Genomic DNA, 115,343 nt, shown 5'->3' on the forward strand with positions numbered 1-115,343 from the left:
CCATAGCGCGCACGCACGCTTTGCAGATAGGTTTTGCCCATGCGCCGGTCGCGCAGCAGAGCGTCGACAATTTCGAAGCGGCCCGTGACGAGTGCGTTGGTGCCGACGGGCAGCAACGGACCGGCTTCTCGCAGCTTTTTATACATCGGATAGGGATCAGTAAAGAAAGCGGGAGACGAGAAGGTCGCGAAATTCATTGTGCGAGTTGTTCCAGTAAGTCGATGGGCGAGCGGCTACGCGGTTGCCACCGGATAACAGGCGGTACGCCCGTTTTATTCCACTCGTGGCCGCCTATTTTGCCCACCGAGATTCCTGAATTGCGCGCTAGCGCTTTGTATCTCAATGTATCTACACGGCACAGCGTTACATAACATTGCACTGGCACAAAACGCGGACACACACCGGATACTTCCAGAGCGTCTAATACCCACATGCAGGCCAAGCGTGGCCCATGCTGAACCAGCGACGCAAGCGGGCGTTTGCGTCGAAAGACATTCTCTTGAGGTGGATATCATGCAAGTCATTAAGTCGCTCATCATTGCCGCTTCGGTCGCCGCGGCCGCTGTATTGCCCGCGGTCTCGTTCGCGCAATCCAACCAGCCACTGACCCGCGCGGACGTTCGCGCGCAATTGGTCGAATTGCAGAAAGTCGGCTACAACCCCGCTAGCGACCAGACTCAGTATCCGAGAAACATCGAAGCCGCCGAGGCGCGCCTCAACGCGCAGAAGGGAGCGCTGGCATCGTCGTATGGATCGCCGAGTGCCGGAAGTTCGGCTTCCGGTTCGCCGCGTTCGTCGGAATCGGACATTGTCGGCCTCGGTCCGATCTACGCCAAGCCGTAACGTAGCGCACCGCTCACGCAATCTGACCGCCTGTACTCATTCGACCATTGTCCCGCCCGCACGCTATCGATGGCATGTGGCCTCGCCAACGGTCTTTAAGCGAGTGCAAGCCAGTGCTATCAAGCTCTCGTACATTGAAGGAAATAGCCATGTCTGAACAGATCAATACCCGGCGGCGTCGCCTACTCGGCACGACGATTGCGGGCATCAGCCTGATGGAACTGGGCTTGGGCGGCCTCGCGCATGCACAGTCCAACGGCGCGAAGGCGGGAACGGGCGCGACGTCGTTCGAGAATCTGCGGCAGATCGACGCCGGCACGCTGAATATCGGGTACGCGGAAGCAGGGCCGAAGAACGGGCCACCTGTAATCCTGCTGCACGGCTGGCCGTACGACATCTATAGCTATGTCGAAGTAGCGCCCTTGCTGGCCGCCGCCGGCTACCGCGTCATCGTGCCGTACCTGAGAGGCTACGGTTCCACACGGATTATTTCGGCGGATACGCCGCGCAACGGCCAGCAGGCAGTCATCGCGGTGGACATCATCAATCTGATGGACGCGCTGAAAATCGAGAAGGCCATCTTTGGCGGCTTCGATTGGGGCGCACGCACCGTGAACATCATCGCCGCCTTGTGGCCGGAACGTTGCAAGGCGATGGTATCGGTGAGTGGCTATCTGATCGGCAGCCAGGCGGCCAACAAGGCGCCATTGCCGCCGAAGGCGGAACTGGCTTGGTGGTATCAGTTCTACTTCGCGACCGAGCGCGGATACGCCGGCTACGACGCGAACCGCCATGACTTCAATAAGCTGATCTGGCACACAGCGTCGCCGAAATGGAATTTCGACGATGCGACCTACGAGCGCTCGGCCGCCTCGTTCAACAACCCGGACCATGTCGCGATAGTGATTCACAACTACCGCTGGCGTCTCGGCATCGTGTCGGGCGAAGCGAAATATGACGATCTGGAGAAGCGTCTGGCGTTGGGGCCGACCATCTCCGTACCGACCATTACGATGGAAGGCGACGCCAACGGCGCGCCGCATCCGGAGCCTGCGGCCTACGCGAAGAAATTCACAGGCAAGTATCAGCACAGGAACATCGATGGCGGCATCGGGCACAACCTGCCGCAGGAAGCGCCGAAAGCCTTCGCCGATGCCGTCGTCGACGTCGCACGCTTCTGATTGGTCAACTGGAGACAGGCACATGCAAAGAATGCGCATTACACATTTAGCGCTAAATGCGGCGCTTCTGCTCGGCGCGGTGGCGGATCACGCGCTGGCGGAGCCCGCGAAGTCGGCGCCGTCACCGATTTACGGCGTCACGATTCCCGAGGGCTACCGCAAATGGCAGATGATCGCCCCGGCCGAAGAAGCCGCGCCGCTCGACGAATTGCGTGTCGTGCTCGGTAATCCTGCTGCGATCAAGGCAATCGAAAAGTCGACGCTGCCGTACCCTGATGGGACCATCCTGGTGAAGCTCGCGTACAAGCGCACGCAGTCGCCCGAGTTCGCCACGGCGACGATTCCCGGGGCACCCACTACCGTACAGGTGATGGTCAAGGACTCGCGCCGCTATGCGTCGACGGGTGGCTGGGGCTTCGGGCGTTTCGTGAACGGCCAGCCGGTCGACGCGGTGCAGCATCAGACCTGTTTCGCCTGTCACGCAGCCAAGGTGAAGGATCGTGATTACGTATTCACGCGGTTTGCGCCGTAACTGACGCAAACCATTGGTTCACAGGAGCGGGCTGCAGCGATATACAAGAAATCGCAGTGGCCCGTTCGAACGTTACGGTATCGGTCTAGCACGATGGATTCCCGGTATCTGGCTTATGTCGGCCGAACGGCGTTGATGCAACTTTTTGTGTCTGACAGCGGCGCGGATACATTGCGACACATATGCTCGTTCAGCTCGTGCTATAAAGCAGCCATCACCTCTTCAACGAGACTTTCATGACTGACGACGTTCTTCACGGCTCCTGCCACTGCGGGGCCGTCAAATTCGAAGTACGCGCGCCCGTCACACCCGCGACGCGCTGCAATTGCAGCTTGTGCCGCCGCAAGGGCGCATTGATGACGCCACCGTTTGCAGCGAATCAATTGACGATCGTACAGGGCGAGGATGCACTTGCGCTTTATCATTTCAACACGCGCGTGGCGAAGCACTTCTTCTGCAAGCACTGCGGCATTTACCCGTTTCATCAAACGCGCAAAGACGCGCAGTTGTGGCGCGTCAATATCGGCTGCATCGAGGGCATCGATCCGTATGCTCTCGATGCGGGTCTGTCCGACGGCGCAAGCCTTTCGGTCGTGGAGGACGCATGAAACGCCTTTTCGCGATCCTTGCCTTCATGGCGGGAGGTCTGACTGCGGAGTTGGCGCATCCGGTGCAGTGTTCGTTGATTACCGCGAACCTTGTGCAGGTCAAACGTCAAAAGAGATGATGCAGCGATGGATACGATCGACCACGTTCTGATCGTCGACGATGACCGCGGCATTCGCGAACTGATCGGCGGCTATCTGGAAAAGAGCGGTATGCGTGTTTCGCTTGCTGCCAACGGCCGCCAGATGCACGCTGTGCTGGAACACGGCGTGCCGGACCTCATCGTGCTTGATCTGATGATGCCCGGCGAAGACGGCCTCGTGCTGTGCCGCGAATTGCGTGCCAGCCGGTTTCGCTCGGTGCCGGTGCTGATGCTGACCGCGAAAAACGAGGAAGCCGACCGCATTCTCGGCCTGGAAATGGGTGCCGACGATTACCTGCCCAAGCCCTTCGCGGTGCGCGAGTTGCTCGCACGGATCCGCGCGGTGCTGCGCCGTGCGCGCATGCTGCCGCCCGGCATGCAGGTAAGCGAGGCGGCGCAGATGCTCGAATTTGGCGACTGGCGGCTCGACACCACCGCGCGACATCTGCTCGATCTGGAAGGCACGATGGTCGCGCTCAGCGGGGCGGAATATCGCCTGCTGCGCGTGTTTCTGGATCACCCGCAACGCGTGCTCACACGCGACCAGTTGCTTAACCTGACGCAAGGCCGTCAGGCCGACCAGTTCGACCGCTCGATCGATCTGATGGTCAGCCGTCTGCGTCAGCGGCTGCGCGATGTGGCGCGTGAACCGCGCTACATCAAGACACTGCGCAGCGAAGGCTATGTGTTTTCGTCGGCGGTGAATGTGATCGGGGAATCGCAATGAATGCGCGCGCATGGCTGCACTGGCCGCGCACGTTGTTCGCGCGGCTGACGGTCATCCTGTTCATCGGTCTGGCTTCGGCGCAGGCGCTCTCGTTCTGGCTCACCATGACGGAACGCGACCAGACTATGACTAATGTGATGACGGGTTATATCGAGCGTGAAGTGGTCAGTTCGGTGGCGCTCCTCAATCATCTTCCGGCCAGCGAGCGTGCGCAATGGCTGCCACGTCTCGCGCGGCGCAGTTACAATTTCATCCTCGGGCCGGGCATTGCCGGCGGACCGCTCGACGCACAACTGTCGGCGCGGGTGGCTCATTCCATCTCCGAAGGCATAGGCACGAGTTATCCACTCACAGTGAACGCCGTGCCGGGCGATCGCGAGCGTTTCCAGGTACATCTCAAGCTCTCCGACGGCAGCCCGCTGACGATCGATCTGCAACCCATGTCGAGTGCGCCGTTGTCGCGCTGGCTGCCGCTTGGATTGGTGCTGCAATTGGTCGCGCTGCTCGCGTGTTGTTGGCTCGCGGTGCGGCTCGCCACGCGTCCGCTACACGAACTGGCCGCTGCCGCCGACGGGCTCGGCCCCGACCTGAAAGCAGCTCGTCTGCCGGAAGACGGCCCGTCGGAAGTGGCGCGCGCGGCGCGTGCATTCAACTCGATGCAGGACCGGATTTCAATGTACATGACTGAGCGCATGCAGATTCTCGCGGCGATATCGCATGATCTGCAAACGCCGATAACCCGCATGCGTTTGCGAGTGGACGTGATGGACGACGAAGCGGAAGGCGTCAAGCTGCGCCAGGATCTTCAGGAAATGGAAGCACTCGTGAAAGAAGGGGTGACCTACGCGCGCACGCTACACGGCACGACCGAGGTACCTTGCCGCATCGATCCTGACGCGCTGTTCGATAGCCTGGTTTGCGATTACGTCGACGCAGGTCAGGACGTGTCCCTGCAAGGGCGCTTCGACACGCCGCTGACCACCCGTCCGCAAGCGTTGCGCCGGATCGTCGGTAATCTCGTCGACAACGCGCTGAAGTTCAGCGGTATCGCGGAGATCAATGTGACGGCGCAGTCCGATGGGCAGGCGACCATCACGGTGCGGGATCGTGGACCGGGTATTCCAGAGGAGTCACTGGAGGCCGTATTCCAACCGTTCTTCCGACTCGAAGCGTCGCGTAACCGCAATACCGGCGGTACGGGTCTCGGTCTCGCCATCGCGCGCCAACTCGCCCTCGCGATGGACGCGACGCTCTCGCTTCACAACCGCATTGGCGGCGGACTGGAAGCGAGGTTGATCCTGAAAACGCCGCGTTAGCGATTTACCGGCCGCAGCCTAGAGCGACAAGCCACCGTCGATAGTCACGCTCGCGCCGGTCATGTACGCTGCTTCACCGTTGGCGAGGAACGACACGAGCGCGGCGATCTCATCCACGTCGCCGGCACGGTGGAGGGGAATGAGCGGCACGATCTGTTCGAGATGAGCGGAAGTCATGTCCGTGACGATCGGACCTGGTTGCACGTTGTTGATGGTGATCTTGCGCGGCGCGAGATCGACCGCGACTCCTTTAACCATGGTCGCCACTGCGGCTTTGGTCAGCGAGTAGACGCTCGAACCCGGAAAGCCGCTGCGAACCGCTACATTGCTGCCGATCGTGACAATGCGGCCGCCTTCGCGCATGCGCCGTGCCGCAGCCTGAATCGCGAAGAACACGCCGCGTACGTTCACCGCGATCATGCGGTCGAAGTCGGCCGGCGAGACTTCCGAAACATCGCCCAACATAAGAATCCCGGCGTTGATGACGGCGATATCCAGATGGCCGAACTGCTCCGAGGTTTGCTCGACAGCCGCTTCGATTTCGTCGATATTCGCGCTGTCGGCTTTGATGGCGATTGCCGTTCCGCCGGCAGCTTCGATCGCGGCAGCGCCCTCGGCGGCCTGGCTCGCCGACGATGCATAAGTGAACGCGATCGCCGCGCCGTCTTTCGCGAGGCGCCGTACGATGGCGCTGCCGATACCCCGGGAGCCGCCAAACACGATCGCGGATTTCTTCGAGCCTGCGTCAGTCTGATTCATTCCAATACCTTCAAAAAAACGGTTGATCAGAACGAAGGCCGCAGCGCACCATGCTCTTTGAGAGAGCCGGAAGACCGCGCTACAAACGCATGACCAGCCGCTCCACCGTGAATTTCGCGAGGCGTCGCAGCGCGGCCGGCGTCATGCCTCCACGTGCATTCAACTGAATGCTTTGCATGGTGCTGCCGATGAACAGGGCCACGTCTTCCGCATTCATCTGCGGATCGATCTCGCCGTTGCGTTGCGCCTCCTCGATACGAGCCAGCAGGTGCTGCTTCAGCCGCTTCGCACCCACGGCCCGAATTGCGACCACGTCGGCGTCATCCGCGCCGAACTCGGCGGCGCTGTTGACACCCATGCAGCCGTTTCCGCGATCGACGACGTCGGCCGGTATCACGCCTAACAGCAGCGCCTTGATGCCGGCCAGCGCGGACGCGCCGCGCGTGAGCCGTTCGATGTGGGCGGTGATGCTGTGCTGCTGATAACGGTCCAACGCTTCGAGGTAGAGCTTGCGCTTGTCGCCGAACGCGTTGTAAAGGCTCTGCCGGCCGATTTCCATCGCCGCGAGCAGCTCTTCGGTGGACGTTGCCGAGTAACCCTTGGACCAGAACACGCGCATGGCGCGATCCAGAGCTTCGTCCCGATCGAATTCACGTGGTCTCACCATATATCCAGCCTACTAGTTGTGGACAGATCAGTCAATAAAATAAAGTTAAGCACGTCTCATAGCTAACCGTTGCCAGCTTGGCCGCCCTTGCGTCTTCGCGCCGCGGCCGTTTGCGTCTGCGCTTTCGCGCGGGCAAACATTGGCATGCGCTCCTCGATCCACTTCAGCAGTTCGAGCGGTCCGGCGGCAAGCGGTCGGTCTGCTTTGACCAGCACTCTGGCCTGGGCGCTTTCGAACAGCGGATGCGCGACCGGAACCGTGGTCAATTCGTCGGTGACGAGTTCACGGTACGCGGCGAATTCTCCGATCAGCGTCATGAAATGCTCCGCTGTTACGAAGCGCTTGAGAGCGCTCAACGAGTTCGTGGTCAGGGTGGGGTGGATCGTCACGTTTTCGGCCAGTTGCGCCATCGACACCACATGACCGATGCCGAACGTGGACGGCATGAGCGCGAGGGGATATGCCCGCAGATCGTCGAGACTCGCCGGACCGCCCCGTTTGACCAAAGGATGGTCCTTTCTCAGCAACAACACAACGGGTTGTGCGGAACTGGCCCGATACGCAATGCGCGCGTGAGGCGGCGGATTATAAGCGAGGCCGATATGAGCGCGATTTTCGGCGATTTCGTCGAGCAACGCATCCACGGCCAGCATAGTCATGCTGATTTCCAGGCCGGGATACCGGCTGCAGAATGGCGCCAGCACATCGTCGACGAAGGTATCGACAAAACCTTCGCTGACGGCCAGCTGGATCTGCCCTGTCTGAAGACCTTTCAGCGCATGCAACTGGTCTTCGAGCTTCTCCTGCTGCGACCGGTAGCCTCGCCAGAATTCGAGCAGATGCATGGCGGCTTCGGTTGGTCTGACGCCGCGCGCCTGACGCTCGAACAACACCGCGCCGAGTTCGTCTTCGAGCAATTTGATCTGCCGCGTGATGACCGATGGCGACGTGTTGATATTTTCCGCAGCGCCGCGGATGGTGCCGTGACTGAGCACTTCGTGGAAATACCGCAGGCGTTGCTGATTGATCTCTCGCATTTCATCGCTCCGACCGCCGGAATTCGCGCCGTATCTGGGTTGTCCGAGTGTTGCTCATGAGACAACGATACGTGAACTTAGTTGCTCTTGCTAGACGGATTTTGCCCTGCCACCATCGATTCAACCCTGCGACGGGTCCAGTGAGGCAACCGGAGAGAATCATGTCAGCAATCCTTCCATCGACCGCCGGCGATTCCGCCGCAGCACTCTACAGCAAGCTGAACTGGCGGCTCCTGCCGTTTCTGGTGGCCTGCTACATGTTCGCGTACCTGGACCGCGTCAACGTCGGCTTCGCCAAATTACAGATGCAGACGGACCTGGGTTTCTCCGATGCCGCATACGGCGTGGGCGCGGGCATCTTCTTCATCGGCTACGTGTTGTTCGAGTTGCCGAGCAATCTGATGTTGCCGAAGATCGGCGCACGCAAGACGTTCAGCCGCATCCTCGTGCTGTGGGGCGTTACTTCGGCGTGCATGCTGTTCGTTCACAGCGTGCCGGCGTTCTATGCGATGCGCTTCCTGCTCGGCGTATTCGAGGCAGGTTTTGCTCCGGGCATGATCTATTACCTGTCGTGCTGGTACGGACCGGCGCGCATGGCGCGCGCCATTGCGCTGGTATTCGTGGCGGGACCGCTCGGCGGAATCGTCGGCGGTCCGGTTTCGGCGTGGCTGATGACGAGCCTTGCGGGCGTCGGCGGCCTCGCGGGCTGGCAATGGATGTTTCTCGTCGAAGGCCTGCCGTGCATCGTGCTCGGCCTGCTGACCTTGCGCGTGCTGTCCGATCGGCCCGCCGACGCGAGTTGGCTCAACGGCCACGAAAAAGCCTTGCTCGATAACGAGACCGCGCCGACCCAGCATCGCGCGGATTCGTTCAAGGCGGTGCTGAAGAGCCCACGAGTGTATGTGCTCGCGCTTGCTTACTTCAGCGTGATTTTCCCGATCTACGCGATCAGCTTCTGGCTGCCCACCCTGCTCAGGGAGCAGGGCGTGCAAGACACGATTCGCCTCGGCTGGTACACGGCGATTCCCTATGTGGCGGCGGCTGTCTGCATGTATCTCGCGGGCCGCAGCTCCGACCGGCTCGGCGAGCGCCGGTATCACTGCGCGATTCCCGCGCTGGGTGCGGCGGCGTGCCTGGTCGCCACGATTTTCGCGGATGGCAGTCTGCCGCTCACGCTTCTCGCGTTGACCTTGGGAACCGCGTGCCTGTGGATGACCTACACGGTTTTCTGGGCCATTCCGTCGCAGCTTGTGGAGGGAACCGCGGCGGCTGGTGGTATTGCGCTCATCAATACCGTCGGTTTGTCCGGCGGATTCTGGGGCCCGGCGGTAGTCGGCTGGACCCGGGCGGGCACCGGCAGCATGCATGCGGGGCTTTTCATCATGGCTTGCGCCGCTACGCTGGCCGCCATTCTGATCCTGAAAGGCAAGTTGACATTGAAGCAGGCATAGCGGGCTTCAGGCGGCTATCCGAAATATTTTTATCGATGCACCCCCGTGCATCCGGGCAATAGGTGAAACACATGAAAATCCTGATCGCCGGTTTCCAGCATGAAACCAATACCTTCGCGCCGACCAAGGCGTCTTACGAGAGTTTCGTTCAGGGCGAGGGCTTTCCGCCGATGGTCCGCGGCGCCGACGTGCTCGCGCTGCGCGATGTCAACGTGCCGATCGGCGGCTTCATCAAGGTCATGGAAGCGAGTGGCCGTGAACTGGAACCGGTGATCTGGGCGGGCGCGAGCGCGTCGGCGCACGTCACGACCGATGCGTTCGAGCGGATTGGCGGTGAGATCATCGCCGCGGTGCAGAAAGGCGGCTTCGACGCGATCTATCTCGACCTGCATGGCGCGATGGTGACCGAGCAACACGACGACGGCGAAGGCGAGTTACTGGAGCGCGTGCGGCACATCGTGGGCGATCGCATGCCGTTGGTCGTGTCGCTGGATTTGCATGCGAACGTGACGGCGCGCATGTTCGAGCATGCCAGCGCGCTTGTGGCGTACCGAACTTATCCGCACGTCGATATGGCGGAAACGGGCGAACGCGCCGCACGGATTCTGGAGGATCTGATGTGGGAGCAGCGGCCGTTGCATCGCGCGGTGCGTCGCGTTCCTTTCCTCATTCCGGTGAACGGCATGTGTACGCTGGTCGAACCCGCAAACGACATGTACCGCATGCTGGCCGATCTGGAGGCGCGGCCAGTCGTGTCGGTGTCGTTCGCGCCAGGCTTTCCTGCCGCCGACTTCCCCGAATGCGGGCCAACCCTCTGGGCCTATTCGTTCGACGAAGCGGCCGCCGAGCAAGCGGCCGACGCGTTGTTCGCGAAGATCGTCGGCGAGGAAGCGCGCTGGGACGTGCCGTTCCTCTCGCCCGACGAAGCCGCGCGCGAGGCGATCCGCCTGAGTGCGCCCGCATCTCGGCCCGTCATCATTGCCGACACGCAGGACAACCCGGGCGTGGGCGGCGATTCGAACACCATGGGCATGGTGCGGGCGCTACTGCGCAACGGCGCGACCGATGCGGCCGTCGGCGTGATCTGGGACGCTCAGGCCGCGGCCGCCGCGCATCGTGCGGGCGTCGGTGCGCGCATTGCGCTGCGCCTTGGCGGAGGCTCCGGTGTGGAAGGCGATTCGCCGCTGGAGGCCGAGTTCGAGGTCGAGCACTTGTCCGACGGACGTTTCCGTTTCGACGGACCGATGCTGAATGGTATGGAAGGCGAGTTGGGACCAGTCGCCTGTTTGCGGATAGAGGGTGTGCGAATCGCAGTGAGCTCTGTGAAGATGCAGATTTTCGACCGGAATCTGTTCCGCGTGGCAGGGATCGAACCCGAGCGAATGAAAATTCTCGTGAACAAGAGTTCGGTACATTTTCGCGCGGATTTCGAGGCTATAGCAGAGGCGATTCTGGTGGCGAAAGCGCCGGGGCCGATGGCTGCTGATCCGGCTGACCTTCCGTGGGAACATCTCGATCCGCAGATGCGCGTACGGCCGTTAGGGCCGTCGTTCAGCGAGTTTAACGTGGTGCCGGGCTGATTCCTTCCAACGGCGGTTTTTGTATCGCAATGTATCCAGACCGTACCGGGATAAACGCGCTTGCATTACCCGGGATTCGCGAAACATTCCAGATACGTTGGCAGGTTCAAATGTCTAAATGGAAGGCTGATTCGCGACATTGCATGTGATGTTCGCTGAGCACGTCGTCGAAATAGTTCATTTGACGCCCATTCACTTCTGTTGGAACGATATCAATGACCACGCTTCTCAAGAAATTCGCCGGCTCCGCGTTGTTGCTTGGTGGACTGTTCGCCTTGCAGGCGTCGCACGCAGCGACACCTCAGGATCTGAAGGGCAAGAACGTCGTACTGGTACACGGAGCATTCGCTGACGGTTCAAGTTGGGAAAATGTGATCCCGTTGCTCGAAGCGCGTGGAGCACATGTGGTCGCGGTGCAGAATCCGCTGAGTTCGCTGGCTGACGACGTTGCCGCGACGAAACGCGTGATCGATCAGCAGACTGGGCCGGTCATTCTGGTCGGCCATTCCTGGGCAGGCGTGGTAATTAGCGAAGCGGGCAACGACGAGAAGGTGAAGACTCTCGTCTACGTAGCGGCATTCGCGCCGGACAGTGGTCAATCGATCGAAGACATTACGAAAGGCAAGCCGGCGCCGGTATGGGCTGGCGAACTGCAGAAAGACTCGGCGGGCAATCTGACGCTCTCGACGAAAGCAGTGCTCGAAGACTTCGCCCAGGACGTGCCTTTGCAGCAACGCCGTGTGATCGCGGCAACGCAAGGTCCGTGGGCCTCGGCATGTATCGGCCAGAAGGTCACGAAAGCGGCGTGGCACGACAAGCCGTCATACTTCGTGGTCACCGAACAGGACCGCATGATCGATCCGGGCTTGCAACAGGCGATGGCGAAGAATATTGGCGCGCGCGTCACGGTGACTAGTGCTAGCCACGTCGCGATGGTCAGCCAGCCGAAGCTGGTCGCCGACACGATCATCGCCGCCGCAAGGGCGGCACAATAAGCAGCAGAAAGGCCGACGAAATGAAAATGCACGGATGTCCCCCGCGCGGCGAGGCCCGCTATTTTCGAAACAGGATTGCTGTATGAACGTTGCAACCCGGCGGCATACCGTCGCGACTTCGCACGGCTCGCTTGCGGTAGAGGAAAGCGGCGCGGCCGGAACGGCTGTGCTTTTCATTCACGGAAATTCGTCTTGTCGCGCTGTTTTTCGCCATCAGTTGGAAGGACGGCTCGCGGAGAAATATCGGCTGATCGCTTTCGATTTGCCTGGGCATGGCGAGTCGAGCAATGCGCCGGACCCGCTTCTAAGCTACACGCGCGGCAGTTTCGCGGATGTTGCCGTCGAGTTGCTGGGTAAGCTCGACGTCAGCAAGGCCGTGGTATTAGGCTGGTCGTTGGGCGGCCACATCGCCATCGATATGATTTCACGTTTTCCGGGCATGCGTGGCCTGATGATTGTCGGCGCGCCGCCAGTCGGTCACGACAACATGGCGAGAGGCTTCGCCGGTTTGCCGCAGGCAAGCGCCGCGGGTCGAGAGCATCTGTCAGGGGCCGAGATCGACGGGTTCGTCGAGGCGATTTTCGGTGTTTCGGCAGAACCGTTTCTGCGCGATGCCGTTGCCCGCGCGGACGGTCGCTTCCGCAAGCGCCTCTTCGAAGCTGCACGCGCCGGTGGGCAAGCCGACCAGCGCGTCACCGTGAAGGAGAGCGTCATTCCGATCGCGGTGGTGAACGGGGCCGCCGACCGGTTGATCAATCTCGACTATATCGACACGGTTGCCTACGGCAATCTGTGGGAAGGTCACTGTCACCGGCTGATCGGCTTGGGTCACGCGCCATTCTTTGAGGCGCCGGATCTATTCAATCCCCTACTTGAACGTTTTCTGCATGATGTTGAAGCTGCACACACGGGAGAGGCACACCCCGTAAATTGAATCGCCTGCCTGCATCTGTGACTAGGCGATCAACTCATACATCAAACCGACACACTGATTTGCAACCCTGACGCCTTCTGTTTCTGCGCGTCCAGCTGTGCATCCATTTCTTTCTTCAGCATATCCCGGACTTTCGCCATAATTTTTTCGCGTTCTTCCGGCGACATTTTCTTCAGTTCCTCTTCGGTTACTCCCAACTTCGCGAGAATCATTTTTTCAATGCGCTCGCCAGGCGTGCCGTTCACGTAATCGGTGAGTTCGGCCAATAGCGACTGGAACGAGGGCTTATTGCTGCTGCTCGCTCCAATCGACGTCGAACCCGACGTAGCAGAGGTGCCGGCGAAGCTGTTCACTTTTGAAAAATCGATGGTCATTGTCATTCCCTAAGTTGGCTGCTGCTTACGATTGTTAATTATGGATCAGCTGGTCCATAATAGTGCGTGCTTTTTCTGAGGGCAATGTCTGGGACGCTCCATTTGAGGTGCGTGCGAGGCAGACAGCATGGTTTGAAAAACAGGACAGTGCGAACAGTTATAGGGGTACAGTTGATGTTCAATTATCCGAACGATCGTGCAGGTTCTGCGATTTCCATTCCGCATTGACTGGCTAATCCAAATGAACTATGAGTGGATATTATTTTTAGCGCCTGCCTTCGGTGGGAGACCATCGGAGTTCCCGGGCAAAGGACGCGAAAGGCGTATGCAATTTCGTCTCATGGGTGCTGTGCGCACCTTCCCTGATCGCCTTGCGCGTCGCTGCGTCCATACCGACTTCGCATGACCGATCTGTCGACCCGAAGCTTTATCGAACTGAGCAACGGCTCGCCGCGTCTGCAACGCGCCGTTGCCGACGACGCGTCGTCGGTACTTGTCGTTGGCCACGGCAACGGCGCACCGGCGTCGCTGGCGGCGTTGCAGCGTGAATACGCGTTGCGCGCCACCCTGCACGAAGCCTGGTCGGCGGTTCCGCAAGCGCTTGTTCCGCACGGTGACGGGGCGTTGCTCGTGCTCGCCGATCCTGGCGGAGAACCGTTGCGCTGTTGCGACGGCCCGTGCCAGGACGGATCCGCGGCTTTTCTCAAAACGGCCATCGGACTTGCGACGGCGGTTGGCGCAATGCACGCCGCGGGCGTGGTGCACCGCGCGCTGTCGCCTGCGCGCTTCCTGGTGAACGGCGAAGGCCAGGCGTTTCTCACTGGTTTTGGTTTCGCCACCCGTCCTGGCGACGAAGTCGATTCGGCCGATGCAGAGCTCGAATGGAACGACAGCAGCTTCATCTACATGGCGCCGGAACTCGGCGCGCGCATGAACGTTCGGGCCGACGAACGCGCGGATCTCTATTCGCTCGGCTGCATCCTCTATCAATTGCTGACGGGCGTGCCGCCTTTCGAAGCAGCTGACACCGCGGCGCGCGTGCACGCACACGCCACGCACCGGCCGCGTCCGCCCCACGAACTCGCAGCAGACGTACCGCCGCAGATTTCGCGGATCGTGATGAAATTGCTGGAAAAAGCGCCCGAACAACGTTACGCCGACGCCGCCGGGCTGCTCGCGGACCTGCGCAGATGCGAGGACTCGCAGCGGCGTCACGGTGAGATCGTGCTTTTCACCCTGGATACGCATGCGGCGCTGCAACGCCTGCAGCACGCAGACTGCGTGCTCGGCCGCGAGGATGAAATCGAAGCGCTGCTCGCGCAGTACCACGCGGTGATGAATGACCGGCAGGCGCGCGTCGCTTGGGTATCGGGAGGTTCCGGGATCGGCAAGTCGACGCTGCTGGAGGAGGCTGTCGCGCGGATGCAGCGGCTCGACGCTCCGCTGCTCGCTGTCAGCAAGAGCGAGGAAGGGCATCGCGGCAAACCGTACGCGATTCTCGGTCAGGCGCTCGACCAGTTGCTGCGCTTCGTGCTCGGCTGCTCCGACGGCGAGTTCGCGATCTGGCGCGAGCGGATCGCCACGGCTACGGCACCGGTCGGTCGCACTTTGAGCGCATTTTTGCCCGCACTCGGTTCCGTGCTCGGCCCGCAACCCGAAGCGCCCGACTCGCCGGATGCCGCGCCCGCACTCGAGCGGGAGCGCGTGCTTCACGGGATTGCGCGGTTGATTGCGTGCTTCGGCACCAGCGCGCGTCCGCTCGTGCTCGTGCTCGACGATCTGCAATGGGCGGACGCCGGCACTTTACAGGTGCTCGAACGGCTGCTGCATCAACACAAGGATGCAGCGCTGCTGCTGATCGGTGCGTTCCGCGCCAACGAAGTGGCTGCGGACCACCCGTTGCGGGTCGGCAAACTGGCTCAGGTGCCCGGCACGCTGCGTGTGGAATTGGGTCCGCTGAACGAGAGCGCGCTGCGCGAGTTGATTGCGCGCGCGTTGCATCAGGACGCGGAATCACTGCGGCCGCTGGCCGAGATGATCGGCCGCAAGACCGGGCGCAATCCGTTTTTCGCGCATCATCTGCTGCGCCTGCTTGCCGACGACGGTCTGCTCGAATACGACATGGAGTCGTCCGCATGGCGGTGGAGTCTCGAACGGATGGCGGCACAGCGCGGCGTGGAAAACGTGCTCGAGTTGCTGGCGCGCAAGCTCGGGCAATTGCCGGCTACGGCGCAGTTTATGCTTCGGCTGCTTGCCTGCATCGGACAGCGCGCGTCCACGCTAACGCTGGCTGTGGCCGCAGGGCTGTCCGAAGTCGACGCGGCGCAGCATCTGCAACCCGCGCTTGAAGCCGGCACGGTGTATCGCGAGAATGGCGATTGGGTTTTCTGGCACGACCGGATTCGCGAAGCGACTTACGCATCGATGTCTTTGACGGAGCGCGCCGCGCTGCACTTGCAGATTGCCCGTCGCCAGTTGGCGAATCGTGGCGCGCCAGCCGATGCGTTCGCGCTCGCCGCACAGGTCAACCTCGCGCGGCCAGTGGTTGACGATCCCGCCGAACGGCGCGTTTTCGCGAGGCTCAATCTGGACGCCGGTCGCGAGGCAAAAGCCGCGACGGCGCACGATTCCGCACTGGGCTTCTTCCGTGCGGCGCTAGCGTTTCTTGGCGAACAGAGCGCGAGCGAAGACGGCCTGCTCGCCCGCAAGCTGTGCGGCGAAGCCGAGTTCATGACGGGCGCACTGGAAGCGGCTGAGGCGCGCCTGTCGGCGCTGGAGGTCGAGGCGGGCGACGGGATCTTCGGCGCCGATCTCGCGCGGTTGCGCGCCGCGCTCTACACGACGCTCGGTCGCTACGATCTTGCGCTCGGCGTCGGTCTCGCGTTTCTGCATCGCGCGGGGATCGACGTACCCATGCATCCCGTCAACGCCGACGTGGATAGCGAATATGCGCGTCTGCGCAACTGGCTGGACCGGCACGGTATCGCCGGGCTGCGCGAGTTGCCGATCATTGCGGACCCGCTGCGCCGCGCCATCACCGATATCTTCGCGGACCTCATCCCGCCGGCGCTGTACACGGACCAGAATCTGGTCGATTTCATGTTACTGCGTTCGGTCAACCTCGCGATCGAACATGGTCATTCGGACGCGTCCGCGAACGTCTACACGTGCATGAACCAGATTTTCGGCGTCCGTTACGGCGACTACAGTTACTCGCTGGCATTCGGCCAACTCGCGCTGCATCTGGTCGAAGAACGCGGGTTGGTGCGGCATCGAGCGCGTGTCTACATGGTGTTCGGCACCTTCGTCGTTCCGTGGACCTTGCCGGCGCGAAGCGCGCGCGACTATGTGCGCCGCGCCTACAACGTCGCGCTCGAAAGCGGCGACCATACCTTCGCGCTGTATTGCGGGCGCAACGAAGCCACCGGCATGCTGTTTGCCGGCGAGTTGCTGGCTGACGTGCGCGAGACGGTCGCGCGCGGACTGGCAAGCGCGCGCGATGCCAACTTCCAGTTGGTGATCGACGCGCTGTTGTCACAGTGGGCGCTGTTGATGCGCTTGCAGGAAGGCGAGCCCGACGGGCGCGTCGAGATGCCGCCGGTCCCGGTGGAGGGCAGGCCGCCCACGCTGGTGGACTTTTCCTATTGGGTGTACCGCTTGCAGCGCGCGCTGCTATTCGGTGACCTCGCGGATGCGCTCGAATCGCGGCAACGCGCCGAAGCGTGCGCGAACGCGTCGCGCTCTTTCGCGGAGAGCGGCGAATTGCCTTTTTATGGCGCGCTTGCGCTGCTCGCGTTGCCGCAGCGCGATCCGGCGCAAGAGGCGGCCTTGCAGCGCCACGCCGGGCAACTCACGATCTGGGCGCGAGCTTGCCCGGAGAATTTTGTCGGACGATGCGAGTTGGTGCGCGCCGAAGTCGCGCGCGTCGAAGGCCGCGCGCTTGACGCCTTCGAAGCCTACGCGAAGGCCGTCGCGCACGCGCGTCGCCATGGTTTCACGCAGATCGAAGCGCTTGCGGCTGAGCTAGCCGCGGGATTCCACGCGGCGCGCGACGAAGAAGTGGTCGCGCAGGCGTATTTGCGCCACGCGTGCGGGGCGTGGCAACGCTGGGGCGCGATGGCGAAGGCGCGGCAGTTGCAGAGCGACTACCCCGGACTTTTCGATGCCGACAACGGTAAGCCCGCCGCGAGTCGTCTTCAGGAACTCGATGTGCAGGCCGTGCTGCGCATTTCGAACGCGCTCGCGAGCGATATCGTGCCTGCGCGACTCGTCGAAACGCTGTTGCGCACGGCGCTCGAAAGCGCGGGCGCCGGGCAGGGCGCACTTGTTTTGCTGCGCCGCGGCGTCTGGCAGGTGCCGGCGCGCGCGCAAGTGGTCAATGGTGCGATCGCCGTCACGCAGGAGGCGGTACCGTTTACCTCTGATGTGCTGCCGGTTTCGCTGGTGCAGGCGGTCGCGCGCACGCAGGAAGGCGTGCTGGCCGACGATCCGCACGACTCGCCGGTTTATGCGCAAGACGTCTACATCCGGCGCAAGCGGCCGCGCTCGGTGCTGTGCGTGCCGCTGATGCGATATTCGACGCTCGTGGGCGTGCTTTATCTGGAGAATAATCTGGCAGCGAAGGTATTCACCGCAGCCAAGTCGGCGGTGCTCGAAGTGATCGCGTCGCAGGCGGCCTTCGCCCTGGAAAATGCACGGCTCTACGAAGATCTCGTCGAGCAGAACCAGCAGCGCGCACGAGCCGAAGAGCAATTGCGTTCCGCGCTCACCGATCTCGAGCGCGCGACGCGACTGAAGGCAATGGGCGAACTGGTTGCTTCGATCGTGCATGAAGTCGGGCAGCCGCTCGCGGCCGTCGATACGTCGGCGAGCGCGGCGTTGCGCTGGTTGAGTCGCAGCCCGCCCGAGATCGGCGAGGCGCAAGAGATGCTCGCGCACATCAGCCGTAGCGCGACACGCGCAAAGAGTATCATTCAGGCGTTGCGCGCGAAGGCGCGCAAGGCCGAGCCGCAGTTCACCAGGTTCGATCTCGGCGAAGCGCTGCGCGAAGCGGCGGCTCTCGTGGCTGCGCAACTCGACGCACAGAACGTCGTGCTGGAGTTGCGCGGCCTGAACGAACCCGTGTACGTGAATGGCGACCGCGTCCAGTTGCAACAGGTGGCGATCAATCTGCTGACGAACGGCGCCGAATCGATGGCGGCGCCCGGCACTGAGCGTCTGCTCTCGCTTGCCTGCATGGAGAGTGCGGACGGTATGGTGAAGGTGACGGTCGACGATCTGGGCAGCGGCATCGCGCCCGACATTGCCGAACGGCTGCTCGAACCGCTTTTCACGACCAAAGATAACGGTATGGGCATGGGCCTCGCAATTTCCCATTCGATTGTCGACGCGCATGGTGGCACGCTGACTGTCGCGCCGCGCGAAAAAGTCGGCACACGCGCTGAGTTCGTACTGCCGCGATTCGACCCGGAGGGCACATGAGCGTTCCGCTGGCGTCGTGCTGTTCGCGCGAAGCTTGCGTAGGGCAGCGCCAACGCTTCCAATACGTTTAACAACCGGGCCGCCCCGTGCGGCCCTTTATCGAGAGCCTTGCGAACAACGCGATGTCCGATTCCCGAACCTCCCGTACGACCGCGTCATCCTCGGGCCGCGATTGTCGCGTCGTCTATATCGTCGACGACGACGACCTGGTGCGTGGCGCGTTGACGGGGCTCTTGCGCTCGATCGATCTCGAAGTCCACGCGTTCGCCTCAACCGAGGAATTTCTCGCCGCGCCCAAGAGCGCGAATCCGTCGTGCCTTGTGCTTGACGTGCGGTTGCGTGGACAAAGCGGCATCGCGTTCCAGAAATCGCTGACGGAGACCGGCCAGCCGCACATGCCCATCATTTTCATGACGGGCCATGGTGATATCGCCATGACCGTGAAGGCGATGAAGGCCGGTGCGATGGATTTTCTCTCCAAACCCTTCCGCGATCAGGACATGATCGACGCGGTGGTCGCTGCGCTCGACTGCGACGCGAAACGGCTTGAAACCGACCGCTCGCTGCACGATTTGCGCGCCTGCTGGGAATCGCTGACGCCGCGTGAACGTGAAGTGCTACAGCATGTGGCCGCGGGGCTAATGAACAAGCAGATTGCGGGCAGCATGGGGATCGCCGAGATCACGGCCAAGATTCATCGCGGGCAGGCGATGCGCAAGATGAATACACGTTCGGTGGCGGACCTGGTGCGCAAGATGGAAGCGCTCGGTATAGGTAAGGTGGGCGGCGCGCGGTGAAAATACCGCCGATGCGCACAAAGCTGTACCTATGCTGGGCGGCCGACGGCACAGTTGTACCCATACCTATATATGATGGCGGTACGTATCCGCGGCGTTATGCTGGACTATCGGGTAACGATGGGATGGGCCCATCCGTTCGCCTGGCCTTAGGCAGGTATCGCTTTGTCGCTTTCATCCACCGAACTCGTCGCCATTGTCGACGATGATCCTTTCGTGCGCGCTGCCGCGAGTAGCCTGGTGCGTTCGTTCGGCTGGGAAGCGCGCGAATTCGCGAGCGCGTCGGCGTTTCTGGCGTCGGACACGCTTTCGCGAACCCGTTGTCTGATCTGCGATATACAGATGGCCGGTATGGACGGCATCGAGTTGCTCGACAAGCTCGATGCCGACGGCATGCACATTCCCACGCTGTTTATTACCGCAATGGCTTCCGCGCGCACGCGCGAACGAGTGCGAGCCAGTTCCGCGCTGTGCCTGATCGAAAAGCCCATCGACGCGCTGGAATTCGAGCTGTTGATACGCCGCGCGCTGGAGCACGACTAAACGAAAAGCGACACCGTTGCATGGCGAGGGCAAACCTTCGTAGGGGGTAGACGACCGCATGTTTGATGGTGCGCCCCCTGTGTAGCATGATCTCATGTCTCCTATGCCGTCCGAGGTGACGGCGCCAGGAGAACGAAGATGACCTTCACCCATCAGATACTGTCGCGTGAATTCTTGCTGAAATCGGTACTGCGAAACTGCACTCGCACAGCAATCCGTTCCTTTTTTCGGTCCGCCGCTGCATCGCGTGCCGACGTGCAGTCGCAACATTGCATGAGCGCGACTGCGCTCTTTGGGCTGTTCGTTGCGATGATCGTGCCGAATGCGCACGCGGCGATGCTCTTCATGCGGCCGTGTCACGCCGACGACACCCTGCTGCTGATCGCGTGCCTGCTAGCGACCGGATTCGCGTTGCTAGCGGCGGCACTATGGGTGCATGGGTATGAGCAACGTTCGAGCATCGCGCGATTGGCCGCCGCGATCGAACAGCGCAGCGATACGGACACGCTGCAGCAAACCTTCGCGGAGTTCGGACCCCCTACGGTCGTGCGCCTCGTGCGCGCGATGAACGGCGCGCAGCGTCGCGATGCCGAGCGCGTCGCCGAATTGCTCGATGTGCTCGCAGCCTACGCACACGACTTGCGGACACCGCTGACGCGCATGGGTCTGCGCTGCGAGCGGCTCGGTGACGGCGAACTGCGCGACGCGATGGAGCGCGATCTCGCCGAGATGGGCGAACTGGTCGAGGCGAGTCTCGCCTGCGCGCGAATGCAATGCTGCGCCGGTGAACCGCTAAGGCGATTCGATGCGGACGGCCTGCTCGGCACACTCATTGATAACTACAAGGATGCGGGCCGCTCGGTCGAGCTTGAGGGCCAGGTGGGTTGCCCGGTTGTGACGTGCCCGCATGCACTGCGCCGTGTGCTCGTCAATCTGATCGACAATGCCTTGCGCTACGGTAGCGACGTACGCCTGTGCGTTCGCGTCGACGCGGGGCGCGTGGTGCTCGCGGTGGTCGACTCGGGGCCAGGTATTGTGCCGGCCGAAATGGAAGCGGTGTTCGCGCCTTGGTATCGTGCACCGCAGACGGCGGCGCGCGCGCCGGGTTCTGGCTTGGGACTCGCGATCGCGCGGCGGCTGACGCTCGCGATGCGCGGCGAACTGCAACTCGAAAATCGCCGCAGCGGTGGGCTCGAAGCGAGAGTGACGCTGCCTCTGGCGGTGGCGTGATTTGCCGGCACCTGCAATCCAACACCATTCTCACTAAACCGCGGAATAGACGGTCTGTTTCAAGTGTTTTGAATACAGCCGCATGCGCCGGACAAACGACGTTCATCCGGGGCGTTGAGAGATCGGTATTGGAGGATGTGAATGAAAGTTGCAGTGATGGGCGCGGGCGCCGTGGGTTGTTTCTATGGCGGAATGCTGGCGCGAGCCGGGCACGAGGTGGTGCTGGTGGGGCGGCCGAATCATGTTCGCGCTATCGAGCGAGGCGGCCTGCGCCTACAGACGCAGTTCTTCGATGAAGCGATTGCCGTATCGGCGAGCACCGAGGCGAGTGGTGCCGCGGGCGCGGAACTGGTGCTTTTTTGCGTGAAGTCGTCCGACACAGAGACCGCCGCGGCCGCGATGAAACCGTATCTTTCCCACGACGCGTTGATCGTCACGTTGCAAAACGGTGTCGACAATGCGGAACGCGTGCGCAGCGTCGTCACGCAGGAAGTTTGCGCGGCGGTGGTCTACGTCGCATGTGAAATGGCCGGGCCGGGACACGTGCGGCATCATGGCCGCGGCGAACTGATCGTCGAACCGGGCGATGCCGCTGAGCGCATGGCACGCGTCGCGAATGCCGCGGGCATCCAGACCGATCTGTCCGCTAACGTGCGCAGTGCGTTGTGGGAGAAGCTCGTTTTGAACTGCGCTTACAACGCCATTTCCGCGCTGGTGCAATTGCCGCTGGGCGAGTTGCGCCGGCTGGGCGGTACGGGCGTGGAGACGGCGATGCACGATATCGTCGCCGAATGCATTGCTGTTGCGCGTGCGGACGGCGTCGACATGCCGGACGATGTGGACGCGACCGTGCAAAGTATCTTGAGCACCATTCCGGCAGGACAGTATTCGTCGACGGCGCAAGACCTTGCGCGCAACCGCCGCAGCGAAATCGGGCATCTGAACGGCCATATCGTACGTCGCGGAGACGCGCTGGGCATTCCGACGCCGGTAAATCACCTGCTGCTGATGTTGATTCAGGTTCTGGACAATCGTCAGATCGTGGGCACGTAATTCGCCGGACGGCGCTCGCATGCGTTTCCGCGAGTGCGTTACGAGCTTAGCTTCAACGCGGCCTGGATTGCTTCCTTTGAGTTCTTCGCCGCATCGGCTGACCAGGGTTGGGGCAGCCAGACAAAGGACCAACCCTTCCTTAACTGACCTATCTTGCCCGACATGACTTCGACAAACGTGCCCGTGCCTGTCATTGAACTTTCTCCGCCCGCCTATACGTTTCTGGGAGTACGTATGCGCGTGCTGCTCTCGTCGGTGCAAACCGGCGGCCAATTCTCCATGATCGAAGGCATCATGCCGCCCAATGGCGACGGCGGCCTGCATGTTCATCACCGCGAAGACGAATCCATGTTCATCGTCGAAGGTGAGCTGGAAGTCACGATCGGCGATACGGTAAGGACATTGCGGGCAGGTTCGTCATATTTTGCCCCGCGCGGCGTGCCGCAACGATTGCGCAATCGCGGCACCGTGCCAATGCGTGGCATCGTGGTCACGACGCCAGGTGGATTCGACGAGTTCATCACAACAGCAGGAATGCCGCTCGACAAAGCCGCGGCGGCGCTCGAAACACAGCCGAGCGCGCCGCCTCCTTCGGCGGAACAGATGGCCAACCTGTTGCGACTCGCTGAAACGTACGGCATCACGATTCTGATTCCGCCTGGCGCGTGACGGCAATCGCGACGCAGTCCAGTCTCGCTGCGGGAGGGGATGGAATAAAAATCGCGTCTAGATGTTGTATTCGATACCTGCATGCGCCTTGGTGCACCGCTTGACGCATCGTCGATCAATTCCGTCTACGGGCCGGGTGAACATGCAGTCCGATCAATTTCATCAACCGGTCGTGTGCATGATTCTGGAAAAACTGCGCGCCGTTCGCGGCAAAGCCTCGTCTCCCGCCCAGGAAGGTATTTCGCGCCATGTCGCATTGGTGAGCAAAAGCGGTGAGACATGGACCCTCGAACGGCTGCTCGATGGCGCGGCACGTGTTGCGGCCGGCCTCGCCAACGCGGGTGTGGTGCCCGGCGATCGCGTCGCGCTTCACCTTGGCAACAGTCCGGAGTTTGCCATCGCGTATATCGCGTGCTTCCAGCTCGGGGCCATCGCAGCGCCTTTGAACCTGCGCTTCAAGCAGCCGGAACTCGAAGACATCATGGCGCGCCTCGCGCCGCGCGCATATATCGGCGATGCGGGCAGAGTGGGGCCAATGGCCACCGCGCTGAACAATAGCGTCGACGCGCAACGCCGTTTTGTGCTCGGCGAGCAATCCGCCGTGTGTGCGATGACGTGGGAATCGCTCATCGAAACGGTGCCGTACGCCGCATCGGAGGCTGCATCCACAGCGCTGTCGTTCGCCGTTGATCCAGTCGCGCCGGCCGTGTTGCTGTCCAGTTCCGGAACGACCGGTATGCCCAAGCTGATCGCGCACAGCCAGGCGAGTTTGGTAGAAATCGCGGCCCGGCTTGCGTCGAACGTCATCGCGGACGCGCGCACCTTCGCGTTTTTCGCACCGATGGTCCATGCTTCGGGACTGTTTTATTTCCTCGCCGCGTGTCTGTCAGGCGCGCGCATCGTCATGCTTGACGCGGCCGATCCCGACGGCATTCTGGACGGCATCGAAGCGCACCGCTGCGACAGCTTCACGGCATCTCGCACCGTCGTCACGCAATTGCTCGCCCGGCAGGCAGAGCGGCCGCGTGACGTGCGTTCGCTGAGCCGTTGCGTCACCTCCGGCGACCTTTGTCCCGCTAGTACGCGCGAAGCTTTTCAGGCGGCAATGGGAGCGCCGCTGCACACCATGTGGGGCTCGACCGAAGGTGCGGGATCGCTCGGCTGCTCGGACTCCATGAGGTCGGAGTACTGTCCAACCGCGGGCATCGAAACCAGACTGCTCGACGCGCACGGCGCTGACGTGGCGGCCGGCGGAACAGGCGAACTGACGCTCCGCGGCCCCAATATCGCGCTGGGCTACTGGACGCGCGAAACGGGTGTCGCTTCTTTCCCGGATGGCTGGTACATGACGGGCGATTCGATGTGTGACGTCGGCAACGGGCACTACACGTTCGTGTCGCGTATCAAGGATTTGATCGTGCGGGCGAGCTCGAACATCTCACCGCTGGAAGTGGAGCAGGTGCTTCTGCGGCATCCGGATGTGAAAGACGCGGGCGTGGTCGGCGTGCCGGATCATGAACTGGGTCAGCGCGTGGTGGCGTTCGTGCATCTGGCTGCGGGCGCTAGCGCCGACCGGCTTACGCACGTGATGCAATTCGCGTCCTCGCAGTTGGCTGACTACAAGGTGCCTGAGAAGCTAATCCCGCTTGCCGAATTGCCGCGCAGTCCAATGGGCAAGATGGACCGGGCGGCGCTGCTGAGAATGGTTTGAACGGTAAATCGCGCTGCGGATTCGTCCTTAGATAAAACTCAACCCGCCGTTGACCGCGATGGTTTGCCCGGTCACGAAGCCGTTGTTCACGAGCATCACGACGACGTCCGCGACTTCGCATGGGTCGCCGAGGCGGCCCATCGGCAAGCGCGCCACGCCGTTGCCTGCCTTGAGAGGAGCGGTCATATCGGTGTCGATCGCGGCCGGCGAGACTGCGTTGACGGTGACGCCTTCACCGGCCACCCGGCTCGCATAAGCGCGCGTCAAGCCTTCGAGTCCGGCCTTCGACGCGCTGTAGTGAACACCGACCATGCCCGGACCCCGTGCAGCCGCGGACGACACACTGATCACGCGTCCCCAGCCGCGCGCCCGCATGCCCGGCAGCACGGCCTGAGTGCAGAGAAACGCCGATTTCAGGTTGACCGCGAGCGATTCATCGAATTGCGCCTCGGTGAGATTGCCCACATCGATCACCGGACCGATGCCCGCGTTATTGACAAGAATGTCGATCTCGCCAAGCTTCGCGCGCGTATGCGCGACGATAGCCGCGACGTTTTCGCCGCGCGACACGTCGCCCTTTACCGAAATGGCTTTGCCACCGAGTTTTTCTATTTCGGCCACGGCGGCTTCGGCATCCTGGACGCGCTCACGATAATTGATCGAGACGGCGATGCCGGCCGTCGCCAATGCGCTCGAAATCGCGCGCCCGATGCCGCGCGAGCCGCCGGTGACCAGCGCGACTTTTCCGTTCAGTGATCCGACGTTCAGTGTAACCATCAAAACTCCATTCGATAAAATGCGGTTCCGTGAATCGGCCGCGCATCCAGATGGTATTGAGCGAGCCGAGTTAAACGCGTTAGACATCAGCGCATGGCAAGCATAGTGGGCCGCGTTCGGCGCGAGGGTGCGGAAGTTCTAAAAGAACAGGGACCGACTTGATCGAGTGGCATGCGATGGGAAAACCTTCGGATAACGAAAGTCCGCTTCGCGTATGCAAGGCATCGCGCGGGGACTTTAACGATACTAAGGACTTTCCATTCACCGACAAGGGTCACCATCATGCTGCGCACCAGTGTCTGTGGTCTGGCTACGTGAGCGGATGCTGCGCGCAGCGATGAGTCTACGCTCGTTGCAGGATCCTGCGCATCGATACCATTGTGACTTCGGAGACGATAGAAAGCCGCGGTTCATGCCAATCGGCAATCGCGGCAAGGTATTGTCGCGTTGCCGACATGTTGCCAGAAATGCAGTGACATTTGCAGGAATGAAGCGAACCGACTGCAAATCGGACTTCGTGATTCGCTGGACAGTTCACTCATTTGTATCCCCATGTATCTGCATAACCGGTACGTACAGAAATACACAAATCGGTAGGCAATCGACAAATCCCGGATACACAAGCTGGGCACAGTACTCCCAAGCGAGCACAAGAGGCGAGGTGGTTCGCGACTGTCACCCGTACATCGAATTCATAGGAGAGCATCCATGTTTGCAGCAGCCCGCCCGACCGCGCCTTTCCGTACCAACGCCAGCAAGGGATTAACGACGGCGATCGGATTGGTCCTGCTCGTCTCCGCAAGCTATCTGCGCCCCGCATACTCCGCCGACAGTACGTCGATTGCTCCGGCGGCGAATACGATTGGCGATGACAGCATTCGGCCGTTTCGCGTTCAGATTCCGCAAGTACAACTCGACGACCTGCGCAGGCGCATCGCGGAGACGCGGTGGCCGGACAAGGAAACCGTTAAGGACGATTCGCAGGGCATCCAGTTGGCGAAAGTTCAGGATCTCGTACGCTACTGGGGAACCGATTACGATTGGCGCAAAGCTGAGGCTCAACTCAATGCGCTGCCGGAGTTCGTGACCAACATCGACGGGGTCGACATCCAGTTCATCCATGTCCGTTCGCGCTACCCCAATGCATTGCCTATCATCCTGACTCATGGCTGGCCGGGTTCGACGTTCGAGTTCATCAAGGCGATCGGCCCGTTGACCGATCCCGTGGCTTATGGAGGACGCCCGGAGGACGCCTTTGATGTCGTGATTCCGTCGATTCCAGGCTATGGCTTTTCCGGCAAACCCAAGGATTTGGGCTGGGGTCCCGACCGCACCGCACGGGCATGGGACGTGTTGATGAAACGCCTCGGATACACGCAGTACGTCTCGCAAGGAGGCGACCATGGCTCCGTCATTTCCGACGCGCTCGCTCGTCAGGCGCCCCCTGGTCTGCTTGCGATTCACCTCAATATGCCGGCTACCGTTCCGGGCAATCTCGTGACGGCTATCAATAGCGGCGCCCCTGCTCCTGCTGGATTGGCAGGGTCCGAGCGGGCAGCATTCGATTCGCTGAGCACGTTCTTTGGCAGAAACGCGGCATACGGTGCACTTATGGTCACGCGCCCGGAGACGATCGGATACTCCCTCGCGGATTCGCCTTCGGGTCTTGCGGCCTGGATGTATGAGAAGTTTGCGCAATGGAGCGATAGCGGTGGTGTGCCCGAGCGTGTCCTAAGCAAGGATGAGATGCTAAACGACATCACCCTGTATTGGTTGACCAACACAGGCGCATCGTCGTCAAGGTTCTACTGGGAAAATAACAACAACAACTTCAGCTCTGTCGCGCAGAAAACCCGGGACATCAAGGTACCGGTGGCGATCAGCGTGTTTCCGCATGAGATCTATCGTGCACCGAAGACCTGGAGTGAGCAGGCGTATCCCTCACTGTATTACTACCACGAGGCTTCCAAAGGCGGTCACTTTGCGGCCTGGGAGCAGCCACAAATCTTTGCGGAGGAATTGCGCGTGGCATTCAAGCCGGTGCGTCAATCGGCTGCGAAAGCCGAGTAGCAAGGACAGGTTGCGCGCACGTTCCCGGCGCCGCATCATGCCGCCTGCGACCGGCGCGGGTGTTGGCAGATCACGTATCTATCTTTCAGAACATGGCCAATCAAAACCGCGTTCTGATGCCGGCCCCCGCGTTGTAACCGGACGAGAGTCGCGTTGCCGAATCGTTCAAATAGGCAACGTACATATCGGTCCGTTTGGACAATGGGTAGTCGTACCCGACTGCCCAGGTTTTCCGGAACGGATCGCCTCTACCTTTGCTTTTCGTGTACATATAGGATGCAAGTACTGCGCCCACTCCGACCGGAATCTGAACGCCCAGTTCGCCACTATTCGAGTTCTGGTCGCCACTGCTGATCGAATCTTCGATCCTCTGTACCAGGGCCGACAGTTTGAATAGACCGAAGTTGTAGCTTGCGGCCGCAAGATAAGCTGTTTGCTGGCTGAATCCAGCGATGCTGGCAGCGAGATCGCCGGGCGCGATGGAATACCTGGCGCGTTGAAATGAAAAGGCGGCGGAAAATGAGCCGTTCGTATATTTTAGATCGCCGGCGATCTGATTCGTGCCGACCTGACCCGGCTGGTTGCCCGAGGCGTAGACGCCTGTGAGCGTCACGCCCGCCAAAGCGGGAGATACGTACATGATCGAGTTGTTCCAGTTGGTGTCGCCGATCAGCCCTTGTCCCGTAAGGCCCTTGTACATCTGCACCAGTACCGGCGAAAAGCCGAAGCTATTGCCAAAGGGATTCATGCTCAACGCCGTGACGTAGTACGGCAGCGTGTTGCGACCGAGGAGCAGGGAGCCGACGGGACCTTTGATGCCGACATAGGCATTTCTGCCAAAAAAAGTATCGCTTGCCGTGCGTCCCGCTGCACCGTTGACGGTACGAAAGAACGCCTCCAGAGCGAAAACCGCCGAATATCCGTGGCCCACATCTTCCTGGCCGCCAATGCCCCAGAAACTCGTGGACATTCCGCCGGAATTCTCCGCCCATGCGGTCTTTGCGCCGAGGTTTCGCTGTGCGCCCGCATAAACATCGACAAGACCGTAAAGTTGTACCGAGTTCTGCGCGTGTGCCAACGAACCGCAGAAGCCGATTCCCGCAAGCAGGAGGGACTTTCCCATTGCATTTTTCATTGCCAAGACTCTCCAATACGGGATGAAGTCCGGATAGATCGCGATGTTTATGATTCGTTATGCCGAGTTTTAACCGGTCGCATACGGATTGCCGTGATCAGGCTTCTGCGATCTGCCGCGAAAACGAGGCTAGAGGCACATCGAAAACATCGTAGGCAAACACCCATGCCGGATCTTCATTGGAACGAAGCCAGGTGTTGTTATGGGAAACGAGCTGAACTTTTGACGCCCGCTCGGCGCGGTTAGCCTCGTATAGTGCGAACGCACCCGTATAGTCGGCACTGCCCATTTCAATCAGGCAGCGCGTTAGCATCGCGGCGTCTTCGATCGCCATCGCGGCACCTTGCGCCATATGCGGCTTCATCGGGTGGCAAGCGTCTCCGAGCAGGACTATCCGGCCGCGGCCCCAAAGCGGCAACGGATCGCGTTCGAATAGCGGCCATTTGGTCACGGAGGGCGTCACGTCGATCAGGCTCTGCACATCGGGATGGAAATCCGTGAACGCTTCGCGCATCTCGTCGCGACTGCTCTCCATCATGGAAACGCCCTCCGGCCACTCCGCCTGTGGGACGCCAGTCACGTAGTAGTATTCGTCGCGCTCCTTCGTGACGTAATAGGCCATCATGTGACGATCTTCCGACCACCATTTCGCGCACATGTCGTACGGATTGTCGCCCAGTAACGAGGCCGGAAATACGGCGCGATGTGCGACGTAGCCCGTATAGCGCGGTGGCTCCGCGCCAAGCAGATGCTCCCGCACTTTCGAATTGACACCGTCCGCGCCCACGACGATATCCGCGGTTTCGATGGTTCCATCAGTGAAGATGAGCCGCACTTCGCTGCCGTTGTTCTCCAATCTCTTCAAACATTTGCCGAAATCGATCGTGCCCGGCTGGACGGCGCTCGCCATCAACGCGTGAAAGTCGCCGCGGTGCACGGTTACATAGCGGGCGCCGTACGTTTTCAACGCGTAGTCACCAAGTGGAATCTGCGCGATGGTGTCGGCGGTTTTGCCGTCGCGGCTGAACCAGAAGTCAGGGTGCGAGCCCATGGCGTCGACCGTTTCTTCGCAACCGAGTCGGCGCATGACCTTCATGACGTTCGGGCCGAGATGAATGCCGGCGCCAAGACGCGAGAACACTTTGGCCTGTTCGTAAAGTCTGACGTCGAAGCCATTGCGTTGCAGTAGCGCGGCAGCTACGGTGCCGCCCAGACCCGCGCCGATCACGGCAATGCGCGCTTTACCCATGAAAGTTCTCCTGTCAATACCTCTCGCCGGACAAGTGCGGAAGGTAACTGGTTGAAATTCATTTTTATATAGCGTACACACTAGAAAATTGAGAATCAAGAAAAACTTTTTGGCAGACGTTGATCGGAAGAATCATGTGAATACAGGAGATTTCGTCTAATTATCAGAGGTTTGTTCTGAGGGTGGGTTTTTGTCACGTTGCATTTTTATAGTGTACACACTAGACATTTGTGTAATGTCATCACCCATTTCGCTAACGGCGAGTCGAGCGTCCAATTACTGGAGAGCATCGCAATGAGCAAGACATATCGCATCGGCCTGATCGTGCCGAGTTCAAACACCACGATGGAAACAGAAATCCCCGCCATGTTGAGGCTGCGTGAAGCTATCCGGCCGGAACGCTTTACGTTTCACTCCAGCCGGATGCGAATGAAGAAAGTCGTCAAGGAAGAACTGGCTGCAATGGATGCTGAGTCCGATCGCTGCGCGCACGAGTTGTCCGACGCGCGCGTGGATGTGCTCGGCTACGCGTGCCTTGTCGCGATCATGGCGATAGGGCGCGGTTACCACCGGGTGTCGCAGGCGCGATTGACCCGCCACACCGGGCGGAACGGTGCACAGGCTCCCGTGCTGACCAGCGCGGGAGCGTTAATCGACGCATTACGTGTCATCGGCGCAAAGCGGATCGTGGTAGTTGCGCCCTATATGAAGCCGTTGACAGAACTGGTAGTGGACTACATCCGCAACGAAGGTTTCGATGTGATCGATTACCGCGCCCTCGACATTCCCGACAACCTCGACGTAGGGCGCCACGATTCGGCGCGTTTGCCCGGCATCGTCAACACGATGCCGTATCAGGACGCGGATGCGATCGTGCTGTCCGCATGCGTGCAGATGCCGTCACTGCCGGCGGTCGCGAAAGTCGAGGCGATGACGGGCAAGCCGGTCATCACCGCGGCGATCGCAACGACGTACGCAATGCTGCGCGAACTGGACCTCGAACCGGTTGTGCCGGGCGCCGGCGCTCTTCTGTCGGGTGCGTACTGATCGACCCATCGAATCGACTGTCACCATGACCACTTTTCTTTACGGCGCTAACGTGGCCGCTAACGGAATCCGTCAGCACTATTTGCGCTACGGCGGGGCCGACGGTGTGCACGCAAAGCGTCCCGCCATCATGCTGATACCAGGCATTACGAGCCCCGCCGCGACATGGGGCTTCGTCGGCGACGTGTTGGGACGCACGCACGATACCTATGTGATCGACGTGCGTGGCCGCGGCCTCTCGTCGGCGTCGGATACGCTCGACTATAGTCTCGACGCGCAAGCCGCCGATGTCGTCGCTTTAGTCGCAGCACTCGGGCTGCGCGCATTCAGTCTGATCGGCCATTCGATGGGCGCGCGGATCGCGGCGCGGGCCGCCGGACATACGCCCCACGGCCTCGAATCCGTCGTGCTGATCGATCCGCCGGTTTCCGGTCCGGGTCGCCGGCCTTATCCGGGCAAGCTGCCCTGGTATGTCGATTCGATGGCGCTCGCTCGCGCCGGCACCGACGCCGAAGGCATGCGCGCCTTCTGTCCAACCTGGATGGAGAGCCAACGGCAGCTCCGCGCCGAATGGCTGCACACGTGCGACGAGCGCGCGATTCTGACGTCATATGAAGGTTTTCATACCGACGACTTTCACGCCGACGCGGCACGCATCGCTGTTCCCTCGCTGCTCATCACAGCACAGAACGGCGACGTGGTGCGTGACGAAGACGTTGCCGAGTTGCAACGCATGATTCCGGCCATGCTGCATACACGCGTGCCCGGTGCCGGTCACATGATTCCGTGGGACAACGCCACCGGTTTCTATGCCGCGTTCGGCGATTTCCTCGGCGTATCGCTTCAGCCCTGAGCACGAGGAGAAACCAACGATGTCAGTTAGCGACTATCAATTGATCGAGGCGTGGAAAGAGGTCCTCACGCTGTCGCGCCTCGAGGCCGGCCAGACCGTCACGATCCTGACGGGGCCGACCACGCATCCGCAGACCTTGGCATGCGCGCTGATCGCCACTCAGGCGATGGGTGCGGTTGTCAACCGGCTCGACCTGCCGCCAGTCAACGGCGAGAAAGCATTCAGCCGCGATCCGCTCGCCTATCTGGGCACGACGCCACTCACCGGCAACTTGCCCGCCATCGCCGCCTTGAAGGCCAGTCACCTCGTGCTCGACCTGATGACATTGCTGTTCTCACCCGAACAGCACGAAATACTGAAGGGCGGTACGAAGATCCTGCTCGCAGTCGAACCGCCCGAAGTACTGATGCGCATGGTGCCGAGCCTCGCCGACCGCGCGCGCGTGCTGGCCGCTGCGCAACAGATCTCCGTTGCGCGCGAGATGCGCGTGACCTCGAGCGCCGGCACGTCTCTGGCTTGTCCGCTCGGTGAATTCGGCCCGACCGCCGAATACGGATTCGTCGACGAACCCGGCCGCTGGGATCACTGGCCAAGCGGCTTCGCACTAACCTATCCGAATGATTGCGCGGCGCACGGCACGATCGTGATCGACCGCGGCGATATCCTGCTGCCACAGAAGCACTACGTGAGCGAGCCCATCGTGCTGACCATCGAGGATGGCTATGCGACCAGAATTGAAGGCGGCGTGGACGCGTCTTTGCTAGGCGATTACATGCAGACGTTCATGGACCGCGAAGGGTATGCGGTCTCGCATATCGGCTGGGGACTTCAGCCACGCGCGCGCTGGTCGACGCTGGGTCTCTACGACCGCGAAGCAACCATCGGCATGGACGCGCGCGCCTTCGAGGGCAATTTTCTGTTTTCGCTCGGGCCGAACAACGAAGGCGGGGGGCGACGCACGACCGCCTGCCATATCGATGTTCCGCTACGCCACTGCACCGTCATGCTCGACGACGAAATAGTCGTGCGCAATGGACGTGTGACCGATACCGCTGTAACGACCTCTTGAGCGTCCTGGCCATGAATGCTCCCGAACACCACGCCGATGTCCAGGTCTACCGACAGCAAGGCTTCGGCACGCCGCTTCCGCCGCACGGCAATATTGGCCTGTTGATCATCGACTTCGTGGTGGGCTTTGCCGACCCCGATACGTTCGGTGGAGGCAACATAGCCGCTGCGATCGAGCGCACAGTGGCAGCGCTCGAGCATGCGCGAGCCGCCGGGTGGCCGGTTGCTCACAGCCGCATCGTCTACGCGGAGGACGGCAGCGACGACAATGTCTTTTCGCTCAAGGTGCCCGGCATGGCGAGCCTGACGGAAAATCATCCGAACAGCGCCATCGTTCAGGAACTTTCGCCGGTGAAAGGCGAACTCGTCGTCAAAAAAACCGTGCCGTCGGCCTTTTTTTGCACGCAGCTTGCGCCGTGGCTCACGCAGCGCGACGTGCAAACGCTGCTGGTAGCCGGCGCGGTGACGAGCGGCTGCGTACGCGCGAGCGTCGTCGATGCGATGTCATACGGCTTTCGTCCGCTTGTGCTTTCCGACTGCGTCGGCGATCGCGCGTTAGGTCCGCATGAGGCCAATCTTTTCGACATGCAGCAGAAATACGCTGCCGTGATGCCGCTGGCGGACGCGCTCGTCGCTATCCAGCAGCGGGATCGCTGACGGCGGAAAGCCGCACACGGAAGTGGAATTTAAGAGTGTACACTTGTTTTATTTTAGCGGCGCGCCGATCCGGCCATTTACGTTCATGACATCTCCCAATGAAAACTATGACTTTCACGATCAAATCGGTCATTTGCTGCGGCGCGCTTATCAGCGCCACGTCGCGATTTTTCAGGAGGCGATCCCTGACTCCGATCTCACCGCTGCGCAGTTCGTCGCGCTGTGCGCTGTCAAGGATCAGCAGCCCTGCTCGCTAAACGACATCGTCAAGGCGACCGCGATCGACCAGGCCACAATACGCGGCGTGATCGAGCGGCTCAAGGCGCGCGCGTTGATCGAGGTTGGCCCGGATGCCGACGACAGGCGCAAGGTAATCGTGCGGCCGACAGCGGCCGGCGTCGCGCTGATCGAACACACCGTGCCGTTCGCCAGGGAGGTCACGGAGCGGACCTACGGCGCGTTGAATGCAGGCGAGCGGGTGGCGCTGCAGTTTCTGCTGCGTAAGATGATCCAGGTGGACGGGGAGTAGGTTGCCGGGCAGCTATGGAGCGTGGTGTACCCCCACCGCGACCGCTGACAAAAATTCCGCTAGGGTTGTCCGTATTGCAATCGGGGTGCCTTGCTCGCGAAAAGCCATGGCTGGCGGTTACGAATCGTCATACGTGAACGGGAAGAGAACGATCTTTACGCAAAGCGCGGTTGCCGCGAATCTGGAGCACCCAACTGTTCAAGCCGCTTGCAATAAATATTTTGGCATTCGACATTTAAGCGTGTACGCTTAATGTGTCGCCGAAGAGGGTGATTGATGAAGCCGATCTATCTACTGGGTTTTGTGCCCCCGGTGCTCAATGTGATTGGAGCGCTGTGTTCGCGCAGTGACCAGCCGTTCGTGTTTGGCATGCCGCCCATGCTCGCCTGGGTGATCGGCGGCGTATTGGCCACTTCGCTGGTGATGCAGATTATTTATCTGTCGGACAAGCGCGATGCACGCAGACGCAGCGGTTCATGCGGTTGCACGGAGGCGAAATGAACGCACCTCTGCTCATTCTGGCTCTGGCACTGCTTGGCGCGTTCTGCCTCGCGATACGCGCGCGACGCGGTGTCGTCATGAACCTTGAACAGTGGAGCGTCGGTGGCCGCGGATTTTCGGCGCTGCTGGTGTTCGTGCTGATGGCCGGCGAACTATACACGACCTTCACCTTCCTCGGCGCCAGCGGGTTTGCTTACGGCTTCGGCGGCGCAGCGTTCTATATCATCGTCTACACCACTCAGGCTTTCGTGCTGTCCTACTGGCTGCTGCCCGCCATCTGGCGCTATGCGAGCGCACACAGGCTGCTGACCCAGCCCGACTTCTTCGCAGCGAAGTACGACAGCCCGGTCATCGGTTTGCTGGTGGCGCTCGTCTCGCTGGCTGCGCTACTGCCTTATCTCGTGCTGCAACTCAAGGGGCTCGGAATTCTGGTCGAGGTGTCCTCGTATGGCCGCGTCAGCAATTTCTGGGCGGTCGTGACTGGCGCGCTGGCCATGAGCGCTTATGTCGCCGTCTCGGGCGTACACGGCTCGGCTTCGACAGCGGTGGTCAAGGATGTCCTTGTGCTAGCAATGTGCGTATTTCTCGGCCTCTATCTGCCGTATCACTACTATGGCGGACTGAGCCCCATGTTTCATGCGATTGCCACCAGCCACCCCGGTTTCCTCGCGCTCTCCGCGTCGGGTAAAAGCACTACGTGGTACCTTTCCACGATCGCCGTGTGCGGGCTGGGGATGTTCATGTGGCCACATACCTTCAGTTCGATCTTCACGGCGAAAGTCGACGATCATTTCCGGCGTAATGCCGCGACCATGCCGCTTTATGCGCTCGTGATGCTGTTTTCGATGTTCGTCGGGCTGGCCGCTGTCGCTCAGGTGCCGGGACTGAAGGGCGGACAGATTGACCTCGCGCTGCTGAAGCTGTCGATCCAGACATTTTCGCCATGGTTCGTGGGGATCATCGGCGCGGCGGGGCTGCTCACCGCGCTCGTGCCCAGCTCGATCATGCTGGTGTCCGCAGCCACGCTGTTCAGCCGCAACATCTACGGGCTCGCGCATCCGGCGGCAAGCCAGGCGCATTCGGCACGCGTCGCCAAACTCGCGTCGGTCGCGCTCACACTCATCGCGGTGGGCCTCGCATTCAAAGGTGCGCAGAGCATTGTGGCGCTGCTGATCATGGGCTACAGCCTGGTGAGCCAGCTGTTGCCGTCGTTGCTGATGAGCCTGCTGCGGCGTAATCCTGTGAACAGGCTCGGCGCCGGCGCGGGCATGATGGCCGGTATTGCAACGGTCGCATGGATGGTGCTCTCGGGTCATTCGCTTACGGTCTTCTTTCCCGCTCACCTCTGGCTCGCCGATCTCAACGCCGGGCTGATCGCGCTGCTGCTGAATGTGACGACCATGTTCGTAGTGAGTTTCGTCACGACGGGGCAAATGAAAGCGGCGCCTGTTTCACAGCTCAAGCAGAACGGTTGACGGATTCCGCAATGACATACGTGAGAGCGTTGGATAAGGATCAGGCGCTAGCAATGCTGGCCGAAGCGCGCACCCGGGTCGTATGCGGGGGCACCGACTGGATGCCGACCTCGGTCCAGTGCAATCGCGACGCCATACTGATCGATATCAGTCAGATAAAGTCGTTGCGGAATATCGTTCAGACGGATGACGCGGTTCACGTCGGCGCGGCGACGACGTGGGCCGCAATCGAAGCGGCGTCATTGCCGCGCGCGCTCGCCGGCCTTCAGGACGCTGCCCGCGAGATCGGCTCGTGGCAGATCCGGAACTGCGCCACGGTTGGCGGGAACATCTGCAATGGCTCGCCCGCCGCGGACGGTGTCACGATGCTTCTGGCGCTCGACGCGAGCGTCGTCGTGGAATCCCTGCGGGGTACGAGGCGCATGCCGCTGGAAAGCTTTCTGTTGGACAAAGGCAGAGTCGATTTGCGAGAAAGCGAGATGCTGACCGAGATTGTGATTCCGTGCACGGCGTTGGGTCATGAAACGGCGTCGTCCGCGTTCTGCAAGTTCGGAATCCGTCGACAACTCAATATCGCGGTGGCGTCCGCGGCGGTGTGGATTGGTCGGGAATCCGACCATGCGCCCAGAACGCTCAGAGTTGCTGCGGGAAGTGTCGCGCAAACGCCGGTGCGCCTGAGGCGTCTGGAAAGACTGCTATCTGTCGACGACGACCTCGCCGCGTTATTGTCGATCGAGGCGCAGCGGTCAGCAGAGATCAGTCCGATCGCCGACGTGCGCGCCAGCGCGGAATATCGTCGCACGATTCTCGGGCAGATGTTGGCGCGTGCCTACGGCGTGGCCAGCACGAGGTTCGAAAATGCTTAAGCCCCTGGATACGGATTGCGTTTATATCAACGACGCCGAAGTACCGCTTCCTCAGGATCTATCGCAAGGGCTTGCGGTTTTTTTGCGCGACGAACTTCATCTTCGCGGCACCAAGCTCGGCTGCAACGCGGGCGACTGTGGTTCATGCTCGGTCATTGTCGACGGCGTGCCGGTGTACTCCTGTATTGTGCCCGTCGGGCAAGTGGCCGGTCGTCACGTTGTGACGACGGAGGGACTCGCCGACTGCACGCGTAGCGGCCGGGCATTGCAGGAGGCGTTTCTCGCTCACCAGGCGGTCCAGTGCGGCTTCTGCATTCCCGGCATGCTTTGCACGGCCGCTGCGGCGATCGACGCTGGACTGATTTCCGATGAGAGCGACGCGCGCTCAGCCATTTCAGGCGTGCTGTGTCGTTGCACGGGCTATCAGAAGCCTGTGCAGGCCATCTGCGCTGTCGCGCGTGGCGGGCATGAGGCGAGCGATTGCAAGGTGCGCAAAGTTGCAGACATCCCGCGTGGCGAGGCTGTAGGTGCGGCGGTCGTGCGGCTCGACGGACGCGAAAAGGTCACGGGTGAGGAAGCGTTCGGCGCGGACGGCATACCGGCCGATGCACTGATGCTCAAGGCGATTCGCTCGCCGCATCACCATGCGCAGTTCGAGATAGACGATCTGGCTGAATTCCTCGGCCGCTATCCCGGCATTCGCCATGTTTTCGTCGCGCGCGATGTGCCGGGACTGAACCTCCATGGCGTGGCGGGCCCGTATGCGGATCAACCTGTGCTCGCTGAGCGGGAAACCCGTTTTCTCGGCGAAGCGGTCGCGCTGGTCATGGGCGACGCGCACACCATCCGTACCAACACCTTTGACGATTTTCCGGTGACGTGGCGTCCACTTGCCAGCGTGCTCGATATCGAGGAGGCATTGCGAGCGGATGCGCCACAACTGCACGAGTCGCGTTCGGACAATACGCTTATTCGGGGTCACGTCTCCTGTGGCGACGTCGCGCAAGGGTTTGCGCAGTCCGATGTGATCGTTGAGGGCGCGTTCACGACGAGCTTTGTCGAACACGCGTATCTGGAACCCGAGGCGGGTTGGGCAAGGCGAACCGGGAACATACTCGAAGTCTGGTCACCGACCCAGGCGCCGCACGCGCATCGCCTCGACCTGGAAAAGATCATCGGCGACGAGGCGGATGAGATTCGCGTCATCCCAACCGCGGTTGGCGGCGGGTTCGGCGGCAAGCTCGACATGACGGTGCAACCCTTCGTCGCACTCGCGGCGTGGCTCACCCACTCGACAGTCGGCATGGTCTACAGTCGCGAAGAGTCGATTGCGACCTCGACGAAACGTCACCCCGCACACATTCATAGCCGCATCGGCGCGACTGCCGACGGCCGGCTTCAGGTTGTCGAGTTCCGGGGTGAATTCAATACGGGATCCTATGCATCATGGGGAACTGCGGTCGCTAACCGGGTGCCGGTACATGCGAGCGGACCGTACAAGATCGATCACTATACTGCCAGCACGCGTGCCGTCCATACGCATGTCACAGCGGCCGGCGCGTTCCGCGGATTCGGCGTGCCGCAAACGGCGCTCGCGCAGGAGCAATTGATCGATGCGCTCGCCCGTCGGCTCGACATGGACCGGCTGGAGTTTCGAATTCGCAACGCGATCCGTCCGGGAGAGTCGCTGGTCACGGGGCAGGTTTTGCCCGATAGCGTCGGCATCGGCGAGTGCCTCGAGGCTGTCAAGCCGCGTTGGCAGGAAGCGCTCGCCGAGGCCGCGGCGTTCAACGCCAGTCAGAATGGTTGGCGGCGTGGCGTCGGTCTTGCGGCGATGATGTACGGCTGCGGCAATACGGCCATGAGCAATCCGTCGACGATCCGCATGGGTGTCGACGCGAAGGGCCGGGTGTTTCTGCATCAAGGCGCGGTCGACGCGGGGCAGGGGGCCAACACCGTCATCCCGCAAATTGCGGCCGACGCTTTGGGCATTCGGCTCCATGCGCTCCGACGCGTAGGCGCGGCGACCCATATCACGCCTGACTGTGGACGCACATCTGCGTCCCGGCAAACTTTCGTGACTGGCAAAGCGGCGCAGCTGGCAGGCTCGAAACTCAAGTCTGTCATTCTTGACGCGATGAATATCCTCTATGATGCACAACTCGAGTTCAATGAAGGTTCAGTTTGTTGCGGCGAACAGTCGCTCGAGTTAGACGGTTTGCCGGTGAATAGCTACGGCTATGTCTTCATGGCGGAAGAAAAGTTTGACCCGCCAAGCACAGGTCTGGACCAAAAGGGCCAAGGCTCGCCCTACGCCGTGTACGCGTTCGGCGTGCATCTGGCCGAAGTCGAAGTTGATATGAGCACGGGCGTCACGCGCGTGCTGCGGGTCACCGCGGCGCACGATGTCGGTCGTGCGGTGAATCCGGCTCTGCTGGAGGGACAGGTGGAAGGCGCTGTCGCGCAAGGTGTCGGAATGGCCTTGATGGAAAAATTTGTTCCGGGCGTCAACAATAATCTCCACGATTATCTGATTCCGACTTGCCTCGACATGCCCGTGGTCGAGACCATTCTGGTCGAAGAGCCGACCGCGGTCGGACCGTATGGCGCGAAAGGAATCGGCGAGCCGTCGCTGGTGCCTGGACCCGCGGCCATTCTCAATGCAATCGGCGACGCGATCGGCCAGATGGTGCCGATCGTGCCGGCGACGCCGGAGGTCGTCCTCGGATTGCTGAATCAGAACCGTTGTTCGTGGAACAGCCCAAGCTTCTCCTGCGCGACGCGGTCCGAGTAAGAGAAGAGAACCGTGTCCTTGCTTGCGTGCAACGTGTATTTCATCCAGCCGGGAATCACCACGACGTCATGCGGGGCGAAGTCGAACTGCTGGCCTTCGACAACCGCGTGACCGGCGCCCTCGACGCAAACGAACACGGCGCTGTCGGTCGAGCGGTAAGGCGAGGTAAAAAAGCCCGCCGGTAGCATGCGGATCATCGTCGCGAGCGTCGGCATTGCCCAGCCGCCATCCACGGGGTTCGTATAGCGCATCAGGTGGCCGGCGTGCGGGTCCGGCGCACCTGCGCGAGAGAGCGCATACAGCGCCTCGCGAGTGCGGGCATACGGATAGTTGAACACGGGCGAATTCAGCGTCGAGGAACGGTAGCCGACCGGCATCAGTCCGGTGCCGTAGCGCGCAAGCGCATCGCCGGCCGGACGCGTGATCGGCGCTTCGTCGACCTCGTGTTCCTCGCGGAAGACGCTGTTGAAGAACGCGACGATAGGAATGTCGAGTCCGTCCAGCCACACCATCGGCGCGTTGCCATCGTGCCCGTGGTGATGCCATGTCCACGCGGGTGTAATGACGAAATCGCCCGGCTCCATGTACGTTTTCTCGCCATCCACTGCGGTAAAGGCGGCACTCCCTTCGATAATGAAACGCAACGCGGACTGCGTGTGCCGATGTGCGGGCGCAACTTCCCCAGGCATGATCAACTGCAAGCCGGCATAAATCGTATTGGTAATGCGGGACGTGCCCGGCAGCCCCGGATTCTCGAGTAACAATACGCGGCGCTCGGCCTCGGCGGCCGAAATCAATTCAGCGGATTCGAGCAGATGCGGTCGCGCGAGTTCATAACTCCAGCGATGCGCGACGCCGACGGGCGTCGGCTCCGACGGGATCAGCGTGCGCAGACGCGTCCACAATGCCGCCATCGAATGCGGCTCCAGTGCGCGGTAGAACGATTCGCGCTTCGCCTGAACGTCGGGGGTAGGGGAAACTGACATGACGGAAATCTCCAGGATCAATGGCCAATGAAATCCGGCTGTGCACCGGGCGCAGCCGCTTGAAACGCGGGATGCCGCTGGCAAAAATCGAACAGGCGTTGGATACGGGGGAACGGCAAGAGGTCATACGTTGCGCGCAGCGCGTTGGCGACCTGAGGCACGATGCAGCAATCGGCAAGCGTCGGCGTGTCGCCGACACTCCAGCCCTCGCGCTCGGGAAGCCATTCTTCCAGCGCACTGAAGCCGGCCGTGAACCAGTGATTGATCCACTTGGCTTTCTGCGTATCCGTCAGTTCGAGGATGTTGCTCAGATACTTCTGGACCCGCATGTTGTTCAGCGGATGCATATCGCAGGCAATGGTCAGCGCAATTTCAAGTACCCGGGTGCGCAGCGGTCCATCGCGAGGCACAAGCAACGGCTCGGGCTGAAGCCGGTCGAGATGATCGATGATGGCAAGTGACTGCGTGATACTGTGCGAGCCGTCCTCCAGCACCGGCACGAGCCGGTTCGGATTCAAGCCGGCGTATACGGCGGTGTGTTGCTCTCCCGCCCGTAGGTTCACGCCGATATGCCGCCATTGCAGTTTCTTCAGTGCGAGTGCGATGCGAACCCGGTAGGCAGCCGAGCTGTTGAAGAAGTTATAAAGCGAGAGGTCGGGAGTGCTCATGTCATACCACCCGCACTTCGATGTCCGTCAGTCCCGCGATGCCGCCATGCATGGTCTCGCCGCGCTCGACCGGGCCGACACCTTCCGGCGTGCCCGTGAAGATCAGGTCGCCAGGTTGCAATTCAACATACGTGGACAGGTTGGAAACGATTTCCGGGACCGACCAGATCAAGCTGTCGAGATCGCTGCGTTGACGGTCAAGGCCGTCAACCTTGAGCCAGATTTCGCCGCTCGCGGGATGACCGGCCGATGACGCTGGATGCAGAAGCGAAATCGGCGCTGACTGGTCGAAGCTTTTGCCCGGCTCCCACGGCCGCCCCTTGTTTCTTGCCGTGATCTGCAAGTCGCGGCGGGTCATGTCGAGGCCGACGGCATAGCCCCAGATATGGTCGTTCGCCTGCTCGACGGGAATGTTGCGCCCGGCCGTTCCGATTGCCGCGACCAGTTCGATTTCGAAGTGGTATTCACGGGTGGCCTGTGGGTAAGCAATCGTGGCCGGCGTGCCGCCCGGCGAGACGACGATCGCATCGGTGGGCTTGGCGAAAAAGAAGGGCGGTTCGCGGTCCGGGTCCATGCCCATCTCGCGCACGTGCGCTGCGTAGTTCCGGCCGACGCAATAGATACGTCGCACCGGGAAATGACCGTCTCCGCCCGCTACAGGGATGGACACGACTGGCGTGGGTTGCACAACGAATTTCATGAGTGACTCCGTAGTTCAAGTGGCTATGTTCGTAATCAGGCAGCGAGACAGTTGTCAGATTTCCATCCATAGAGCCATTCGAGCGAATCGTAGAAACGCTCGGGCGTTCTGTCTTTCCAGAGCGAATTACGCACCAGCCGTTCGACTCCCGACGCGTGGCAAAGCCTGCCGAACTCGCGCGTTGACAGGACGACGCGCGCGGTACGGGCAACGCGCGCTCGTTCATAAACGGAAAATGCAGAGAGCAGATCACCGTGTTTCGCGCGCACCGCGGCGCCGAGTGTCACGGCATCTTCCAACGCCATGCAGGCGCCTTGTGCGAGGTATTGCAACAGCGGGTGCGCCGCGTCGCCGAGCAATGTGGTGCGACCCGTCGTCCAGCAACCGATCGGCTCGCGGTCCGCGGTGGCCCAGCGTTTCCAGCTCTTGGGCAGAGAGAGGAGTCGGTGGGGACGCTCATCGAACTGAGTGAAATAGGACAGGACTTCTTCCTGACTGCCATCGGTCACGCCCCACGTTTCCTGCTGCCGGCTATGGAATACGACGACAAGGTTGTATTGCTCGCCGGCGCGCACGGGGTAGTGAACGATGTGGCATTTCGGACCCACCCACAATACCGATGCATTCCAGCGCAAGTCCGCGGGAAAATCTTTCGCGTCGATCACGGCGCGATAGACGACATGACCGGACACCCGCGGAGCGTCGCCGACGAGTTGCTCACGGATCGCCGATTTCACGCCGTCGGCGCCGATCAGTGCACAGCCGCTGTAGGTGTTGCCACGTTCGTCAATAGCCGTCACGCTATTGGTGGATTGTTCGACGCCCGTAACGCGAGCGGACGTGACGAGTTCAATCCGGTCTGTTTCCATGACGCTTTCCAGCAGCGAGGTGTGCACGTCGGCACGATGAGTGACCGCGTAGGGATTGCCGAAGCGCTTGCGAAACGCGTCGCCCACGGAAATGTCCGCAACCGGCTTGCCATCGACGGCATCGATCATCGTCATATAGTCGGTGTAGACCGCGCGGCTGCGGGTTCGCTCGCCCACACCTAGCGCGTCGAAAGCGGCGAATGCGTTGGGACCGAACTGCACGCCAGCGCCGATTTCGGCGATCACAGTCGCCTGCTCAAGTACTTTCACGTGGCAGCCTTCTCGCGCCAGTGAGAGTGCCGCGGCGAGTCCGCCGATGCCTCCTCCGACGACGAGAACAGGCTGGTTTCGGCTAACGATATGCATAACATTCCTCTAGAGTGGTTCGATGACGGCTGGTCCGGCTTTCTGCGGCCCTGCTCGATTGAGTGACCCGCGACTCCGCTTCAGAGATTCGAAACGCTGCGTGCCCTTGGCGTTTGCGCTTTCACGCGGGCGACTCGGCGATCCGTGTCGCTCTGCTTGAGCAGCACGATGGCGGCAGCCGCGCACAGCGCCGGCACCGCGCTGAACAGGAAAATCCGGTTGATACTGAAGCCGTCGGCCAGCACGGCACCGACCACCAACGGGCCCGCGACCTGACCCAGGCGGCCCAAGGCCATGGCCCAGCCCACGCCGGTCGCGCGCATCGCGCCCGGATACGTCGATACAGCGAGACTCAACAAACCTGAACTGCCGCCCCCAATGAAGAATCCGGATAACGTCGCGCAGAGCGCGAGCAGGATCGGCGAACCAGTCACGTAGCCGAGGGGCGAAACGCTAAGTGCACCGCAGATGAACAGCACCGGCAATACTCGCACCGGAACGAAGCGATCCATGAGACGACCACCAAGACCGGTTCCCACCACGCTGCCAAGATTGATGAGCCCGACAATCAGCGCGGCGGCATGCTCGCCGACGCCCGCGCCGCGCAGTAATGCGGGTGTCCACAGGACCAGTACGATCAACAGTACGAAGCACATGAAAAAGCTGATCCATAGCAGTAGCGTGGCCGTCGTGCGGCCGTGGGAAAACAGGTGTCGGATCGGCAAACCCGGAATGCGCTCCTCGACATCGACGTACGTAGCGTCGCGCGCCACGGAATCCCCCGAGATTCGTTCGATGATGGTGCGAACCATCCGCTGGCCGGCCTCGTGTTGCAACAGGAAAGGCAATGATTCGGGCAGCGCGATGACCAGTGCCGCGAGAAGGAGCGGCACCGTGCCGCCCACATAGAACAGCAGCGGCCATCCGTAGAGCGGGATGAGATGAGCGCTGGTCGCGGCACCCACCGCGCCACCGAGAGGGAAAGCCGCGTAAAGTACACCGGTCAGCAGTCCCCGCATCCGGCGCGGCGCGTATTCGGATGAGAGCGCGAGAAGATTGGGGATTGCGCCACCCAGACCGAGTCCGGCCAGGAAGCGGAAAAGCAGCAGGCCGTTCAGATGAGTGGCCTGCGGCGTAAGAAGAGAGAACACGGCGAAGGTGAGAATCGAGCCTATCAACGTCCAGCGGCGCCCATAGCGATCCGCGAGTGGCCCGAGAACAAACGCGCCGACCATCGCACCGAGCAGTCCTGCGGAAAAGACTTGCCCGAACGATGCGATCGGGATGTTCAGAGACGCGGACATAGCTTTGGCCGCGAAGCCAATGGCCTGAGTATCGAAACCATCCATCAGCACGATCAGGAAGCTGATTGCAAATAGGCGAATTCGAAATAGACCGATCGGAACGCGATCGATTACCGATTCAATGCTGATTTTGTTTGTCTTCATTGCAGGGTGGGACGGACCAAAGTTCTTTAACGTTTGGCAAGTGTCGTGACTTACGCATCATTCGACAAGGCAATGGCGTGAATGACCATCATGAATGAAATGGATAACTTCGATCTGAACCTGCTGAAGGTGTTCGACGCACTGTGGCGTCACGGACATCTCGGTCGCGCGGCTGAAGAGCTGGATCTGAGTCAACCCGCGATTTCGCATTCGCTCAAGCGAATGCGCAAGCAGATGAACGATGAACTGTTTCTGAAAATGCGTACCGGTATGCAACCATCGCCCCGGGCCGTGCAACTCGCGCCGGTCGTTCAGGCCTTGCTTGCGAATGTGCGCGAACACGTGCTGACAGCACCGATTTTCGATCCCTCGCAAGCGCGCCGCACGTTCACAATCGTGATGTCGGACGTTGGGGAAATGGCCTTTCTGCCGCGATTGCTGGCGAGAACCATGAGAGAGGCACCACTAGTCGACATTCAGACCATTTCACCTTCGCACCGTGACCTAATGGGTCTGCTCGAACGCGGCAAGGTGGATCTTTTGATGGGCTACTTTCCAGATCTGCGTGGATCCGACGTATTCCAGCAGCGACTCTTCAATCATGGATTCGTGTGTCTTGCCCGCAAAGGGCACCCGGTAGTGAACGGGGAAATCACGCAAACGCAGTTCAGGGAGTTGTCGCACGTCGTGGTGCAGACGGAGGGGCGAAGCTGGGAACTTGTCGAACAATACTTGCGGAGCAATGGCGTCGAGCGGCGAGAACTTTTGAAGTCACCACATTTTCTGAGCATTCCGATGGTGATCGCGATGACCGATCTGATCGTGACCGTACCACTCCCCGTTGGGGAGGTGTTTGCGCGTATCGCCGGGGTGCAGGTACTAACCCCGCCCTTTCCAATTCCGTCGTTTGATCTGAAACTGCATTGGCATCGCTGTCAACACAGCGATCCCGGAAATCGCTGGTTGAGGTCGGTCGCACTCGAACTTTTTGGCGCGACGTAAACGCCGACTTATCCAATTTTCTGCGAGGCTGGCTTAAACCGCGAGTCGGCTAATATTCCGGTGTCGCATTCAACTACGCGACTAGTGCCTCTTCGAGAATTGCTTTTAACTCGCCGAGCAGTCCAGATATCGCGCCATAGCTCGTGTGCGTGACGCGCAGGATGCCCGCGACCGTGCAGACGCCGATCATCTGGTCGTCGGCGAAACCGGAGGTCACACAAGGACCCCATAGTGCTTGGAGCGACACGCTTTTGTAGACAGAAGGAATGGGTTGATTGCCCAGATTCGACAGCAGAACGTCGAAGGCCAATACCGCTGATAGAAATCCCGCCGCGTGTTGCACGCTCGGCCTGGCCGACATCGCGGCGTCGAGCGCTTTCAGTTCTGCCACCGCGCTACTATGCGTCTGCGCCGGCGCAAGATCCTGTTTGACCTTGCGGGCGGCAGTCCATAAAGACGTGCCGCGAGGATGATGGTCGACGGTGATGGTTTGCGTGATATATACGCCGTCCGAAATGCCGATTTCGTCGGCAAGATAACGTACGTCGATTGGCGAAACGGTTCGCAAAGCACGCGTAGACCATTCCGGCGACAGACGTCGGCAGGCTTCGTTAACCGCCGCAGCGATAGCGCCGTGCACGGTGGTTCGCTCCGTATGAGCCCTCTCGATGAGTCGACGCGTGAGTTCCGCCGGAAGCTCGATGGCATCGACGTGTGGCAACTCCGCCGCGCCGGGCCGAAACGACCTGGGTGTCGGCGCCAGCGGCGCCTCGGGTAAAACGGCGGCCGCCTTGATATCGCGTTCCAGAACAGCTTCCAGTGACTCGACCAGCGGCAAAGGCGGTAGCGACTCTCCCGAAAGCGCATGCAGCAGGTCTTCGATGAGATACGCGCCGCCTTTGCCGTCGACCACGGAATGATGCGCGACCAGGATCAACGCCGAATCGTGCTCGCCTTGCAACAGCGTCGCACGCAGTAAAGGTGCGGCCGACCAGTCGAAGCGCGTGGCGATTTCCCGCGCCACTTCGGCATGCCAGGAGGTTGCGATCTGGTCGACGACGCGCAATGGTATTGCCGCGTCGGGCTTGCTATAGAAACTGGAATTCGACTGTGTGTCGACGCCGATGTAAGTCGAAAGCAGCGGATGCCGTCGCTGGAGCACGCGAAAAGCCGCATGCCACGCATCGAGCGAGAAGCGCCGATCGATTTCGGCGACCATGGCGAAATGCGTCGGCCGGTTCTGATCGAGTAACCAGAAAAGGTGCTCCGTGCTGCCGAGCGAGCGAACGCGTGCTGGGTTGGTCATCTGATCGCTCAACTGATCGTCTTCGATTTGCGGTTGCGGGTTCTGCACTGTCTGGCTCCCAAATGGATTGTCTGCCTAAGACAAAACAGTTGGGAGCGGCTTCTATTCCCTATTTTCGATCGCCTCCGTCACATCTGCCGGGCAGTTTATGTCATTGAGCGGGACGGCTTCTAAAAAGTGGAGTCTGGGGCTGCGGGGCGAGGTCATTCGTCTACTTCGTTACGTGAAGTTCGAACGGCGCGGACCAGCTATCCGACTGCAAGATCACCCGAAGACGTGGGAGAACGCGTACTCATGGGAGTGTTTCCCATGTTTTTTGTTAACAGTAATCGGTAGCTTTATCTAACCCCTCCGTACTGGTTGATGGCCGCCGCCACCTTTGGCGGCCGATGAGTCGAGCACGCTCTCTAATTAACTTTCCGACGATACGAGCGAGTATCCGTTTCGACTGCTCCGTCGAATTCTCCTCGACTGCGAACAAAAATAGATAACGGTTATCAGAAATATTGGAACGAGAGTTCGTGTTTAGATAACCGTTATCTACTCATGGAAAAGTAATTTTCACCATGGACTGCAAGAACTTTAAAAGGAGAATTGCTGGCAAATCCTTCCTTAGTTTGACGAAACATATCTGCTAATTGGTTCAATAATTCGAACGTGAAACAGCAACCATCCCAACGGAATGTTCCATGGAATCCATTGAGCAAAGCCATAAGCCTCTATTTTTTCCGCCGTCCGTGTACCGGCAGATTGTTCGGACGTCAGCGTCCGGACAAGACGAACTGTTACCTGTACCTTCGGCCATCGTGGAGTGCGATTCACTCGCTGACGGCTGTAAAGGTTTTGCCATTTGCAACGTATGCGTGGGCGGCTGGAATAGCGAAGTTGCCGGTCCGAGCTTCAGGTCGCGTTGTACGAGAGCGGACGAAGTCATTCGAAGTCTCAAAGTAGGGGTTACATGCGTGGACCCAGCGAAACGTCCGCTCCAGGCCACAGGGTATCTTTTTGACCGCGAGCTTGCTTTCGTCGGGATGCTTGATTTCCGATACTTTGGCGAGCATTTGCCCAGGGCAATTGAATTCGACGTAGAAGACTTCAACTTGCCGATTTCCACGACAATACAAGTCAGATTTCAATTAAACGGTGGTGGCTCGCCTCATTTTTTTTCACCGCCTTTAATCAGTAGCGTGTTTTTTGAAATTAGACACTCTTCCCGGCGGTCCGGTCTGGGATAAATCCTTATTTCCTCGATTTTTTATTCACGTTTACGGAGCATAAGAAATGAGCTACGCAACAGCTTTAAGCGGATTGGCTGGCGCCTCGATTGATCTCGATGTTGTGTCCAACAACATAGCGAACGCTAATACCGTGGGGTACAAGGAAAGCAGGGCAGAATTCGCGGACATGTATGCAAGCGCGATGACGACCGCGGTGAATAACCAGATCGGCATAGGAACACGCGTATCCAATATCCATCAGATTTTTACACAAGGAACGATTACCACTACCGACAATAGTCTTGACGTCGCGATTAACGGGAACGGGTTTTTCGCGTTGTCAAAGAATGGTGCGACCGTGTATTCCCGAAATGGCCAGTTTCACCCCGACCAAAACGGTATGATAGTCAACGCGGATGGTCTGCCTCTTATGGGCTATGCTGTGAATTCGGACGGTGTCATCGACAAGGGCAGCATCGTCCCTTTGCAGATCCCGCGCGCCGATCTGGCGCCGACACCGTCAAAAAATATTGCTGCGGCGTTCAATCTGAACTCGCAGGATCCGGTCCCCAAGACCGGCACTTTTTCTGCGTCGGACCCAACCAGTTACAACTTTTCAACGACGGCTTCTGTCTATGATTCGCTTGGGGGCGCGCACGACGTCAACCTATATTTCGTCAAGAACGCCGTTGGTTCATGGGATGTCTACGGAACGTCGGGTAGTCCGGCTGCTCCGGTCGGGCCTGGTCCGACCGGCCTGCTAGGGACCGCCACGTTTGACACATCCGGAAATTTGACAGCGCCGAATCCGGCCCAATTTGCGTTTAATATTCCCAATGGCGCGGATGGAGGAGCGACTACCCAGTCGCTAACGCTGGATCTAACAGGCACCACGCAGTACGGACAAGCCTTTGGCATAACGAAGCTGACTCCCGACGGCTCGCCCGCCGGGCAACTTCAGAGTTATACGATTGGCAGTGATGGAACGATTACCGGGATCTACCCGAATAGAAGCGCGCAGCCTATAGGACAGATAGTTCTCGCAGACTTTACCGACCCGGATGGTCTGATCAACTTGGGCGGCAATCTTTTTGGTCAATCTGCGAGCTCCGGCGTTGCGCAGATTGCCACCCCCGGTTCGACTAATCACGGCGACGTTCAAGGCGGTGCATTAGAGGGATCTACAGTCGATTTGACGACTGAACTCGTTCATCTGATAACAGCCCAGCGTAACTATCAGGCCAACTCTCAGTCAATCAAGACGCAGCAGACCGTGGATCAAACGTTAATTAATATTTAAGGAACGCCCTTGGAGGCGTTGAGGTAACGTCACCAGAACCCGGCGTGGCGCCTGGCTGAGTATTTTGCAGCGTCGCGCACGGGACCAGTAAGCAAGATCACCTTGAGTCAAAGACCGTTCCGGCGTCTGGATGTTTTGTACATGCAGAGAGTTACCGTTAAAAAGAACTTTTAGCTGGAACGAGCTGACAGCAATTTCGCGAGTTGCTATTCCAGTACCACACGACTCTGCTTTGCGAGGTTCCTGAATCGGTCGTACCTACGGAGAGCATCGAAACGTGAGTCAGATTGCAATGTAAGGACCATCGGATCGCGTCTTCTTCGGGCGACTTCCAGGGAAGCTATCGCGGTTGCATGATCCCCAATCGCTACGGCCAGCAGTGCATTTTCGATCGGCGCGATGTTCGCCTCTCCTAACATCAGGATGGCCCGGCGAGGGCGACCGGCCCACGCCTCCATTTCTGCACAAACGGTGCGGTGCGAAACGGACAGCAAAGCCGGTTCGATCAGCCGTTCGATCAGCCGGGTCGCATTCTCGCGAGAGCCAGTCATTGCGTACGCCAAGCCGAGATATCTAACGACGCCAACGGGCCGTATAGCGCCATCTTTCTCTGGAAAAATCTCAATCAGCGATTCGTACCGACGCGCGAGAAAAAGAGTATGCGCGATCGCTGTTGTGGTCGACTGAGAAAATGCGTCGAGATCTGCGGCACGATTCAATTGCTTGAGCGCTTCATCAAACTGACCATTGTAAGAAAGCAATATGGCATACAGATAAGATGCACGAACCGAGGCTCCAGCCCTCAACGCTAGCCGAACATGCTCCATGGCCTTTGGCCAGTTCCAGCGAAGCCACCCCTGCACCGCTGCAGCTGCACAGTTGCCTGCCGATGAGATGCTGTCAAGGGTGAGGGCACGATTCACCGCTGGCTTTGCAGCCTCATGGGCCACCTCGTAAGTAGCAGCACCGCAGAGGAAGAGTTCAACATGACTGTCTGCAAATGCCGACTGCAATCCCGTGTCATCCGGGCATCTTGCAATGGCCGCGCTGAGGACGCGAAGTGCATTGCTCACGTTGACCGGGTCTCGTTCGTCAATCTCTCGTCTTGCGTGAGCGGCGATGCCGAGTGCCCGGACGGCGGCTAGACTTGGAGAGACCGTCATCGCTCTGAGTAGCGAGTAGTCGAGGCGACATCGTGCAGCGATCGCACGGGCAACGCGATCTGGCATGCACGGGGTCGCGTGATCCAATAGATCAAACCGATCAGTCCAGACCCCAAAGCCAGCCGAATCGTAAAGTTGAATGGTGACTCGATACCGATCGCCGTTCGATCTTACCTGGCCTTGCATGAAAGCGTGGGCGCCAAGATCAGTCGAAAGCCTGTGTGCAGGAAAAATTGAAAGTGTTTCTTCGGAACTGTGCGTAATGGCTGCGACCCGGAAGCCAGGCGACATACTGAACTGGTAAATCAGTTCGTCAGTAAGACCCGTTGAAAAGCGAACGTCTTCTTCCGTACCAGACAGGCAGACAAAAGGGAATATTGCAAGCAGCATCCCTTCGCCGTCACTGTATAGGTCTGCTGCCTCAGTCCGCTTCGTCTGTATACGCGACTCGGTATTGCCAGGCGCCTTTCCATTGACTAAAAAAACCGGAACATACGAGCCGATCGGATAATCGATCTTTAGTTCGGATGAACCGCCGATAGTCTCGTAATACCTGCGAAGCTTCTGTCGCAACCGCCGCGCTTCAACCCTGACTACAGGGTCTACTCGGGGGTCGTAAGTCGTCGAACGGTCATACACGTGGATGCCGATGAATTGTTCCTTCAGAAGGTGAGCATGACCCTTGAGTACGGTGTCGACCGTAAAGCGGAGAAATCGAATAAGTCTTGCTGAATTGATGAACAATCGGCTCGCGATAACACGATCTAGCTCATGGCCAATTTCGGCTGCGTTTTCGACCACCGGAGTCATCATTGGAGGGGCCCGCAGGTACCGCGGTGTCTAAGAGGATATAAATTAAGCATGGTGTTGGATAACAACCGCCTAGCCGAAATATTCCATCGTTTTCCGATATCTTTGGAAGAGAGGATCAGGAACAATGTGTTTTTGACTGAACGTTCAAGTTATCGCAATGCCGCGTCAAGTGTGCAAGTCGTTCAAGGCCGCGATGAACAGGTGCCACGGATGAACTAGTGGCACGTGGACTGGGTTCGCGGGGAACAATGGGGCAGAGTGGCCAGAGTACGGGGCGATCTCTTGAAAAATGGTTCACGTAGTGACACGACAAAATCGACGGCGTTAGGCGGCATGACGCTGCCGGTTCAGTCTCGTATACGAATTCGTCCTCCTTACCGAGTACGCCACTATGGTGTGGCTACCCGGACGACGGCCACCACTACTGTCTGTGGGCCTCCTATGCCCGCCGTCGCGAAGTCTATTTGAACTGCGTACACTATTTTCTGGAAGAATTCTATTCAATGAGCCGCGTGGAGTCCTACGAATCAATGCCGAAAGTGCCTCCATGCTTCGGGCCCGATCATCTCGTTAAATATCGAAACTCCTTCGCTGCGCACTTCGCAGCCCTGGCAGGGCCACCGCCGTGCTATCGCCGGAGACGGCATTGCCGTGGATCTGCCAACGATCCGGGTTCGAGCTGGAGAGCGCGTAGATCAGGACCTGCGACGCGGTCCGATGGGTGTAGGGCTGCCCCATGCCGGTGAACTCGTCCCAGCGATGTTTCAGCCACTTTTAGCGGCTGGTGTGCAGGAGGGCGGCGGTGTGTTCCACTTCTCTTTCGGTCGGCAGATCAGGGATGACTTGAGTGAGCGCATACAATCGGCCAAGAACGGCCAGTCGACCTGGTCATCCAAATCGTCGACAGTCATTCGTCTGGCCTGAAATCGTCCGGAGATTTATATGTGTCGTGGGTCAGAATAAACGGAGCCCAGTTGGATGCGGCTTAGTCTCCCGTCGTGCTCGCATAACACAGCACCGACAAAGAAAGTTCGGCATGTCAACGACGTACCTGCGCCAGTATTACGGAGGCGCCGAGCAATGGTCGGCTCGACCATACGGAGCCGAAAGCTTTTGCGATGACGTTTGGGGCGAGACTCGCTATTATTTCCGTCGCTATATGGTTTTCAATCTCCGCCCAGATCGCTATCAGCGCGGCTTTGTTCGCGTTTACTGGGCAAAGGTCACTCGCGCCTCAAGCTCTGGCTGGATATTCCACCACGATGCAGCTATTTGGCGGCTCGCTCTTAGCACCTTTGCCGAAACGCTGCTTGTTCAAGTCACCGGGTTTTCATACACCGTAGATTGCTGCGTGCGAACGGGATAGTATCGTGCGTCGCAGTGGGGTGTATTTTTTGTGCGCTGCACGGGTATGGGGGGCGGCGTGGCTGAAGCTGTCGCTAACTGGAACCACTGCTCACAGTGGTGTACGTGATCGAAAAATGTCGAAGGCGTGCTGCAAATCTCCGTGGTCGACGCCTATTACCACGGCTGATAATAAGCGTCGCACAATCGTGTGCGACGCTTGCGTTGGCGGAATCGGCGGGGCAAACCACCCGTCTACGATCTGGTTGTGTGAGGGCAAGTCGCGAGAACGGTCGTTTTTGCCGACCAGCACAACCACGCCTCATATTTCTGCTGCGACCATCCGGCGTGGTCGCACAAGCGCCGTCGCTGGTCGGGTAGGACCAACAGCCACAGCAGATCGGCAAGCTCCGATTCCGCAATTCCGGGTCTGAGCGCACCGCGTTCACCGAGCATGGAAATACCTCGAGCGGCCTCTTCCCGCATGCGGGCAAGGAAGTCGTTGTAGTCGGTGCGAATGCCTTCGTCGGTGTCGGCAGCCTGGTCCAGGCATCGCCATAGTCTGGAAGTTCGCTTGTTGCTGGCGGCGACCCACAACATGAGGTTCGACAGGCCAACGGCGGGATCCGGGTCGGAGAAGATAGCCTTCGGCTCAGGCAGGTCGAGCAGTCTTGCGTCTGTTTCGACCTGAGTCGTCGCGCGCGTCAGGGCTGCCATCAACAAGTCTCTCTTTGTACCCGTGACGTTCACGGATTCGAGGGAGGTACCTGCTCGTTCCGCAATGGCGCGCATGGTTGTACCCGCAAATCCCTTCTGTTCGAAACAATGCTGCGCGGCCTCGAGAATGCGCTCACGAGTCGCTGCAGTGCTGGCCGCCCGCAAGGGAGATGTGTAGGTACGCTTGGGCATGAAAAAATCCGAAAAGAACCAGAATATATTGGATACACTAGCAATGTATTTAATGTAAGATTGCCGCACCGATTTTATCAAATCAGACGCAGGAATTCCTTATGACACGAGTTATCGTTGCCGCGACGCCAGCGTTCGGTCATGTCGCCCCACTTTGCGCCATCGCAGCCGATCTGCTTCGGCGAGGGCACGAAGTGATCTTCGTGAGCAGTTTGGCGTTCAAGGCAACGGCGCAAGCGGCTGGCCTCGACTTCGTGGCGTTCACAGGGAATGCTGATTTTGACGCGGCCGATCCTCGCGCATTTCCGAATCGTGCAGACGCACGGCCGGGGCCTGAGCAAATCGATTTCGACATCCGCTATCTGTTCGCCGATCCGATCCAGGAACAATATCGGACACTGCAAGCGCTGCTGCGCGAAGCTGATCGTGAACGACCCGGACGGCCAGTGGTTCTGTTGCATGACACGGTGTTCATGGGCATCTGGCCAGTCCTGTTAGGCGCGCCCGGTATCCGACCCGGCGGTGTAATCGGTATCGGCGTGAACCCGCTTACCCTGCGAAGCATCGACACGGCGCCGTTCGGTTTTGGCTTGCCACCGGACAGTTCCGTGGAGGGCCGCGCGCGCAACGAAGGTCTGAACGCGATGGTCGAGAATGAGTTGTTCGCGCAGGCCCAGGCGCATCTGTGTGGCGTGTTGACCGCAACCGGGGCCGAGGTGCGTCCGCCATTCATTTTCGATGGCTTCGTGTCCATGCCCGACCGGTTTTTGCAGTTGAGCATTTCTGACCTCGAGTACGAGCGCAGCGACGCGCCCGCAGGTTTGCGATTTGCCGGCGCACTGCGTGCCGCGGCTCCTCCGTTCGTTGCGCCTTCCTGGTGGGAGAATGTGCTCGACGCGAAGAAGCTGGTCGTCGTCACGCAGGGAACGATCGCCAACCGCGATTTCGACGAACTGATTGTCCCGACGCTTCGGGCACTCGAGGGCATGGACGTGGTCGTCGTGGCGGTGACAGGACGTTCCGATGCCAATCTCGGCGCAATCCCTTCAAACGCCTATGTCGCGGACTTCATACCCTTCGATCACCTGCTTCCACATGCCGATGTGCTGGTGAGCAACGGCGGGTACGGGGGCGTACAGCAAGCACTCGTTCATGGCGTCCCGCTGGTTCTTGCCGGTGAGTCGGAAGACAAGATCGAAGTCACTGCCCGGACGGCCTACACAGGTGCGGCCATCAACCTGGCAACGGGCAAACCTTCTATCGAGGCGCTGCGAAGCGCTGTGAATCGGGTGCTCCATGAGTCTGCATTTCTTCTGCACGCCCGCCGGTTGCAGGCCAAGTACCGAACGCTCGATGTATTTGCCGAAGTCAGCGCCGCTGTCGAAGAACTCGCGCGCGATGCTTCCTGATTGCCAGATCCCGTTGACGCGGAGTGTTCTACTCGCCGAACAGCGTGTCGCCGCGATGGCCGGCAATGCGTTCCGCAATGGCGCTCAGATCGTCGTCTCCAGGTTTGCCGATCAGCGCGTAGCCAAGTTCGGACTGCTGCCACGTGAGAACGTTCATGCCGTCAACGCGTTGTTGGGCGATGGCCTGGTCCGGTCCGGCTTCTCTCATCACGCACAGCGCGACCGGTGGGCTGCGCTCTGGCAGATAAACGATCTGCACCATCGCCTGGTCGCCGAAACACAAGCGCTGTACGCGTTTGAAAGTGAGTCCCGTGCTGCGCAAATCGGGAATGGTGAGGGCGATTCCGTCCTCGCCGCGAATTGCCTGCAGCGTTTTCTTCGAGAGATCCGGATCGGCATCGACGTAGTCGAACGTATCGCGCGAATAGAGCCGCTGATAGGCGGCTGCGGCGACGATCCATGGGCGCGGCACGCCCCGGCCGTTGGCGCTGCTCTTCGTTTGCTGCCGTTTTTGCTCGGCTTCACGCGCCATTGCGTCGATGTTCTTCGCCAGCCTGTCAGGCATTGGCGGCAGCTTCTGCCGGGCGAATGCCTCGCGGTACGGCAACTGCGACGCGCGCAGCAACGCGACCTGCTGCTCGAGGTCAGGCGACGCGCGCAGCGCCTGATCGATTTCGTCGCGTTCGTGTGGCGGCAGCTCGCCGTCCACATACGCCAACAACTGGATGTCATCCGGTTTCATGAAGCTGCGCCGTTGTTTCTATGTGCAGAGGGTGTCAATCTTTTCTCACGACCGCTAGTCGGGCACTAGTGGGCGGTAGGTCATAGCGCTTCCATGTCCAACGGCGGGTCCGCTTCAAGCTTTGCGATTTGCCTGCCGAGCGTTCCGGGTTCCGCGTTGTGCGCGTCGCCGATAAATGGCGGGCAGGCCAGCGGGTAGCCCCGTTCTATTCGGCGTTACGTTATCACATGCATCGAATCGTCGCCGGGTTCGGACGGTACCGCGCCGATGAGAGCGGCTCGATCCCTGTAGCCTGGTTCACGAAACCGGATTGTCGAGCGTATCGAGAAACGCGTGCTTGTCCACGGAGGCCGGTAACGCATCGACGAGCCGTGCTCGGAACATCGCGATATCGGCGCCCAGCGCGGCGCGCTGCGCGACGATGCGCGCGATCGGTCCGATATGCGTCGCTAGCCGCCGCGCGGCGGATTCGATCTGTACCGGATCGAGTGTCGTAGCCGCTCGCGTGGCGCCACTTTCGCGCGCGAGCTGCATCGCCCCGTTACCCGCCGGCGCCGCATGGGGTGCGAGCAGCGCATCGAACTCGCGACGTGCGCGGGCGTCTGTCAAATGACGTGCAAGCTCGGCCGCGAGCATTCGCGAATCGGTGGCGTGCGCCGCAGCACGGCGTACGAGCCGCGAAGCGACCGGCCCCACATGGTTGGCGAGCCGCTGCTCGATCTGTGTGAGGAACTCGGGCGACCAGTCAACCGGAACCATGCAAGCACCGGCATCGTCGACGAGGGGCGGTGGAGGGAGAGCCTGACGCGCCAGCGGGGCGAGCAGGATCGTCTGCTCGGGATCGAGCCGCTGCGTTAGCGTGTCGATCAGCGCCAGCACATCGGCACGCCAGCTTTGCGCTGATCTGTAACGCTCGCTGGGCTGCTTCGCGAGCGCTTTCTGCACCATCGTGTCGAGTTCCGCGGGCAAGCTGGCGATCCGGCTCGACGGGGCCTGCGGCGTGTCGTTCAGCACCCGCTGCATCACTGCCGCCGGTGAGCCGGCAAACGGACAGATGCTGGTCAGCATCTCATAGAGCACGACGCCGGCGGAGAACAGGTCGCTGCGCGGGTCGATCTCCATGCCGGCATATTGCTCAGGCGACATATAGCTCGGTGTGCCAATCATCATACCGACCTGGGTCAGGCGGCCGGTGTCGAGCTGCGCAATGCCGAAGTCGGTGATCTTGCATTCGCCGCGCGGTGTGATCAACAGATTCGCCGGCTTGATGTCGCGATGAATCACGCCGACTTCGTGCGCGTAAGCCAGTGCGTCGAGCAACTGCGCAAACCAGACGAGCACGCGCATCAGCGGCATCGCAGTGCCGTTGACGGCATGTTGCGCGAGCCGTGCAGCAAGCGTTTCGCCATGCACGTATTCGAGTGCGATGAACGCGACGCCATCGGCCTCGCCGTAGTCGAACACGCTGACAATATGCGGATGCACAAGCCGTCCCGCCGCCCGTGCTTCGTTGATGAAGCGCGCTGGCAATTCCGTATGCGCTGGATCGCCGCCGTCACCTGCGTCGTGCAGCAGTTCGGTGCGGATCGTTTTCAACGCCACTCGCCGCTGGATATGCGGATCGGTGGCGAGATAGACCGTGCCCATCGCCCCGCGGCCGAGCAGGCGCTCGACCTGGTAGCGGCCGATCTGCCGCGGCATTGCTCCGGTGAGCGGCATCACGATTGCGACCCTGGCGGCACGGTGGTCGCGGGCCCGCTTTCGTCGAGAAGCTCGAACGCGGTGACGAGGCTCCTGCGCATTCGCCCGAATGACACCGCGAGCGAGGCGATCTCGTCACTGCCGCGAGTCGGCAGTTCGACGTCGCCGAGCTTACCGAGGCTCAACTCGTCGGCCGCGCGCGAGAGTGCCTGCAAGCGTCGGGTGACGAGAAAATGCACCATCACGTTCAGCACGATCAGCACGACGGCGAACACGACGCTCAGCGCTTCCATGAAGCTGCGCCACAGCGCGCGACCGTGTGCGATCGAGTCGGACATCGGCACCGACACGAACTGGGCGCCGATCACTTCGTTCATGGTCCAGCCGAAGCCGTTCGCCGGTCCGTACTTGTCGAGCATCGTGCGCGGCGCCGCCGCCGGCGTGCTGTGGCACTGCATGCAGGTCGAATCCCTGATGACGCTGGGACGCGCGAGGAACAACAGGTGTGCGCCACCCGGAGTACGACGCTGTCCGGTGATCTCCTTCAGCGCCGGCTGATCGTGCAGGCGCGCGATCACTTCGGTTTCCCAATCGCTCGGCCGGTCGCGCGGATTGGTCGGATTGAGCATCGTCGAGCGGTACGAGAAGTTGGGGAAGGCGCCTTGCAAGGTGTTCAGCATCTCGATCGCGGAGAACGCCGGCACCGATTCCGGCACGAACGAATACTGGATCTGCGTTGCCAGCAGGGGCGTGATGTGCTTTGCCGTGTAGTTCTGCATCGCTTCGGCGGCTCTCATCAACACGTCGGCGTCGTGGCGCGTTTCGTCCAGTGCCTGCTGCTGCAGCACCTTGTCGGCCACGACGCCCGCTGCGGTCAGTCCGATCGCAAAGATCGCGACGAACACGAGATTGAACTTGATGGCGAGTGACAGCTTCATGGGCGAACCAGTATCGAGGGATAAGCGGAAAGCGGTTTCACCGCCGGGACGCGTGGGTTCGGCTGCGGTTGCGCAGACACCAGCGGTCGCCACTCCGGCAACGCATCCACGTGCTGCCTGATGGCGCGGCGGAACGACTGGTCCGCGAGGCGGGGACGAAAACGCTCGGTGAAGCGGGTCGCCGGGTCGGTCCGTACGGCAAGCGCGCTGCCGAGCCAGTCCGCTATGTCACCGTAGGTGACTGGGCGCAGGCCGCGTGACGGCAGGTTGCGCAAGTTCGCAGGCGGAGGCAGCGTGCGCAGCGCGTCTCGAAACGTGACCGGCATCGCGGCTACGAACGCCGGATTGGGGCTTGCCGCCAGGGCGATCACCTCGTTCGCTTTCGCGCGCAACGCAAACTGACGCGCGTCGAGCTGGACCCTGGCCGGTTTGCCGCGCGAGGTGCCGAGCGCCAGCACCTGCACTGAGCCGCTTTCGCAGAACACCGCGTCCGCGCCGCCGTAGCCGGCTGGCGCGGCGGCAATCACCAGCGTGCTGCGATTGGCCGGTGTGAACTGCGTGCGTGCGGTAGTTACAACGGGCGTCGCGCAGTTCGCCCAGGCGCAGGCGTGCAGCAACTTGATCCAGCCGCGCAGCACCACGATATGCGCGTCGCGCTTCAGCAGCACGTGCGTGTCTGGCCCGAGCGCCACCGTATTGCCGCCCTCATCCTGAATTTGCGCGTCGCCGCTGGCCGGCGTTTCGACGATGTCGTCCCGGCCAAGCCGTTGGCCGGCCCGCGCCTGATACAGGCTCGCGGCGTGAATGATCGTGACCGCCGTGCTCGCGCGTGCCAGCGTCCAGTCGGCATGCGCATACGACGCCATCGCTAGCATGCCAAGCGGCACGATCCTCCGCAGCATTCTGAGGATCGGTCGACCGGGTTTTCCTGAAAGTGTCATTTCATTTGGCGTAGTGAATCCACTATCGGCTAGGGCGTTGATACCGACACAACGCCCGACCCCGCGTATTTATTCCGCGTCGCATCATCGACAAAAAAATGGAATAGACCGCGAAGCCAAGGCGTTCTGTGAGCGTGGACGGTACCCGCGCAGCGACGCAAGTCCGTCGAATTCCTGAAACCTCATGCACTTCAAAGGAGCAAGCGCATGGCAACGAGGCAGAGCAGTCAGAAATTCATTGCGCGCAATCGTGCACCCCGCGTCCAGATCGAGTACGACGTGGAACTCTACGGCGCGCAGAAGAAAGTGCAAATCCCATTCGTGATGGGCGTGATGTCCGATCTGTCCGGCGCGAATGCGGGCGATCTGCCGACGCTCGAAGAGCGCAAGGTGCTGGAGGTCGATGTCGACAACTTCGACAGCCGCATGCAATCGATCAAGCCGCGCGTGAGCTTCAGCGTCCCCAATACGCTGACCGGCGAAGGCGAGCTGGAAGTGGACATTACCTTCGAGAGCATGGACGATTTTTCGCCGGCGGCCGTCGCGCGCAACGTGCAATCGCTCGCGAAGTTGCTTGAGGCGCGCACGCAGCTTGCGAATCTCGGCACCTATCTCGATGGCAAGGCCGGCGCTGAAAAGCTGATTGCGCAGGCAATCAAGGATCCAGCACTGCTGCAGTCGCTGAGCGCGGCTCCGAAGGCCGCCGACACCACGCCCGAACAGGAGTAATGGCGATCATGGAAAGTCAGAAGCAATTCGATTCTGCCGCGCGGGATGCGCATAGCGTACGCAGCGAAACCAGCGATTTCGCTGCGTTGCTCAACAAGGAATTCAGACCGAAGAACGAGCGCGCGAAGGACGAAGTCGAGGCGGCCGTGCGCACCCTCGCGGAACAGGTGCTGCAGGATTCGGACATCGTTTCCGACGACGTGACGCAGACCATCAATGCATACGTCGCAGAAATCGACCGAAAGCTCAGCGAGCAGTTGAACCACATCATGCACCATGCCGAGTTCCAGAAGCTGGAAGGCGCGTGGCGCGGTTTGCACCACCTCGTCATGAACTCGGAAACCGATCCGATGCTGAAGATCCGGGTGCTGAACGTCTCGAAGAAAGAACTCGGGAAGAGCCTGAAGCGCTTCAAAGGGGTGGCGTGGGACCAGAGCCCGCTGTTCAAGCGGATCTATGAAGAGGAATACGGTCAGCTCGGCGGCGAGCCTTATGGCTGCCTGGTTGGCGACTACTACTTCGACCATAGCCCGCAGGACGTCGAACTGCTGCGCGGGATTTCGCAGATTGCCGCCGCCTCGCACGCACCGTTCATTTCGGCTGCCGATTCAGCGCTGCTTGGCATGGAGAACTGGAGCGAGCTCGCCAATCCGCGCGATCTCTCGATGATCTTCACCACGCCTGATTACGCCGGCTGGCGTTCGCTTCGCGAAATGGACGACGCGCGCTATCTCGCGCTGACCATGCCGCGTACGTTGGCGCGCCTGCCGTACGGCGCAAAGACCGATCCCGTCGAAGAGTTCGATTTCGAAGAGGACACCGAAAGCGCCGATTCGTCGAAGTACACATGGCAGAACGCTGCGTATTCGATGGCGGTGAACATCAACCGTTCGTTCAAGCAATACGGTTGGTGTACGCGCATTCGCGGCGTCGAATCGGGCGGCGCGATTGAGAACCTGCCGGTGCATGCATTCCCGAGCGACGACGGCGGCGTGGACATGAAGTGCCCAACCGAAATCGCGATTACCGACCGCCGTTCGGCCGAGCTCGACAAGATGGGCCTGATGCCACTCGTCCATAGGAAAAACTCGGACGTGGCGGCGTTCATCGGCGCGCAGTCGGTCGCGAAGCCGGAAGAGTACGACGATCCGTCGGCGACCGCGAACTCCAACCTGTCGGCCCGGCTGCCGTACATGTTCGCGTGCAGCCGCTTCGCGCACTACCTGAAGTGCATCGTGCGCGACAAGGTCGGCTCGTTCAGCACGCGTGAGCAGATGGAGAGCTGGCTCTCCAACTGGGTCATGAATTACGTCGACGGCGATCCGGCGAACTCCAGCGAGGAAACCAAGGCCCGCAAGCCGCTCGCCGCCGCGCAGGTGGTGGTCGAAGAGGTCGAGGGCAACCCCGGCTACTACACGTCGAAGTTCTTCCTGAAACCGCATTACCAACTCGAAGGCCTGACCGTGTCGCTGCGGCTCGTGTCGCGTCTGCCGTCCGGACGCCCTTGACGAAGCGGTAATGGGCGCGCGGCAAACCGCCCGGCAATATCCCGATCCGGAGCAATGGCGTTTCGGATCCCCCTCGTTCGTCGAACCGGCGAGCACCCTCATTGGCAACTAGAGAGAGATATTTATGGCATTCGACATGCACCTGAAATTCGGCAATGGTTCGGTCACGATCCAGGGCGCGTCCAACCATGCGAAACACAAGGACGAAGTGCCCATCATCGCGTGGTCGTGGGGAGTCAGCAATACCGGTAACCTTCACACGGGCGCCGGTTATGCATCGGGCGGCAAGGCGAACATCCAGGACATCACCATCACGAAGTACGTCGACAGTTGCTCCAATGCGATCCTGAACGCGTGCTGCACGGGCGCGCGCCTCGACACCGCGTCCCTGTACGTGACCAACGCGACCGGCCAGCAGACCGACTTCGTGACGCTCGAGCTGAGCGAAGGTGTGCTGATCACGTCGGTATCTACCGGCGGCAGTGGCGGCGAGGAGCGCCTGACCGAAAACATCACGCTGCACTTCGGCAAGTTCAAGTATTCGTTTCAGCCGCAGGACGACGACGGTAAGGCAAGCGGCGGCGCGAAGGACTTCACCTACGACATCCAGCAGGTCGCCAAGCAGTAAGTAATCAAGCGTTCGGAACGCCGCCCGGCGGCGTTCCAGGACCGGGCTTGTCACCCGGAGATTCATTCGCTAAACGGATTTTTTATCGTGAGTACATCTTCAGTCATCGGCAATCCCCAAACGCTGCTCGTGAACGGGCAACTGTCGGAGGCATTGCGCGCGCTTTCAGCCGAAGTCAGAATCCAGCCCGCGAACGCTGCGCTGCGTGTGTTCCTGTTTCAGTTGCTTGCGGTGCTGGGCGATTGGGAGCGCGCCGCGAACCAGCTAGAGGTGGCCGGTGAACTGGACCCGCAGAACGCGCTGATGATGAGCATCTATGACGTCGCACTGCGCGGCGAACGCCAGCGCGAAGCGGTAATGGCAGGCAAAGCAAGCCCGGCCATGTATGGCGAGCCGGCCGTCTGGCACACATCCTTGCTGCAGTCGCTGCAAGCGCTGCGCGCAGGCAAGTTCGAGCAGGCGCTGGAATTACGCATCAGTGCATTCCACGCGGCAGGAACAGTCGCCGGCACGATCGACGGCGAACCGTTCAAGTGGATCGCCGACGTCGATCCGCGTTTCGGTCCATGCCTCGAACTGATCCTGGAGACCGGCTATGCATGGGTTCCGTTCTCGCAATTGCGTTCGCTGAAGTTCGAAGCGCCGGCCGATCTGCGCGACAAGGTGTGGGCACCGGTGCAGATCGTCTGGAAAGGCGGCAGCGAGGCGATTGGCTTCGTGCCATGCCGCTATCCGGGCAGCGACCGTTCCGGTGTCGCCGGCTTTGCGCTCGCCACGCGCACCACGTGGATCGAACAGGCCACCGACTGCTTCGTCGGCCGCGGTCAACGCATGTTCGTCACCGACGCCACCGACTATTCGCTACTCGACGTGCGCTCGGTCACGTTCGGCGAACCCTCGGCAGGTTGAGACGATGGCGGAACTGACACCCCAGGAGCGCCTGCAGCCTTCGCTGCTCGACCGCCTGACCGATCTGGCGCCGGCCGAGCGCGAGGAGAGCCGCGAGCAGCGCGTGATTACCGCTGCTCGTCTGCGCGAGTTCGTAACCCGCGACATTGCCGCGTTGCTCAACTGCACGAGGCAGTGGGATCCCGACACGCTCGATACGCTCGACGGGCTCGGCCACGTCGGCAACTCGGTGCTGAATTTCGGCATTCCCGATCTGGCGGGCGCCGCATTGTCAGGCCTCGACGTCGGCATGCTGCAAAACCGCATTCGCGCCGCGCTGCTCGACTTCGAGCCGCGCCTGATCGCCGACACCGTGCAGGTGAGCGTGAGTGTGGACGACGCACGCATGGACAGCCGCTCGCTAAGTTTCCGGATCGAGGCGCAGATGTGGGCGCAACCGATCCCGCTTGGGCTTTATCTACGCACCGACGTCGATCTCGAAACCGGCGAGTTTCGCGTCTCGCAACACTTCGGCTGACCCGCATGGATCCCCGTCTTCTCCGTTATTACAACCGCGAGTTGCAGCATGTCCGTGAAATGGGTGCCGAGTTCGCGAGCGAGTACCCGAAGATCGCAGGCCGGCTCGGCATGGAAGGTTTCGAATGCGCCGATCCTTATGTCGAACGCTTGCTGGAGGGTTTTGCGTTTCTCGCCGCACGCGTGCAACTGAAGCTCGATGCGCAATATCCGGTGTTCACGCAGCATCTGCTGGAGATGATTTACCCGCACTATCTAACGCCGATTCCGTCCATGGCCGTGGTGCAGATGCGACCGGATCCAGCTGAAGATCTGCCGCCCGCCGGTCATGTGGTCGCGCGGCACGCCGTTCTGCGCAGCCTGACCGGCTTCGGCGAGCGCACCGCATGTGAATACCGGACTGCGCACGAAGTGACGCTGTGGCCGCTCGAACTCGCCGATGCGCGCTATTTCTGCACGCCGGCCGCGCTCGCCGCAGCGGGCCTCGTACCGCCGCCCGGCCGCGAGGTTCGCGCTGGCCTGCGCCTGCGGTTGCGCACGCTTTCCGGAGTGCAGGCCAACATGCTCGCGCTTGACAGCCTGCCGGTCTACCTTGCGGGCGCCGACGAACTGCCCGGCCTGATCTACGAACAATTGCTCGCAAACGGCGTCGGGTATACGGTGCGCACCGCGGCAATGACGCAAGGCGAATTCGTCGCCGAACACCATGCCGCACTCGACCTGCGCGCGGCTGGCTTCGGCGAACACGAAGCGCTGTTGCCGTATGGCGATCGTTCGTTCAGCGGCTACCGGCTGCTGCAGGAATATTTTGCTTGCCCGGAGCGCTTCCGTTTCGTCGAATTCACCGGGCTGCGCTCGCTGCTGGCGCGCGCCCGTGGTAACGAGTTCGAAATCGTGGTGTGGCTCGATCGTAGCTGCACACGGCTCGACAATGCAATCGACGCGGGCAATTTCGGCTTGTTCTGCACACCGGCGGTCAACCTCTCCGAACGGCGTGCGGACCGGATTCATCTGCAGCAGGGGAGGACCGACTATCACATTCTCGGCGACCGCACGCGTCCGATGGATTTCGAGGTATATAGCGTGCTCGACGTGCAAGGCTACGGCGATCGCCAGGAACCGGAGCAAAGTTTCCTGCCGTTCTACGGCGGCACCGCGCGCACCTGGCACAGCGCGCAGGCTGCGTTCTACACGTTACGGCGCGAACCGCGCCTGCTGTCGAGCCGCCAGAAACAGAACGGCACGCGCTCGAGCTATGTCGGCAACGAGACGTTTATCGCACTGGTCGACGCGAATGACGCGCCGTATGCCACCACACTGCGCCAGCTCGGGTTGCGATTGCTGTGCACGAACCGCGATTTGCCGCTGCATATGCCGGTCGGCAAGTCGTACACCGATTTCACCCTGGACACCGACGCGCCGGTCGCTTCGATCCGCTGCATCGCCGGACCCACCCGGCCGCGCGCACCGGCTGCGAGCGGCGAAACCGCGTGGCGCCTGATCAGTCATCTGCAATTGAACTATCTGTCGCTGCTGGACCAGGACGGCGAGCATGGAGCCAGTGCATTGCGCGAAATGCTTGGCCTGTATCACGACGAGTTCGATGCGGTGGCGCGGCGCCAGATCGACGGCATCAGGCAGGTTGCCGTGACACCGGCGACCCGCCGCGTGCCGGTGCCTGGGCCGATCACCTATGGCCGCGGACTCGAAATCACGCTGACTTGCGCCGACGCCGCGTTCGAAGGCAGCAGCGCGTTTCTGCTCGGCTCGGTATTGCAGCATTTCTTCGCGCGTTACGTGTCGCTGAATTCGTTCACCGAGACGGTCTTGCGCACACTCGAACGTAACGAGGTAACCCGATGGCCCGCCACGCCCGGCAAGCGTCCGATCCTATAGCGCGCACCGCGCGAGAAACACTCGAAGCGCGCGAATCGCTCGACGTGCTCGAAGCGGCGCTGCGCGACCGGCCGTTTGACTTCGAGTTTTTCGAGGCGATGCGCCGGCTCGAATGCAGCTATCCGCTGCGGCCCCGGCTCGGCCGTTCGACCAAGCCTGCTGAGGATCCGGTGCGGCTCGCACATGCGGCGTCGCTCGAATTTCCGCCGCGCAGCATCGAGCGCTTCGAGCCGGGCGCGGGCGGCGCGCCTGGGAGGCTGCATGGCCTGTTTCTTGGACTGTTCGGACCGAACGGGCCGCTGCCGCTGCATCTGACCGAGCATGCGGTGGATCGCCAGCGCAACGCGGACGATTCGACGCTGGTTGCGTTCGCCAACATCTTTCATCACCGGATGCTGAGCCTGTTCTACCGCGCCTGGGCCGACGCGCAGCCGACCGTGCAACTCGATCGTCCGGAACAGGACCGCTTTCGCCTCTATGTCGGCGCGCTGATCGGCATCGCGACGCCGCAACTCGAAGGGCGCGACGCGCTGCCGGACCGGTACAAGCGTTTCTTCGCCGGGCGGCTGGTGCCGCAGGCGCGCAACGCCGAGGGGCTGAAGGGCTTTCTCGAACATTACTTCGAGGTGCCGGTGTACGTGCTCGAGTTCATGGTTGGCTGGATGCAGTTGCCAGGCGATGCGTATCTGCGGCTGGGTGGCGGCATGGCGTCGATGGGCCGCAACGCGATGCTCGGCGCGCAGGTGCGCGGCGCGCAGCAGCGCTTCCGGCTGCGCATCGGGCCGCTCTGCCTGAACGAGTTGAACCGCTTCCTGCCAGGCGGTGACGCGCTCGTCGAACTGGTCGCCGCGGTGAAGCTGTACGTCGGTATGGAGAAGGGGTGGGACGTGCAACTCGTGCTGAGGAAGCCGGATGTACCGACCACTCACCTGGGTCAGTCGGGGCGCATGGGCTTCAGTACCTGGATGGGCCGCTATCAAAAGCCGGCGGACGCCGATCAGGTCGTGCTGACTCCCGTCGATTGAAGTGAGTTGCATCAAGCGCGTGGCGGCGACGCCATTGCATTGTCACGCCGATTTTCACACTGAACCGGTGGCCGCCGAGCGGCCGCCTCACTCTCTACAGGATTGACATCATGGCCGAAATCAGCCGAGGCGCCCTGTTTGGCAAGCTCAATGCGCTTGCCTACCGGGGCATCGAAAGCGCCACTGTGTTCTGCAAGTTGCGCGGCAACCCCGAGGTCGAACTGACGCACTGGATCCATCAGATCCTGCAACTGCAGGATTCCGATCTGCACCGGATCGTCAGGCACTTCGGGCTGAATCCGTCGAATCTCGCACGCGATCTGACAGTGGCGCTCGAACGGCTGCCGCGCGGCAGTACGACGATTTCCGATCTGTCCGCCGAGGTCGAGGAAGCGGTCGAGCGCGGTTGGGTGTTTGCGACGCTGATGTTCGGCGAGGCCCAGGTCCGCACCGGCTATCTGCTCGTCGGGCTGCTGCGCACACGCCATCTGCGCCATGTGCTGCATGCGCTGTCGGGCGAGTTCGCGAAAGTGAAGCCGGAGGCGCTCGCGGACGGGTTTGTGGCGATTGTCGCCGGCTCGCCGGAAGACCGCTTGCAGGCGAGCGACGGCTTTCGTGTCGAGGCCACCGCGCCTGGCGAGAGCAGCGGCGCGATCGCACCCGCGCAGATGGGCCGGCAGCAGGCGCTGCCGCAATTCACCGTCGATCTGAGCGCACAGGCGCGCGACGGCAAGCTCGATCCGATCGTCGGCCGCGACGGCGAGATTCGCCAGGTCGTCGACATCCTGATGCGCCGCCGGCAGAACAACCCGATGCTGGTCGGCGAGGCGGGCGTCGGCAAGACCGCCGTGGTCGAGGGCTTCGCGTTGCGGATCGCGCGCGGTGACGTCCCGCCAGCGCTAAAGGACGTGCAGGTGCGCACGCTCGATATCGGTTTGCTGCAGGCGGGCGCGAGCATGAAGGGCGAATTCGAGAACCGTCTGCGCCAGGTGATCGACGAGGTGCAGGCATCGCCCAGGCCGATCATTCTGTTCATCGACGAAGCGCACACTTTGGTAGGCGCGGGCGGTGCCGCCGGTACCGGCGATGCGGCGAACCTGCTGAAGCCGGCACTCGCGCGCGGCAATCTGCGCACGATCGGCGCGACCACCTGGGCCGAGTACAAGAAGCACATAGAGAAGGACCCCGCACTGACGCGGCGTTTTCAGACTGTGCAGGTGAATGAGCCCAGCGAAGAGAAGGCCGTCCTGATGATGCGCGGGATGGCGAGCGTGATGGAGCAGCACCATCGCGTGCAGATCCTTGACGAAGCGCTCGAGGCTGCGGTGAAGCTCTCGCACCGGTACATTCCAGCCCGTCATTTACCCGACAAGGCGGTGAGCTTGCTCGACACGGCGTGCGCGCGGGTCGCGGTCAGCCAGCATGCGGTGCCAGCCGGGATAGACGAGACCCGCAAGCGGATCGAGGCGCTGAAGACAGAGCAGGCGATCATTGCCCGCGAGAAGAGCGTGGGCGTAGAAGTCCACGAGCGCGAAACCGCAGCCGCCGCGAAGCTGTCCATCGAGCAGGAGCGGCTGCATCACCTGGAGACGGTGTGGGGCGAGGAAAAGACGCTCGTTGCGCAGATCCTCGACCTGCGTGTCCGGTTGCGGGGCGCCGCTGGCGTGGCGGGCACGGATCGTGGCGCCGCGTATTCCGTGCCTGCCGATGGGGTTACAGAACCCGTCGAGGTCGCGCTCGAACACGACGATTACGTCGCTCTTGTGACCGAGTTGAAAGCCCTGCAGTCGAAGCTCGCCGCACTCCAGGGCGAAACGCCGTTGATCTTGTCGAACGTCGACTACCAGGCGGTGGCCTCGGTTGTCGCCGACTGGACGGGCGTTCCTGTCGGCCGCGTGATCCGCAGCGAATTGCAGACCGTGATGAACCTGGCGAGCCTGATGTGCCAGCGCGTGATCGGCCAGAACCACGCTATGGAGGCGATTGCAAAGCGCATCCACACCTCGCGCGCGGGACTTGACAATCCAGACCGGCCGATCGGCGTCTTCCTGCTCGCCGGCCCTTCCGGGGTGGGCAAGACCGAAACCGCGCTGGCGCTCGCCGAGACACTCTATGGCGGTGAGCACAACCTGATCACAATCAACATGAGCGAGTTTCAGGAAGCTCACACGGTCTCCACGCTCAAGGGTGCCCCGCCGGGATACGTGGGTTACGGCGAGGGAGGCGTGCTGACTGAAGCGGTGCGCCGCAAGCCGTACTCGGTAGTGTTGCTGGATGAAGTAGAAAAGGCGCACCCGGATGTGCACGAAATCTTCTTCCAGGTATTCGACAAGGGCGTCATGGAAGACGGTGAGGGGCGCTCCATTGATTTCAGGAACACATTGATCCTGCTTACCTCGAACGTCGGCTCGGATCTGATTGCGGGTCTGTGCAGGGATCGCGCCCGAGTGCCCGATCCGCAAGGATTGGCCGAAGCCCTGCGCGAACCGCTACTGGAGGTGTTTCCGCCCGCACTGCTCGGTCGCTTCGTTTCTATTCCGTACTTCCCGCTCAGCGAGGATATGCTGGCCAGGATCGTGAAGTTGCAGTTAGACCGCATCAAGCGGCGCGTGGAGGAGCGTTATCGCGTGCCATTCAGCTACGCCGCTTCGGCGGTACAACTGATCGTGAGCCGGTGTAGCGAGAGTGAATCGGGCGGCCGGATGATCGACGCCATTCTCACCAATACGATGCTGCCGACAATCAGCCGTGAATTCTTGACCCGGACCACATTGGGCGAGCCCATGCCCCAAGTGCTGGTTAATGCGGAAGCGGGTGAATTCGTCTATCGGTTCGAACCATGCGGCTCGTTTGACCCGGAAGTGACTCAACTTCCGAGTACGTAATCCGTAACACTAACCGGAGCAGGGAACGATGACTGTTTGGACCTTTTACAATCACGGTACCGATGGAAGCTCGCTTAAGAGTCCTGATAAATCTGAGATCGTCAATTTATTTGGAAACAACGATCGAAGTCCTGAGTTTTTAGGCAAGCTGATCATGGAGGGCGTGGGGGGAATAGGTGACCCAACCCGTACTCTCTATGAGACCCGGCATATCGCTGAGGGGCCTTATATCTGGAAGACCCGGGTGGATGGTCCGAAGTGGCCATCGCTCGTGGAGGGGGCGTTTGGAATCGGCGTATCGACGAATGTAAGAAATGTGCTGACATTCGTCAGCATGCTGCACGCGAATAATCAATTACCCTCAGCCATCAATATGCTCGGCTGGAGCCGTGGCGCGGTCACGTGCATTCGAATCGCCTACTTTCTGTGGCAGAGTCAGGATCCCGCTATCCGTGCGATACCCATCAATATTTTCGCGGTGGATCCGGTGGCCGGCGCCGGACATAACGACGAAGTCGATGCTACGACGTTGACTCCCAATGTCCAGAATTATGTCGCCACGCTCGCGATGGATGAGCGCCGTCGTTTCTTCAAGCCGATTGTCGCGCACAGACTGACGATTCAAAGCCCAATTGATACGGACGTTTGGGTTCTGCCAATCCCAGGAACCCACAGCAATACCGCCAAAATGAATAATGACGCCGGTAAGCTCGTATTCAACCTGGCCTATCGTTTTCTTCATTCGTGCAGCACGCCAGTGGAACCCATGAGGCACTATTGCTTGAGCAACGATCAGGCATGGAGTTTGTACGAGCGGATAATGACCGGTCAAGGCAACGTCGAACGGACGCCGTTTGGGAGCGCGGCAGCGCTGGGGGGCGTGCCCTATGCACGTGCGACGGAAGTCAGCGCCTACAGGGGCAACGACTTTTTTGTAAATACGCATGCGCGGGAAATCTTCAAGCGTGTTTTTCCCGTTACTTACGAAGCCTATTTCGGTGTCGGCAGTCTGGCGATTAACACTTCAGGCTGGAACGCCAGGTACCAGGCGCCGATGGCGCCGGAGATGGCGCGGATGTCAGCGGCCTTTCGAACCCTGCTTGGAGAAGTTGTGCGTGGCCCGTCGTCACCGGGATCTGCCTCGGCCAATGTGCACTATATGCTCACCAAACTTTCGCTAATCGATTGATCGTCGATTGCGAATCGACTCCGCTGCCGGCGTGAAAAGACGGAATAGAAACGCGGGCTCAGGTGTTCTTGAAGTACATGGCATTTTCCGCAAGGCACGGCTGTTGATGAGTTGAATCAGCGGCCGGTCAACTCTGGTCAAAGCTGTCGCTCAGTGCGTAGGGCGCTCGACCCGGCGTTCATGTGATGAAACCTTCCTAACTGATTCACGGTATCCGAATGGCTCACGCAATCACCTTGAAGTCGAACCTCGGCGACAGTCTCCTGTTCGCGAGCATGACCGCGACCGAGTCGTTAGGCCGGCTTTTCACCTACGAGGTCGAGGCCATCAGCAGGAGTGCAGAAATCGATCTGCGCGCGCTCCTTGGAACGACCGCGCTGATCAAACTCGTCAGCCCTCAGGGCTATACACGCTATTTCAACGGAATGGTCAGCGAGTGCGAACAGAGCGGCTTTGTCAATATCGAAAGCTTGCGATACGCAGTCTACCGGTTGACGCTTGTGCCAAAACCCTGGCTTCTGACGCGCAGGCGAGACTGTCGCATCTTTCGTGGCATGAGCGTGCCGCAGATCATCAGGTGCGTGCTCGCCGAGATCGGCTATGAAGATCTAAGTCTTAGCCTCAGCGGCGACTACCCGGCGCGCGAGTTCTGCGTGCAGTACCGGGAGAGCTGTTTCGACTTCATCAGCCGATTGATGGAGCAGGAAGGCATCTACTATTTCTTCACACACAGCGAGAGCACGCACACCATGGTGCTGGCCGATGCGCTCGCCGCGCATTCGAAAGTAGCGGGTTTCGAGCGGATCCCGTACGCACCCTCGATGGGCAAAGGCAAGCGCGTGAAGGCCGCCGTGACGGACTGGGAAACCGCTCGCACAATCAACGCCACCAAAGTGCAGCTTGACGATTACGATTACCTCAAGCCGAGGGCTTCACTGCTCGTCGCGCAAGCGCTGACCGACGCAGCCGATGCGCATGATGTCGATGGTCTCGATATCTATGACTGGACCTACGACCAGGTTGGCTACGACGGGCGTGTCTCCGATGGACAGCGCTATGCCCAGGTTCGTACCGACGCACTAAACGTCGCGCAGGCAGTCCACGCGGGCTGCACCGATGCGTGCGGTATCGCTGCCGGCACGTTGTTCAGGCTGACGGACTTTCCGCTTGCGAGTGCCAATCAGGAATACCTCGTCATCGAAACCGCGATGCGCCTCGTGGAACCTGACTATGTATCAGGCGGAGGAGGCGGTGACGATGGCGAGGAACCGTTCCTGTGCAGTTTCAAGGTGATCAAAAGCAGGCGGCCGTTCCGGACGATGCCGGTCACGCCGCGGCCAACGATTGCAGGCCTGCAGACCGCTGTGGTTTGCGGCGACGCTCCAGAGAACATTTCGGTCGACAAGTACGGCAGGGTGCAGGTTACGTTTTTTTGGAGCCGTCCCGGCAAGCCAAACGCAGAGAATTCCTGTCCGGTGCGAGTGGCCCAGATGTGGGCTGGCAAGCGCTGGGGTGCGCAGTTCATTCCGCGAGTCGGACAGGAAGTGGTGGTCAGCTTTCTCGACGGCAATCCGGACCGGCCGCTGATCATCGGCAGCGTCTACAACGCGGACAACATGCCACCGTACGGCCTGCCCGGGAACAAGACTCAGAGCGGCGTGAGAAGCCGCAGCCACGAAGGCGGCAGCGGCGATTACAACGAGATCCGCTTCGAGGACAGGAAAGGCGGCGAACAGGTGCTGCTTCATGCTCAGAAGGATCTGCGCGAGGAGTCCGGGCACGACCACGATGTGCAGGTTGAGCACAATTACACGCTCACAGCGGGCAACCAGATCAAGCTCGTCAGTGGGCGTGCGAGCATCACGATGAACAGTTCCGGTGAGATCGCGATCAAGGGTACCCGCATCACGCTCAACGGCGACCTGAGTGTGACGATGAGCTCGGGGCTTGCGATGGAGATCAACGCGAAAACCAATCTGAACGTGAGCTCGAGCGCGGCGATTCAGATTCTGTCCCAGGCGAACTGTCTGGTCCAGTCGACCAATCTGCAACTGATGGGTACGGCCACTGCGGTGCTCGGCGGTGGCGCAGCGATGCTCTTATGAGCACGATCCTCGAAGCAGCCACGCAGATGCGGCTTTCCGCGCAGGCCGTTGCGCGCCTGCGGCCGGCGATGGACGCGCATACGGCCGTGCAGACCGTGCTTGAGGATGGCCTGACCGCCGACGCGCTGAGCCTGCTCGCACGTCTGTTGCCGCGCCGCTACGCGGTGGCGTGGGTGTGCCAGTGCGGCAGCCAGCAGACGCTCGGCGAGCACGACCGCGCGGGCCTGGCGCTTGCGCAGGCCTGGGTGCTCGATCCCGGCGAAGCGCATCGTGAGTCCGCGGCATCATTCGCCGACGCGCACCGCTACCGCACGATCGGCGCATGGGCCGCCGCGGCCGCCGGCTGGACCGGCGGCAATCTGAATCCACGGTACGAGCGGCCAACGCCACCGCCGGAGCATCTGACCGCAATCGCGGCGATGGCCGCCTTGACCTATATGGCCGCGCTGCTCCCCGCGCAGCTCGACACGCGCTGCACCGCGTTTATCCGCGACGCGATGGGGCTGCTCGGCACCCGGATCAGCATCGACGGGGCGCGCCAATGAGCGCCGCACCGAGCCTGATCCTGTCGTTGGAGGGCGAACGGGCCGAACGCTTCGGCGGTTGCACCGAGCAGGTGTTCGACTGCCGCGACGGCAGCATCGGCCGCTCCGACGAGTGTGACTGGGTACTCGCCGCAGAGGGCGTGTCGCGGCTGCACGCGCTGGTGCGTTACCTGAACGGCCTGTACTTCATCGAGGACCGCAGCACCAACGGCATGCTGCTGAATGGCACGCCGCTGCGCAAGGGCGACCCCGCCGCACTGAAGCACGGCGACCGTCTGCAGATCGACACGTTTGAAATCGGCGCGCGTCTGAGCGGCGAGACGGCGACACAACGAGCGGGTGCCGCGGACCGCGGCCGTGCCGTGCTGGAGCCCTATCCGTGCGCTACGGCAGGCGACGCGGACCAGCCCAAGGGACTGATTCCCGGTGCCGTCGATGCGTCGATGCAGAGCGCGAGCCTCGATCCGCTCGCGATGTTCGATGCGCCGCTGTCTTACTTCGACGATGCGCCGCTGGCGTCGCAGGCCGAGCAGGCCTGGAATCACACGCCGGCTGAGTCCGACCGCTTCCGCGCGCCGCGCGTTGAAGCGGTGCGGGCAAGCGGCCCGGTGTTGCCTGACGATTGGGATGCAACCGGCAGCCACGTCGCGCCGCGCGCCGAGCCGCAGTCGGATAGCGCACCGCCTGGGCCCGCTGCGTCCGTTTCAGCCGTTGCGGTGTCTTCGGCCGTTGCGCAGCCGGGTCCACCGGCTCGCGACCCGGCAGCGGATACGCCGGCCCATCCGGCAGTAGTCGACTTGCCTGCATTCACGGCCGAGCCGGTGTCCGCTTCGGTGCCGTCGTCACCATGGGCACCGACGGCGGCACCGGGTGCGTCGCCGGGACCGTCTGCCGACCGCACGTCGACGGACATCGACGAGATGTTCCATATCGCGGTGGATGCAATGATGGACGTGCTGCGCGCGCGGGCGGAACTGAAGAATAGCTTCCGCCTGCCCGCGACACTGATCCAGCGCTCGGAGAACAACCCGCTCAAGTTCGCGCCGACTGTGCAGGAAGCGGTCAGGAAGCTGTTCGAGCCGCCAGACAGCGGCTTTCTGTCGGGCAGCGCAGCGCTCAACGACGCTGCCGAGGACATTCGCAATCACCAGCTGGCAATGCTCGCCGGCGTGCGTTCAGCGTTCCAGTCGTTGCTCGCGCACTTCGATCCGACGCGCATCGAACGGGAGCTCGAACGCAACGTCCGGCGCTTGCCGCTCGGTAGCCGTCCACGTCATTGGGATCGCTACAAGGAGCAGTTTGACGCGTTGACCCGCAATCCCGACGAATGTTTCCAGCGCCTGTTCGGCGACGAATTCGCGCGCGCCTACGAGCAACAGCTCGCGCGCCTGAAGAGCCGGCACTGCGGAGTGTCCTGAAGCAACGCCGCGAACGACCACCGTCCGCCAGCCGGACGCTGCATACAGAACCCTTGATCGACGTACAGACATGACCCGGAGCAACAAAGCCATATGGAGCGAAGGCCTGTTTTTGAGGCCACAGCACATGCAGCAGCAGGAACGCTATTTCGAGCGCTATGTGGAATTGCGCGCGGGCGGCCTGCGCCCGTATGCCTGGGGTCTCCACGAACTGGAGCTCGAAAGCGATCTGCTGGCGATCGGCAAGCTAGGCATCAAACGCGCGCGCGGCGTGTTCCCCGACGGCACGCCGTTCGCGATGCCCGACGACGATCCGCTGCCGCCGCCGCTAGACGTCGATTCGAACTGGCGCGACCAGGTCGTTCATCTGACCTTGCCGCTGCGCTCGCTAACGCGGCCCGACAGCGAGTGGCCCGACGCGGCCGCTGATCAGATGTTCCGCTATCGCGTCCGCGAAGCCGAGGTGCGTGACGCATCGGGCAGCACCCAGGGGCTTACCACGATCGAAGTGGGAGGCATGAGCACACGGCTGCTGGCCGAATCGCAGCCGGCCGAAGGGCTGGTGCGGATTCCGCTGGCGCGCGTGATCGAGTGCCGGGCGGACCGGCGCGTGATCCTCGATGAGGGCTTCGTGCCCACCGTGCTGCACACACAGGCCGCCGCACGTCTCGAGACTTTCCTATCCGAGTTGCTTGGGTTGCTTCACCAGCGTGGCGAGGCGCTCGCGGGCCGCGTCGCCGAGACGGATCGAGGCGGCGCGGCCGAGATCGCCGACTTCCTGATGCTGCAGATGATCAACCGCTATCAGCCTCTTGTCGCGCATCTTGCCGAAGCGCCTCTGCTGCATCCGGAAGCGCTCTACCGGCTGCTGATCGAACTGGCGGGCGAGATCGCGACCTTCACCGTGCCGGGCAAGCGCGCGCAGACGTTCCCGCCGTACCGGCATGAGCAACTGCGCGAGAGCTTCGAGCCGGTGATTGCCGCGTTGCGGATCGGGCTGAGCGCGGTGCTTGAACAGAGCGCGGTGCCGATTCCGCTACAGCAGCGCAAATATGGCGTGTGGGTCGGCGTGGTGTCCGATCTGACGCTGCTCGACACAGCGACGTTCGTGCTCGCCGCGAAGGCTGACATGAAGAGCGAGGACATACGCCGGCAGTTGCCGGCGCAGTCGAAGATCGGTCCGGTCGAAAGGATTCGCGATCTGGTGAACCTGCAACTGCCGGGCATCGGCGTATCGCCGATGCCGGTCGCACCGCGCCAGTTACCATACACATCAGGATTCCTCTATTTCGAGTGCGACCGCAATTCGCCGATGTGGCGAATGTTGAAAACATCCGGCGGCATGGCGATGCACTTCGGTAGCGGATTCGCCGGTCTCGATCTGCAATTGTGGGCGATACGCGCATGAGCACCGGCAATCGGAATGGCAACGGCAATGGCGATCCGCGGCTGCGGATTGAATCGACCATACTACGGCCGCAGGGAGAGGCGGGGGCAAGCATGGATGCAAGCGCCAATGCAAGCGCGCGTGCGGACGACGTAACGCGTATTACACCGCCGCGTGCGCCGTCGGACGGGTTTGCACAGAGCTCGCGCCAGACGCCGTCGGCACCGGCCATGTCATCCGCCCATTCGGGACCTTCGGTGCCGCGCGCCGATCTTGGCGATTTCATGAGCGGTGTCGCGAACCCGCTCGTGCGCGCGGCCAATCCGCTGCTGCTCCTGAGCGTGCAGTTGCGGCACAGCGTAGCGGCGCCCGCCGATATCGCGCGCTTGCGCGAGCAGGCAGTCGCGCAGGTGCGTAGCTTCGAGCGTTACGCACAGACGCTGGGCATCAACACGCAAACCGTCATGGCCGCCCGCTACGTGCTGTGCACGATGCTCGACGAAGCCGTGAACAACGCACCGTGGGGCGATCTGAGCGGATGGGCGCAGAAGACTCTGCTTGTCACATTCCACGGCGAGACCTACGGCGGCATGAAATTCTTCCAGATTCTCGATCGCCTGAGCGCCGATTTTTCGCGTCATCTCGATCTGATCGAGATGATGTACGTCTGCCTCGCGTTGGGTTTCGGCGGCCGCTATCTGGTCGAACCGGGTGGACTTGGTCGTCTCGCTGATATCCAGGAGGATCTGTATCGACGTATTGGCACGCTGCGCGAAGCGCCCGTCGCCGAACTAGCGGCGCACTGGCGCGGCGTCGATGATCGCCGCAACCCGGTAATGCGCCATGTGCCGCTGTGGGTCGCACTGGTGGCGTCGGCGCTGATCGTGCTCGGCGCTTTGCTGGTTTTTTTCACGCGTCTCAATGTGTTGACGGAGCCCGTCAGTGCGCAACTCGCCGCAATCGGCATCGAAAACGCAGCGCCGCCGCATAGCGCGGCGGTGTCCGCATCCACGCGCAAAAGCCTGAAACAACTACTCGCGCCGCTCGAACAGTCCGGTGCGCTGAGCGTCGACGAACAGGCGGACGGCCGCGCCATCGTGCGTCTGGCCGCGGGGGTTCTGTTCCCATCGGGCGGCGCCGGGCTCGCGCCCGCAGAGGTGCCGCTGCTGCGCCAGATCGCTGCGGCGCTGAACCCGTTGCAAGGCCGTGTGATCGTGGTCGGCCATACCGACGATCAACCGGTGCGATCGCTGAAATTCAAGGACAACTTCGAGTTGTCGACCGCACGCGCACAAAACACGCTGGCGATCCTCGCACAGGGACTCGACGATCCGCGCCGGCTCGAAGCGAACGGCGCCGGCTCATCGCAGCCTATCGCGACGCCGCCGAGCCTGCCGGCGAACCGGGCGCGCAACCGGCGCGTGGAAATCCTGTACATCCCGGAGAACTGAACCCATGAACCTGCTGAAAACCTGGGTGAAGTCCCGGTGGTTCGTCGTAGCGGCGGGACTGCTGCTGATCGCGGCATTGATCTGGCTTGGCGGCCCTTATCTTGGTCTCGGCGACCTGCAGCCTCTGGCAAGCCCTGCGGCCCGGCTCGCGCTGATCTTCGCGCTCGTGCTGGTCTGGCTGCTCGTGCTGCAGGTCCTGCAATGGCGCACGCAGCGCAAGACCGCGCGGCTGTCAAGTGATCTGGCAGGACAGGAAGCGCAATTCGCCGCCGAGGAATCGGGCAGTGCCGAGCGCGCGCAACTGCAGCAGCGCTTTCGCGAGGCGATCGACATGTTGCGCAAGACGCGCCGTCATGGCCGGAATCTGTATGCACTGCCGTGGTATGTCGTGATCGGGCCGCCCGGTTCGGGCAAGAGCACGCTGCTGCGGAATTCCGGGCTCGAATTTCCGTTATCGGAGCGCTTCGGCAAAGAAGCGCTGCGCGGTATCGGCGGCACGCGCGACTGCGACTGGTGGCTGACGGACGAAGCGGTGTTCCTCGATACCGCCGGCCGCTACACCACGCAGGATTCGGACGTGAGCCTCGACGCATCGGCATGGCAGTCGTTTCTGACGCTGTTGCGCCGTTACCGCAGGCGCAGGCCGCTGAACGGCGTGATCGTGACGATCAGCGTCTCGGACCTGCTGAGCTTCGACGACGATACCCGTCAGCAGCACATTCGCACGGTGCGCCGGCGTCTGGATGAGCTTACGCAGCATCTGAAGGTCGCGGTGCCGGTGTATCTCATGTTCACGAAGTGCGACCTGGTGGCTGGGTTCCGCGAGTTCTTCGAGGACCTCGGACCGGCGCTTCGCAGCCAGGTCTGGGGCATGACGTTCCCGCTCGACGCGAGCCTCGACGGCAGTGCGTGCAACCGCTTCGCAGGTGAATACGACCTGTTGCTGGAGCGCCTTAATACGCGCCTGATCGACCGTCTGCACGCCGAACGCGACCGCAGCCGGCGCGCGGCCGTGCTCAGTTTCCCGCAGCAGCTAGGCGCGTTCCGCGAGATCGCCGGGCAGTTTGTCGAAGGTGCGTTCGGCCGCCACGAGTACGGCACCCCCCCGTTGCTGCGCGGTGTGTACCTGAGTTCGGGCACGCAGCAAGGCGCGCCGATCGACCGGATGCTGAGCGCGGTGGCGCGGACCTTCGGCGTCGATGCGGCGCGCGTGCAGGCCGGCGCGGGACAGCGGCACACGTACTTCGTCGAACGTTTGCTGAAGGAGGTGCTGTTTCGCGAGTCGGGTCTCGCCGGCACGAATCCGCGCTTCGAACGGCAGAAGTTGCTGCTGCAGGCGGGCGCGTATGCGGCCATTGCGGTCGTCACCGTGTTGCTGGTGGCGGGCTTCGCGACCAGCTATGCACGCAATCGCGAGTTCGTCGCCGACGTGCAGGGTGCGTTGAAGGATCTGCCGGGTACCGGGACGCTGGCCGGCGCGCCGGACCTCAAGGCGTATTTCGCGCGGACGCTCACACGTCTCGAAGTCATCTCCGATGCGCAGGATGTCGCGGGCCAGTACCGCAAGCATGTGCCGTTGCTGATGCGCTTCGGCCTGTTTCAGGGGCATGCGCTGTTCGCTCAGACGCACGCCGCCTATCTGCGCGAGCTCGATGGTGCGCTGCTACCGGGCGCCGGCGCGCGCTTTCGCGAAGGTCTCGGCACGAGCGCGAACGACCCGCAGGCGCTATACGGCTACCTGAAGGGCTATCTGATGCTCGGCCAGCCGCAGCATCTGAATCCGGGCGAGCTTGCCGCGCTCGCGCGTCCCGAGTGGCAAAGTCTCTTCCCGCAGGACCCGGCGATCAGTAAAGCGCTCGACAAGCACTTCTCGGCGCGGCTCGACGATCCGCTGAAGCCGCGTGCGCTTTCGCTCGACAATGCGCTGATCGACCGGGCGCGCGCGACGCTGAAAACCGCGGATGTCGCCACGCTGATCTACGGCAGCGTGCAGATCGACGCGGCGCGCTTTGGGGAGTCGCCGGTGCGGCTCGACGAATCGTTGGGATTGCTAAGCAACGTGTTTCGCCGCAAGAGCGGAACGCCGCTATCGCAGCCGTTGCCTGCGTTGTTCACACGGCCGTATTTCGCGTTTGCGGTCGACGGCGGCCTCGGTCAGGCAGTTGATGGCTTCGTGAAAGACTACTGGGTGTTCGATACTGGCCGCGAGTCTGGCCGCGTCGATCCGCTCGCGCGTTCGCGCTACGAGCAGCAGGTGCTGACACTATACGAGCAGGACTACATCAGAAACTGGGACGGCTTGCTCGACGATCTGCAACTGCAACCCGTCGCGAGCATTCAGGACGCGAGTGCACTCGCCGCGAAACTGGCCGGCCCGAGTTCGCCGTTGAAGGCGCTGCTCAACCTGGTCCGCGACAATACCAGTGGCCTGCTACGCGGCCCGGCCGGCGATGGCGTGTCCCGTGCCGATGCGGCAGCGTCGCAGGCGAACACGGCGGTCGCGGACATCGTCGCGCGGCGCGCTGTGAACATGCGGCTGGCCGGCGAGTTGCGCGCGGCGGCTGCGCCGAACGTCAATGCACCGAAAATCAACGTGGCGAATGCGGCCAACACCCGCCAGCCGGGCGCCGCGATCGAAGCGCATTTCGCGCAGCTCAACCAGTTGAGTGCAGGCGCGCCGGGAGCGACGCCGCTCGATCACACGACAGGCGTGCTTGACCAGCTCGGCCAGGCCCTGCTGACAATGAACGACCTCAGCGATCCCGCCGTGCAGAGCAATCCTGCTTTGCTGGCCGCTCGCCAGGAAGCGCAGCAGTTGCCGCCGCAAGTGGCCGGGCTGATCGCCGGCCTCAGCGGCAAAAGCGCGGCGCTGGTCGCGAATGGCAGCAGCGCGGCACTGGCCGAGCAGTTTCGTGCGGTAGCGGGCAACGACTGCGCGAACTTTGTCGATGGCCGCTATCCGTTCGTGCCGGGCAGCGCAGCAGATATCCCTGTGCAGAATTTCGCCGAGCTGTTCGGCAACGGCGGACGCTTCGACAGCTTCTTCAAGTCGGCGCTCGCGCAGCGGGTCGATACCGGCGGCCGCGCGTGGCGCTGGAAGCCTGGCGTGCCGCCAGGACCTGACAGTGTGCTGACCGGCGCCCAGCTCGCGGACGATATCCGCCAGATATTCTTTCGCAACGGCGCGCAGGTTCAGGTCGGCTTCACGCTGCTCGCGCCACAGCTCGATGCGCCGATCGAGCGGGTTGTCGTCGAGATCGATGGGCAAAAGTACGACTACACGGCGAAGGGCGCACCGAGCGCCGTCCTGACGTGGCCCGGTCCGCAGCCTGGACATGTAGTGCTCAGCGCGTTCGACGGTTCCCGCCGTCCGGTCGGCACACCATTGCGGTTCGAGGGCGACTGGGCATTCTTCCGTGCTCTCGATGCGGGCCGTCTGCAGAAGCAGGGTGATCTTCGCTATCTGGCGGGCTTCGATTTCGGCGGCCATGCGGTGAAGTTGCAGATCCAGCCGGCGAATTTGCGCAATCCGTTCCTCAATGACAAGGTGCGGCGTTTCAGGTGTTCGCGATGAGCGGCGTCGTCGGCTTTTACGGCAAGCTGCCGGGCACGGGCGATCTGGTGCGGCGCCGGTTGCCGCCCGACTTCATCGACGGTTGGGACCGCCATTTTCAGCGCGCGGTCGAAACCGGCCGCCGCGAACTGGGCGAGCGCTGGGCCACGGCGTGGGAACAAGGCGCGGCATGGCGCTTCGTGCTGCCGCCTCAGGTGTGCGGCAACCGTTCGTGGTGCGGCTTGACCGGACCGGCCGTCGACCGCCTTGGCCGCGCCTTTCCAATGGTGCTTGCCGCGCCCTGTAGTGGCGACGTCGCGCAGATCCTCTGCAACGACGCGTGGTTCGACGCGCTCGAATGCGTCTATTGGAGTGCGCGGCACGAAGCGGTCAGCGTCGAGACGTTCGATGCGCGCGTCGCGGCGCTGCCTCATCCGCTCACACCCGCCAGCGGCCTCGCGCCAATATGGCGCGGGCTGCCGTGGGACAGCGGCCAGTGGCAACTGGACAGGCGGGACGGCGCGGCCGTCGGCGCATTGCTGAGCGAGGCATGGCGGCAATCCGGCTTGCGGCAGGGGCCATGGTGCCTGTGGTGGACGGAGGGCGCGGCGCGCCTGCTCGCGACGCGCGGCTTGCCGCGCAGCCAGGCGGCGTTGCTCGACGAATCCCCGCCGCTATGCTCCGATGCGGCTGAATCGACCCATGGCTCCTGTGGCGATCCGGCCGCACGCGGCGCTGCCGGTCCGTTGTCCGAGACAGCGCAGCAGTGCGACGCGCCGCCGGCGATCAGCAGCGATTGGCTCGCGGGCGATGCCCCTCGCGGCTGCGCCGTGCCGCAGGCCTGGCGCGAGCTTGCGAGCGGCGACACCTGCCGGTGGCTCGATGATGGCCGTACCCTGGTGCTGAGCGCCGACGACGGTCCATATGACGCGCACCGCGTGGCCGCGCGCGCCATACGCGACACGCTGGCGGTGAGCGCGCCGGATTTTGCCAGTCAGCGGGCCGCGCTGATGTCGCTCCACGCGCGCCTCCGCGATGCGCGCCCGAATACGTCCGCCGCCGCGAATGAAAACGGCGTGGCGATCGTCGTGCGCTTTGACGGCGCGCTTACCCGCCTGCTGCGGGTCGGCGCGGCGGCATTGTGGCACTGGCGGCGCGGCCATCTGCAAGCACCGTTCATCGAGCGCGCGGCCGGCGCGGGGGGCGAATTCGACGATCTGCTGTTTGGCGACGCGTGGCTCGCCATGCCCGGCATCGGCACCGTCGACGAGGCCGATTGCGATGAAGCCGCGCTACGGCTGGAACCTTGCGACCGCCTGGTGCTGCTTGCCACGCGCGCTTTGACGCAACTTCCGCGGGCCTCGCTCGCCGAGGCCCTCGCGTTGCCAACCTGCGAGGACGTGCGCGCGCATCTCGCGCTGCTCGCCGGCCTCGGCGCACGGCCGACCCATTGGCCGCTCGCGGTTGTCGAGGTTGGCGCATGACGACGGTCTGCCTCTCCGCCGGCCATACCGAGACGGGCAACGTGCGCCGCTGCAACGAGGATGCGATCCTGGTGCGCGAGGACCTCGGCCTATGGGTCGTCGCGGACGGGATCGGCGGTCATACGGCGGGCGGTTATGCGAGCGCGCGGATCGTCGAGCGGCTCGGCGCGCTGACCCGCAGCGGCGACGTGAGCGACTTCATCTCCGCCATCGAGGACAGCCTGCAGCAGGTGAACGCCGAACTGCGCGCCGCGGCCGCCGCACAGCAGGTCGATGTAATCGGCTCGACCGTCGCGCTGCTTGTGCATGCCCCGGCATTCATGTTGTGCGGCTGGGTCGGCGACAGCCGTGTCTACGTCCATGAAGAGGGCGAGCTAACCCAGCTCACGCGCGATCATGTGTATGACGAGCCATGCGACATCACGCATGCCGGTGCGCTATGCGCACCGGCGGCGGGCGCTGGTGTGCTGACCCGGGCGGTCGGCGTCGAGCCGACGCTGTTCGTCGATTGGGCGGTCGCCCGCAGCCGTCCCGGCATGCAGTTTCTGCTGTGTTCGGATGGGATCAACAAGGAGCTGAGCGACGCCGAACTGGCCGGTGCGTGCCGCGAATCGCATAGCCCGCAGCAACTGGTCGACCATTTGGTCGCGCTGTCGCTTGGACGGCGCGGCCGCGACAACATTTCCGCCGTGATCGTGCGGCTCGAAGCAACCTGAAAAGGTTCCGATGAACCCTTCCTGGACATTCTTGAATACCAGTCGCGCGCAGGTGCAACAGGTCAACGACGCCTTGCGTGTGCTGAACGAGATGCACCGGCTACACCGTATCGAACGCGGGGAGTACCGGTGTCGACGGCGCCGGTTACTCGAATCGCTGGGCGACGCAGGCGGGTCTACCGTGCCCGATACCGTGCGGCGTGCAGTGCCGGCGGGTGACACATTGCCCATGCCCGCGCCGGTGCAATGCGCCGATGCTGGCTTGGCGGACTTTGCCGCAACGGGGGAGCGGCGCGCCGGCGCGCGGTGGGCTGCTGCGTGCGTGTTGACGCTCGTGCTAGCTGCGTGCGCTGCTGCTGCATGCTGGTTGGTGACGGCGTCGCCATGACGTTGCGATCGCGTGGCGATGGCTGCCGCCGCAGCGGTTGCTCGGTCGCGACCCTCGTTCCTCACTCGGTGACCCAATCCGCCAGGCGCCTGACTTATTCGATGTCCGGCCCGGACAGCATCTGCAACTCGGCCAGCCCGCCAGGCGCAATGTCCTTCAGCACGTCGGCGAAGCGTTTGCCGACCAGACGCCGGGCCCGCTTGAGCAGAACCGGCAGCGGGCTCGAAGGTTCGATTCGTTCGTAATACTCACAGATTTCGTCGAGGCGACGAATCACATCCTCGTGGCCCGCGATTTTGCCGTACGCCGGTTGGGACGTTGAGGCTCCCGGTCCGCCTTCGTCCGGCGCGGTTCCGGCAGCGGCATCGACTTCGAGGTGAGCCGGGAAACGCCGGACACATTGCGTATCGACGAACTTCTTCAGTTCTTCGATATCACTGGACAGGTGGCTCAGATCGGGGCTTGCCGCGCCGAGTTTGTCGTGCAGCCGCGCAATGATACTGCTGGCATGGTCCCGCGCTTCGGCAAGCAACGTGGCGGACTCGCGCAACTGCTCGTCGGGACAATCCATGCAGCACGCTTCGAGCTCGACGAGCGTGGGCGGCGGCGTGCCGTCCGCCGATGCCGACACTTTGATCGCGCCGGTTGCGACACGCAGATCGCGCAGCGAAAAGCGGCCGAGGCGCGGCGATTGTACGAACGTCGCGACCCGAAAATAGCCGAGCGCGCTTAGTGGATCGGCCAGCGGCATCACGGCGTTCGCGCGGGCGGTCGGCTCGTAGCCGTCGTCAGCATCCATTTGCGGATGCACATCGTCCCAGTACCGTTCGAGCAGGCCGCGAACCAGGCAGAGGCTCGCAACCCAGCCGACGAGACCTTGTCTGCGCGTTCGCGCGACGCACAGGTGGATCGCGATGCGCAGATCCTTGGTGCGCGCGAGCAGTGCTTCGGCGGCGCTCGCGACCTTGTCCCAGTCGGGCTCCTGGGCGGCCTTCAGGCTGTCGCCCATCACGCGCTCGGGCGTCGGCATGGCGAACTGTTCAAGCTCGGTGAAGGCCGGATCGTATTCGAGGTTGGGTCCGGCTGGAGCCGTGTCATCGATCGGGGCGAGCAGGGAATCGGTCATATCGGATGGTTTCATGATGGACTGAGAGAGCGGACGGGTACCCCTCGGCTATGAACGACTGGACGAACGGACGGCTCCCGCAGCCATGTTCCGCTAGAAGAACAACTGACGGTAGGCGGTTATTCCACCTCATCGTGCAAACGTGCTGCCAATGCTGCGCTATTTCATAAAGACCTCGATTCGGGAAACATCAGATCAAACCCTTCTGCCAAATTTTTTCGTTTCATGAAGGAGTGTGTTTGGTCCACCTCGCGCCAGAGAATGAGCGTGAATAGCATTTGCTTACATCTATTCAATTTGTGTGACGACCGGCGCAATGTTGGGGCACATCAACGCCGCCCTGTATTTATGCGGGTTTTCGCGGCGAAACACCTAACAGGTAGCTGTAAAGCATTTTTTCCACGCACCACGAGGTTAAATACTTACGTAATACTTACGATGTACAATCATTTAGCTTTCGGTATGCCGGTAACGGCCAATTTCGGCCGGCGTGCCAGCCGGCAACTTCGCTTTCAGCCCAGTCAACCATGTCAACAGCAGATGCCGAGAATCTGCCCAGTCTGCTGCCAGGCATGTTGCCGCGGCTCTGGGCATTCTCCCTGCGCTTGTGCGGGAATCAGCACGATGCCGAGGATGTACTCCAGCGTGCCTGTGTGCGAGCGCTCGAGCGCGCTCATCAATTGCAGCGGGGCACCTCGCCGCTGAGCTGGATGTTTTCCATAGTCCACTCCACCTGGATCAACGAACTGCGTGCGCGTAATGTGCGCAGCCGTTCGAGTATGGAATGGGACGACAACTTCCTTGAAACCGTCCCGGACCCCGGTGCGCGTGATCCGGAAACGAGCTTTCTAAGTGGCGAGATCATCGCGGCTGTCGAACGTCTGCCGGAAGCGCAACGGACCGTCATGCTGCTGGTCGTGGTCGAGGGGTTGAGCTATGTCGAGGCGGCCGAAGCGCTTGGCGTGCCGATTGGCACGATCATGAGCCGTCTGTCTCGCGCGCGACAGACGATCGGCGCGCAATTCGCCGATCGTGCGGCCCCCGTGGCGCGGTCGGCCGGTAGCGAGTGAGTCGTGCGGTGCAAATAGATAGCGGCATCCGGTCGATTCATGCTGCCGATCGGCCGGACGCTGCAAAAAATCATCTTCATTCCCCGACCGGAATCGACCGGACCCACTCGATGAACCGCAATGCTGCGGGCGTCAACCGGCTGCCGCGACGCTGAATGACGCACATGTGCAGAACTGGCAGAGGGTCATCAAGCTCGAGTTGGCGGATGTTTGGACGCTTGAACACCGGGGTCGCCAGCGGCTCGACGAAAAATCCGACCATATCCATCTGTGCGACAAGCGAGCGCCGCAGTGATCGAATCACCGTGGACAACTCGCGTCGGCGCAGACAGTCCGAGCGATGCAAACAGCAGCAGCGTTGCCGATAGCGGGTCGTTGCCCGGGGGCGGCAGTACCCATTCCTAGTCGAGAAAATCGCGGATCGAGCGCTTGTTGCGCAGCGGATGTCGATTGCATCAATGGGACACAAATCCGGGTGGAAATTCCGGCCCGCAAACGGCCGCCAAATCTAGCTGCACTTCCGATAACCACCGGGATTCATGTACACGGAGGCGATTCCGGTGAGCAGCCTCTTTCGGCATTGACACAAATCAGGTGGTCAATGTCTCGGCCAGTTTTGTGTACACACATCAGGGAGTAAAGATTGCGTATTTCGGACGAACGTGACCGGCCGTTTCGGGATGGTGACCGGCGATTTCGGCAACGTGACCGGTCAATTCGGGAACGTGACCGAGCGGACCGGAAGGCAGGATTGGCGTTGCGCATGACATCAACCACGCGGGCTATGCTCGCCGGCTTTTGCCGGAGAGAGCATGCCCGCACACCGGATGAACATGCGCATGATCAAGGACGTTTTACGACTTAAATTCGACGGCGGCTTCTCGCATGATCGGATCGCCGCGTCACTGGGCATATCCAAGGGCGTGGTCACGAAGTACATCGGACTAGCCGGTGCCGCCGGGTTGGACTGGACAAGCGCCTGCGATATGGATGAAGGCGAACTCGAGCGGCGGCTTCTCGGCAAACCCACCGGGCCAGCAGGCTACGCCCAGCCCGACTACGGACGCATCCATCAAGAGCTGCGTCGCAAGGGCATGACGCTGACGTTGCTGTGGGAGGAGTACCAGGCCGAGTTCGCGGACCGGCAGACCTACCGCTATACGCAGTTCTGCGAGCACTACAAGGCGTTCACGAAGCGCCTGAAGCGCTCGATGCGTCAGATTCACCGCGCCGGCGAGAAGCTGTTTGTCGACTTCGCCGGCCCCACGTTGCCGCTGACGACTGGACGCCGCGCGCACATCTTCGTGGCTTCCATGGGCGCGTCGAGCTACACGTTCGCGTGTGCGACGCCAGCCGAAACGATGGAGGACTGGCTGGGCGGCATCGCACGTGCGCTGACCTTCTATGGTGGCGTGCCGCAGCTGATCGTGCCGGACAACCCGCGCGCGATGATTGCCGATCCCGACCGCTATGAACCCCGCGCCGGCGACACCGTGCTGGACTTTGCGCGTCATTACGGCACGTCATTCCTCCCTGCACGCATATATCGCCCGAGGGACAAGCCGAAGGTAGAAGTTGCGGTCCAGGTGGTCGAACGCTGGATCATGGCGCGCCTGCGCCATCACCGGTTTGCGTCGGTCCACTCGGTCAATGAGGCGATCCGTCCGCTGCTCAAGAACCTGAATGAGAGGCCGTTCCAGAAGCTGCCGGGATGTCGCGCCAGCGCATTCGCCCAGCTGGACGCGCCGGCACTGCAGCCACTGCCGGCACAGCCCTATGAGCTCGCGCGCTTCAAGACAGTGACGGTTCACATCGACTATCACGTCGAGATCGACAAACACCGCTACAGCGTGCCGCACGCGCTGGTCGGTCTCAAGCTCGATGCGCGCATCACGGCGGGCGCTGTCGAACTGCTGCATCGCGGTCGCCGTGTCGCCAGCCACGCACGCAACGAGCGCGCAGGCGGCTACACAACCATCGTCGAGCACATGCCGGCGGCCCATCGCGCCCATCTCGAATGGACGCCACAGAGGCTGATTCACTGGGGCCAGCAGATCGGCGCGGCAACCGGCGCGCTCGTCACCCGGCTGCTGCAGGAGCAACGCCATCCGGAACACGGCTATCGGGCATGCCTTGGATTGCTGTCGCTCTCACGTCGCTATGGCCGCGACCGTCTCGAAGCCGCCTGCGCGCTGGCGCTTGAACTGGGTGTGCACCGTTACCGCCACGTGCGCGACATCCTGGTCAACAACCGCGACCGGGCGGCGGCAGCAACGCCTGCCGACTGGATCAGCCCGAGTCACGCGCATGTACGCGGCCCCAGCTACTACCAATAAAGAAGACCCACCATGATGATGCAACAGACACTGACGCAACTGCGCACCCTGAAGCTGGACGGCTTCGCTGACGGCCTGGAAGAACAACTGACGCAGCCCGGTGCGGCCAGCCTGAGCTTCGAGGAACGCCTGTCACTGCTGGTCGACCGGGAAGCCAGCTGGCGTGATGATCGCCGTCGTACCCGACTGCTCAAGCAGGCGCGCCTCAAGTATCCGCAAGCCGCCATTGAAGATCTCGACACGCGCGCTGGCCGTGGCGTCGATCCGCGCTCACTCACGAGTCTCGCGCTCGGTGACTGGGTCGAAGCCGGCTACAGCCTGCTCATCAGTGGTCCAACCGGCGCTGGGAAATCGTGGCTCGCTTGCGCCCTGGCCCAATACGCTTGCCGGCGCGGGCATTCGGCCTTGTATCTGCGCGTACCGCGACTTGGCGAGGAGCTTCGCGTTCTGCACGGCAATGGGGGCTTCACAAAATGGCTGCTGCAGGTCGCCCGTGTTGACGTGCTCCTGCTGGACGATTGGGGAATGGCTCCCCTCGACGCGATGGTCCGAAACGATCTGCTCGAGATGATCGATGACCGCCCGGCGGGAAAGGCGACCATCATCACCAGCCAGTTACCGATTGAGCACTGGCATGGATGGATCGGCGACGAGACCATCGCCGATGCAATGCTCGACCGTCTCATGCAGCGTCATCACCGGATCACGCTCACCGGTGAATCCCTCAGAAAAGCATCCCCAAAACCCAACGTCCTGGAGCCCGAACTCGACCAGAACTAACAAGGAAATCTACAATCAACACCGCGCAACGCCCAACCCCGCCGAATCGGTCACGTTCCCGAAATCGGCGGTCACGTTCGCCGAAATACGCAAAGATCATTCAGGCCGCATTCATCGAGACCGAGACAGGTCTCTGCATCTGCTCTCCTCCGGCTGTTAGGGCTCGACTGTTCGGGGAAAACGTAATCGGACGATGGAGGTGTGAAGGGAGTGCCGATGAACTGCACGTTTGTGCGCATTGGTGACCCTGCCGGGTGGGCAGTCGCAATCCCGGATGTGACTGCGTTATTTTGACCTTAAGTGATGTCTTCGATACCTAGTGGGGAAATTCCGGCACCTTCGATGTGGCGCGCTGTGCTTGCGACTCGACCAGTCTTGCCATGATTTCTTGCAATTCCGTCGAGTTGCCGCAGATCTCTTCGGGAAGGGGCTGCTGCCCGGTACGGGGATGAAGCAGCCGGCTCGCGCCTTTCCGCATGTCAATCAGGTTGATCAACCGCATCGACAAACTGGCGCCATGTGTCGTCGCCGACCAGATCTCCCCCCATTTCGACAGCGACACGAATGTGGTCGAAGTGGCAATTCGCCAGCTACGCATCAGGATCGACGGCAACTTCCCGGCCAAGCTAAACCACACGGTGCGCGGCATTGGCTATATCCTTGAAATAAATGACCTTTCCTGATGCGCAGTCGCTTGTCGTCACGCTGGCATTGGCGTTTGGCGGCACCACGCTGATGGTTTTCGCGCTGGTGGGCATTTATCTGTATCTGGCGCTCGAGCGGCAGGTCAAGTCGCAGGACGATCTCGAGATAGTGCGGCCGCACGGCATAGCATCTGTATATCGCGTAGACGCTCCCCCCGCGATGGTGCTCACGCTGCTCCGTTATGCGGTCGACTTCCTGACGCGTGCCTGCATTCAGCAGCATCACGGAAGAGCAGGTGAAGGAAGTGACGGACCAGGTGGTGGCGATCTGGTACGTCGCAGCCCCGCTGTCTGCTGCCGAAGCGAAGGCAGCGGATACTGAACGCGGGGCGGCCACGGAGCGACTTATATGTCCGGTGGTCCGGGATGTTCCCTGTGAAAGCGTATATGCTCCGCGCCGCTCATCTTCGGATTATCTTCGTTAAAGAATTTCCATAGCGACTCGCAGGTATGCCCGGGCCAAAGGAAATTGATTAAATGGATGTGGGGACCGCCTGCCTTGAAGTGGTTTTCAAACGGTGCGAGATCTCGGTTGTCGAAATAGAAGAAATGCCAGTTCGAATGGTCCGTCGTATAGAACATATGACCTACAAGATAACGCCGATCCTGCAAGAGTTGGTGCCACTTCCGCCATGCTTTCATCGCAACTCGCGTAAACGGACCTACAGTCGTGTGTCCAAGCGCCTGACTATCTTCGTCGGTGTATTTGAGATTTGGTGGAAGAAAATCGCGATATGATATCTGATGTCGCCACGGCAACTGACCAGCATCGCACGCAGAAATAAGTGCACCGAGCGAGTCATCTGTGATGACCGTTGCCTTGCACAGCTTGCTTAAATCACTTCGTTTATTGGCAAGCAGGATCGCTACAAGAGGCTCGATCTCCGTCATCGCCTGTTTTTGAAGGTCCATAACCGCATCCGAGAGCGCAATGCGTGCATTTTCGCATGGGCGGCATCGTCAATACTCGTTGTCGTCCCTATTGTCCGAGCGCGGCGGCGCGGACTGCCGGTCGCCACGCATCATATTCCAAAGCCGGAGGAAATACACATTACAGCGTTCGGTCGCGGCGGCATATCTCCTCCTATCAATGGCATTCGAGTTCGGCTGCATGCGTGCGAGGCGCTCATTGCGCGTGCGGTCTCTGCCGCGAGTACGGTGCTTACGCGTACCAGCCTGCATGAATACGGCCTCCATCGCGGTCGGGAAGGCAGGCTCCGCCCCCGTCGCAGGCGGTTTACTCCCGTGCCCACGGATGTCGCAGGGGCTTGCTGGCAGTGGGCATATAAGTTAAAGAATACTAGCAGCAACGCACTCACGCGAAACGGGATGTCGCCCGTTCTATCCAAAAACAGTCACTCACAACTGATCCGGCGCGTTGCTTGTTCGCCCGAAACATGCATAGGATCGCCCCGTGACGTGCTGCCTTTAATCACGTTGTCCAAAAATTGCTATTTTTTGCTTGTGACCAGCATCTTCTGTCAGTGAGAAGGCACGATCGGATACAGAGACGATGGTCGCGTATGCAGTTGCACCATGAGGATAAAGGTCTGATAGGTTAGGAAAGTGTCCATCCCTGCCTAGCATCTGTGTGACCTCATTCGCCGACAACTCCTTCGTCCCGACTGTGACCGTCGAGGGAGTGGTTTTCATTTCATCCATGGTCGTCGTCAAACCTTTACCTTCTACGGACCAGGTTCCGGCCCAACTTGCCAAGTATTCCGCCTGAAGAGGATCGGGCGTACTATTTCGGGCGGCAACTGTCATGATCCCGCTGGTGTTATACCTTCCATTTTGAAAGTACTCGCTGGTACCTCGGAAACCGAGGCTAACGCCTTCGCTCGGACTGTACTCCCAGTGCGTATCCCACCGACCGAGGAAATGTGGATCTGTTGTCGTCCCCGCAAAAACGCTTCGAACTTTACCAACAAAATCAACGGCGGTAGAAACGTAGCTCATCGCAGCAGCTATCGTCGCGATGATCATGCCAAGCTTAATTTTTTTATTCACTTTTGCACTTGTGGAGAGGGGCTTTTCGTATAGATGGTCCCGATTATGCGGGATCATCTGGTGGCAATCTTAATGAAGGTCCTTCAACTGAAGTTTCTCTCGATAGATGCCAATCCGCTTTTTCGCCCGTTCGATTACATCGCTAAAATAAAGTATTTCGAAATAAGTCTCACCGAGCGGAAATCGAGTTTTTGGATCAAGAAGAGCATCCGATCGAAAATACCCGCTCCCCAGGGGGAATGGCGTCCACCCCGATAGGCGTAAGGGGTTCACGGTATCGCCAATCAGATATCCATATATCTTTTTCAGCTTCCCGCCAGATTTTGCCGATAGAAGGTGTGAATATTCGGCGAGATCGCCAACATGATCGTCCAGGTGAATTCCCGGAGCCTTGAACTCGATGATAATCGCCGAGCCTTCTTTACTGAAAATCGCTATATCTGGTCGTTTCCCAGCATTGTCCGAATTGCGTTTGTCGAGAATTTTCTTGATTTCATCATCGATGTCGCTTTCGAATAACTTTTGGGTCCCATCCCATGTGATGTCGGCAAGTGGAACATCCGAGGCTATATAGTCGTAATAGTGATATTCCTCACTCAGAAGCCAAATGTCATGATCATCGACCTCCGAACTATCCTTGCGCATCGGGAAAAATATGTTATGAATGATTTGCTCATCCTTGCGACGAGTTCCATCGTCTATATTCTGAACCGCAAGTTTTTTGTCGCAAGCTAAATCTAATATTTGAACAATGGCGGCTCTTCTTACAATGAGTTGGGACAGATTTGCCATGTCAAAATTTTTCAATGATGACGTGTATTTCCACGATAAATCATTGATCAGAGTGCGAAATTCTTCGGAATGCGGCTCTGCCTTGATGATTTCCTCTTTAAGATTAAAAATGGCAGCGGTTTCGTCAACTACTCGTTCCTGATATTTTTTCAATACGCGTTCGGCGACCGCCTGTGGTGTTTCACCATAGACAATGCGCGTCGAAGTATCTTGCAGCATGGCCTCGCTTATGCCGAACTGGTCAGTTACGTCGCGTAGTACAGCGTCTTTATTCCAGTCCGCCGGGACCACCATTTCCTGAATCACAGGATCAATCGCGTCATAAATTGTTGTGTACGACAGCTTTTCGCCTGAAAAAAGATCGCCAGTTGCTAGTTCGACGGGAATATTTTCAAAGTCATCGCGTTGTTCGTTCACCCGCTGATCGAGGTAATCGCTTTCGATGAGGACGATGTGATGGCAACCATCTACGGGATTGTTCTGTTGAGTTCGTGTGCGCAGATAACGCTGCGTGATGTCCTTCACCGGCGAAGACTTTGCGCAAAATGCAATTGCGTTGCGTGGAAGACCATACTCACTAGCATTAAGCTGATAATGGTATAGCGTAAAGTCTTTGTAGGTGCCAAGGCCATTTCCCGTGTTCGGATCACGTTCCTCGATTTTGACCCCACGTTTTGCCGTAATGGCTGGCAAGTCGGAACGGGTAAGCAATTCACGTCGCTCACTATCACTCCAATGGCGTGTGACAAAGCTGATTTCGAAATTGCCAAGACGACGGTCGAGACTAACCAGACGCTGAAGGAAAGCGATCAACATCTGTTTTTTTAGTGCGGAAGCGGAAAAAATATTGCTAATCGGCTGCCATTGCGCAATCCGGCCGCGTACAGCTTCCTTGAAACCATCGAGGGAAATAGAAGTTCCCACTTCATTCTTATTTCCGGGCCTGAGTTCGAAGTTTTCGGCGTCAATTTGTTTCGTTGGCTCCGAATATTTCATTTCTCTTTTGAGAAATTCCTCGCCTCTTTTGAAGGTGCTGGTGATAGCAAGGCTGGAGAAGTGGTGGAAAAATTGAATACGGCCAGCCCCTTTGCAGCTTCCAATCCCTGAAATGGAAAGGTCATCTTTGTAAGATGTGTCTTTCGTCAAAAATGCTTTAAGTTGATCGTCGCCTAGACCGCACCCGTTGTCCGTACATGATACTGTCATGTCCTCTTTAACACCGAGCAGATCTTCGCACTTGAACTCAACGCCGATCTCAACATGCATGTCTTCCACCGAAGCGTCTAGATGCTTTCGTATAAGGAAAGAGTCGATAGCGTTAGATATCAGCTCTTCGAAGACGACGTATGGATTAGAACTGAGCTTGGTGTTCTTGATGCTGCCTCGGATATCAAGTGTCATTTTTTTCTCACGTGCTGTAGAGGACGAATTGCAAAAATTTTTGGTGGCTCGAATAGCAATTGAGGGTTTTGGCCGCCTTGACCTCTGCTTTCCAGATCAAGAGGATTATAGCGACGACGACTTACCATCGACGCTAGAATCGTAAGTCGCACGGCCGGTGGACATTCAATATTCTATTTGCATACGCGATGGAACATTTACCATGCAGCGTTCGCGTGCCGTGAGCGGTTCAGACACTTGCCGGCGAGAACGACGTTCGATGGACCGTCGCACTCCATCAAGATACGCAACGCCCGTCGATTTCTAAAAACAACAGTCGTTTGCAGCAGTCACGCTCGCTGAAGCTCCCATACATAAATTTCCACTGTCGTCGGTGAGTTCGAACTTTCACTATGTCTGAGACTTCCGCGGAACGCTGACAGGCTCCAGATGCGTTCGAAAGTCGGCTGCTGCGAGCTTCCCCAGTTTATTGCGGGAGCGGCCAGTACAGGTTATGGATGTCGAAAGCGGTAGTTGGAGGGTTGCCGACTCGCTTGTCGGCAACGGAACCAGGAACAACCGCAAATCCTCTTTGGCGCTGCTTCCTGGGTTGATGGCAGCGGCGAATTTCTGACACAAGAAACGGGGGTTGTTTCGCAGCTTGAGGATGCGTATGCCGCGAGCAAGGACGACCGACGCCTTGCCGGCAAGCAGTGCAAATCTGGAGAGTGCGGGTTGCGCGCATGCCGTCGCGATACTGGATAACCCCATCGACCGCGCGCTGCGGAGTGACGACCAAAGTCGCGTTACTGACGCGCGCGACCTTTGTTACCCACTCTGTGCTCGTGTGCGGCTGGCAACCGGCCGCACAGGTCCTTGACCAGCGTCCCCACCCACGCGCGATCGTCGCTGCTGAGCCGCTCGAGCTGCTCAGCGATCTCCATGCTGACATCTGTTGGCCGGTCGGACGCGCGCCTGAGCAGCGTCGAAACCGGAATTCTGTAGAGGTCTGCTAGCTCCAGTAGACGCGGGATGGTCGGCCAATGCGCGCCGCGCTCAAAGCGGCTTACGGTTTCGACAAAAACACCAAGATGCTCAGCCACCTGCTCCTGGGTCAGTTCTGCATCGGCTCGGGCCGCTGCCAACGCGCGCCCCAGATGCTTCGCGGTCTTCTGCTCGTTCACGGCAGTCAAAAGTCACCATTTCATGTTGTCATCCAACATTGAATGGTCTCTTCAATGCGCGCATCTGATAACATCGCTTTATATTGGTAGGCAACATAAATTGTTGCTTTATCGTTGTTTCTGCCTCCCGTGTCGTCGTAAGGAAGATATATGTTGTTCACAGATGCAAACTGGGCCGAGTCGAGTGCCTTCCGGCGCGCCATCGCGAAGCCGTTCCAGCCGTGGCGGTGCGTGGGATGGACGGACGACACGATCTGTTTCTGGGTTTTCCCCGCATACGTGTCGGACCGGCCCGGCGCCCTGCCCGACGGGTTGCTGGTTGTCGATCCGGCGGCGCTTCTCGATACCGCCAGTCAACTGACGCCAGACAGGTTCTCTGTGTACGTTATGGAGGCACCCGCCGAAGGTCGTCCGGCTGCGCGAATGCAACGCGTGACAGGCTTGCTGACCCAGCAGCGAATCAATGCGTCGGTGTGTGACTACTGGTACAGGACGCAAGAGGGTGATCTGCATCCCTGCTCCCCGCTGCAGCATCACCTTCCCAACGATGCCCCGTTGCAGCTTGCACTCAGCCTGGACGGACAGGATTACGACGAACCGATAGTGGTCGCGAGGTAATCAAATCTGACATGGAGGACATCACCCGGCTGGTCCAGTTTCTGATGGATTTCGCTCCACGCGGCGAGCCGCTCGATCTTGGTTTCCTTGCCGAATACGGCGTGACGTCGGTTGAAGCATCGGATCTCGTAACCGGCGGGTGGCTGCGGCGACTTTCTGACGACGCCTATCTCCTCAGAGGTGATTTGCCGGATATAGAAGGCACAGTTGCGTTTTTTGCCCGACGCATCCCCGGGCTTCATGTGAGCGGCAAGGCCGCCCTGGACATGCGCGGCATACGCCATTACCTGTACGCACGCCCCCGGATCAATCTGTGGGGCGCCGTGCCCTTCGAATTTCCTTCGTGGGCGGAAGAGTTGCTGTTGCTCACGTACGAGTACGATCACCTGTTCGATGACGCCTTGCCGGCGACGTTCGCGATTTCGGCGTTGCCCGCTCGTAGTGCGAGGATGCCGGTGGCGGCTACAGAACGTGCCATCCTGGAATATCTGGCCGGCGCTGTGCATGACGAACGGCTGCGCGAAGATAACGTCAATCTCGTGGGCATGCTGCGAAACGTCCGCCTCGACGTACTACAGAAACTTGTTGATCACTGTCCGCGGCGAGATGTTGTCCGGACGCTCAAGTCTATCGGGGAAGATGAAGATCTCGGATGGGCGAAGCAGCTCGTATGCTGAAACTTTTTCACCGTGAAAACGATAGGCCGTCATCAGCGCCTGCCCCGGTCAGATCCGTTCTATGACGGATCTGTCTTGGGCAAGGTGAAGCTACGCGCCACAAAACGTCGAGCCTGGGAGAGATCCGTACTCGCATACGATGCGGCCGTCTGCACGGAAGCGTGCCCGAGCAGCATCTGCACGACTGGCAGCGGTACACCCTGCTGAACCACCAGTGTGTGCGCATACGAGTGACGTAGCCAGTGAGGCGAGGCTATCTGCAGGGCGCTGCGACTGGCGGATTCCGTTGAAGGGAGAGTGGAACGTATCTCGCGCAGTGCCGCCTTCACTTCGGCGTAAAGGCCACTACGCCCCAACGAATGACCGCCGCGTCCCTGAACGAGCGGGTGCGATTCCGCGGACGACGGAACAGGTGGGAGTCCGCGCGCGACACGATACCGCTTGATAAACGGCACGCACACGTCGGGCAACGGTATCTCGCGCAATTTTCGGCCCTTCCCCTGCACCTCGATGGTCCATCCGTCCTCGTCAATCCGCAGACGCGGATAACCGTCGCGGTGGGCCAGTTCGTCGAGGCGTGCGCCGGTCCACCGGTAAAGCGCGACGATCGCGGCGCGACGCACGGTCGCGAGCGACGGAGTGGGGGTGGCTGCTGCCGCATCCAGCCACCGGTCAAAGGCGGCTAACGCAGCAGGTGGCAGAAACCGTTTGGGCCGGTCACCCGCGCGATCGGTCGCTCCCTGACCCAGTTCAGCCGCGGGATTCACCGTCATATAGCCGGTCCCGAACAGGTAGCCGTACATGCTCTGTACGACAGCCAGCGCCCGGCTACAGCTCCGCGCGCCCAGGATGCCCGCAGCGGAAGGAGACGGGCTCTCAGTGCCGGGCAGACTGTTCCTGAACCGGATGAGTTCTGACCTGGACAGATCGGACAGAGGCCCACAGATCCTGTTTGCATGACACCACGCGATCAGCCGTTGGATCTCGGCAATGTAGGCGCGCCGTGTATGCGGCGATCGGCCTGTGCGTTCTGCCAGGAAGGCCATGACGGCGGCGCCGTCATCCGGGACGGCAAGGCTGTTGGTCGCGCCGTCGCGGTTAGCGAACCTGCCCGTCCTTTCCAGCCAGGGATCGTTCCCGAACGACTCCAGCGCTGATGTGGTGGCCCGACGCTCCTGCCGCGGCTGTACCCTGCTGGAGTCCGCTGACGGATAGGGATCACCGTTGGCGGGACGAAAACGGAATCGCTGCGTGCGCAGCAGCCGTTCGACCACCGCACCTGGCGGGGGCGCCTGGTCGGCCGGCAGCGTAATCAGCTCGCCCGCTTGCCAGAACTGGATTACCGCAGGGCAGTCGAGGAGCAGGGCAAAGACGTCCGGCTGCTGTGCCTTCGCCGTTTGCATCGAGCCATATCGACGGGCGAGGGTCGCGGGTGTCCAGCGCAGGTAGACCTGGGTGCCGGTTGCCGACGCGAGGTAATTGATCGCGTCGTCGAGCTGTGCGGGCAGACGTCGCGGCGGCGATGCCAGTGTGTCGACGATGTCGGCGAGATCCATGATCGGGACGCACAAGCGTATGAAAAAGGGTCAGCGGACTTCTCGCCCGCGAGGCCGGGCGCGGTGGCCCAGCTCGTCAAGCAGACGTTGACGCTCCGCACGGACTTCTGTCAACCGTTCTTCGGCAGCACGCAACTGTAGCTCGAATGCGCGCTTCGCATCCACCCAGGCCTGCCGCTGCGCATCCGTCTGCTCCAGCAACTGGCGATGGAGGCCGTCATACCGCGTTCGCACGGCCGCGAGCTTTTCCTCGAAGGTATGGCGGTCGGTGTCACGTTCGTGCTGAATGGTTGCCAGCCGGCCGGACAGCTGTTCGCGTGCCGTGTCGTTGCTCGCCAGTTGCCGGGTAGTCTCGGCCAGTTCAGCGCGCAGCCTGCCAATCGTTTCGTCGCGCACCGCGAGATCCCCGCGCAGATCCGCCAGCTCCGTCCGTAGCAGCGCCACCACGGCGTTCGCCTCGTCCCGCCGTTCTTCCGCGCCGGCCACGGCGTGTTCGGCTTCCTTCCTGATACGCCCGATCTCGCCGGTCTGCGCATCAATCGCCGCCCGCCAGACCGCGCGCATCAGGTTCGCGACGTTCTCCGGCAGGTCGGGAATCGTGTCGCGTGCAGCGGCCTCCCGCGTGACTTCCGCTTCGACGGAGTTGAGGATGCGCGAGAAGGTTCCCAGATCACCACCACCGCCCATACGCTCCCGCAGCCTGCGGGCAGACAGCACACGCCTGAACAGCGCGGGCGAGACGGGTGCGCCATGACTGTTCTCGGCCAGCATCTCAAGTGCGGCCGCACGGACAGATTCCTGTGAGTGAAGTGGCTGGCGTCCCATGAACCGATTATGCAGGCAAACCGGGCCTCATGGCGAATTACTGGATTTCAATACGGACTGCCTGTCATGAAAGGATTGTCTGTCGGGTAATCGAAACAAGACAGGGTGATAACTTTAATTATCGTGCGAAATGAGGCGGTATTTTTCGCGCTCGCCGTGCCGACGTGGCGTGCCCGGCAGTGGAGCTCTTGCAGTCAATTTATTTGCACCTTTAACTAAATAAAAACGGCTCACAGTATCCAGGAACACGCATGTTCGCAATCGAACATGACGGTTGCGCGCACAGGCAATATAAACAAAATACCACAGGCGATATTTTTAATACAAACAGTATTCCGCCAGACGGCTATGGAAACCCCATCTGGAAGCAATATTGACGTTTTCCGGGTCTCTTTAGGAATCCGGCTTCGAGCCGAAAAGACGTTTTACGTTCCCGTGTTATCCGGCCAGCCGTGCACGAACTGAAAGCGGCCACCGATGACGTCGATCAACTGTCCGCATCACGGGGCATGCCGTGATTCCCGGGCAGGCGACCTATGATTGTTCATGGCAGTGCGCGCGCGACTGTGCTTACTCTCGGGACTGGATGTCAAGGTGCGGGAGGTCGATCGGTAGCGACGCACTTGATTGAACAGCGCGCGGGAGGCGTACAAGTAAGGTCAGCGGACAGCCGATGGAAGCGCCTGGTGGCCATTTAGCCGTGAGTCGGCGGATCGCAACAAATGGAATTTCCGGGAACGCCCGCAGAACAGGGGCGAAAGTCCGTTCACGGCTCCGTGTCAATTGAGCCCCGAAGGCGCGATGGGTTGATAACGTAACCGTCATCCCTGCATGCAGGCTGGCTGTAAATGCTCTGGCTTCCGACGGTTGGGGCCTGGTGCGTATGGGCTGCTATTGCAGGACGCGTCAAGGCGCGTAAAAGATGGCGAACGCAAACGCGTTGGCTAGGATGACAGTATCCAGTCGTCGCCAATCAGAACTGTGTGGCAAATTCGCTGCATCGATTGCAGGTGTCTGAATGTTCAGTCAACTGGAACTAGCTGAGTATCTGGCAGGCCATTCGATGCCGGCCGCCATGCGCGAGCTGGTTGAAAAGATCCGGCGCGGTCTGTCAGACTTCAACCCGTTCAATCATCAGGGTACCCGAACGGTCGTGACGATTCGTTCCGCAAAAATGCAGCAGGGCGTCACCGTACAGAGCCGGACGCTGCACGCCAGTGCGGCCATGTGGTACGAATTTGACGAAAAGATTCAGGAGTACTATGCAAATGCGCATTCTTTCACTGCAATTACTGAGCGGGAGGATGGGAGTGTCGCAAACAAGTCGCAGCACTGGTTCGATTTTCTGATACTGGGAGATGGTGCGCCCCGCTTCGAGGACTGGAAAGAGGAGACGCTACTCTTCCAGATGCAGAAAAAAGACGACGATCGATGGAAAAAGGTGAGCCGCTTCTGGCGGGATGAATCCGATCGCTGGCATGACCGCGCGTGCGAGCAATATTGCGGGTCACTTGGAATTGCGCATCGACTAAGGACAAACCGGGAGATTCCACGACGGTTTCTCGAGAATATCCGTTATCTGCGGGATTTTTACGATCCAAGAACACCCATTCTCTCGTCGGATACGGCAGAGCGGCTAAGGCAATGCGTAGAGAAGGGGCCGGTCACTTACGATGACATGATCAAGCATGAGGGATTCGAAGCGGATGTTCTGCTGTCGGCGATCGCGCAGGGCGTGCTGTTCGTTGATCTGAATAACGACAGTATCGGTAATCCCGCCGATCTGCTGATGCACCGCGATGCTGACCTTGCCGAGGCCGATCGGCTCATTCGTCGGGGCGGCCTCCTGTGTGAGCCGTTGCCCGTTCCTGGGCTTGCTGCATGCCCGATCGGCACCCGACTGCAATATGGAGGAGAGGAGTGGACCGTTATTCTGGGCTCGACAGGACCGGACGCGGAGGTGCTTCTCACTTCGGGCGCGGGAGGGAGAATGACCCTCCCCACGGAGACCGCAAGGCAGTTGCTGGCCGAGCGCGCAACGGATGAAGAGCGCGTTGCGCTCCTTAACAACGAGAAACGGCGCGCCATTGCATCCCTAAGCAGGACGGAGCTCAAGGAAGGAATAAAGAAATATAAGGCGGTGGTCCTGAACGAAGGGGCCGACCAGTACTCCGATGCGACTCTGGGCAGGGCCAGGCAGGCAATACGCGATTGCACCTTTGTACAGGATGTCCTGCTCGAGCTCGCGCCGCATCACGCAGAAAAAGGCAACCGGTTGCCCCGGCTTTCACCACTCGTCGAGTTGCTTGCAAAGACGACGATTGAGACCGTTCATAACACGGCATCGGCCGGCAATGCCAAGAAGACTTACGACAGCTACTGCGAGGAATGCATTAAACAGAATGTCGTGCCCATGTCTTATCCCACACTGTGCCAGCGGGTCAAGGCATACGAGGACCCAGATGCCCGGTTCGGCAAACGTGTTGCGTACCGGGACGGGGCGATTCCCTTGATACTGGACGCACGGGAGCCGGTGGACGGCGTGGCGCCCCACGAGGTCTGCTACATCGACCACACCGAACCTAATCTCTTTACGAAGGGTCCTGACGGACAGGACTGGGGAAAGCTCTGGCTCTCTGCGGCAGTGGACGGTAACGTAACCTGTGCGCGTGCGTTCTATCTCTCATATCGTCCACCATCCGCGCTGTCGGTGCTCATGACACTGCGCGACTATGTGCGCCGCTGGAGGCGCCTGCCGCGGATTGTAGTTCTCGATGGCGGCGCCGACTTGCGTTCGCACGCGGTTGCGCAGTTCTTCAAGCTCCATAACATTGATGTGCGTTATCGCGCAACTGGTCGACCGCGAGGCGGCAAAGACATTGAGCGGCTATTCGGTCTGACTGAGGAAGAATTCCTGTCCGGTCTGGAAGGCTGTTCGATCCAGTTGAAGGAAGCTCGTACCGTCACCAGGTCAGTTGATCCCACGCGCCGCGCTGTCTGGACGTTTCCTCAGCTGTACCGCTCGACGGACTCCTTTCTTTTCGACTTCAGGTATCGCCGGCACGTTCATCCGGCGCTGGGGATGACGCAGTGTGACTACGAGCAGGCCAGACTCGAACAGACGGGCCGACGGGATCATATCCGGGTTGAATTCGACGAGAATCTGCTTCTGCTCACGGCGCCTTCGCCACCACGCAGCGAGCACAAGGTTCACGCGCAACGGGGTGTGTGGGAGAGCGGCATGTTTTATTGGCATCCGGAATTTGCAAAGATCGGCGGGAAGCAGTGTCCGGTCCGATACGAGCCGTGGCTGGCCAACGTCATCTATGTCTATATTGGTCACTGCTGGGTGACGGCCCTCGCGCGTGATCTCGACCCCTACTGGGGGCGAACGCGCTACGAAGTGGAGTACGCGAAGCGCATGGAGCGGAATTTCAACCGCCTTGCTGCAGAGCGTGACCGCCATACGACATCACGGGCGGTGCGTCTTGGGCAGGTAAGAACCCCTATCAGCTTTGACGAGACCACTGCAAAGAAGCAGAAGAGCGAATCAGAACTTTATAAGGCGCTCGGGATGGGAACTGCAAGAGCCATTGATCTTGGCACGGTACCGCGTCGGGAACCGGCTTACAGTCCAGCCGCTGGGCCTGGTTCCTCAGTCGACATGGCGGATGCGGCGATCGCGCGAACTGATGGAGAAGCGGCTGCCGAACTCGCCACGCTGTCTGATCCGAACACTTCCGAATGGAGCGAGCCAGATGAAGCTGGACTTCTCTAGAACAACACGCGGGATCACGTACGAAGAGAGGCTGATGTATAGCAGGCTGAGTCGTGAGCAGGTCCTCGCGCTCGCCGATACGGAGAAAGTTCGCTACTTTTATTCGCTGAGAGTAAAACATCGTCTTCGTGACGGTACAGAAAAGAAGCTGACGGATCTGTTGGGGCCGTGCACCGATACCGGAATAATTACACTTTTCGGGCCAACCGGAGGGGGCAAGACCGCGCTCGCCGAGACAGTTGGTTCCCGGATGAGCTCGACTGAGCCTGGTCACCGGCCATATATTTATGTGAGAGCGCCCGCTTTTGGTGCCGCAAAAGTATCCTGGGGTGGTTTTTTCAGGAAAGTCCTGGAGGCCGGTCGTGAACCGATGATTGACGCGAAGCGCTCATGGAGCGTCCGGGACAATCGGCTGATCGGCTCGAATGGTCGGGCTGACCTCCCGGCGTTGCAAACTGCGGTATGCAATATGCTGGACAATCGTGACACGCGGCTACTCGTCGTTGACGAGATTCTTCATATGCTGCGATATGGTGATCACGATAAAGCCCTGGACTCGGTGAAGGACCTGTCGGACGCCGTCTCGTCCCAGATTCTGTTGATCGGGCCTTATGAGCTGTTCGGCATGGTGGACAACTATGGCCAGGTGGTGCGACGAGGCGATATGGTTTATCTCGGCCGGTACCGGAATGATCGACCGGATAAGGTTCAGAATAAAGCCGACGCCGAGGAGTACAAGAAAATTATAACAAAACTGATGGAGCGCTGGCCGTTGGAGCAGGTGCCGCAATTTGAACTGGCAGCAGATGACCTGTTGACAGCGACTTTGGGCATCGTCGGATTGCTCAAGGAGTTTCTGACCCGATGTCTGATTAGCCAGCTTGAGAACGCGGGAAAATGGAAGGAAGGTTTCATAGCACTTGCACTCAAGAAGAAACATTCGATCGAAAAGATCCGGAAAGAAGTCGAGGACGGTGAAGCCATGCTGATAAGAGAAAATTTCGATGAGTCCGCCATTGATCCGGATCGTATTGCGGAAATGGAAAAGCTCGTGGCGGGAGGGTGAGTTGAACACAGATACGACGCAGTCTGCCGTCTCCGAAGACTTGCGCTCCAGTCTAACGCCGGCGCGAGAACCAGTTCCGGTGTTTTATGGGCTTCTTCCAATGGGGATAGGGACGGGAGATTGTGAAGGTCTGGTGAGTTACCTTTGCAGGTTGGCTCTGGCGCATTGCGTTAGCGTTGATGATCTGGTTAACCAAGGACTGGCGCGGTATTCCACAAACGATTTTAAAATCTGGCGTCACTTCTCGACATGGATGAAAGACCGCGCGGTGGATGTCTTTGCGAAGCAACGCACGCTGGCGCTGCGGGATGCCCTCGTCGCAGCGACCGGAATTCAGGCGGCCGGTCGGCTTTCGCTAGCTTCTCTTGATGGTGTCATAGATTTGGCGGGCATGTCGTCTCCGCGGCTTCGCCACTGTCCGCTGTGCTACCAAGCCGCAGAATTTGCGCAACTGCACCGTCCCCTTCTTTGGGATCTGAAAGCAGTCAGTTGCTGTCCGGTCCACGCAGTGCGACTGGTCAACTCTGAATGCGGAGGTGAGACACTCCAACGCCGTCCGAGATGGCATAGAGTTCACATGCCAGGTGTCTGTACCGAGTGTGGTGCGATCGCCTACGCTTGCCGGGCGGTTTCCCACGTAGGCGCGTCGCTCGCGGAGCAGTGGGTGGCGCGTCAGTCGGCGACGCTCATTGCTGCGGCTTCGGGCGGCGAAAAGTTCGACGCACCGTTGGCGCCCGAGCGTATCCGCGAGCTCGCAACCATCGTCGGGGACGGTTTCCCTTTTCGAGCAGCCGCAATATGCGGGTTCAATAAAGCGAGGCTATACGACTGGATTCACGGCGTCAGGCTTATCAAGTATGCCCCACTGCTCGCCCTGTGCGCGGCATCCGGTGTAGATGTTGTTGACGTGTTGCGAAGGCCATCGCAATGCTCTGAGAGGGCAAACTTTCGCTATGAACCTCACGCGCGCCGAACCCGGATCACTTCGCTTGATGATTTGCGAGAAAAGATAAAATCTGCGCTTGCTGTCCTGCAAGATCCTTCCGTGGCGGCTGTCGCGGCTTATATCGGTTGCGACCGTTCAACGATTTCCAAACGTCTGCCCGAGGAGGCGGCGATGCTCACAGCGCGTTGGCGTTCGGCGAGAAGCGCCAAGACGGCAGCGCGCAGAGTCGAGGCACAAGCATCGATTGAGTCAACAGCGCAGAGTCTAAAGAAGGCAGGCAAGTCGGTCACGTTACGCAATGTGTGGCTCGAATCGGGCATTTGTGTAAGCCGAGGCTCACGCTTTGAAGAGCCTTTCAGGCGGGTGCAGGCGGCGCAAAGCGACGAACCTGGGCATCGGGACGCCCTGGTATAGCGAAATGGCAACGTCGAAATGCGTTGGTTGCACCGACGGGACATGGCGAACTAGTCGTTCAAATTGCCCGGTCGGGTTTTTTTAGTCGTCCTCGACGACCAGCACGATCACCGGAGTGCTTCTAGAGCGCGTCGCGAGATATCTTGAAGTTGTAGAGTCTTCGATTCGTTATGGCTAGGTGCCGTGGTGACGAAGGTGCGTACCGTGAAAGACAAGGTGGATGGGCCAATTGTGGGAACCATCCTTTACCCGTTGAAGGCAATTGGTATTGGTTCATGGAGCTGCGAAAGCGTCGGAAGCTTCATGCGTCGCCTCGCGTTCCAGCACTGCGTACGTTATGCAAAACTGAAATCGTATCTTTCCGAAATTTATCCGGCTGGCCGCGGATGGCGCGACCCATTTAACAGCCCGGAGAAAGAGGCTGAAGTCCTCACTCTGGCAACGGGATGCGCAGGACTGCATCAATGCGCACTGCTACCCTTTCGCAATGACTTCACTTTATCGATCGGAGGGATAGATGGCACCGGACGTTATTGCCCTGCGTGCATCGAGGAGTCTCCTTTTCCTGATGCGTGGGGCCGGGTACTATGGGATATTGCCATAGTCGATGCCTGTCCAGTCCATACCTTCGAGTTGATGTCCTGCTCATGTCTCAACCCGACGGTGTACGGCGCTGCAAACGCACCGGATTTATTCGGGGTATGTCCGTGGTGCGGGTCGGTCTCATATGGATGTCACCAACGCCCTGCAAGAAGGGCATCCGAAAACAAGGTCATAGTCGCCTCGCAGATGGCCGGGCTCGTCGCGGCGATATCGGGTGGCAAGAAGTTTGATCGTAGCGTCGCTGCCGAGGCCGTCTTGTGCCACCTCGCTGATGAATTCGGCAGCGTACTGGCCGCGTCACGGTTTTTTAGAATGGATGTAAATCAGTTATACAATCTGGGCCGCCGATCAAGGCTCCCCGTCGATTTGCTGATGACGATATGCGTGATAACAGGCGCGAGTCTGGTAGGTCTGCTTGACGGAAAAATTGAGCGCGCTTATCAGCCATCGGACCTTGTCCCGCTGGCGCGCCGCAAGGCGATCCGCAATAGTGAGCTCGCCGCCGCCTGTCGACAGGCAGTGAACAAGATGCCCGGAATATCGGTATATGAACTCGCACGGGCGTTGCGCGTCACTCCGCGGGAAATAGAGGTAGCAATCCCGGAACTGGCCGCAACGATACGGGGAAAAGAAGAATTTGAGGAAGCCAGTAGGCGTCGCGCACGTAGGCAGTCGCTCGTGCAAACGCTGCACGAGATCAGGAGAGAAGTTGAGGCAACTGGCGGCGGGTTGACAGAGTGCGTTGCGCGCTCAAAGACAGGGCGACACTTCAGGACGGGCACAGAAAGCAGGCGCATACTCAACCTTGTTATACGAGGTAAACTGTAGTCAACGTAGCTAGTACTTGTCCCCACACAACGCACGTGTTTTTTTGGTACCTCAGAATTTGCTTTCGATAGAATAAAGCATAAGTCCGCTACTGTTTGCAATAAAGCATAAGGGCCATTTTGACGGTCAACTTATGCCTTATTTGTCATCACCCTCACACAGCGAAACCCCGCATACACATACTGATAATGCGGCTGAAACCAGTTCCGGAAAGCCGGCCGCAACATGCATTGCGCGGTGCGCGCCGAACCGCCCTTGATCACGTAATGCTGCCCGTCGAAAAAGTTGGCGGAGTAACCCGGATAAAACGGAAACGCTTCAAACCCCGGCAGTGCGTCGAATACCGTGGAGGTCCATTCCCAGCCATTGCCGAATTGACCTTCCACGCCGAACGCGCTGACGTTGTCCGGATAGGCGTCCACCGGTTGCGGGTCCCAGCTGCGGAAATCGAAATTGCCCGAGGCGGCATGCGGTGCGCCATGCGCCGCGCGCTGCCATTGCGCTTCGCTGGGTAGCGCCTTGCCGGCCCAGCGCGCGTAAGCGCTGGCTTCAGCGTGACTCACATACGCGGGCCAGTTGAGCGGCAGTGGCACGTCGTCGAACATCGTGCGCAGCGTCCATGCGCTGCCCCGATCGCCGCCGGTTTGCTGCGACCAGCAGGCGGGATGCTCGATATGCCCGGCTTCCTTCCAGGCCCAATCCTTATCCGTCCACCACTTCGGTTCGCGATAACCGCCCGCTTCGATGAACTCGCGAAACGCGCCGTTCGTCACCATATGACGGTCGATCTCGAACGCCGGCACTTCGACGCGCATTTCTCCGAACTCATTGTCCCAGCCAAAATGGCCAGTCTCGCGCGACATGCCGAGCACTGTTGTGCCAGCCGGCACGTTCACCATCGACGACAGCGCCTGCTGCGGTTCAGGACGCGTGAGTGCCGGTTCCTGCAAGCCGGTGACCTTTTGGGCAAGCGGCAACTGATGCAGCATGTACGCGAGCGTTTCGGCATGCATCAGCCGATGCTCGATCGCGACGTTCAGCAATTGCTCGGACGCGTCCGCACGGGCGCCCTTGCGGCCGACGCGCGCGGTGTCGCTCAGCGCGGCGAGTTCGCGATCGATCTGCTCGCGGGCACGCGACGCGTAGCTGCGTACGGCGTCGAGCGAGGGCCAGTCACTGGGTTGATCGGTGGGAAAGCCGCCATCGACAGGATCGATACCGAAAGCGAAGAGCTGGTCGAGGTGCGGATCGAATGCCGGCAGATTGCACAGCCGCTGGTCGAAAAGATTACGATCGAAAGCTTCCAGATGGCCGATGTAAAACACGATCCGGTGGCGCTCACGGATCGGCCGCTCGTACAGAAACTCGGGTTTGACGATGGAAAACAGTGCGTCGGTAACCTGACGCGCGTCGATCAGACGCTGGATAAGCGGGTGATGCGGGGCGGGGTCGCGATTCATTTCGCCAAGTCTCCTTGCGGGGGACGGACTAAAGACTGTACCCGCTCGCAGGAGCCATGCCAAGACGAATGCGCGCTAAAAACAGATGGGCGGGGACGTGGCGGCGCGGGCCAGGTCCTGCGCGTGCGGCTTACACTTGCTGCAAGCCGTCCAGATCGACGATCCGGATGTGTTTGCCTTGTGTGTCGATCAGGCCGCGCTTTTGAAATCTTGACAGGGTGCGGCTCACGGTTTCCAGCGTCATGCCGAGGTAGCTGCCCATGTCCTCGCGTGTCATGCGCAAATTGAATTCCGCCGATGAATAACCGCGTTGCGCATTGCGCTCCGACACGTCGAGCAGAAATGCCGCGACACGTTCATCTGCTGAAAGTGAGCCGAGCACCATCATCTGCCCAGCTTCGCGGACAATCTGTTCGCCCAGCAGTTTGTGCAGGCGATCCTGCATCGAACTGATTTCGCGGCATAAGGATTTGAGCGCGGGGTAGGGAACGATACACACGGTGCTGTCTTCAAGGGCGATGGCGCTGCATGCGTGCACGTCTTCGCTGATGCCGTCGAGGCCGAGCGCTTCGCCGGCAAGGCGCAACCCGGTGACCTGTTCACGGCCGTCACGGTGGGCCATGACGGTTTTCATGGAGCCGGAACGCACGGCGTAGAGATTGTCGAAGCGGTCGCCGCTGCGATACAGCGCTTCGCCACGCTGCACCGAGCGCGCGCTGCAAATGAGCGCTTCGAGTTTCGTTAGCTCGTCGGGCGACAAGCCTTGCGGCATGCAGAGCGCCCGCATCGAACAGCTCGAACAACGAGCGGCGGTGCGCGCCGTTGCCCGCACCGGTGCGGTACGACGGCCGCCGCGGGCCGGCGGCGGAATCATGGTGGAATCGGCGGCGTCGGCTGAGCGAGTCATTGCGGTAGGAGTAAGCATGTTCTGCAGCCATTTATCAGGGTAACGACTGATTGTCCCACCGCCCATGCCCCCCGTTTAGCGACAAAATGACGCGTTCGTGAAGTTAGGCATGTTGAGCGACATCACGTTCGCGTTGTTGCTTGTGGTTCTGGACTGCTACACATCATGGAGACGTGTGCTCTGCTCCGATTTTGGAGATAGAGCCGCACGCTTGCCGCCCGATGCGGCAAGCAAACACAGTTGTACTGTGTATCGCCACGCGTTCAGGCGTCTTCATTGACCTTGCCGGCAGCGGATGGGATCAGCAGCACGGGCAAGCTCGCCTGACGCACGCAGCGCTCTGCGACGCTGCCGAGAATCAGGCGCTGAAAACCGCGCCGGCCATGCGTGCCCATCACCAGCAAATCGGCGTTGAAGTCGGCGGCAGCTTTTAGTACAACCGCCGAAACGTCGTCGAGCGAGGAGGCTTCACCCACGATGAGTTCACCCTTGACGCCTTGCGCGGCCATGGTCTGGGCGAATTCCGCGCAGAGTTCCTTGCCCTCTTCGACCAGGCGGTTACGCAGAACGGATGGGTCGTAGCCGGGCGCTTCGAAATACATCGGCGTGTTTTCGACGACATAGAGCGGCTGCAAGACAGCGCCGGTGGATTTCGCGAGCGCGAGCGCTGCTTCGAATGCACGGCGCGAGGTGTTGCTGCCGTCGACGGCTACCAGGATGCGTGTGTACATCTCGACTCCGTGTCTGAAGGATTCGGATACCGCAGCCGTGGCGACCGGCCGGGCTCATTGACGATTTATTACCGCTGCAAGCTTAAATGATCGCTGAAAAAAGTGCGCCCTGCCAGGATGTAAATCAAATACTTGTCAAATTTTGCGATAGCGGCGCGCTACGCGGCAAGCACCGTGCAGCAGGCATTTGTGGCATGCCTGTTAAGCCAGAAGGCGTATGTCAAGCCCGGAAAGGGCCAGGCTTGCCTTACAATCGGGACCTACTCAGACAAGCTGCTTCAGCACCGCTGATGAACGAGCGCAAAACCACGGCCCTGCCCGACAAGATCTACGGCGACATCCTCAATCGCATTCTTGAAGGCGAGTACAAGGAAGGCCAGCGCTTGCCTACCGAGCATGCGCTGGCGGAGCGCTTTGCGACGTCCCGGCCGACCGTGCGCGAAGCCTTGGCACGCTTGCGGGCGGACGGGATCATCATGACGCGGCACGGTTCCGGCACCACCGTCGCGCGGCGGCCGGACCCCGACGTGCGGCGGTTTGCGCCGCTCGAAACGCTGTCCGACATCCGCCGCTGTTATGAATTTCGCATCGTGACCGAAGCGGGCGCGGCCGAACAGGCGGCGCTCAAGGCCGACACCGACGACATTGCCGCGATCCAGCATGCGTGGGACCAACTGGAACGCGTCATCGAAACCCGGGGTATCGGCGCGCAAGACGATTTCATGTTTCACCTGGCGGTGGCACGCGCCTCGAAGAACCCGTTTTTTATCACGGTCATGTCGTTCATCGAAGAACAGATTCTGTTCAGCATGAATCTGTCGCGCAATCTGTCGCTCGTGAAGACCGTGGAGCGGCAGCGGCTCGTGCAGGCCGAGCATATGGCCGTGCTCGAGGCGATTCGCCGCAAGGACGGCCTCGCAGCGGGGAAGGCGATGCGCACACATCTCGAGAATGCGCTTGAGCGGATGTTCGGTTCCTGAGATTCCGCGTGCCTCCTCCGCGGATTGCCAATACCAGGTAACCGGTGCGCTTCAATTGGGCACTTGCGCCGGGTTCGTTGCAATCGAACTGCCTGCAGCCGGACCACCCGCCACCGGATCATCGCAACCGCAGTCCCAGTTGCGCCCTGGCGTCAGGCGGCGGCTGCCATCGGTCCGAACAGGGCGGTGCGGGTCTTCGGACTGACTGCGATATCCAGCGCCACGGCCCGTTCCACGCCGATCTGCAGCGGTGAGCCGAGCCGGCTGATGTCGATGCCGGTCTTGCGCAGCAGCCGTTCGATCGGCGTCGTGGTCACCGTGACGTAACGCGTGATGCCCATCCGGTCGGCGAACGTCACGAGCTCGTGGATCGCCTGCATCGTCAGGTCGGCAAAGCCGAACGACTGTTCCTCGCCGCTGGTTTCGATCGCGAACCGGCTCAGTTCCCAGATATGCCGGCCGACCGGCGCATCCGCACCGTGCAGCAATTGCGGAAAGGTGTCCTTCAGCATGTTCGGCCCCTCCGTCGGCATCAGGCGCCAACAGCCCCGCACGTGCCGGTCATCGCCCTGAATCAGCATGTAGTGCGGCCCGAGGGCGTCGTAACCGTCGATCTCCATGCCCGCGATGGTCGGGATGTCCCATCCGAGCCGCCCGTGAAACACCCGCGCCCGCAGACGGTACATCTCGTTGATGTCCGCGTTGTCGAATTCCTGCCTCATTCCAATCCGGATTGCTGTTTGCATGACGTTCTCCTGAACGTGTTGGGGTACCCAATACGCAAGAAAACTTATGCATTTTGAATCGTTCTGCCACCTACCTACCTGGATAGGTGTGCATGCTTATCGGATAACGCAGAATTCGAGACAAGCCTCAGCACTCAACCGACCGGACACGAAAATGGAACTTCTCGAAAACCACTGGCAAGCGCAACCCTCGGTCCAAACCCGCCCGGCAGAGGCGTCATCGGCGGTGGATCGCGTTCTGATCATTGCCTACCGCAAGAAGAAGAAAGAGAGCCAGCGCCGCTTCTGGGCCCGCTTTGGCGTGACGCAGTCGCGTGGCAGCCGGTTCGAGTCGGGTGCCGAAATTCCGGCGCCGGTGTCAATCCTGCTGGGCCTCTATTTCACCAAAACCGTTTCCGATGCCGATCTGGGCCGTGCCGAACGGGTGCTGTACAGCCGCGACGCTGCCGCTTTGCTCAACCCGGGTCAATAAGCCCCAGCTGCGCGGCGATCACGGCCGCCGCGCGGCGTGAATTCACACCGAATTTCGTCCTGATGTTCTTCATGTGGAAGTTCACTACGGCTTCGGAACAGCTCAGGATATGGGAGATTTCCCAGGTGGATTTGCCGCGCGCGGTCCATTTCAGGCATTCGCGTTCGCGCGGCGTGAGCTTGGGCAATAAAGTCTGAGCGTGCGTATTCAAATGGCGTTGACTGGTGTCGATCACCAGATCGCGCAATAAGACCAGATTCGGCAATGCAACGTTGACGTGACGCCAGAATGCGTCGGTCGGATTGCTGTCGTTGACGAAGCACATCATGCCGGCTTCCTGGTTCGGCCCATGAATCGGCAATGTCACACCGGCGCGCAGGCCGTGCGCGCGGGCTTCCTCATACATGGACTGCTGCGGTGCAGTCGTAAAAATATCCGGCGACCAGATCAGCGGCGTGGCCCGTGTCGCGCAATGCGAAACGGTCGGGTCGATATGGACGAGCCCCTGCTCGTCGTAGGTGCGTCGCCACGCCGGCGCGTAGGTGCTCCGCACGTAGGCGTCTTCAAGGCGAATGGTCGGGCGCGGCAGCATGGCGATCAGAAGCCTGTCGAAGCCCCATGTGTCGGCAAGCCCCGCGATCGCGCCGAACCATTCCGCTTCATCTGCGGCGTTCAGTAGCGGTGCCATTTCCTCGATAAAATGTAGCGACAATTTGGTTCTCTTAGACTCGCAAACGTCTCGTTGCGGTTAATAGCGGTACGGCAATCCGTCCGGCTTTTTTATCTTCACAATCTATCACTAAAAATCATCTCACAAAGCCGAGCGCGATTTCTAAAGAAACGGCGCCAGCGCTGATTCTTAAACCTGACGGACGAATGACTCCTTATATCGGATTTTTTCGACCGGATTAAGATTCACGGGTCGATAAAGTGGGTAATTTTCTCGTAGTCGCTTTTTTGATGCTTTTGATTTGCAGCATTATTGTCAAACGACTTTGAATGACATTTTTTCCGAAATTACCCTGCAAGCCATCAGAATCGGTAATACCGACACGGCGCAGCGTCTCCATGACGCTTGCCTGACGCTTGAAACCCTGTGCGACGAGATCTCGCTGATTCGCGTGCTGCATGACGCGGTTACGTTCTCAAAGATTGCCGAGAGGGGCCGCTCCTGCCGCTGCTCAGTTCGACGCAGCCGGAACATCATGCGAAGATCGATCATGCGAAGCAGATCCGGCTTGCATTGGAGCGCGCACCGGTTCGCGCAGAAGCCTGCATTGCATTGGCGCTGATTGCAGGCGCTTGTGCCGCGCGCCGGCTTGCGGGGCGCAACGCACTTGAGCCTGTCTTCCCTCAACTTCCATCATCCAAAGCCTACGCATGACTGACACCAGCCGACGCTATCCCGATCCTTCCATTCGCGTGCTCGATCCGCGCTTCAAGTCGCTGATCCTTGCGTCCGCTTCCGTCGAGTGCCTGTATCAGGGCGCACGCTGGTCGGAAGGGCCGGTCTGGTTCGGCGACGGCCGTTATCTGCTGTGGAGCGACATTCCCAACGACCGCATCCTGCGCTGGGACGAAACCAGCGGTGCGGTCACCACGTTTCGCCAGTCGTCGAACAATGCGAACGGCCATACACGTGACCGCCAGGGCCGCCTCGTGACCTGCGAGCACCTGACGCGCCGCGTCACGCGCACGGAGTATGACGGCTCGATCACCGTCCTCGCCGACCGTTATCGCGGCAAGCGCTTCAACTCGCCGAATGATGTGATCGTGAAATCGGACGGGTCGATCTGGTTTACCGATCCGACCTTCGGCATCGACAGCTTTTATGAGGGCGAACGGCAAGAGTCGGAACTGCCCGCGTGCGTGTACCGCATCGACGGCCAATCGGGCGAGGTGACGATGGTCGCTGACGGCGTATTGGGCCCGAACGGCCTCGCGTTTTCGCCGGACGAGTCGGTGCTGTACGTCGTCGAATCGCGTGGCGCGCCGCGCAAGATTCGTGCGTTCGATGTCGACGTCAGCGGCGAGCGCGCTGTGCTGTCGAACAACCGCGTGTTGATCGACGCGGGCCCAGGTACGCCGGACGGCTTTCGCATCGACACGCACGGCAATCTCTGGTGCGGCTGGGGCATGGGAACCGACGAGCTCGACGGCGTGCGCGTCTTCACGCCGCAAGGCGAACCGATCGGCCATATCGCGTTGCCGGAGCGCTGCGCGAACGTGTGTTTCGGCGGACGCCATCGCAACCGGTTGTTCATGGCGGCAAGTCATGGCTTGTATTCGCTGTACGTGAATACGCAGGGCGTTCAGGGCGGTTGAGCGCGCGAGGCACGGGCGCCGTCTGAGCGCAGCACGTATGCCGGGGTTGCCTGACAACTTTTCGTGTGGCCCACCTCGCAGCTCCGGGTTTGCCCTTGGGTAAAGCACGCAACCCATTGAACAAAAAAGATTCTCCGTCAAAAATCGATAGATTGATGGGCAAACCGCCGTGGCGAGTATTTGCTTGACATCGACAGTTCCGCTTCGCTATGTTCCTTTGGTAGAGAGACACCGCCAGTAGCGCATCTGGCCGGCGGACTTGCATACCAGGAAGCGAGGAGACGCAATGACTGTTTCAGGCAGGTTGGCGCTCAGGCTGGTGGTGTCCGTATGTCTCGTGGCAAGTGCCGCATGGGGATCCGCCGCGCATGCAGCCGATCCGGTAACGCTCAATATCGTCGACGTGGCCGGCGATCTTCAACTCACGCAGAAGGGTTTCGAAGCCTTCAAGGCGAAGTATCCGAATCTCGTCGCCAATCTCACCTTCACCAACGCGCCCGCACCGCAGTTGCCCGGCAAGATCAAGGCAATACAGGCCGCCGGCCACTCCGATATCGATCTCGTCCTGACCGGCACCGACGCCCTGGCCGCCGGTATCGAGCAGAATCTCTGGATGAAGTTGCTGCCGGACAATGCAGCGGCTTTCCCTGGCGTGCTCGACAAATACGCACCTGGCCCACGCAAGATGCAGGAGCTCGCGCAAGGCTTCGGTCTCGAAGTCGCTTATATGCCGGCTGGGCCGTTGCTCGAATTCAACCCCGCCAAAGTCGGCAACCCACCCAAAACGCCTGAGCAACTCCTGCAATGGTGCAAGGCGCATCCGGACAAGCTGATCTACGCGCGGCCGGCGAACTCCGGTCCGGGCCGCACGTTTCTGATGGGCTTGCCTTACGTGCTCGGCGACAAGGATCCGCAAGATCCGATTCACGGCTGGGACAAGACGTGGGCCTTTCTCAGGCAGCTGAACGATTGCATTCCTTACTATCCGGGCGGCACCGCGGCGGTGATGAAGGAACTCGGCGAGGGCACGCGCGACATGACCGTGACGGTGACCGGCTGGGACGTCAATCCGCGCGCGCTGGGTATCGTGCCGGCGGAATTCCGTGTGCAGGCATTCGACAACATGACGTGGGTGAACGACGCGCACTACATGGTGATTCCGAAGGGCGTGCCGAAGGAAAAGCTCGACGTGATTTACAAGCTGATGAACTTCATGCTCGAACCCG

The 115,343-nt window shown here is 60.7% G+C and carries 98 protein-coding genes and 1 pseudogene (2 of these 99 running past the window's edge); 64 read left to right on the forward strand and 35 right to left on the reverse strand.

Annotated features, from left to right (window positions below; translation table 11 throughout):
* A protein-coding gene (locus tag PQQ95_RS13615; RefSeq protein ID WP_408437896.1) for a cytochrome P450 crosses the window boundary here: on the reverse strand, positions 1 to 197 show its beginning. 1,003 nt of this gene lie to the left of the window's left edge; only the first 197 of its 1,200 coding nucleotides appear in the window; it begins with the start codon at positions 195 to 197; the stop codon falls past the left edge of the window.
* Between the two features lie 316 nt (positions 198 to 513).
* Between PQQ95_RS13615 and PQQ95_RS13620 the strand changes: the two genes are divergently transcribed.
* The 7 genes from PQQ95_RS13620 (at position 514) to PQQ95_RS13650 (ending at position 5,347) form a co-directional block, all read left to right on the forward strand.
* A complete protein-coding gene (locus PQQ95_RS13620) occupies positions 514 to 843 on the forward strand; it encodes a DUF4148 domain-containing protein (RefSeq protein WP_408437897.1) in 330 nt (109 codons plus the stop codon).
* Between the two features lie 149 nt (positions 844 to 992).
* Positions 993 to 2,024 carry an alpha/beta fold hydrolase gene (locus PQQ95_RS13625; protein WP_408437898.1) on the forward strand — a complete coding sequence of 344 codons (1,032 nt, stop codon included), beginning with the start codon at positions 993 to 995 and terminating at the stop codon, positions 2,022 to 2,024.
* A 22-nt stretch (positions 2,025 to 2,046) separates the two neighbouring features.
* Positions 2,047 to 2,556 carry a cytochrome P460 family protein gene (locus PQQ95_RS13630; RefSeq protein ID WP_408437899.1) on the forward strand — a complete coding sequence of 170 codons (510 nt, stop codon included), beginning with the start codon at positions 2,047 to 2,049 and terminating at the stop codon, positions 2,554 to 2,556.
* 236 nt (positions 2,557 to 2,792) lie between these two features.
* On the forward strand, positions 2,793 to 3,164 hold the full coding sequence (locus PQQ95_RS13635; RefSeq protein WP_408437900.1) for a GFA family protein: 372 nt from the start codon (positions 2,793 to 2,795) through the stop codon (positions 3,162 to 3,164).
* Positions 3,161 to 3,283 carry a hypothetical protein gene (locus PQQ95_RS13640; RefSeq protein WP_408437901.1) on the forward strand — a complete coding sequence of 41 codons (123 nt, stop codon included), beginning with the start codon at positions 3,161 to 3,163 and terminating at the stop codon, positions 3,281 to 3,283. The genes PQQ95_RS13635 and PQQ95_RS13640 overlap by 4 nt, the downstream gene beginning before the upstream one ends.
* Positions 3,284 to 3,290: 7 nt before the next feature.
* Positions 3,291 to 4,031 (forward strand): response regulator, encoded by a 741-nt coding sequence (locus PQQ95_RS13645; RefSeq protein ID WP_408437902.1) that lies wholly within the window; start codon positions 3,291 to 3,293, stop codon positions 4,029 to 4,031.
* The gene (locus tag PQQ95_RS13650) at positions 4,028 to 5,347 is read left to right on the forward strand and encodes an ATP-binding protein (protein WP_408437903.1); all 1,320 of its coding nucleotides are present in this window, start codon (positions 4,028 to 4,030) and stop codon (positions 5,345 to 5,347) included. Before PQQ95_RS13645 ends, PQQ95_RS13650 begins: the two co-directional genes overlap by 4 nt.
* Positions 5,348 to 5,365: 18 nt before the next feature.
* On the opposite strand, the gene PQQ95_RS13655 is transcribed toward PQQ95_RS13650, so the two are convergent.
* The 3 genes from PQQ95_RS13655 to PQQ95_RS13665 form a co-directional block, all read right to left on the reverse strand.
* Entirely contained in the window at positions 5,366 to 6,106 is a 741-nt protein-coding gene (locus PQQ95_RS13655) for an SDR family oxidoreductase (RefSeq protein ID WP_408437904.1), read from the reverse strand.
* Positions 6,107 to 6,185: 79 nt separating this feature from the next.
* Positions 6,186 to 6,773 (reverse strand): TetR/AcrR family transcriptional regulator, encoded by a 588-nt coding sequence (locus PQQ95_RS13660; protein WP_408437905.1) that lies wholly within the window; start codon positions 6,771 to 6,773, stop codon positions 6,186 to 6,188.
* Between the two features lie 62 nt (positions 6,774 to 6,835).
* Positions 6,836 to 7,810, reverse strand: coding sequence for a LysR family transcriptional regulator (locus tag PQQ95_RS13665; protein ID WP_408437906.1), 975 nt, complete (start codon positions 7,808 to 7,810; stop codon positions 6,836 to 6,838).
* Between the two features lie 161 nt (positions 7,811 to 7,971).
* On the opposite strand from PQQ95_RS13665, the gene PQQ95_RS13670 reads away from it, so the two are divergent.
* From PQQ95_RS13670 to PQQ95_RS13685, 4 genes are all read left to right on the forward strand, one after another.
* Positions 7,972 to 9,261, forward strand: a complete 1,290-nt coding sequence (locus PQQ95_RS13670) for an MFS transporter (RefSeq protein ID WP_408437907.1) — start codon at positions 7,972 to 7,974, stop codon at positions 9,259 to 9,261.
* Positions 9,262 to 9,332: 71 nt separating this feature from the next.
* Complete coding sequence (locus tag PQQ95_RS13675; protein WP_408437908.1) at positions 9,333 to 10,841, forward strand: M81 family metallopeptidase; 1,509 nt, start codon at positions 9,333 to 9,335, stop codon at positions 10,839 to 10,841.
* A gap of 215 nt (positions 10,842 to 11,056) precedes the next feature.
* Positions 11,057 to 11,836, forward strand: coding sequence for an alpha/beta fold hydrolase (locus tag PQQ95_RS13680; protein ID WP_408437909.1), 780 nt, complete (start codon positions 11,057 to 11,059; stop codon positions 11,834 to 11,836).
* An 82-nt stretch (positions 11,837 to 11,918) separates the two neighbouring features.
* Positions 11,919 to 12,770, forward strand: a complete 852-nt coding sequence (locus PQQ95_RS13685; protein WP_408437910.1) for an alpha/beta fold hydrolase — start codon at positions 11,919 to 11,921, stop codon at positions 12,768 to 12,770.
* 41 nt (positions 12,771 to 12,811) lie between these two features.
* Here PQQ95_RS13685 and PQQ95_RS13690 read toward each other — a convergent pair whose 3' ends face one another.
* On the reverse strand, positions 12,812 to 13,144 hold the full coding sequence (locus PQQ95_RS13690) for a hypothetical protein (RefSeq protein ID WP_408437911.1): 333 nt from the start codon (positions 13,142 to 13,144) through the stop codon (positions 12,812 to 12,814).
* A 402-nt stretch (positions 13,145 to 13,546) separates the two neighbouring features.
* Between PQQ95_RS13690 and PQQ95_RS13695 the strand changes: the two genes are divergently transcribed.
* From PQQ95_RS13695 to PQQ95_RS13725, 7 genes are all read left to right on the forward strand, one after another.
* Positions 13,547 to 18,625 carry a trifunctional serine/threonine-protein kinase/ATP-binding protein/sensor histidine kinase gene (locus tag PQQ95_RS13695; RefSeq protein WP_408437912.1) on the forward strand — a complete coding sequence of 1,693 codons (5,079 nt, stop codon included), beginning with the start codon at positions 13,547 to 13,549 and terminating at the stop codon, positions 18,623 to 18,625.
* A 122-nt stretch (positions 18,626 to 18,747) separates the two neighbouring features.
* Positions 18,748 to 19,422 carry a response regulator transcription factor gene (locus PQQ95_RS13700; RefSeq protein ID WP_408437913.1) on the forward strand — a complete coding sequence of 225 codons (675 nt, stop codon included), beginning with the start codon at positions 18,748 to 18,750 and terminating at the stop codon, positions 19,420 to 19,422.
* 159 nt (positions 19,423 to 19,581) lie between these two features.
* Positions 19,582 to 19,965, forward strand: coding sequence for a response regulator transcription factor (locus PQQ95_RS13705; protein ID WP_408438002.1), 384 nt, complete (start codon positions 19,582 to 19,584; stop codon positions 19,963 to 19,965).
* A 273-nt stretch (positions 19,966 to 20,238) separates the two neighbouring features.
* Complete coding sequence (locus PQQ95_RS13710; protein ID WP_408437914.1) at positions 20,239 to 21,195, forward strand: sensor histidine kinase; 957 nt, start codon at positions 20,239 to 20,241, stop codon at positions 21,193 to 21,195.
* Positions 21,196 to 21,336: 141 nt separating this feature from the next.
* Positions 21,337 to 22,248, forward strand: a complete 912-nt coding sequence (locus PQQ95_RS13715) for a ketopantoate reductase family protein (RefSeq protein WP_408437915.1) — start codon at positions 21,337 to 21,339, stop codon at positions 22,246 to 22,248.
* Between the two features lie 234 nt (positions 22,249 to 22,482).
* A complete protein-coding gene (locus PQQ95_RS13720; protein ID WP_408437916.1) occupies positions 22,483 to 22,917 on the forward strand; it encodes a cupin domain-containing protein in 435 nt (144 codons plus the stop codon).
* A gap of 142 nt (positions 22,918 to 23,059) precedes the next feature.
* Entirely contained in the window at positions 23,060 to 24,628 is a 1,569-nt protein-coding gene (locus tag PQQ95_RS13725) for a class I adenylate-forming enzyme family protein (RefSeq protein WP_408437917.1), read from the forward strand.
* A 27-nt stretch (positions 24,629 to 24,655) separates the two neighbouring features.
* On the opposite strand, the gene PQQ95_RS13730 is transcribed toward PQQ95_RS13725, so the two are convergent.
* Entirely contained in the window at positions 24,656 to 25,405 is a 750-nt protein-coding gene (locus tag PQQ95_RS13730; protein WP_408437918.1) for an SDR family NAD(P)-dependent oxidoreductase, read from the reverse strand.
* Positions 25,406 to 26,113: 708 nt separating this feature from the next.
* On the opposite strand from PQQ95_RS13730, the gene PQQ95_RS13735 reads away from it, so the two are divergent.
* A complete protein-coding gene (locus PQQ95_RS13735; RefSeq protein ID WP_408437919.1) occupies positions 26,114 to 27,475 on the forward strand; it encodes an epoxide hydrolase family protein in 1,362 nt (453 codons plus the stop codon).
* Positions 27,476 to 27,575: 100 nt separating this feature from the next.
* On the opposite strand, the gene PQQ95_RS13740 is transcribed toward PQQ95_RS13735, so the two are convergent.
* Both PQQ95_RS13740 and PQQ95_RS13745 read right to left on the reverse strand, forming a co-directional pair.
* A complete protein-coding gene (locus PQQ95_RS13740) occupies positions 27,576 to 28,610 on the reverse strand; it encodes a porin (protein ID WP_408437920.1) in 1,035 nt (344 codons plus the stop codon).
* 97 nt (positions 28,611 to 28,707) lie between these two features.
* The gene (locus PQQ95_RS13745) at positions 28,708 to 29,859 is read right to left on the reverse strand and encodes an FAD-dependent monooxygenase (RefSeq protein ID WP_408437921.1); all 1,152 of its coding nucleotides are present in this window, start codon (positions 29,857 to 29,859) and stop codon (positions 28,708 to 28,710) included.
* A 294-nt stretch (positions 29,860 to 30,153) separates the two neighbouring features.
* On the opposite strand from PQQ95_RS13745, the gene PQQ95_RS13750 reads away from it, so the two are divergent.
* The 9 genes from PQQ95_RS13750 (at position 30,154) to PQQ95_RS13790 (ending at position 39,649) form a co-directional block, all read left to right on the forward strand.
* Positions 30,154 to 30,906: a maleate cis-trans isomerase family protein gene (locus tag PQQ95_RS13750; protein WP_408437922.1), complete on the forward strand. Its 753-nt coding sequence runs from the start codon at positions 30,154 to 30,156 to the stop codon at positions 30,904 to 30,906.
* 25 nt (positions 30,907 to 30,931) lie between these two features.
* Entirely contained in the window at positions 30,932 to 31,759 is an 828-nt protein-coding gene (locus tag PQQ95_RS13755; protein ID WP_408437923.1) for an alpha/beta fold hydrolase, read from the forward strand.
* A 19-nt stretch (positions 31,760 to 31,778) separates the two neighbouring features.
* Positions 31,779 to 32,828 (forward strand): 2,5-dihydroxypyridine 5,6-dioxygenase NicX family protein, encoded by a 1,050-nt coding sequence (locus PQQ95_RS13760; protein ID WP_408437924.1) that lies wholly within the window; start codon positions 31,779 to 31,781, stop codon positions 32,826 to 32,828.
* A gap of 11 nt (positions 32,829 to 32,839) precedes the next feature.
* The gene (locus tag PQQ95_RS13765) at positions 32,840 to 33,484 is read left to right on the forward strand and encodes an isochorismatase family protein (RefSeq protein WP_408437925.1); all 645 of its coding nucleotides are present in this window, start codon (positions 32,840 to 32,842) and stop codon (positions 33,482 to 33,484) included.
* An 85-nt stretch (positions 33,485 to 33,569) separates the two neighbouring features.
* Positions 33,570 to 34,013: a MarR family winged helix-turn-helix transcriptional regulator gene (locus PQQ95_RS13770; RefSeq protein ID WP_408437926.1), complete on the forward strand. Its 444-nt coding sequence runs from the start codon at positions 33,570 to 33,572 to the stop codon at positions 34,011 to 34,013.
* A 276-nt stretch (positions 34,014 to 34,289) separates the two neighbouring features.
* Positions 34,290 to 34,514, forward strand: a complete 225-nt coding sequence (locus tag PQQ95_RS13775; RefSeq protein ID WP_408437927.1) for a DUF3311 domain-containing protein — start codon at positions 34,290 to 34,292, stop codon at positions 34,512 to 34,514.
* Positions 34,511 to 35,989 (forward strand): sodium:solute symporter family protein, encoded by a 1,479-nt coding sequence (locus PQQ95_RS13780; RefSeq protein ID WP_408437928.1) that lies wholly within the window; start codon positions 34,511 to 34,513, stop codon positions 35,987 to 35,989. Before PQQ95_RS13775 ends, PQQ95_RS13780 begins: the two co-directional genes overlap by 4 nt.
* Positions 35,990 to 36,000: 11 nt before the next feature.
* The gene (locus PQQ95_RS13785) at positions 36,001 to 36,855 is read left to right on the forward strand and encodes an FAD binding domain-containing protein (protein ID WP_408437929.1); all 855 of its coding nucleotides are present in this window, start codon (positions 36,001 to 36,003) and stop codon (positions 36,853 to 36,855) included.
* A complete protein-coding gene (locus tag PQQ95_RS13790; RefSeq protein WP_408437930.1) occupies positions 36,848 to 39,649 on the forward strand; it encodes a molybdopterin-dependent oxidoreductase in 2,802 nt (933 codons plus the stop codon). The genes PQQ95_RS13785 and PQQ95_RS13790 overlap by 8 nt, the downstream gene beginning before the upstream one ends.
* Here the strand turns inward: PQQ95_RS13790 and gtdA are convergent.
* The 5 genes from gtdA to PQQ95_RS13815 form a co-directional block, all read right to left on the reverse strand.
* Positions 39,592 to 40,635 carry a gentisate 1,2-dioxygenase gene (gene gtdA, locus PQQ95_RS13795; RefSeq protein WP_408437931.1) on the reverse strand — a complete coding sequence of 348 codons (1,044 nt, stop codon included), beginning with the start codon at positions 40,633 to 40,635 and terminating at the stop codon, positions 39,592 to 39,594. The two genes, PQQ95_RS13790 and gtdA, sit on opposite strands and share 58 nt — an antisense overlap.
* Before the next feature lie 17 nt (positions 40,636 to 40,652).
* Complete coding sequence (gene maiA / locus PQQ95_RS13800; RefSeq protein ID WP_408437932.1) at positions 40,653 to 41,303, reverse strand: maleylacetoacetate isomerase; 651 nt, start codon at positions 41,301 to 41,303, stop codon at positions 40,653 to 40,655.
* A 1-nt stretch (position 41,304) separates the two neighbouring features.
* Positions 41,305 to 42,003, reverse strand: a complete 699-nt coding sequence (locus PQQ95_RS13805) for a fumarylacetoacetate hydrolase family protein (protein WP_408437933.1) — start codon at positions 42,001 to 42,003, stop codon at positions 41,305 to 41,307.
* A gap of 35 nt (positions 42,004 to 42,038) precedes the next feature.
* A complete protein-coding gene (locus tag PQQ95_RS13810) occupies positions 42,039 to 43,238 on the reverse strand; it encodes a 3-hydroxybenzoate 6-monooxygenase (RefSeq protein ID WP_408437934.1) in 1,200 nt (399 codons plus the stop codon).
* 80 nt (positions 43,239 to 43,318) lie between these two features.
* On the reverse strand, positions 43,319 to 44,686 hold the full coding sequence (locus PQQ95_RS13815) for an MFS transporter (RefSeq protein WP_408437935.1): 1,368 nt from the start codon (positions 44,684 to 44,686) through the stop codon (positions 43,319 to 43,321).
* Between the two features lie 99 nt (positions 44,687 to 44,785).
* On the opposite strand from PQQ95_RS13815, the gene PQQ95_RS13820 reads away from it, so the two are divergent.
* Positions 44,786 to 45,688, forward strand: coding sequence for a LysR family transcriptional regulator (locus tag PQQ95_RS13820; protein WP_408438003.1), 903 nt, complete (start codon positions 44,786 to 44,788; stop codon positions 45,686 to 45,688).
* A gap of 73 nt (positions 45,689 to 45,761) precedes the next feature.
* Here the strand turns inward: PQQ95_RS13820 and PQQ95_RS13825 are convergent, their stop codons facing one another.
* Entirely contained in the window at positions 45,762 to 47,042 is a 1,281-nt protein-coding gene (locus PQQ95_RS13825; protein WP_408437936.1) for a phthiocerol/phthiodiolone dimycocerosyl transferase family protein, read from the reverse strand.
* Positions 47,043 to 48,275: 1,233 nt separating this feature from the next.
* On the opposite strand from PQQ95_RS13825, the gene flgE reads away from it, so the two are divergent.
* Entirely contained in the window at positions 48,276 to 49,511 is a 1,236-nt protein-coding gene (gene flgE / locus PQQ95_RS13830) for a flagellar hook protein FlgE (RefSeq protein WP_408437937.1), read from the forward strand.
* A gap of 206 nt (positions 49,512 to 49,717) precedes the next feature.
* Here flgE and PQQ95_RS13835 read toward each other — a convergent pair whose 3' ends face one another.
* The 3 genes from PQQ95_RS13835 to PQQ95_RS13845 all read right to left on the reverse strand — a co-directional run bounded on the left by PQQ95_RS13835 (position 49,718) and on the right by PQQ95_RS13845 (position 53,740).
* On the reverse strand, positions 49,718 to 51,487 hold the full coding sequence (locus PQQ95_RS13835; RefSeq protein WP_408437938.1) for a hypothetical protein: 1,770 nt from the start codon (positions 51,485 to 51,487) through the stop codon (positions 49,718 to 49,720).
* Between the two features lie 570 nt (positions 51,488 to 52,057).
* Positions 52,058 to 52,225 (reverse strand): hypothetical protein, encoded by a 168-nt coding sequence (locus PQQ95_RS13840; protein WP_408437939.1) that lies wholly within the window; start codon positions 52,223 to 52,225, stop codon positions 52,058 to 52,060.
* Between the two features lie 861 nt (positions 52,226 to 53,086).
* Entirely contained in the window at positions 53,087 to 53,740 is a 654-nt protein-coding gene (locus tag PQQ95_RS13845) for a TetR/AcrR family transcriptional regulator (protein ID WP_408437940.1), read from the reverse strand.
* A 194-nt stretch (positions 53,741 to 53,934) separates the two neighbouring features.
* On the opposite strand from PQQ95_RS13845, the gene PQQ95_RS13850 reads away from it, so the two are divergent.
* Complete coding sequence (locus PQQ95_RS13850) at positions 53,935 to 55,149, forward strand: glycosyltransferase (RefSeq protein WP_408437941.1); 1,215 nt, start codon at positions 53,935 to 53,937, stop codon at positions 55,147 to 55,149.
* Positions 55,150 to 55,177: 28 nt separating this feature from the next.
* Here PQQ95_RS13850 and PQQ95_RS13855 read toward each other — a convergent pair whose 3' ends face one another.
* The 4 genes from PQQ95_RS13855 to PQQ95_RS13870 all read right to left on the reverse strand — a co-directional run bounded on the left by PQQ95_RS13855 (position 55,178) and on the right by PQQ95_RS13870 (position 59,432).
* Entirely contained in the window at positions 55,178 to 55,891 is a 714-nt protein-coding gene (locus tag PQQ95_RS13855; protein WP_408437942.1) for an anti-sigma factor family protein, read from the reverse strand.
* Positions 55,892 to 56,188: 297 nt separating this feature from the next.
* The gene (locus tag PQQ95_RS13860) at positions 56,189 to 57,610 is read right to left on the reverse strand and encodes a serine/threonine-protein kinase (RefSeq protein ID WP_408437943.1); all 1,422 of its coding nucleotides are present in this window, start codon (positions 57,608 to 57,610) and stop codon (positions 56,189 to 56,191) included.
* Complete coding sequence (locus tag PQQ95_RS13865) at positions 57,610 to 58,530, reverse strand: Tll0287-like and HAMP domain-containing protein (RefSeq protein ID WP_408437944.1); 921 nt, start codon at positions 58,528 to 58,530, stop codon at positions 57,610 to 57,612. The genes PQQ95_RS13860 and PQQ95_RS13865 overlap by 1 nt, the downstream gene beginning before the upstream one ends.
* Positions 58,527 to 59,432, reverse strand: coding sequence for a FecR family protein (locus PQQ95_RS13870; RefSeq protein ID WP_408437945.1), 906 nt, complete (start codon positions 59,430 to 59,432; stop codon positions 58,527 to 58,529). The genes PQQ95_RS13865 and PQQ95_RS13870 overlap by 4 nt, the downstream gene beginning before the upstream one ends.
* Before the next feature lie 246 nt (positions 59,433 to 59,678).
* On the opposite strand from PQQ95_RS13870, the gene tssB reads away from it, so the two are divergent.
* The 18 genes from tssB (at position 59,679) to PQQ95_RS13960 (ending at position 83,803) form a co-directional block, all read left to right on the forward strand.
* Entirely contained in the window at positions 59,679 to 60,200 is a 522-nt protein-coding gene (gene tssB / locus PQQ95_RS13875; protein ID WP_408437946.1) for a type VI secretion system contractile sheath small subunit, read from the forward strand.
* 8 nt (positions 60,201 to 60,208) lie between these two features.
* Positions 60,209 to 61,708, forward strand: a complete 1,500-nt coding sequence (gene tssC / locus PQQ95_RS13880; protein WP_408437947.1) for a type VI secretion system contractile sheath large subunit — start codon at positions 60,209 to 60,211, stop codon at positions 61,706 to 61,708.
* A 124-nt stretch (positions 61,709 to 61,832) separates the two neighbouring features.
* On the forward strand, positions 61,833 to 62,336 hold the full coding sequence (locus PQQ95_RS13885; RefSeq protein ID WP_408437948.1) for an Hcp family type VI secretion system effector: 504 nt from the start codon (positions 61,833 to 61,835) through the stop codon (positions 62,334 to 62,336).
* Positions 62,337 to 62,423: 87 nt separating this feature from the next.
* Positions 62,424 to 63,245, forward strand: coding sequence for a type VI secretion system accessory protein TagJ (locus PQQ95_RS13890; protein WP_408437949.1), 822 nt, complete (start codon positions 62,424 to 62,426; stop codon positions 63,243 to 63,245).
* A 4-nt stretch (positions 63,246 to 63,249) separates the two neighbouring features.
* A complete protein-coding gene (gene tssE, locus PQQ95_RS13895) occupies positions 63,250 to 63,762 on the forward strand; it encodes a type VI secretion system baseplate subunit TssE (protein ID WP_408437950.1) in 513 nt (170 codons plus the stop codon).
* 5 nt (positions 63,763 to 63,767) lie between these two features.
* On the forward strand, positions 63,768 to 65,657 hold the full coding sequence (gene tssF / locus PQQ95_RS13900) for a type VI secretion system baseplate subunit TssF (RefSeq protein WP_408437951.1): 1,890 nt from the start codon (positions 63,768 to 63,770) through the stop codon (positions 65,655 to 65,657).
* Positions 65,621 to 66,682, forward strand: coding sequence for a type VI secretion system baseplate subunit TssG (gene tssG, locus PQQ95_RS13905; protein ID WP_408437952.1), 1,062 nt, complete (start codon positions 65,621 to 65,623; stop codon positions 66,680 to 66,682). Before tssF ends, tssG begins: the two co-directional genes overlap by 37 nt.
* 110 nt (positions 66,683 to 66,792) lie before the next feature.
* On the forward strand, positions 66,793 to 69,567 hold the full coding sequence (tssH, locus tag PQQ95_RS13910) for a type VI secretion system ATPase TssH (RefSeq protein WP_408437953.1): 2,775 nt from the start codon (positions 66,793 to 66,795) through the stop codon (positions 69,565 to 69,567).
* Positions 69,568 to 69,595: 28 nt separating this feature from the next.
* Positions 69,596 to 70,756, forward strand: a complete 1,161-nt coding sequence (locus tag PQQ95_RS13915; RefSeq protein ID WP_408437954.1) for a hypothetical protein — start codon at positions 69,596 to 69,598, stop codon at positions 70,754 to 70,756.
* A 218-nt stretch (positions 70,757 to 70,974) separates the two neighbouring features.
* Positions 70,975 to 72,861, forward strand: coding sequence for a type VI secretion system Vgr family protein (locus PQQ95_RS13920; protein ID WP_408437955.1), 1,887 nt, complete (start codon positions 70,975 to 70,977; stop codon positions 72,859 to 72,861).
* On the forward strand, positions 72,858 to 73,406 hold the full coding sequence (locus PQQ95_RS13925; RefSeq protein ID WP_408437956.1) for a DUF6931 family protein: 549 nt from the start codon (positions 72,858 to 72,860) through the stop codon (positions 73,404 to 73,406). Before PQQ95_RS13920 ends, PQQ95_RS13925 begins: the two co-directional genes overlap by 4 nt.
* Positions 73,403 to 74,824 (forward strand): type VI secretion system-associated FHA domain protein TagH, encoded by a 1,422-nt coding sequence (gene tagH, locus PQQ95_RS13930; RefSeq protein ID WP_408437957.1) that lies wholly within the window; start codon positions 73,403 to 73,405, stop codon positions 74,822 to 74,824. Before PQQ95_RS13925 ends, tagH begins: the two co-directional genes overlap by 4 nt.
* Positions 74,825 to 74,894: 70 nt before the next feature.
* A complete protein-coding gene (gene tssK, locus PQQ95_RS13935; RefSeq protein WP_408437958.1) occupies positions 74,895 to 76,232 on the forward strand; it encodes a type VI secretion system baseplate subunit TssK in 1,338 nt (445 codons plus the stop codon).
* Positions 76,229 to 77,662 carry a type IVB secretion system protein IcmH/DotU gene (gene icmH / locus PQQ95_RS13940; protein WP_408437959.1) on the forward strand — a complete coding sequence of 478 codons (1,434 nt, stop codon included), beginning with the start codon at positions 76,229 to 76,231 and terminating at the stop codon, positions 77,660 to 77,662. The genes tssK and icmH overlap by 4 nt, the downstream gene beginning before the upstream one ends.
* A gap of 4 nt (positions 77,663 to 77,666) precedes the next feature.
* Positions 77,667 to 81,236 carry a type VI secretion system membrane subunit TssM gene (gene tssM / locus PQQ95_RS13945; protein ID WP_408437960.1) on the forward strand — a complete coding sequence of 1,190 codons (3,570 nt, stop codon included), beginning with the start codon at positions 77,667 to 77,669 and terminating at the stop codon, positions 81,234 to 81,236.
* On the forward strand, positions 81,233 to 82,699 hold the full coding sequence (gene tagF, locus PQQ95_RS13950; protein ID WP_408437961.1) for a type VI secretion system-associated protein TagF: 1,467 nt from the start codon (positions 81,233 to 81,235) through the stop codon (positions 82,697 to 82,699). Before tssM ends, tagF begins: the two co-directional genes overlap by 4 nt.
* Complete coding sequence (locus PQQ95_RS13955; RefSeq protein WP_408437962.1) at positions 82,696 to 83,415, forward strand: PP2C family protein-serine/threonine phosphatase; 720 nt, start codon at positions 82,696 to 82,698, stop codon at positions 83,413 to 83,415. The genes tagF and PQQ95_RS13955 overlap by 4 nt, the downstream gene beginning before the upstream one ends.
* Positions 83,416 to 83,446: 31 nt before the next feature.
* Complete coding sequence (locus PQQ95_RS13960; RefSeq protein ID WP_408437963.1) at positions 83,447 to 83,803, forward strand: hypothetical protein; 357 nt, start codon at positions 83,447 to 83,449, stop codon at positions 83,801 to 83,803.
* Positions 83,804 to 83,897: 94 nt separating this feature from the next.
* Here PQQ95_RS13960 and tssA read toward each other — a convergent pair whose 3' ends face one another.
* Positions 83,898 to 84,944, reverse strand: coding sequence for a type VI secretion system protein TssA (gene tssA, locus PQQ95_RS13965; RefSeq protein WP_408437964.1), 1,047 nt, complete (start codon positions 84,942 to 84,944; stop codon positions 83,898 to 83,900).
* A 512-nt stretch (positions 84,945 to 85,456) separates the two neighbouring features.
* Between tssA and PQQ95_RS13970 the strand changes: the two genes are divergently transcribed.
* Positions 85,457 to 85,999: an RNA polymerase sigma factor gene (locus PQQ95_RS13970; RefSeq protein ID WP_408437965.1), complete on the forward strand. Its 543-nt coding sequence runs from the start codon at positions 85,457 to 85,459 to the stop codon at positions 85,997 to 85,999.
* 76 nt (positions 86,000 to 86,075) lie between these two features.
* On the opposite strand, the gene PQQ95_RS13975 is transcribed toward PQQ95_RS13970, so the two are convergent.
* Positions 86,076 to 86,312 carry a type 2 periplasmic-binding domain-containing protein gene (locus tag PQQ95_RS13975; RefSeq protein ID WP_408437966.1) on the reverse strand — a complete coding sequence of 79 codons (237 nt, stop codon included), beginning with the start codon at positions 86,310 to 86,312 and terminating at the stop codon, positions 86,076 to 86,078.
* 499 nt (positions 86,313 to 86,811) lie between these two features.
* Between PQQ95_RS13975 and istA the strand changes: the two genes are divergently transcribed.
* The 4 genes and pseudogenes from istA to PQQ95_RS13995 all read left to right on the forward strand — a co-directional run bounded on the left by istA (position 86,812) and on the right by PQQ95_RS13995 (position 90,141).
* Positions 86,812 to 88,335, forward strand: coding sequence for an IS21 family transposase (gene istA / locus PQQ95_RS13980; protein ID WP_408437967.1), 1,524 nt, complete (start codon positions 86,812 to 86,814; stop codon positions 88,333 to 88,335).
* A gap of 12 nt (positions 88,336 to 88,347) precedes the next feature.
* Positions 88,348 to 89,115 (forward strand): IS21-like element helper ATPase IstB, encoded by a 768-nt coding sequence (istB, locus tag PQQ95_RS13985; protein ID WP_408437968.1) that lies wholly within the window; start codon positions 88,348 to 88,350, stop codon positions 89,113 to 89,115.
* Positions 89,116 to 89,660: 545 nt separating this feature from the next.
* Positions 89,661 to 89,798 (forward strand): annotated as a pseudogene (locus tag PQQ95_RS13990) (winged helix-turn-helix domain-containing protein); the annotation flags it as partial.
* A complete protein-coding gene (locus tag PQQ95_RS13995) occupies positions 89,785 to 90,141 on the forward strand; it encodes a hypothetical protein (protein WP_408438008.1) in 357 nt (118 codons plus the stop codon). The pseudogene PQQ95_RS13990 and the gene PQQ95_RS13995, both read left to right, overlap by 14 nt.
* A 23-nt stretch (positions 90,142 to 90,164) precedes the next feature.
* Here the strand turns inward: PQQ95_RS13995 and PQQ95_RS14000 are convergent, their stop codons facing one another.
* The 4 genes from PQQ95_RS14000 to PQQ95_RS14015 all read right to left on the reverse strand — a co-directional run bounded on the left by PQQ95_RS14000 (position 90,165) and on the right by PQQ95_RS14015 (position 95,185).
* Entirely contained in the window at positions 90,165 to 90,731 is a 567-nt protein-coding gene (locus PQQ95_RS14000; protein WP_408437969.1) for a hypothetical protein, read from the reverse strand.
* A 516-nt stretch (positions 90,732 to 91,247) separates the two neighbouring features.
* Positions 91,248 to 91,829 carry a hypothetical protein gene (locus tag PQQ95_RS14005; RefSeq protein WP_408437970.1) on the reverse strand — a complete coding sequence of 194 codons (582 nt, stop codon included), beginning with the start codon at positions 91,827 to 91,829 and terminating at the stop codon, positions 91,248 to 91,250.
* A gap of 69 nt (positions 91,830 to 91,898) precedes the next feature.
* Entirely contained in the window at positions 91,899 to 94,022 is a 2,124-nt protein-coding gene (locus PQQ95_RS14010) for a hypothetical protein (RefSeq protein ID WP_408437971.1), read from the reverse strand.
* A 785-nt stretch (positions 94,023 to 94,807) separates the two neighbouring features.
* Positions 94,808 to 95,185, reverse strand: coding sequence for a helix-turn-helix domain-containing protein (locus PQQ95_RS14015; RefSeq protein WP_408437972.1), 378 nt, complete (start codon positions 95,183 to 95,185; stop codon positions 94,808 to 94,810).
* A gap of 150 nt (positions 95,186 to 95,335) precedes the next feature.
* On the opposite strand from PQQ95_RS14015, the gene PQQ95_RS14020 reads away from it, so the two are divergent.
* Together PQQ95_RS14020 and PQQ95_RS14025 are read left to right on the forward strand one after the other, a co-directional pair.
* Complete coding sequence (locus PQQ95_RS14020; RefSeq protein ID WP_408437973.1) at positions 95,336 to 95,803, forward strand: hypothetical protein; 468 nt, start codon at positions 95,336 to 95,338, stop codon at positions 95,801 to 95,803.
* An 11-nt stretch (positions 95,804 to 95,814) separates the two neighbouring features.
* Positions 95,815 to 96,480 (forward strand): AbiEi antitoxin N-terminal domain-containing protein, encoded by a 666-nt coding sequence (locus PQQ95_RS14025; protein ID WP_408437974.1) that lies wholly within the window; start codon positions 95,815 to 95,817, stop codon positions 96,478 to 96,480.
* A gap of 59 nt (positions 96,481 to 96,539) precedes the next feature.
* On the opposite strand, the gene PQQ95_RS14030 is transcribed toward PQQ95_RS14025, so the two are convergent.
* Positions 96,540 to 98,036: a tyrosine-type recombinase/integrase gene (locus PQQ95_RS14030; RefSeq protein WP_408437975.1), complete on the reverse strand. Its 1,497-nt coding sequence runs from the start codon at positions 98,034 to 98,036 to the stop codon at positions 96,540 to 96,542.
* Positions 98,037 to 98,066: 30 nt separating this feature from the next.
* Positions 98,067 to 98,861 (reverse strand): DNA-binding protein, encoded by a 795-nt coding sequence (locus PQQ95_RS14035; RefSeq protein ID WP_408437976.1) that lies wholly within the window; start codon positions 98,859 to 98,861, stop codon positions 98,067 to 98,069.
* Between the two features lie 1,018 nt (positions 98,862 to 99,879).
* Between PQQ95_RS14035 and PQQ95_RS14040 the strand changes: the two genes are divergently transcribed.
* The 4 genes from PQQ95_RS14040 to PQQ95_RS14055 all read left to right on the forward strand — a co-directional run bounded on the left by PQQ95_RS14040 (position 99,880) and on the right by PQQ95_RS14055 (position 106,496).
* Positions 99,880 to 102,639: an integrase catalytic domain-containing protein gene (locus PQQ95_RS14040; protein WP_408437977.1), complete on the forward strand. Its 2,760-nt coding sequence runs from the start codon at positions 99,880 to 99,882 to the stop codon at positions 102,637 to 102,639.
* Positions 102,620 to 103,705 (forward strand): ATP-binding protein, encoded by a 1,086-nt coding sequence (locus PQQ95_RS14045; RefSeq protein WP_408437978.1) that lies wholly within the window; start codon positions 102,620 to 102,622, stop codon positions 103,703 to 103,705. The genes PQQ95_RS14040 and PQQ95_RS14045 overlap by 20 nt, the downstream gene beginning before the upstream one ends.
* Position 103,706: 1 nt before the next feature.
* Positions 103,707 to 105,065, forward strand: coding sequence for a TniQ family protein (locus PQQ95_RS14050; protein ID WP_408437979.1), 1,359 nt, complete (start codon positions 103,707 to 103,709; stop codon positions 105,063 to 105,065).
* Positions 105,066 to 105,269: 204 nt separating this feature from the next.
* Entirely contained in the window at positions 105,270 to 106,496 is a 1,227-nt protein-coding gene (locus PQQ95_RS14055) for a TniQ family protein (protein ID WP_408437980.1), read from the forward strand.
* A 131-nt stretch (positions 106,497 to 106,627) separates the two neighbouring features.
* On the opposite strand, the gene PQQ95_RS14060 is transcribed toward PQQ95_RS14055, so the two are convergent.
* The 3 genes from PQQ95_RS14060 to PQQ95_RS14070 form a co-directional block, all read right to left on the reverse strand.
* A complete protein-coding gene (locus PQQ95_RS14060; protein ID WP_408437981.1) occupies positions 106,628 to 107,956 on the reverse strand; it encodes an SUMF1/EgtB/PvdO family nonheme iron enzyme in 1,329 nt (442 codons plus the stop codon).
* A gap of 130 nt (positions 107,957 to 108,086) precedes the next feature.
* Positions 108,087 to 108,743, reverse strand: a complete 657-nt coding sequence (locus PQQ95_RS14065) for a helix-turn-helix domain-containing protein (protein ID WP_408438004.1) — start codon at positions 108,741 to 108,743, stop codon at positions 108,087 to 108,089.
* A gap of 383 nt (positions 108,744 to 109,126) precedes the next feature.
* Positions 109,127 to 109,594, reverse strand: coding sequence for a universal stress protein (locus PQQ95_RS14070; RefSeq protein WP_408437982.1), 468 nt, complete (start codon positions 109,592 to 109,594; stop codon positions 109,127 to 109,129).
* A 290-nt stretch (positions 109,595 to 109,884) separates the two neighbouring features.
* Between PQQ95_RS14070 and PQQ95_RS14075 the strand changes: the two genes are divergently transcribed.
* Complete coding sequence (locus tag PQQ95_RS14075; protein ID WP_408437983.1) at positions 109,885 to 110,574, forward strand: FadR/GntR family transcriptional regulator; 690 nt, start codon at positions 109,885 to 109,887, stop codon at positions 110,572 to 110,574.
* A gap of 152 nt (positions 110,575 to 110,726) precedes the next feature.
* Here the strand turns inward: PQQ95_RS14075 and PQQ95_RS14080 are convergent, their stop codons facing one another.
* Positions 110,727 to 111,320, reverse strand: a complete 594-nt coding sequence (locus PQQ95_RS14080) for an acyl-homoserine-lactone synthase (protein ID WP_093637295.1) — start codon at positions 111,318 to 111,320, stop codon at positions 110,727 to 110,729.
* 154 nt (positions 111,321 to 111,474) lie between these two features.
* Here PQQ95_RS14080 and PQQ95_RS14085 point away from each other — a divergent pair, with 154 nt between their 5' ends.
* Complete coding sequence (locus tag PQQ95_RS14085; RefSeq protein WP_408437984.1) at positions 111,475 to 111,792, forward strand: helix-turn-helix domain-containing protein; 318 nt, start codon at positions 111,475 to 111,477, stop codon at positions 111,790 to 111,792.
* Here the strand turns inward: PQQ95_RS14085 and PQQ95_RS14090 are convergent.
* Both PQQ95_RS14090 and PQQ95_RS14095 read right to left on the reverse strand, forming a co-directional pair.
* Complete coding sequence (locus tag PQQ95_RS14090) at positions 111,776 to 112,480, reverse strand: helix-turn-helix transcriptional regulator (protein WP_408438005.1); 705 nt, start codon at positions 112,478 to 112,480, stop codon at positions 111,776 to 111,778. The genes PQQ95_RS14085 and PQQ95_RS14090 overlap by 17 nt on opposite strands.
* Before the next feature lie 220 nt (positions 112,481 to 112,700).
* The gene (locus tag PQQ95_RS14095) at positions 112,701 to 112,922 is read right to left on the reverse strand and encodes a hypothetical protein (protein WP_408437985.1); all 222 of its coding nucleotides are present in this window, start codon (positions 112,920 to 112,922) and stop codon (positions 112,701 to 112,703) included.
* Between the two features lie 250 nt (positions 112,923 to 113,172).
* Here PQQ95_RS14095 and PQQ95_RS14100 point away from each other — a divergent pair, with 250 nt between their 5' ends.
* Positions 113,173 to 114,117 (forward strand): SMP-30/gluconolactonase/LRE family protein, encoded by a 945-nt coding sequence (locus tag PQQ95_RS14100; protein ID WP_408437986.1) that lies wholly within the window; start codon positions 113,173 to 113,175, stop codon positions 114,115 to 114,117.
* A 286-nt stretch (positions 114,118 to 114,403) separates the two neighbouring features.
* On the forward strand, positions 114,404 to 115,343 hold the 5' portion of the coding sequence (locus PQQ95_RS14105) for an extracellular solute-binding protein (RefSeq protein WP_408437987.1). It continues 233 nt past the right edge of the window; 940 of the gene's 1,173 nt are visible here — the first part of the coding sequence; the start codon lies at positions 114,404 to 114,406; its stop codon lies off the right edge, out of view.

The organism is Paraburkholderia caffeinilytica (assembly GCF_046030355.1).
Classification (GTDB): Bacteria; Pseudomonadota; Gammaproteobacteria; order Burkholderiales; family Burkholderiaceae; genus Paraburkholderia; species Paraburkholderia caffeinilytica_B.

Coding starts and splice junctions, on each gene's coding strand:
- PQQ95_RS13780 (WP_408437928.1), top strand. CDS start 34,511: ATGAACGCACCTCTGCTCATTCTGGCTCTGGCACTGCTTGGCGCGTTC.
- tssE (WP_408437950.1), top strand. CDS start 63,250: ATGGCGGAACTGACACCCCAGGAGCGCCTGCAGCCTTCGCTGCTCGAC.
- PQQ95_RS13735 (WP_408437919.1), top strand. CDS start 26,114: ATGTTTGCAGCAGCCCGCCCGACCGCGCCTTTCCGTACCAACGCCAGC.
- maiA (WP_408437932.1), bottom strand. CDS start 41,303: ATGAGCACTCCCGACCTCTCGCTTTATAACTTCTTCAACAGCTCGGCT.
- PQQ95_RS13675 (WP_408437908.1), top strand. CDS start 9,333: ATGAAAATCCTGATCGCCGGTTTCCAGCATGAAACCAATACCTTCGCG.
- istB (WP_408437968.1), top strand. CDS start 88,348: ATGATGATGCAACAGACACTGACGCAACTGCGCACCCTGAAGCTGGAC.
- PQQ95_RS13750 (WP_408437922.1), top strand. CDS start 30,154: ATGAGCAAGACATATCGCATCGGCCTGATCGTGCCGAGTTCAAACACC.
- tssG (WP_408437952.1), top strand. CDS start 65,621: ATGGCCCGCCACGCCCGGCAAGCGTCCGATCCTATAGCGCGCACCGCG.
- PQQ95_RS14065 (WP_408438004.1), bottom strand. CDS start 108,743: ATGCGGGCGCTCTGCATGCCGCAAGGCTTGTCGCCCGACGAGCTAACG.
- tssB (WP_408437946.1), top strand. CDS start 59,679: ATGGCAACGAGGCAGAGCAGTCAGAAATTCATTGCGCGCAATCGTGCA.
- tssK (WP_408437958.1), top strand. CDS start 74,895: ATGACCCGGAGCAACAAAGCCATATGGAGCGAAGGCCTGTTTTTGAGG.
- icmH (WP_408437959.1), top strand. CDS start 76,229: ATGAGCACCGGCAATCGGAATGGCAACGGCAATGGCGATCCGCGGCTG.
- PQQ95_RS14045 (WP_408437978.1), top strand. CDS start 102,620: ATGAAGCTGGACTTCTCTAGAACAACACGCGGGATCACGTACGAAGAG.
- PQQ95_RS14040 (WP_408437977.1), top strand. CDS start 99,880: ATGTTCAGTCAACTGGAACTAGCTGAGTATCTGGCAGGCCATTCGATG.
- PQQ95_RS13855 (WP_408437942.1), bottom strand. CDS start 55,891: ATGAAACCGGATGACATCCAGTTGTTGGCGTATGTGGACGGCGAGCTG.
- tssA (WP_408437964.1), bottom strand. CDS start 84,944: ATGAAACCATCCGATATGACCGATTCCCTGCTCGCCCCGATCGATGAC.
- PQQ95_RS13740 (WP_408437920.1), bottom strand. CDS start 28,610: ATGAAAAATGCAATGGGAAAGTCCCTCCTGCTTGCGGGAATCGGCTTC.
- PQQ95_RS13700 (WP_408437913.1), top strand. CDS start 18,748: ATGTCCGATTCCCGAACCTCCCGTACGACCGCGTCATCCTCGGGCCGC.
- PQQ95_RS14075 (WP_408437983.1), top strand. CDS start 109,885: ATGAACGAGCGCAAAACCACGGCCCTGCCCGACAAGATCTACGGCGAC.
- PQQ95_RS13835 (WP_408437938.1), bottom strand. CDS start 51,487: ATGATGACTCCGGTGGTCGAAAACGCAGCCGAAATTGGCCATGAGCTA.
- PQQ95_RS13760 (WP_408437924.1), top strand. CDS start 31,779: ATGTCAGTTAGCGACTATCAATTGATCGAGGCGTGGAAAGAGGTCCTC.
- PQQ95_RS13620 (WP_408437897.1), top strand. CDS start 514: ATGCAAGTCATTAAGTCGCTCATCATTGCCGCTTCGGTCGCCGCGGCC.
- PQQ95_RS13680 (WP_408437909.1), top strand. CDS start 11,057: ATGACCACGCTTCTCAAGAAATTCGCCGGCTCCGCGTTGTTGCTTGGT.
- PQQ95_RS14095 (WP_408437985.1), bottom strand. CDS start 112,922: ATGCAGCACGCGAATCAGCGAGATCTCGTCGCACAGGGTTTCAAGCGT.
- PQQ95_RS13885 (WP_408437948.1), top strand. CDS start 61,833: ATGGCATTCGACATGCACCTGAAATTCGGCAATGGTTCGGTCACGATC.
- PQQ95_RS13815 (WP_408437935.1), bottom strand. CDS start 44,686: ATGAAGACAAACAAAATCAGCATTGAATCGGTAATCGATCGCGTTCCG.
- PQQ95_RS13920 (WP_408437955.1), top strand. CDS start 70,975: ATGGCTCACGCAATCACCTTGAAGTCGAACCTCGGCGACAGTCTCCTG.
- PQQ95_RS13695 (WP_408437912.1), top strand. CDS start 13,547: ATGACCGATCTGTCGACCCGAAGCTTTATCGAACTGAGCAACGGCTCG.
- PQQ95_RS13625 (WP_408437898.1), top strand. CDS start 993: ATGTCTGAACAGATCAATACCCGGCGGCGTCGCCTACTCGGCACGACG.
- PQQ95_RS14100 (WP_408437986.1), top strand. CDS start 113,173: ATGACTGACACCAGCCGACGCTATCCCGATCCTTCCATTCGCGTGCTC.
- PQQ95_RS14030 (WP_408437975.1), bottom strand. CDS start 98,036: ATGGATCTCGCCGACATCGTCGACACACTGGCATCGCCGCCGCGACGT.
- PQQ95_RS13925 (WP_408437956.1), top strand. CDS start 72,858: ATGAGCACGATCCTCGAAGCAGCCACGCAGATGCGGCTTTCCGCGCAG.
- tagF (WP_408437961.1), top strand. CDS start 81,233: ATGAGCGGCGTCGTCGGCTTTTACGGCAAGCTGCCGGGCACGGGCGAT.
- PQQ95_RS13860 (WP_408437943.1), bottom strand. CDS start 57,610: ATGCCGCTCACCGGAGCAATGCCGCGGCAGATCGGCCGCTACCAGGTC.
- PQQ95_RS13660 (WP_408437905.1), bottom strand. CDS start 6,773: ATGGTGAGACCACGTGAATTCGATCGGGACGAAGCTCTGGATCGCGCC.
- PQQ95_RS14020 (WP_408437973.1), top strand. CDS start 95,336: ATGTTGTTCACAGATGCAAACTGGGCCGAGTCGAGTGCCTTCCGGCGC.
- PQQ95_RS13810 (WP_408437934.1), bottom strand. CDS start 43,238: ATGCATATCGTTAGCCGAAACCAGCCTGTTCTCGTCGTCGGAGGAGGC.
- PQQ95_RS13870 (WP_408437945.1), bottom strand. CDS start 59,432: ATGCTGCGGAGGATCGTGCCGCTTGGCATGCTAGCGATGGCGTCGTAT.
- PQQ95_RS13730 (WP_408437918.1), bottom strand. CDS start 25,405: ATGGTTACACTGAACGTCGGATCACTGAACGGAAAAGTCGCGCTGGTC.
- PQQ95_RS14060 (WP_408437981.1), bottom strand. CDS start 107,956: ATGAATCGCGACCCCGCCCCGCATCACCCGCTTATCCAGCGTCTGATC.
- PQQ95_RS13915 (WP_408437954.1), top strand. CDS start 69,596: ATGACTGTTTGGACCTTTTACAATCACGGTACCGATGGAAGCTCGCTT.
- PQQ95_RS13650 (WP_408437903.1), top strand. CDS start 4,028: ATGAATGCGCGCGCATGGCTGCACTGGCCGCGCACGTTGTTCGCGCGG.
- PQQ95_RS13720 (WP_408437916.1), top strand. CDS start 22,483: ATGCGCGTGCTGCTCTCGTCGGTGCAAACCGGCGGCCAATTCTCCATG.
- PQQ95_RS14025 (WP_408437974.1), top strand. CDS start 95,815: ATGGAGGACATCACCCGGCTGGTCCAGTTTCTGATGGATTTCGCTCCA.
- PQQ95_RS13655 (WP_408437904.1), bottom strand. CDS start 6,106: ATGAATCAGACTGACGCAGGCTCGAAGAAATCCGCGATCGTGTTTGGC.
- PQQ95_RS13820 (WP_408438003.1), top strand. CDS start 44,786: ATGGATAACTTCGATCTGAACCTGCTGAAGGTGTTCGACGCACTGTGG.
- PQQ95_RS13785 (WP_408437929.1), top strand. CDS start 36,001: ATGACATACGTGAGAGCGTTGGATAAGGATCAGGCGCTAGCAATGCTG.
- PQQ95_RS13690 (WP_408437911.1), bottom strand. CDS start 13,144: ATGACCATCGATTTTTCAAAAGTGAACAGCTTCGCCGGCACCTCTGCT.
- PQQ95_RS14010 (WP_408437971.1), bottom strand. CDS start 94,022: ATGACACTTGATATCCGAGGCAGCATCAAGAACACCAAGCTCAGTTCT.
- tssH (WP_408437953.1), top strand. CDS start 66,793: ATGGCCGAAATCAGCCGAGGCGCCCTGTTTGGCAAGCTCAATGCGCTT.
- PQQ95_RS13715 (WP_408437915.1), top strand. CDS start 21,337: ATGAAAGTTGCAGTGATGGGCGCGGGCGCCGTGGGTTGTTTCTATGGC.
- PQQ95_RS13840 (WP_408437939.1), bottom strand. CDS start 52,225: ATGGGGCAGCCCTACACCCATCGGACCGCGTCGCAGGTCCTGATCTAC.
- PQQ95_RS13955 (WP_408437962.1), top strand. CDS start 82,696: ATGACGACGGTCTGCCTCTCCGCCGGCCATACCGAGACGGGCAACGTG.
- PQQ95_RS14000 (WP_408437969.1), bottom strand. CDS start 90,731: ATGGACCTTCAAAAACAGGCGATGACGGAGATCGAGCCTCTTGTAGCG.
- PQQ95_RS13635 (WP_408437900.1), top strand. CDS start 2,793: ATGACTGACGACGTTCTTCACGGCTCCTGCCACTGCGGGGCCGTCAAA.
- PQQ95_RS13725 (WP_408437917.1), top strand. CDS start 23,060: ATGCAGTCCGATCAATTTCATCAACCGGTCGTGTGCATGATTCTGGAA.
- PQQ95_RS13805 (WP_408437933.1), bottom strand. CDS start 42,003: ATGAAATTCGTTGTGCAACCCACGCCAGTCGTGTCCATCCCTGTAGCG.
- PQQ95_RS14035 (WP_408437976.1), bottom strand. CDS start 98,861: ATGGGACGCCAGCCACTTCACTCACAGGAATCTGTCCGTGCGGCCGCA.
- PQQ95_RS13645 (WP_408437902.1), top strand. CDS start 3,291: ATGGATACGATCGACCACGTTCTGATCGTCGACGATGACCGCGGCATT.
- PQQ95_RS13865 (WP_408437944.1), bottom strand. CDS start 58,530: ATGAAGCTGTCACTCGCCATCAAGTTCAATCTCGTGTTCGTCGCGATC.
- PQQ95_RS13970 (WP_408437965.1), top strand. CDS start 85,457: ATGTCAACAGCAGATGCCGAGAATCTGCCCAGTCTGCTGCCAGGCATG.
- PQQ95_RS13710 (WP_408437914.1), top strand. CDS start 20,239: ATGAGCGCGACTGCGCTCTTTGGGCTGTTCGTTGCGATGATCGTGCCG.
- PQQ95_RS13775 (WP_408437927.1), top strand. CDS start 34,290: ATGAAGCCGATCTATCTACTGGGTTTTGTGCCCCCGGTGCTCAATGTG.
- PQQ95_RS13765 (WP_408437925.1), top strand. CDS start 32,840: ATGAATGCTCCCGAACACCACGCCGATGTCCAGGTCTACCGACAGCAA.
- PQQ95_RS14090 (WP_408438005.1), bottom strand. CDS start 112,480: ATGGCACCGCTACTGAACGCCGCAGATGAAGCGGAATGGTTCGGCGCG.
- tssM (WP_408437960.1), top strand. CDS start 77,667: ATGAACCTGCTGAAAACCTGGGTGAAGTCCCGGTGGTTCGTCGTAGCG.
- PQQ95_RS14080 (WP_093637295.1), bottom strand. CDS start 111,320: ATGCAAACAGCAATCCGGATTGGAATGAGGCAGGAATTCGACAACGCG.
- PQQ95_RS13995 (WP_408438008.1), top strand. CDS start 89,785: ATGACCTTTCCTGATGCGCAGTCGCTTGTCGTCACGCTGGCATTGGCG.
- PQQ95_RS13790 (WP_408437930.1), top strand. CDS start 36,848: ATGCTTAAGCCCCTGGATACGGATTGCGTTTATATCAACGACGCCGAA.
- gtdA (WP_408437931.1), bottom strand. CDS start 40,635: ATGTCAGTTTCCCCTACCCCCGACGTTCAGGCGAAGCGCGAATCGTTC.
- flgE (WP_408437937.1), top strand. CDS start 48,276: ATGAGCTACGCAACAGCTTTAAGCGGATTGGCTGGCGCCTCGATTGAT.
- istA (WP_408437967.1), top strand. CDS start 86,812: ATGCCCGCACACCGGATGAACATGCGCATGATCAAGGACGTTTTACGA.
- PQQ95_RS13640 (WP_408437901.1), top strand. CDS start 3,161: ATGAAACGCCTTTTCGCGATCCTTGCCTTCATGGCGGGAGGTCTGACT.
- tssF (WP_408437951.1), top strand. CDS start 63,768: ATGGATCCCCGTCTTCTCCGTTATTACAACCGCGAGTTGCAGCATGTC.
- tagH (WP_408437957.1), top strand. CDS start 73,403: ATGAGCGCCGCACCGAGCCTGATCCTGTCGTTGGAGGGCGAACGGGCC.
- PQQ95_RS13770 (WP_408437926.1), top strand. CDS start 33,570: ATGACATCTCCCAATGAAAACTATGACTTTCACGATCAAATCGGTCAT.
- PQQ95_RS14085 (WP_408437984.1), top strand. CDS start 111,475: ATGGAACTTCTCGAAAACCACTGGCAAGCGCAACCCTCGGTCCAAACC.
- PQQ95_RS13630 (WP_408437899.1), top strand. CDS start 2,047: ATGCAAAGAATGCGCATTACACATTTAGCGCTAAATGCGGCGCTTCTG.
- PQQ95_RS13755 (WP_408437923.1), top strand. CDS start 30,932: ATGACCACTTTTCTTTACGGCGCTAACGTGGCCGCTAACGGAATCCGT.
- PQQ95_RS13845 (WP_408437940.1), bottom strand. CDS start 53,740: ATGCCCAAGCGTACCTACACATCTCCCTTGCGGGCGGCCAGCACTGCA.
- PQQ95_RS13745 (WP_408437921.1), bottom strand. CDS start 29,859: ATGGGTAAAGCGCGCATTGCCGTGATCGGCGCGGGTCTGGGCGGCACC.
- tssC (WP_408437947.1), top strand. CDS start 60,209: ATGGAAAGTCAGAAGCAATTCGATTCTGCCGCGCGGGATGCGCATAGC.
- PQQ95_RS14070 (WP_408437982.1), bottom strand. CDS start 109,594: ATGTACACACGCATCCTGGTAGCCGTCGACGGCAGCAACACCTCGCGC.
- PQQ95_RS13665 (WP_408437906.1), bottom strand. CDS start 7,810: ATGCGAGAGATCAATCAGCAACGCCTGCGGTATTTCCACGAAGTGCTC.
- PQQ95_RS13685 (WP_408437910.1), top strand. CDS start 11,919: ATGAACGTTGCAACCCGGCGGCATACCGTCGCGACTTCGCACGGCTCG.
- PQQ95_RS13670 (WP_408437907.1), top strand. CDS start 7,972: ATGTCAGCAATCCTTCCATCGACCGCCGGCGATTCCGCCGCAGCACTC.